Origin of the sequence: Undibacterium sp. Rencai35W (assembly GCF_049340185.1) — a bacterium.
Taxonomy (GTDB): Bacteria; Pseudomonadota; Gammaproteobacteria; order Burkholderiales; family Burkholderiaceae_D; genus Undibacterium.
The window spans coordinates 1-92126 of the sequence record NZ_JBMPPC010000010.1 but is presented as its reverse complement, the minus strand read 5'-3'; the positions used below and the strand labels follow the sequence as shown (position 1 = coordinate 92126).

82 protein-coding genes, 1 tRNA gene and 1 pseudogene are annotated in these 92126 nt (G+C 50.7%); 50 read left to right on the top strand and 34 right to left on the bottom strand.

Annotated features, from left to right (window positions below; all coding sequences use genetic code 11):
* From tuf to ACO0K3_RS18325, 18 genes and pseudogenes are all read left to right on the top strand, one after another.
* Window positions 1-137: pseudogene (gene tuf, locus ACO0K3_RS18410) on the top strand (elongation factor Tu); the annotation flags it as partial.
* Window positions 138-216: 79 nt separating this feature from the next.
* Window positions 217-292: transfer RNA gene (locus ACO0K3_RS18405), tRNA-Trp, on the top strand.
* 36 nt (window positions 293-328) lie between these two features.
* Entirely contained in the window at window positions 329-712 is a 384-nt protein-coding gene (gene secE, locus ACO0K3_RS18400) for a preprotein translocase subunit SecE (protein ID WP_422987124.1), read from the top strand.
* On the top strand, window positions 712-1305 hold the full coding sequence (gene nusG / locus ACO0K3_RS18395) for a transcription termination/antitermination protein NusG (RefSeq protein ID WP_422987122.1): 594 nt from the start codon (window positions 712-714) through the stop codon (window positions 1303-1305). The genes secE and nusG overlap by 1 nt, the downstream gene beginning before the upstream one ends.
* A 131-nt stretch (window positions 1306-1436) precedes the next feature.
* Window positions 1437-1868 (top strand): 50S ribosomal protein L11, encoded by a 432-nt coding sequence (gene rplK / locus ACO0K3_RS18390; protein WP_262838750.1) that lies wholly within the window; start codon window positions 1437-1439, stop codon window positions 1866-1868.
* On the top strand, window positions 1868-2563 hold the full coding sequence (gene rplA / locus ACO0K3_RS18385; protein ID WP_422954807.1) for a 50S ribosomal protein L1: 696 nt from the start codon (window positions 1868-1870) through the stop codon (window positions 2561-2563). The genes rplK and rplA overlap by 1 nt, the downstream gene beginning before the upstream one ends.
* A gap of 302 nt (window positions 2564-2865) precedes the next feature.
* The gene (gene rplJ / locus ACO0K3_RS18380; RefSeq protein ID WP_422954806.1) at window positions 2866-3402 is read left to right on the top strand and encodes a 50S ribosomal protein L10; all 537 of its coding nucleotides are present in this window, start codon (window positions 2866-2868) and stop codon (window positions 3400-3402) included.
* A gap of 50 nt (window positions 3403-3452) precedes the next feature.
* A complete protein-coding gene (gene rplL, locus ACO0K3_RS18375) occupies window positions 3453-3824 on the top strand; it encodes a 50S ribosomal protein L7/L12 (RefSeq protein ID WP_262838747.1) in 372 nt (123 codons plus the stop codon).
* A 237-nt stretch (window positions 3825-4061) separates the two neighbouring features.
* A complete protein-coding gene (rpoB, locus tag ACO0K3_RS18370) occupies window positions 4062-8168 on the top strand; it encodes a DNA-directed RNA polymerase subunit beta (RefSeq protein WP_422954805.1) in 4107 nt (1368 codons plus the stop codon).
* 98 nt (window positions 8169-8266) lie between these two features.
* Complete coding sequence (rpoC, locus tag ACO0K3_RS18365; RefSeq protein ID WP_422954804.1) at window positions 8267-12496, top strand: DNA-directed RNA polymerase subunit beta'; 4230 nt, start codon at window positions 8267-8269, stop codon at window positions 12494-12496.
* Between the two features lie 91 nt (window positions 12497-12587).
* Complete coding sequence (locus ACO0K3_RS18360; RefSeq protein ID WP_422987120.1) at window positions 12588-13379, top strand: biotin--[acetyl-CoA-carboxylase] ligase; 792 nt, start codon at window positions 12588-12590, stop codon at window positions 13377-13379.
* Window positions 13380-13789: 410 nt separating this feature from the next.
* Window positions 13790-14602 carry a type III pantothenate kinase gene (locus tag ACO0K3_RS18355; RefSeq protein WP_422987118.1) on the top strand — a complete coding sequence of 271 codons (813 nt, stop codon included), beginning with the start codon at window positions 13790-13792 and terminating at the stop codon, window positions 14600-14602.
* A gap of 7 nt (window positions 14603-14609) precedes the next feature.
* Window positions 14610-15290 (top strand): SPOR domain-containing protein, encoded by a 681-nt coding sequence (locus ACO0K3_RS18350; protein ID WP_422987116.1) that lies wholly within the window; start codon window positions 14610-14612, stop codon window positions 15288-15290.
* A gap of 467 nt (window positions 15291-15757) precedes the next feature.
* On the top strand, window positions 15758-17350 hold the full coding sequence (locus ACO0K3_RS18345) for a methyl-accepting chemotaxis protein (RefSeq protein WP_422987114.1): 1593 nt from the start codon (window positions 15758-15760) through the stop codon (window positions 17348-17350).
* A gap of 247 nt (window positions 17351-17597) precedes the next feature.
* Complete coding sequence (locus tag ACO0K3_RS18340; protein ID WP_422987112.1) at window positions 17598-18065, top strand: cache domain-containing protein; 468 nt, start codon at window positions 17598-17600, stop codon at window positions 18063-18065.
* Window positions 18066-18337: 272 nt separating this feature from the next.
* Entirely contained in the window at window positions 18338-19096 is a 759-nt protein-coding gene (locus tag ACO0K3_RS18335) for an IclR family transcriptional regulator (RefSeq protein ID WP_422987110.1), read from the top strand.
* Window positions 19097-19503: 407 nt separating this feature from the next.
* A complete protein-coding gene (gene hutG, locus ACO0K3_RS18330; protein ID WP_422987108.1) occupies window positions 19504-20325 on the top strand; it encodes an N-formylglutamate deformylase in 822 nt (273 codons plus the stop codon).
* Complete coding sequence (locus ACO0K3_RS18325; protein ID WP_422987106.1) at window positions 20322-21686, top strand: formimidoylglutamate deiminase; 1365 nt, start codon at window positions 20322-20324, stop codon at window positions 21684-21686. The genes hutG and ACO0K3_RS18325 overlap by 4 nt, the downstream gene beginning before the upstream one ends.
* 61 nt (window positions 21687-21747) lie before the next feature.
* On the opposite strand, the gene ACO0K3_RS18320 is transcribed toward ACO0K3_RS18325, so the two are convergent.
* A complete protein-coding gene (locus ACO0K3_RS18320) occupies window positions 21748-23289 on the bottom strand; it encodes a M48 family metallopeptidase (protein WP_422987104.1) in 1542 nt (513 codons plus the stop codon).
* A 178-nt stretch (window positions 23290-23467) separates the two neighbouring features.
* Window positions 23468-25573 (bottom strand): hypothetical protein, encoded by a 2106-nt coding sequence (locus tag ACO0K3_RS18315; protein WP_422987102.1) that lies wholly within the window; start codon window positions 25571-25573, stop codon window positions 23468-23470.
* A 736-nt stretch (window positions 25574-26309) separates the two neighbouring features.
* On the opposite strand from ACO0K3_RS18315, the gene ACO0K3_RS18310 reads away from it, so the two are divergent.
* Window positions 26310-28208: an alpha-amylase family glycosyl hydrolase gene (locus ACO0K3_RS18310; protein WP_422987100.1), complete on the top strand. Its 1899-nt coding sequence runs from the start codon at window positions 26310-26312 to the stop codon at window positions 28206-28208.
* Between the two features lie 65 nt (window positions 28209-28273).
* On the opposite strand, the gene ACO0K3_RS18305 is transcribed toward ACO0K3_RS18310, so the two are convergent.
* A complete protein-coding gene (locus tag ACO0K3_RS18305) occupies window positions 28274-29224 on the bottom strand; it encodes a LysR family transcriptional regulator (protein ID WP_422987098.1) in 951 nt (316 codons plus the stop codon).
* Window positions 29225-29408: 184 nt separating this feature from the next.
* Here ACO0K3_RS18305 and ACO0K3_RS18300 point away from each other — a divergent pair, with 184 nt between their 5' ends.
* From ACO0K3_RS18300 to ACO0K3_RS18265, 8 genes are all read left to right on the top strand, one after another.
* Entirely contained in the window at window positions 29409-30020 is a 612-nt protein-coding gene (locus ACO0K3_RS18300; protein WP_422987096.1) for an FMN-dependent NADH-azoreductase, read from the top strand.
* A gap of 73 nt (window positions 30021-30093) precedes the next feature.
* Complete coding sequence (locus ACO0K3_RS18295) at window positions 30094-30993, top strand: pirin family protein (RefSeq protein ID WP_422987094.1); 900 nt, start codon at window positions 30094-30096, stop codon at window positions 30991-30993.
* Between the two features lie 107 nt (window positions 30994-31100).
* Complete coding sequence (locus ACO0K3_RS18290; RefSeq protein WP_422987092.1) at window positions 31101-31508, top strand: DoxX family protein; 408 nt, start codon at window positions 31101-31103, stop codon at window positions 31506-31508.
* A 125-nt stretch (window positions 31509-31633) separates the two neighbouring features.
* On the top strand, window positions 31634-32080 hold the full coding sequence (locus tag ACO0K3_RS18285) for a GNAT family N-acetyltransferase (protein WP_422987090.1): 447 nt from the start codon (window positions 31634-31636) through the stop codon (window positions 32078-32080).
* Between the two features lie 52 nt (window positions 32081-32132).
* Window positions 32133-32501, top strand: coding sequence for a nuclear transport factor 2 family protein (locus tag ACO0K3_RS18280; RefSeq protein ID WP_422987088.1), 369 nt, complete (start codon window positions 32133-32135; stop codon window positions 32499-32501).
* A 66-nt stretch (window positions 32502-32567) separates the two neighbouring features.
* Complete coding sequence (locus ACO0K3_RS18275; RefSeq protein ID WP_422987086.1) at window positions 32568-32915, top strand: GFA family protein; 348 nt, start codon at window positions 32568-32570, stop codon at window positions 32913-32915.
* A 37-nt stretch (window positions 32916-32952) separates the two neighbouring features.
* A complete protein-coding gene (locus ACO0K3_RS18270) occupies window positions 32953-33366 on the top strand; it encodes a DUF6157 family protein (protein ID WP_422987084.1) in 414 nt (137 codons plus the stop codon).
* Window positions 33367-33406: 40 nt separating this feature from the next.
* Window positions 33407-33625 carry a DUF6500 family protein gene (locus ACO0K3_RS18265; RefSeq protein ID WP_422961791.1) on the top strand — a complete coding sequence of 73 codons (219 nt, stop codon included), beginning with the start codon at window positions 33407-33409 and terminating at the stop codon, window positions 33623-33625.
* A 72-nt stretch (window positions 33626-33697) separates the two neighbouring features.
* Here ACO0K3_RS18265 and ACO0K3_RS18260 read toward each other — a convergent pair whose 3' ends face one another.
* Window positions 33698-34759, bottom strand: a complete 1062-nt coding sequence (locus tag ACO0K3_RS18260; protein ID WP_422987082.1) for a 3-deoxy-7-phosphoheptulonate synthase — start codon at window positions 34757-34759, stop codon at window positions 33698-33700.
* Window positions 34760-35233: 474 nt separating this feature from the next.
* On the opposite strand from ACO0K3_RS18260, the gene ACO0K3_RS18255 reads away from it, so the two are divergent.
* On the top strand, window positions 35234-36355 hold the full coding sequence (locus ACO0K3_RS18255) for a DUF1624 domain-containing protein (RefSeq protein WP_422987080.1): 1122 nt from the start codon (window positions 35234-35236) through the stop codon (window positions 36353-36355).
* Between the two features lie 15 nt (window positions 36356-36370).
* Here the strand turns inward: ACO0K3_RS18255 and ACO0K3_RS18250 are convergent, their stop codons facing one another.
* Both ACO0K3_RS18250 and ACO0K3_RS18245 read right to left on the bottom strand, forming a co-directional pair.
* On the bottom strand, window positions 36371-36898 hold the full coding sequence (locus ACO0K3_RS18250) for a YcbK family protein (protein WP_422987128.1): 528 nt from the start codon (window positions 36896-36898) through the stop codon (window positions 36371-36373).
* Between the two features lie 195 nt (window positions 36899-37093).
* The gene (locus ACO0K3_RS18245; protein ID WP_422987078.1) at window positions 37094-38317 is read right to left on the bottom strand and encodes a 6-phosphofructokinase; all 1224 of its coding nucleotides are present in this window, start codon (window positions 38315-38317) and stop codon (window positions 37094-37096) included.
* Window positions 38318-38515: 198 nt separating this feature from the next.
* Between ACO0K3_RS18245 and ACO0K3_RS18240 the strand changes: the two genes are divergently transcribed.
* From ACO0K3_RS18240 to ACO0K3_RS18230, 3 genes are all read left to right on the top strand, one after another.
* The gene (locus ACO0K3_RS18240; protein WP_422987076.1) at window positions 38516-39268 is read left to right on the top strand and encodes a phytanoyl-CoA dioxygenase family protein; all 753 of its coding nucleotides are present in this window, start codon (window positions 38516-38518) and stop codon (window positions 39266-39268) included.
* 259 nt (window positions 39269-39527) lie between these two features.
* Window positions 39528-39944, top strand: coding sequence for a hypothetical protein (locus ACO0K3_RS18235; RefSeq protein WP_422987074.1), 417 nt, complete (start codon window positions 39528-39530; stop codon window positions 39942-39944).
* Between the two features lie 108 nt (window positions 39945-40052).
* A complete protein-coding gene (locus ACO0K3_RS18230; RefSeq protein ID WP_422961349.1) occupies window positions 40053-40475 on the top strand; it encodes a GNAT family N-acetyltransferase in 423 nt (140 codons plus the stop codon).
* A gap of 113 nt (window positions 40476-40588) precedes the next feature.
* Here the strand turns inward: ACO0K3_RS18230 and lysA are convergent, their stop codons facing one another.
* A complete protein-coding gene (gene lysA, locus ACO0K3_RS18225; protein WP_422987072.1) occupies window positions 40589-41833 on the bottom strand; it encodes a diaminopimelate decarboxylase in 1245 nt (414 codons plus the stop codon).
* A 247-nt stretch (window positions 41834-42080) separates the two neighbouring features.
* On the opposite strand from lysA, the gene ACO0K3_RS18220 reads away from it, so the two are divergent.
* A complete protein-coding gene (locus ACO0K3_RS18220; protein ID WP_422961347.1) occupies window positions 42081-42536 on the top strand; it encodes an Lrp/AsnC family transcriptional regulator in 456 nt (151 codons plus the stop codon).
* A gap of 55 nt (window positions 42537-42591) precedes the next feature.
* Here the strand turns inward: ACO0K3_RS18220 and ACO0K3_RS18215 are convergent, their stop codons facing one another.
* Window positions 42592-43773, bottom strand: coding sequence for an MFS transporter (locus ACO0K3_RS18215; protein ID WP_422987070.1), 1182 nt, complete (start codon window positions 43771-43773; stop codon window positions 42592-42594).
* Window positions 43774-43890: 117 nt separating this feature from the next.
* The gene (locus tag ACO0K3_RS18210; protein ID WP_422987068.1) at window positions 43891-44715 is read right to left on the bottom strand and encodes a substrate-binding periplasmic protein; all 825 of its coding nucleotides are present in this window, start codon (window positions 44713-44715) and stop codon (window positions 43891-43893) included.
* Window positions 44716-44875: 160 nt separating this feature from the next.
* Here ACO0K3_RS18210 and ACO0K3_RS18205 point away from each other — a divergent pair, with 160 nt between their 5' ends.
* The 3 genes from ACO0K3_RS18205 (at window position 44876) to ACO0K3_RS18195 (ending at window position 48941) form a co-directional block, all read left to right on the top strand.
* Window positions 44876-45397 (top strand): TlpA family protein disulfide reductase, encoded by a 522-nt coding sequence (locus ACO0K3_RS18205; protein ID WP_422961345.1) that lies wholly within the window; start codon window positions 44876-44878, stop codon window positions 45395-45397.
* 252 nt (window positions 45398-45649) lie between these two features.
* A complete protein-coding gene (locus ACO0K3_RS18200) occupies window positions 45650-47422 on the top strand; it encodes a DUF1800 domain-containing protein (RefSeq protein WP_422987066.1) in 1773 nt (590 codons plus the stop codon).
* Window positions 47423-47600: 178 nt separating this feature from the next.
* Window positions 47601-48941 carry a DUF1501 domain-containing protein gene (locus ACO0K3_RS18195; RefSeq protein WP_422987064.1) on the top strand — a complete coding sequence of 447 codons (1341 nt, stop codon included), beginning with the start codon at window positions 47601-47603 and terminating at the stop codon, window positions 48939-48941.
* A 275-nt stretch (window positions 48942-49216) separates the two neighbouring features.
* On the opposite strand, the gene ACO0K3_RS18190 is transcribed toward ACO0K3_RS18195, so the two are convergent.
* A complete protein-coding gene (locus ACO0K3_RS18190; protein WP_422987062.1) occupies window positions 49217-50338 on the bottom strand; it encodes a beta-ketoacyl-ACP synthase III in 1122 nt (373 codons plus the stop codon).
* 329 nt (window positions 50339-50667) lie between these two features.
* Here ACO0K3_RS18190 and ACO0K3_RS18185 point away from each other — a divergent pair, with 329 nt between their 5' ends.
* Window positions 50668-51507, top strand: a complete 840-nt coding sequence (locus ACO0K3_RS18185; RefSeq protein ID WP_422987060.1) for a phytanoyl-CoA dioxygenase family protein — start codon at window positions 50668-50670, stop codon at window positions 51505-51507.
* Window positions 51508-51582: 75 nt separating this feature from the next.
* Here ACO0K3_RS18185 and ACO0K3_RS18180 read toward each other — a convergent pair whose 3' ends face one another.
* From ACO0K3_RS18180 to ACO0K3_RS18145, 8 genes are all read right to left on the bottom strand, one after another.
* Window positions 51583-51879, bottom strand: a complete 297-nt coding sequence (locus ACO0K3_RS18180) for a hypothetical protein (protein WP_422987058.1) — start codon at window positions 51877-51879, stop codon at window positions 51583-51585.
* A 35-nt stretch (window positions 51880-51914) separates the two neighbouring features.
* A complete protein-coding gene (locus ACO0K3_RS18175) occupies window positions 51915-54767 on the bottom strand; it encodes an Ig-like domain-containing protein (RefSeq protein ID WP_422987055.1) in 2853 nt (950 codons plus the stop codon).
* 704 nt (window positions 54768-55471) lie between these two features.
* Window positions 55472-58540, bottom strand: a complete 3069-nt coding sequence (locus ACO0K3_RS18170) for an efflux RND transporter permease subunit (protein ID WP_422987053.1) — start codon at window positions 58538-58540, stop codon at window positions 55472-55474.
* A gap of 62 nt (window positions 58541-58602) precedes the next feature.
* A complete protein-coding gene (locus ACO0K3_RS18165) occupies window positions 58603-59805 on the bottom strand; it encodes an efflux RND transporter periplasmic adaptor subunit (protein WP_422987051.1) in 1203 nt (400 codons plus the stop codon).
* Window positions 59806-59828: 23 nt separating this feature from the next.
* Window positions 59829-61325 (bottom strand): efflux transporter outer membrane subunit, encoded by a 1497-nt coding sequence (locus tag ACO0K3_RS18160; RefSeq protein ID WP_422987049.1) that lies wholly within the window; start codon window positions 61323-61325, stop codon window positions 59829-59831.
* 320 nt (window positions 61326-61645) lie between these two features.
* Window positions 61646-62641: a tetratricopeptide repeat protein gene (locus ACO0K3_RS18155; protein WP_422987047.1), complete on the bottom strand. Its 996-nt coding sequence runs from the start codon at window positions 62639-62641 to the stop codon at window positions 61646-61648.
* 145 nt (window positions 62642-62786) lie between these two features.
* Window positions 62787-63560: a hypothetical protein gene (locus ACO0K3_RS18150; protein ID WP_422987045.1), complete on the bottom strand. Its 774-nt coding sequence runs from the start codon at window positions 63558-63560 to the stop codon at window positions 62787-62789.
* 45 nt (window positions 63561-63605) lie between these two features.
* Entirely contained in the window at window positions 63606-65654 is a 2049-nt protein-coding gene (locus tag ACO0K3_RS18145) for a site-specific recombinase (protein ID WP_422987043.1), read from the bottom strand.
* 314 nt (window positions 65655-65968) lie between these two features.
* Here ACO0K3_RS18145 and ACO0K3_RS18140 point away from each other — a divergent pair, with 314 nt between their 5' ends.
* Window positions 65969-67270: a hemolysin family protein gene (locus ACO0K3_RS18140; RefSeq protein WP_422961354.1), complete on the top strand. Its 1302-nt coding sequence runs from the start codon at window positions 65969-65971 to the stop codon at window positions 67268-67270.
* Between the two features lie 50 nt (window positions 67271-67320).
* On the opposite strand, the gene ACO0K3_RS18135 is transcribed toward ACO0K3_RS18140, so the two are convergent.
* Window positions 67321-67512 (bottom strand): YgaP family membrane protein, encoded by a 192-nt coding sequence (locus ACO0K3_RS18135; RefSeq protein WP_422987041.1) that lies wholly within the window; start codon window positions 67510-67512, stop codon window positions 67321-67323.
* A gap of 84 nt (window positions 67513-67596) precedes the next feature.
* Window positions 67597-68496, bottom strand: a complete 900-nt coding sequence (locus tag ACO0K3_RS18130; protein WP_422987039.1) for an MBL fold metallo-hydrolase — start codon at window positions 68494-68496, stop codon at window positions 67597-67599.
* Window positions 68497-68574: 78 nt separating this feature from the next.
* Between ACO0K3_RS18130 and ACO0K3_RS18125 the strand changes: the two genes are divergently transcribed.
* From ACO0K3_RS18125 to ACO0K3_RS18095, 7 genes are all read left to right on the top strand, one after another.
* A complete protein-coding gene (locus ACO0K3_RS18125; protein WP_422987037.1) occupies window positions 68575-68889 on the top strand; it encodes a metalloregulator ArsR/SmtB family transcription factor in 315 nt (104 codons plus the stop codon).
* A gap of 103 nt (window positions 68890-68992) precedes the next feature.
* Window positions 68993-69454 (top strand): YeeE/YedE family protein, encoded by a 462-nt coding sequence (locus ACO0K3_RS18120; protein WP_422987035.1) that lies wholly within the window; start codon window positions 68993-68995, stop codon window positions 69452-69454.
* On the top strand, window positions 69454-69870 hold the full coding sequence (locus tag ACO0K3_RS18115; protein ID WP_422987126.1) for a DUF6691 family protein: 417 nt from the start codon (window positions 69454-69456) through the stop codon (window positions 69868-69870). Before ACO0K3_RS18120 ends, ACO0K3_RS18115 begins: the two co-directional genes overlap by 1 nt.
* 91 nt (window positions 69871-69961) lie before the next feature.
* Window positions 69962-70771 (top strand): sulfite exporter TauE/SafE family protein, encoded by an 810-nt coding sequence (locus ACO0K3_RS18110; protein WP_422987033.1) that lies wholly within the window; start codon window positions 69962-69964, stop codon window positions 70769-70771.
* Window positions 70772-70985: 214 nt separating this feature from the next.
* Window positions 70986-71408, top strand: coding sequence for a hypothetical protein (locus tag ACO0K3_RS18105; RefSeq protein ID WP_422987031.1), 423 nt, complete (start codon window positions 70986-70988; stop codon window positions 71406-71408).
* A 14-nt stretch (window positions 71409-71422) separates the two neighbouring features.
* A complete protein-coding gene (locus ACO0K3_RS18100; RefSeq protein WP_422987029.1) occupies window positions 71423-71998 on the top strand; it encodes an RNA polymerase sigma factor in 576 nt (191 codons plus the stop codon).
* Window positions 71995-72885, top strand: a complete 891-nt coding sequence (locus ACO0K3_RS18095) for an anti-sigma factor family protein (RefSeq protein WP_422987027.1) — start codon at window positions 71995-71997, stop codon at window positions 72883-72885. Before ACO0K3_RS18100 ends, ACO0K3_RS18095 begins: the two co-directional genes overlap by 4 nt.
* Window positions 72886-72976: 91 nt before the next feature.
* Here ACO0K3_RS18095 and lipA read toward each other — a convergent pair whose 3' ends face one another.
* Genes lipA through ACO0K3_RS18080 form a run of 3 tightly spaced genes read right to left on the bottom strand, consistent with a single transcriptional unit; the run spans window position 72977 to window position 75045 of the window.
* Complete coding sequence (gene lipA, locus ACO0K3_RS18090) at window positions 72977-73957, bottom strand: lipoyl synthase (protein WP_422961276.1); 981 nt, start codon at window positions 73955-73957, stop codon at window positions 72977-72979.
* Between the two features lie 12 nt (window positions 73958-73969).
* A complete protein-coding gene (gene lipB / locus ACO0K3_RS18085) occupies window positions 73970-74656 on the bottom strand; it encodes a lipoyl(octanoyl) transferase LipB (RefSeq protein ID WP_422987025.1) in 687 nt (228 codons plus the stop codon).
* A 50-nt stretch (window positions 74657-74706) separates the two neighbouring features.
* Window positions 74707-75045: a DUF2917 domain-containing protein gene (locus tag ACO0K3_RS18080; RefSeq protein ID WP_422987023.1), complete on the bottom strand. Its 339-nt coding sequence runs from the start codon at window positions 75043-75045 to the stop codon at window positions 74707-74709.
* A 208-nt stretch (window positions 75046-75253) separates the two neighbouring features.
* Between ACO0K3_RS18080 and gcvA the strand changes: the two genes are divergently transcribed.
* The gene (gcvA, locus tag ACO0K3_RS18075; RefSeq protein ID WP_422954743.1) at window positions 75254-76138 is read left to right on the top strand and encodes a transcriptional regulator GcvA; all 885 of its coding nucleotides are present in this window, start codon (window positions 75254-75256) and stop codon (window positions 76136-76138) included.
* Window positions 76139-76298: 160 nt separating this feature from the next.
* On the opposite strand, the gene ACO0K3_RS18070 is transcribed toward gcvA, so the two are convergent.
* Together ACO0K3_RS18070 and ACO0K3_RS18065 are read right to left on the bottom strand one after the other, a co-directional pair.
* On the bottom strand, window positions 76299-76589 hold the full coding sequence (locus ACO0K3_RS18070; RefSeq protein WP_422987021.1) for a DUF493 family protein: 291 nt from the start codon (window positions 76587-76589) through the stop codon (window positions 76299-76301).
* 17 nt (window positions 76590-76606) lie between these two features.
* Entirely contained in the window at window positions 76607-77452 is an 846-nt protein-coding gene (locus ACO0K3_RS18065; protein ID WP_422987019.1) for a D-amino acid aminotransferase, read from the bottom strand.
* Window positions 77453-77669: 217 nt separating this feature from the next.
* On the opposite strand from ACO0K3_RS18065, the gene ACO0K3_RS18060 reads away from it, so the two are divergent.
* Window positions 77670-78548, top strand: a complete 879-nt coding sequence (locus ACO0K3_RS18060; protein ID WP_422987017.1) for a hypothetical protein — start codon at window positions 77670-77672, stop codon at window positions 78546-78548.
* Window positions 78549-78642: 94 nt separating this feature from the next.
* Here the strand turns inward: ACO0K3_RS18060 and ACO0K3_RS18055 are convergent, their stop codons facing one another.
* The 9 genes from ACO0K3_RS18055 to ACO0K3_RS18015 form a co-directional block, all read right to left on the bottom strand.
* On the bottom strand, window positions 78643-79809 hold the full coding sequence (locus ACO0K3_RS18055; RefSeq protein WP_422987015.1) for a D-alanyl-D-alanine carboxypeptidase family protein: 1167 nt from the start codon (window positions 79807-79809) through the stop codon (window positions 78643-78645).
* Window positions 79810-79879: 70 nt separating this feature from the next.
* The gene (locus tag ACO0K3_RS18050; protein WP_422987013.1) at window positions 79880-80533 is read right to left on the bottom strand and encodes an alpha/beta hydrolase; all 654 of its coding nucleotides are present in this window, start codon (window positions 80531-80533) and stop codon (window positions 79880-79882) included.
* Between the two features lie 2 nt (window positions 80534-80535).
* Window positions 80536-80853 carry a (2Fe-2S) ferredoxin domain-containing protein gene (locus tag ACO0K3_RS18045; RefSeq protein WP_422954735.1) on the bottom strand — a complete coding sequence of 106 codons (318 nt, stop codon included), beginning with the start codon at window positions 80851-80853 and terminating at the stop codon, window positions 80536-80538.
* A gap of 90 nt (window positions 80854-80943) precedes the next feature.
* Window positions 80944-82101 carry a VanZ family protein gene (locus ACO0K3_RS18040; RefSeq protein WP_422987011.1) on the bottom strand — a complete coding sequence of 386 codons (1158 nt, stop codon included), beginning with the start codon at window positions 82099-82101 and terminating at the stop codon, window positions 80944-80946.
* A 112-nt stretch (window positions 82102-82213) separates the two neighbouring features.
* The gene (locus ACO0K3_RS18035; protein ID WP_422987009.1) at window positions 82214-82858 is read right to left on the bottom strand and encodes an ABC-type transport auxiliary lipoprotein family protein; all 645 of its coding nucleotides are present in this window, start codon (window positions 82856-82858) and stop codon (window positions 82214-82216) included.
* A 74-nt stretch (window positions 82859-82932) separates the two neighbouring features.
* On the bottom strand, window positions 82933-83877 hold the full coding sequence (locus ACO0K3_RS18030) for an MlaD family protein (RefSeq protein WP_422987007.1): 945 nt from the start codon (window positions 83875-83877) through the stop codon (window positions 82933-82935).
* Window positions 83877-84722, bottom strand: a complete 846-nt coding sequence (locus ACO0K3_RS18025) for an ABC transporter ATP-binding protein (RefSeq protein ID WP_422987005.1) — start codon at window positions 84720-84722, stop codon at window positions 83877-83879. The genes ACO0K3_RS18030 and ACO0K3_RS18025 overlap by 1 nt, the downstream gene beginning before the upstream one ends.
* 11 nt (window positions 84723-84733) lie before the next feature.
* Window positions 84734-85864 carry an MlaE family ABC transporter permease gene (locus tag ACO0K3_RS18020; RefSeq protein ID WP_422987003.1) on the bottom strand — a complete coding sequence of 377 codons (1131 nt, stop codon included), beginning with the start codon at window positions 85862-85864 and terminating at the stop codon, window positions 84734-84736.
* 408 nt (window positions 85865-86272) lie between these two features.
* On the bottom strand, window positions 86273-88183 hold the full coding sequence (locus ACO0K3_RS18015) for a phosphoethanolamine transferase (protein ID WP_422987002.1): 1911 nt from the start codon (window positions 88181-88183) through the stop codon (window positions 86273-86275).
* A 484-nt stretch (window positions 88184-88667) separates the two neighbouring features.
* Between ACO0K3_RS18015 and rpsL the strand changes: the two genes are divergently transcribed.
* The 4 genes from rpsL to ACO0K3_RS17995 all read left to right on the top strand — a co-directional run.
* Window positions 88668-89051: a 30S ribosomal protein S12 gene (gene rpsL / locus ACO0K3_RS18010; RefSeq protein WP_110258019.1), complete on the top strand. Its 384-nt coding sequence runs from the start codon at window positions 88668-88670 to the stop codon at window positions 89049-89051.
* A 143-nt stretch (window positions 89052-89194) separates the two neighbouring features.
* A complete protein-coding gene (gene rpsG, locus ACO0K3_RS18005; RefSeq protein ID WP_262838688.1) occupies window positions 89195-89665 on the top strand; it encodes a 30S ribosomal protein S7 in 471 nt (156 codons plus the stop codon).
* A 140-nt stretch (window positions 89666-89805) separates the two neighbouring features.
* Window positions 89806-91911 (top strand): elongation factor G, encoded by a 2106-nt coding sequence (gene fusA / locus ACO0K3_RS18000; RefSeq protein ID WP_422954728.1) that lies wholly within the window; start codon window positions 89806-89808, stop codon window positions 91909-91911.
* A gap of 92 nt (window positions 91912-92003) precedes the next feature.
* Window positions 92004-92126: GTP-binding protein (locus tag ACO0K3_RS17995; protein WP_017454492.1), on the top strand; the 123-nt coding region annotated here is incomplete at its 3' end.

Here is a 92126-nt window from a genome sequence, read left to right as displayed (position 1 = left end):
TGGTCATGCCAGGTGATAACGTCTCCATCACAGTCAAGCTGATCAACCCGATCGCGATGGAAGAAGGTCTGCGTTTCGCGATCCGTGAAGGTGGCCGTACTGTTGGTGCTGGTGTCGTTGCTAAAATCATTGAGTAATAAAAATAGCAATAATTAGTTCTAAATAAATATAGCGATTTGCCAAGGTCGCTATATTCATCAAGTGGTTCTAAGCTGTAGGGGTGTAGCTCAATTGGCAGAGCGTCGGTCTCCAAAACCGAAGGTTGTAGGTTCGATTCCTACCGCCCCTGCCATCATCAAGGCCGCAGGGCGCCGAAAGTAAATAAAGTATGTCTAACCAATCTGTACAAACAGTCAGCACTTCGAATGATAAGTACAAAATCATTCTTGCGGTAGTTGCTGCGGTTGCTGGTGTTGCTGCTTTTTATGTTCTTGTTAGTCAGCCAGCTTATATTCGTGCTGCTGCATTGATTGCCGGTTTGCTGGTGGCAATTGCTTTGATCTCGGTGTCTGAAACAGGTCGTAACTTCGTTTTGTTTGCTAAAGAAGCTGTACGTGAAACGAAGAAGGTGGTTTGGCCGACTCGTAAAGAGGCTGGTCAGATTACTGCTGTGGTATTTGGTTTTGTGTTGGTAATGGCTATTTTCCTCTGGGGTACTGACAAGTTTCTCGAGTTTCTGCTTTATGACGTAATTCTTGGATGGAAAAAATAATGACTGAGCACATTCAGGAAAATCAAGAAGGTACAGAGCCAGCGGTTTCTGTGCCTAAAAGCGCTAAAAGATGGTACGCAGTTCATGCCTATTCTGGTATGGAAAAAAGTGTGCAGCGCGCATTGACTGAGCGTATTGAGCGCGCAGAAATGCAAGATAAATTCGGTCAGATTTTGGTGCCTACCGAAGAAGTGATTGAAGTAAAAAATGGTAAAAAAGCAGTAACTGAGCGTCGTTTGTTTCCTAGTTATGTATTCGTTGAAATGGAAATGACAGACGATACTTGGCATTTGGTAAAAAATACTAGTAAGGTTACGGGCTTCATCGGTGGTAAGTCTAATAAGCCGTCGCCAATTCCTCAGCACGAAGTCGATAAGATTTTGCAGCAGATGCAAGATGGTGTTGAAAAACCAAGGCCAAAAGTATTGTATGAAGTAGGTGAAGTTGTCCGCATTAAGGATGGTCCGTTTACTGATTTCAACGGTAATGTCGAAGAAGTGAATTACGAGAAATCAAAAGTTCGCGTGACAGTAACGATTTTCGGCCGTGCGACTCCGGTTGAACTTGAGTTTGGTCAGGTCGAAAAAGTATAAAAAATTAACGCTTTTTCAGTGCGTGACGCCAATGTAGCTAAGGTGTTTAAACTGAAATGAAGTAACAGAGGAGCCCAGCAAAGCAGTAATGTCTTGTTGGGCGCTACTACTCAATTAATGAAGGAGCCATCATGGCAAAGAAAATCATCGGTTTTATCAAGCTGCAAGTGCCAGCTGGTAAAGCAAATCCATCTCCACCTATCGGTCCAGCATTGGGTCAACGTGGTCTGAACATCATGGAATTCTGTAAAGCGTTTAACGCACAGACTCAAGGTGTTGAGCCAGGTATGCCTATCCCTGTTGTGATCACTGCGTTTGCGGATAAGTCTTTCACATTTGTGATGAAGACACCTCCAGCAACTTATCTGATCAAAAAAGCCGCTGCGATCACTAAAGGATCTGCTAAGCCGCATACAGATAAAGTCGGTAAATTGACACGTAAGCAAGCAGAAGAAATCGCGACTTTGAAGCGTCCTGATTTGACAGCCGCTGATATGGACGCAGCAGTGCGTACGATCGCTGGTTCTGCTCGCTCCATGGGTATCACGGTAGAGGGACTGTAATGGCTAAGTTATCCAAAAAAGCAAAATTGCTTAAAACCAAAGTAGATCGTCTGAAAGTATATTCTTTCGATAATGCGATTGCTTTGATCAAAGAATGCGCTACTGCGAAATTCAATGAATCCATCGACGTTTCCGTACAATTGGGCGTAGATCCTAAAAAATCTGACCAGGTTGTTCGTGGTTCTGTTGTATTGCCTGCTGGTACAGGTAAGACTGTTCGCGTAGCGGTATTCGCACAAGGTGCTAAGGCTGAGGAAGCTAAAGCTGCAGGTGCTGATATCGTTGGTATGGAAGATTTGGCAGAGCGTATCAAAGCTGGCGACATGCCATTTGATATCGTTATTGCATCTCCAGACACAATGCGTATCGTTGGTACGCTGGGTCAAGTTCTCGGTCCACGTGGTTTGATGCCAAATCCAAAAGTTGGTACGGTTACTCCTGACGTTGCTACTGCAGTTAAAAATGCAAAAGCTGGTCAAGTGCAATATCGTACTGACAAAGCCGGTATCATTCACTCGACAATCGGTCGCAAATCTTTTGCTGATGCTGATTTGAAAGCGAACTTGCTGGCATTGGTCGAAGCTTTGAATAAAGCAAAGCCAGCTTCCAGCAAAGGTGTGTATCTGCGTAAAGTATCCCTTTCGTCCACAATGGGCGCTGGCGTACGTGTAGATCACGGTAACCTGGCTGCGTAATAAAGAATTAAGTCCATGCATTGCAAAATGTATGGCGAATCTTTGGGCTGTCCGACCGAGTAATTGGGCGGACAGAGAGTCAAAGACCGTTGGGCTTTGTGTGTTGGATTCGTTCTAGCATAAAGTTAAATCGCAAGAGAGTTATCTCAAGTACCCAACGCAGATGGTGTACCCGATCAAGTTTTGTAGTTACATACTGGCCTTCCAGTAAAACTCCTAACTTCGGACGCCGTGTTCGAAACGATATGAGGGCTTTACTTCATCCTGATGTAAAGACTGAATATCATAATTGGAGGTTGACCGTGAGTCTCAATCTGAATGATAAAAAAGCTGTCGTCGCTGAAGTCTCTGCAAAAGTTGCAACTGCACAGACTATCGTCGTAGCTGAATATCGTGGTATCCAGGTCGGTCATTTGACGCAATTACGTGCTAACGCACGTGCTCAGGGCGTGTACATGCGCGTGTTGAAAAACACACTCGCACGTCGTGCTGTTGAGGGAACTGCATTTGCAAGCCTCGCTTCTGAAATGACTGGCCCGTTGATCTATGCGATCTCGGAAGATGCTGTTGCTGCTGCTAAAGTTGTACAAGACTTTGCAAAAAGCAATGACAAGCTGGTTGTTAAAGCAGGTAACTATGCTGGTAAATCGCTGGATAAAGCTGGCGTTATCGCATTGGCAAGCATTCCTAGCCGTGAAGTATTGTTGGCGCAAGTGTTGGGCATGATGCAGGCTCCTGTATCTGGCTTCGCACGTGCTCTGGCAGCTCTCGCAGCAAAGAAAGAATCTGATTCACCTGCAGCGCCGGTAGCGGAAGCTACTGAAGCAGTTGCTGAATAAGATTTTTCGTCAAATACCGTATTAATGTAATTTATAAATTGGAGTTTCAAATGGCAATTAGCAAAGACGATATCCTGGAAGCCGTAGGCGCGATGTCCGTAATGGACTTGAACGACCTGGTTAAGGCATTCGAAGAAAAATTCGGCGTTTCCGCCGCTGCAATGTCTGCTGGTCCAGCTGCTGGTGCTGCTGCCGCTGCTGTTGAAGAGCAAACAGAATTCAACGTAATTCTGTCTGAAGTTGGCGCAAACAAAGTTGGCGTTATTAAAGCAGTTCGCGAAATCACTGGTCTAGGCTTGAAAGAAGCTAAGGATCTGGTTGATGGCGCACCAAAAGCTGTTAAAGAAGCCGTTGCAAAAGCTGATGCTGAAGCAGCTAAAAAGAAATTGGAAGATGCTGGCGCGAAAGCTGACATTAAGTAATTTCGCAGTATTATGGCAAGTCTCAGGATTTGCCTAAGTCAAAGACAGGAATCCTCTCGGAAGAGAAGGTTCCTCTTTGGCTTCTTTGTCGTTCATGTTTTGTTGTTTCGGTAATACTTTTTACCGGTTCTGAAGTTCCCGAGGTTAAGGGCTGAGACTTGAGGTTTCTTTTTGTAATGTTGAATTACCATTGGAATCCTGAATTCTCCATCCTTCCTTGTCACTAACGGAGTGTCCATGCACTACTCATTTACTGAGAAGAAGCGCATTCGTAAGTCTTTTGCGAAACGCGCTAACGTTCACAACGTTCCGTTCCTGCTGGCGACCCAGCTCGAGTCATATTTGGGCTTTTTGCAAGCCGACAAAACAGCGTCGGCACGCAAAAATGAGGGCTTGCAGTCAGCCTTCACGTCCATTTTTCCGATCGTGTCGCATAACGGGTTCGCACGTCTCGAATTTCTATCCTATGTTTTAGGTGATCCTGCTTTTGACGTCAAGGAATGTCAACAGCGTGGTCTCACTTTTGCATCTCCTTTACGTGCCAAGGTGCGTTTGGTGATTCTGGATAAAGAATCTCCAACCAAACCCGTCGTCAAAGAAATGAAAGAGCAAGAAGTCTATATGGGCGAATTGCCGCTCATGACGACAACCGGTTCTTTCGTGATTAATGGGACTGAACGCGTTATCGTGTCTCAGTTGCATCGTTCCCCGGGCGTGTTTTTTGAACATGACCGCGGCAAGACGCATTCTTCCGGTAAATTGCTGTTCTCTGCACGGATTATTCCTTACCGTGGTTCTTGGCTCGACTTTGAATTCGATCCAAAAGACATTTTATTCTTCCGTATTGACCGTCGTCGCAAGATGCCAGTCACTATTTTGTTGCGTGCTATTGGCATGAATAATGAGCAGATTCTTGCTAATTTCTTCGTGTTTGATAATTTCACCCTGCACAACGATGGCGCTGAAATGGAATTCGTTTCCGAGCGTTTGCGTGGTGAAGTTGCGCGTTTTGATATCGCTGATAAAGCTGGCAAAGTGATTGTCGCCAAAGATAAGCGTATCAATGCAAAGCATGTGCGTGAAATCGATGCGGCAGGAATCAAGCATATTTCTGTACCTGAAGACTACCTGCTCGGCCGCGTTATTGCGAAAAATATTATTGATGGCGACACTGGTGAAGTGATTGCTAACGCTAATGATGAGTTGACTGAAGAGTTGTTGGGTCGTCTGCGCGATGCAAAAATCAGCACGATTCAAACACTGTACACGAATGATCTGGATCAGGGATCTTACATTTCCCAGACTTTACGTACGGATGATACGGCAGACCAGATGGCTGCCCGTGTCGCTATCTACCGTATGATGCGTCCTGGCGAACCACCAACAGAAGATTCTGTTGAAGCCCTGTTCAATGGCTTGTTCTATAGCGAAGAGCGTTACGACTTGTCCGCAGTAGGCCGTATGAAGTTCAACCGCCGTATTGGCCGTGATGAACTGACAGGCGCAATGACCCTGTCGAACGAAGACGTATTGGCTGTGATTAAGATTCTGGTTGAGTTGCGCAATGGTCGCGGCGAAGTCGATGATATCGATCACTTGGGTAATCGTCGTGTACGTTGCGTAGGTGAATTGGCTGAGAACCAATTCCGTGCTGGTCTGGTACGTGTAGAACGTGCTGTCAAAGAGCGTCTGGGTCAGGCTGAAGCCGACAACCTAATGCCGCACGACCTGATCAACTCCAAGCCTATTTCTGCTGCGATTCGTGAGTTCTTCGGTTCTTCCCAATTGTCCCAGTTTATGGATCAGACTAATCCATTGTCAGAAATCACGCATAAGCGTCGTATTTCTGCCCTGGGACCTGGTGGTTTGACACGTGAGCGCGCTGGCTTTGAAGTCCGTGACGTTCATCCAACTCACTATGGTCGCGTCTGCCCGATTGAGACACCAGAGGGACCAAACATTGGTCTGATCAACTCACTGGCTTTGTATGCGCGTCTGAACGAATATGGCTTCTTAGAAACGCCATACCGCAAAGTGGTTGACAGCAAAATCACGCAGCAAATTGATTATCTGTCCGCGATTGAAGAAGGTCGTTACATCATCGCTCAGGCGAATGCAACAATTGATGGCAACGGCACGCTGGTTGATGAACTGGTATCCGCGCGCGAAGCTGGCGAAACGATTCTGGTTTCTCCGGAACGTATCCAATACATGGACGTGGCAACCGGTCAGGTGGTTTCTGTTGCGGCATCCTTGATTCCTTTCCTTGAACACGATGATGCGAACCGTGCGTTGATGGGTGCCAACATGCAACGTCAGGCAGTTCCTTGTCTGCGTCCAGAGAAAGCATTTGTCGGTACTGGCATTGAGCGTACCGTGGCAGTCGATTCCGGTACAACCGTACAAGCATTGCGTGGCGGTAAAGTCGATTACATCGATGCGGGCCGTATCGTGATTCGTGTGAATGATGCGGAAGCTCAGGCTGGTGAAGTCGGTGTGGATATCTACAATCTGATCAAGTACACACGTTCTAACCAGAACACCAATATCAACCAGCGTCCTATCGTTAAGGTTGGTGACATGGTTGCCAAGGGTGACGTTCTGGCTGACGGCGCTTCCACCGATCTGGGTGAGTTGGCGCTGGGCCAAAACATGCTGGTCGCATTTATGCCATGGAACGGCTATAACTTCGAAGATTCGATCTTGATCTCCGAGAAAGTTGTTGCTGATGATCGCTACACCTCGATTCACATCGAAGAGTTGTCGGTTGTTGCCCGTGATACTAAGTTAGGTGCAGAAGAAATCACACGTGATATTTCCAACCTGGCCGAAAACCAACTGGCGCGTCTGGACGAAGCCGGTATCGTCTACATCGGTGCGGAAGTCACTGCGGGTGATACATTGGTTGGTAAAGTGACGCCAAAAGGCGAAACACAGCTGACACCAGAAGAAAAATTGCTACGCGCGATTTTCGGTGAAAAAGCATCCGACGTAAAAGACACATCCCTGCGCGTGCCATCCGGCATGGTCGGTACTGTCATCGATGTACAAGTGTTCACTCGCGAAGGCATCCAGCGCGACAAACGTGCTCAACAAATTATTGATGATGAGCTGAAGCGCTATCGTCTTGATTTGAACGATCAGTTACGTATTGTTGAAGGCGATGCATTTGAGCGCCTGGAACGTATGTTGATAGGCAAAGTCGCTAATGGCGGCCCGGCTAAATTGGCAAAAGGCAGCAAGATCACTAAGGAATACTTAGCTGACTTGGATAAATATCACTGGTTTGATATTCGTCCGGCAGATGATGATGCGGCTAAAGCATTGGAAGCAATTAAAGATTCCATCGCTGAAAAACGTCATCAGTTCGATCTGGCTTTCGAAGAAAAACGTACCAAGCTGACACAAGGCGATGAACTGCCACCTGGCGTACAAAAAATGGTCAAGGTTTACTTGGCTGTTAAGCGTCGCCTGCAACCTGGTGACAAGATGGCGGGTCGCCACGGTAACAAAGGTGTGGTGTCACGTATCGTTCCTATCGAAGATATGCCTTACATGGCTGACGGGACACCGGCTGACATCGTGCTGAACCCATTGGGTGTTCCATCACGGATGAACGTTGGTCAGGTTTTGGAAGTGCATTTGGGTTGGGCAGCTAAAGGTCTGGGTTTGCGTATCGGCGAAATGCTGAAAGCAAAAGCCAAAGTTGAAGAGCTGCGCGGTTTCCTGAAGCAGATCTATAACGAGTCCGGCAAGACAGAAGATATCGATGGCTTGTCCGATGCAGATATTCTGGCGTTGACTGCCAACCTGAAAAATGGCGTGCCTTTCGCGACGCCGGTATTTGACGGTGCGCATGAGTCCGAAATTCGTCGCATGCTGGATCTGGCTTATCCTGACCATATCGCCAAACAACTCGGCATGACGCCATCGAAAAATCAGGTCACCCTGTACGATGGTCGCACTGGCGAAGCGTTTGAGCGTAGTGTCACCGTTGGCTACATGCACGTACTGAAATTGCACCATCTGGTTGATGACAAGATGCATGCGCGTTCTACTGGTCCTTACTCACTCGTTACACAACAACCACTCGGCGGTAAAGCGCAGTTCGGTGGTCAGCGTTTCGGTGAGATGGAGGTCTGGGCACTGGAAGCGTACGGCGCGTCTTATGTCTTGCAAGAGATGCTGACAGTGAAATCCGATGACGTGAACGGCCGTACCAAAGTGTACGAAAATCTCGTCAAGGGTGATCACGTTATCGATGCAGGCATGCCGGAATCCTTTAACGTTCTCGTTAAAGAAATCCGCTCGCTGGGTATCGACATCGATCTGGAACGCGAATAAGCGAGTATGCGGTAGGAAAAAATCAACCACGGGCATGATCGTGGTTGATTTGCAAGCCTGGTTCAGTAACAAATTTTTCACACCAACTGGAGTGATACATGAAAGCCCTGCTCGATTTATTCAAGCAAGTTCAGCCAAATGAACAATTCGACGCGATCAAAATTGGTCTTGCGTCACCAGAAAAAATCCGTTCATGGTCCTACGGCGAAGTTAAAAAGCCGGAAACCATCAACTATCGTACTTTCAAGCCTGAGCGCGACGGTTTGTTCTGCGCCAAGATTTTTGGTCCTATCAAGGATTACGAATGCCTGTGCGGTAAGTACAAACGCCTGAAACACCGCGGCGTTATCTGCGAAAAATGTGGTGTAGAAGTGACTCTGGCCAAAGTGCGTCGTGAACGCATGGGCCATATCGAGCTGGCTTCGCCTACAGCGCATATCTGGTTCCTGAAATCTCTGCCATCCCGTTTGGGTATGGTACTGGACATGACTTTGCGCGACATCGAACGCGTTCTGTATTTTGAAGCCTATGTTGTGACCGATCCTGGCATGACTCCGCTGAAAAAATGCCAGATCATGTCGGAAGACGATTACGCTGCAAAATACGAAGAACACGGTGATGAATTCACCGCGTTCATGGGTGCTGAAGGTATCCGTGAGTTGCTGCGCTCCATCGACATCGACCGTGATGCAGAAACTCTGCGCACCGAGCTGAAAGAATCGAAATCTGAAGCCAAGATCAAGAAATACGCGAAACGCCTGAAAGTGTTGGAAGCATTCCAGCGCTCCGGCATCAAGCCAGACTGGATGATCATGGAAGTGCTGCCGGTGTTACCGCCAGAGCTGCGTCCATTGGTCCCGTTGGATGGTGGTCGTTTTGCGACTTCCGATCTGAATGATCTGTATCGTCGCGTCATCAATCGTAACAACCGTCTGAAGCGTCTGATGGAATTGCGCGCTCCGGAAATCATTACGCGTAACGAAAAACGTATGCTGCAAGAAGCGGTCGATTCGTTGTTAGACAATGGTCGTCGCGGTAAAGCAATGACAGGCGCGAATAAACGTCCTCTGAAATCTTTGGCAGAAATGATCAAAGGTAAGGGCGGTCGTTTCCGTCAAAACTTGCTGGGTAAGCGCGTCGATTACTCTGGTCGTTCCGTTATTGTGGTTGGTCCGCAGCTGAAATTGCATCAGTGCGGCTTGCCAAAATTGATGGCACTGGAATTGTTCAAACCGTTTATTTTCAATAAACTGGAATTAATGGGTCTGGCGACCACGATTAAGGCAGCGAAGAAACTCGTTGAGATACAAGAACCTGTAGTCTGGGATATTCTGGAAGAAGTCATCCGCGAGCATCCGGTCATGCTAAACCGTGCACCAACTTTGCACCGTTTAGGTATTCAGGCGTTTGAGCCGGTCCTGATTGAAGGTAAAGCGATCCAGTTGCACCCACTGGTCTGCGCCGCATTCAATGCCGACTTTGACGGCGATCAAATGGCGGTCCACGTTCCTCTGTCTATCGAAGCACAGATGGAAGCGCGTACCCTGATGTTGGCATCGAACAATATTCTGTTCCCGTCCAACGGCGAACCGTCCATCGTGCCTTCTCAGGATATCGTTTTGGGTCTGTACTACGCGACTCGTGAAAAAATCAACGGTAAGGGCGAAGGCATGATGTTCCCTGACGTTTCAGAAGCGATCCGCGCCTGGGACAACAAGGAAGTCGAACTGACTACCCGCATTACTGTCCGTATTACTGAATATCCAAAAGATCTGGAAACTGGTGAGTTCGTCAAAACGATCAAACGTTACGAAACCACAGTAGGTCGCGCGATCCTGTCCGAGATTTTGCCAAAAGGCTTGCCTTTCACCGTGCTGAACCGCGCGTTGAAAAAGAAAGAAATTTCCAAGCTGATCGATACCTCTTTCCGTAAGTGCGGTTTGCGCGCAACGGTGGTGTTTGCTGATCAACTGATGCAGTCTGGTTTCCGTTTGGCGACACGTGCAGGTATCTCTATCTGTATCGACGACATGCTGGTACCGCCGCAAAAGGTCACTCTGGTAGCGAATGCAGAACACGAAGTCAAACAGATCGAACAGCAATATGCGTCCGGTCTGGTGACTGCAGGTGAGCGTTACAACAAGGTTGTGGATATCTGGGGCAAGACCGGTGATGAAGTCGGTAAGGCCATGATGGAACAACTCAAAGTAGAAGACGTTGTCCGTCGCGATGGTACTAAAGGCACGCAGGAATCGTTCAATGCGATTTACATGATGGCTGACTCCGGTGCGCGTGGTTCTGCAGCACAGATTCGTCAGCTGGCAGGTATGCGTGGTCTGATGGCGAAACCGGATGGCTCGATTATCGAAACGCCGATTACCGCGAACTTCCGCGAAGGTCTGAACGTTCTCCAGTACTTTATTTCCACTCACGGTGCGCGTAAAGGTCTGGCCGATACGGCCTTGAAAACAGCGAACTCCGGTTACCTGACACGTCGTCTGGTTGACGTAACCCAAGATCTGGTCGTAATCGAAGATGATTGCGGTACAGCGAATGGCGCGTCCATGAAAGCGATTGTTGAAGGTGGTGAAGTGAATGTGCCTTTGCGTGATCTGATCTTGGGTCGTGTAGCAGCCAACGATATCGTCAACCCGGAAACACAAGCGAATCTGTACGATGCAGGCACTTTGCTCGACGAAACAGCAGTGGAAGAAATCGAACGCCTCGGTATCGACGAAGTTAAAGTTCGTACACCATTGACATGCGACACACGCTACGGCCTGTGCGCCATGTGCTACGGTCGTGATCTGGGTCGTGGTTCTCTGGTCAATGCGGGTGAAGCAGTTGGTGTTATCGCTGCTCAGTCCATCGGTGAACCAGGTACACAGTTGACGATGCGTACCTTCCACATCGGTGGTGCGGCATCCCGTGCGGCGATTGCCTCTTCTGTTGAAGCGAAATCTAACGGTACGATTCGTTTCACAGCGACCATGCGTTATGTCACGAACGGTAAAGGCGACCAGATCGTTATTTCCCGTTCAGGCGAAGTCTTGATCACAGACGACCACGGTCGTGAACGTGAACGTCATAAAGTCCCTTACGGTGCGACATTGATCGTGAAAGACGGTCTGGTGATCAAAGCTGGTACGGCATTGGCAACCTGGGATCCGCTGACACGTCCGATTATCACTGAGTACACAGGTACCGTGAAATTCGAAAACGTTGAAGAAGGCGTCACTGTTGCTAAACAGGTTGATGAAGTAACCGGTTTGTCCACCCTGGTGGCGATCGATGCGAAACGTCGTGGTAGCGCAGCAGGTAAAACACTGCGTCCACAAGTTAAGCTGTTGAACGAGCAAGGTGAAGAGGTCAAGATCTCTGGTACTGAGCATGCAGTAACCATCGGCTTCCAGGTGGGCGCGCTGATTACCGTCAAAGATGGTCAGCAAGTACACGTGGGTGAAGTATTGGCGCGTATCCCGACAGAATCACAAAAGACTCGTGATATTACCGGTGGTCTGCCACGTGTTGCTGAATTGTTCGAAGCACGTTCACCAAAAGACGCAGGTATGTTGGCTGAAGTCACAGGTACGGTTGCGTTTGGTAAAGAAACCAAAGGTAAGCAACGTCTGGAAATCACCGACATGGACGGCGAGAAGCATGAGTTCCTGATCACCAAAGATAAACAAGTCCTGGTGCATGACGGTCAAGTCGTGAACAAAGGTGAGATGATTGTTGACGGCCCGGCCGATCCACAAGACATCCTGCGTTTGCTGGGTATCGAAGCGCTGGCACGTTACATCGTTGATGAAGTACAGGACGTGTACCGTTTGCAAGGCGTTAAGATCAATGACAAGCACATCGAAGTGATCGTGCGTCAGATGTTGCGTCGTGTTGTTGTAGTTAATCCGGGCGATGCAAATTACATCGTCGGTGAACAGGTTGAGCGTTCTGATCTGTTGGGTGAAAACGATCGTGTGGCTGCTGCTGGCGGTATTCCTGCAACGTATGAAAATATCTTGCTGGGTATTACTAAAGCGTCACTGTCGACAGATTCCTTTATCTCGGCAGCGTCCTTCCAGGAAACAACACGCGTCCTGACAGAGGCAGCGATCATGGGCAAGAAAGATACCCTGCGCGGTCTGAAAGAAAACGTTATCGTTGGTCGTCTGATCCCGGCTGGTACAGGTCTGGCATTCCACCGCGCTCGCAAGTTGAAAGAAACTTGGGAAGCCGATGAACGCACAGCCTTGCTGCAAGCTGAAAAAGCGGCATTCGCGCCAGCACCGGAAGTTGCTTCTTCCGATGTGGCAGATGGTGACGCGTAACATCGTTTGACGAGATAATCGTCAGCAAAACGGCACCGCAGCTAGTCTCCGGTGCCGTTTTTTTATCTTTACCAAGCGGATTAAAAACTCAATGAACCGTATTTTTAATACCAGCCAAATTCTGTTACTGCGTGATCACTATGGATCGCAAGTAGATGTCGAAGTCGTGCAGGAAACAGGGTCGACCAATGCGGATTTGCTGGCCAGAATTCACCATTTGTATGCACCTGTCCTGCGTGTCGCCGAGAGTCAGACCGCAGGACGCGGTCGCGCCGGACGCGTCTGGCACTCGGTACCCGGTGGCATGCTCACCTTTTCCCTGGCATGGCGTTTTACCAAAAGCGCACAAGCTTTGTCTGGCCTGCCGCTGGCAATAGGTGTGGTCATCGCCGAAGTGCTGATCAGCTTAGGCGTACCAGTGCAATTGAAATGGCCTAACGATGTTCTCAAAGAGAATAAAAAGCTTGCAGGTATCCTGATCGAGACCGCAGCGGACCATGTGGATGACGATGCGATGTGGGCGGTCATCGGAATAGGCTTAAATTTACGCGTACCCGATGCCTTGGAAGTGGAAATCGGACAAGCGGTAGCAGACGCGCCCTGGCTGGCGCAGATGGACAGGAATCTCTTGTTAGCTCATTTGTTAAATGCCTTAGCAAGAGCGCTCGGTGAATTTCAGCAGCAAGGATTTGCTGCGTTTATGATGCGCTGGAACGCTTTGCATGCTTATGCGGGGCAAGCGGTCAAAATAGTTGATAGAGGCGAGGTCTTATACGAAGGAGCAGCGCTTGGTGTGGATGAGTCAGGATGTCTGTTGCTGCAAACAGAAGCCGGTCAAGTCACCGTGCTTGCCGGTGATGTATCCTTACGTCCGCTTAGTTGATTAGGCTTTTTAGCTGCAAAAATATGGAATACGAAGGCTGGATGCGGCTTTTAGAGGCATTTTGTGCTAATAGACGCATCTGGATTGCGGGTTCACTTTTAGGAACTTCAAAAAACCTCCATATTGAAAAATTACATCGATAGGACTGAACAAAACCAAGACCTCTCACCACAGAGACACGGAGACACAGAGAAAAGACAGGACTACGCAGTTTCATCGACTATCGACTGTTGACTAAAGGGTTTTTAGAAGCTCCCTTTTGACCATTTCTGTTGATAAGGCTGAGTTTGCCTATCTGAGTGAACGATAGAAATTGTTTGCTTTTTCGCTTTCTTCTCTCAGGAGTAAAGAAATTTTGGTTTATGTGTAAGTCCTGATAATGACAACATACTTAAAAAGGTCATGCCACCATGCTGTTATTGATTGATGCCGGCAACACTCGCATTAAATGGGCGATACCGGAGATGTCCGGCACACCGGTGGCGTTGCCGCCGGTCTGGCAGCATCAGGGTTCTGTCAGCCATGCCGAGCTCGACAATCTGGCCGTGATTTTGCGCCAGTTTGTCATTACAAAGATCCTCATTTCCAATGTTGCAGGAGCGGAGGTCAAAAGCCGTATTGCCGACCAGTTAGCCTTAGCCGTCCCCAAAGTACAACCTGTATGGTTCGCGTCATCCGGCTATGCAGCCGGTCTTCATAATGCCTATCTTCAGCCTGCTCAGTTGGGGACAGACCGGTTTGCCGCCGCAATTGCCGCACACGCCTTATATCCAGGTCACAATCTTATCGTAGCGACCTGTGGTACAGCGACCACGATTGATGCGATCAGTGCCGACGGCATATTTCATGGCGGGATGATTTTGCCCGGTCTGAAACTCATGGCAATGTCGCTGGCCAAAAATACCGCACAGTTACCGCAAGTCGCAGAAAGCATCAACCTGGACAATCTGTTTGCCAACCACACAGAGACCGCGATTGTCAGCGGTTGTATCAATGCGCAGACCGGTGCGATTGAGAGAGCAGTCGCCAGATGGGCAATTCAGCGCCAGCAAGACGTGATCTGTCTCATTTCTGGTGGCGCGGCAACATATCTGCTGCCCCATCTTGGCATCTCCTGCCAGCATGTGGATAATCTGGTCTTGACCGGATTGGCGCTCGTCGCCTCATCGACGAACCCGCCCGGCGACGTGCCTGCTATTGCGGTGCTCCCTAACGAGAATTGATAAACCTATGCTGAGATTTTTTTTCTGGAGTTTGCTCGTACTCAACGCAGCTCTGCTGGCGTTCAATTTAGGCTATCTCGGTACCTGGGAGATGGATACGCACGAGCCACAGCGCATGACGAAGCAGCTCCAGAGCGATCAATTGCAACTGATCTCGGCCAGTCTCGCCATGGCGCCCTCTGAAGTTCCTGCGGAGAAAAAGAACGATATCGTCGCTTGTCTGGAGATCGGTAATTTCCCGCAAACAGATGCACCAAAAGTCGAAGATAAACTGAAGACTCTCGCCTTAGGTGACCGGCAATCGCGTATTAATGTGACCGATGTCGCGACCAATATGGTATTCATTCCATCGCAAGGTAGTAAAGAAGGTGCAGAGAAAAAAGCCGGCGAATTACGTCGTCTCGGCATTACCGATTTTTTCATCGTACAAGATCAGTCAAACCTGCGATTTGGTATTTCGCTAGGCGTGTTTAAAACGGAAGAAGCAGCCAAAGCACATCTCGCCAATTTAAATAACAAAGGCGTACACAGCGCCCGCATCGGCCCGCGCACCATTACCACCAACAAGTTCGCCTACCAGCTGCGCGCCCTGAATGCAGATGAAAAATCCCGCTTTGATGTCATCAAACTCGATTTCGCAGGACAAGAAGTCCGCAACTGCCAGACCACACCATATAGTCGAAATTAAGTCCTGGCAGGGGCGTGAGATTATTTGAGGTACGAATTTTACTCATGCTCTTGATGTGCTGCAGTGTCCTTGTTTTTTTGCAAGTGTGCGGAGCCAGGTCTCCATCAATTTGTAGACAAAATTAACGCATACTCCTAATTTTGCTTAGCGGCACATCTGCTTCAGACACAATCCTGGCATTAGTCTTGCATTCCAGTAATCACTGGTCACATTTGACTCTGTACGTTCAATTCTTGTGCATTTTTCACTGGCATGTCATCGAGCTGGTCCGATCAATGGTGTTTCAATTCGCATCGCCCAAAAATCTGTACAAATAGCGCCTTTAGGTGTTGCCGGAACGACCAGCATCAGTGATACTTTATTGCAAATAAAAAATATTAATTTTTCTGCACAGTCATACTGTCCTGATGTCATAGCATGATTCTGGATTTGCTAAAGAAAAATTCCAACAAGGTAAGGTAAGTAAGATGAATAAACTCCTTTCACAAAAAAGCCGGATTAAGCATTTTTCCAGACAGTTTCAGCAATCTGTAAAGGGCGATATCAGGCTGGACCGGACGCAGCTAATTGAGGTCGGGGGACGTTTAACGCCGGTGTTGCAACATGGTTCTGCCGTCATCAACATGGATTTTTCTCTGGTAGATGGATTCTTCAGACAGACGGGCACTGCCGCTACCGTTTTTGTCAAAGATGGCGATGATTTTGTGCGCATCTCTACGTCGATCAAAAAAGAAAACGGTGAGCGGGCGATCGGTACGCCGCTGGACCGTGCGCATCCTGGATATAAACGACTGATCCATGGCGAGTCCTACATTGGCTATGCGACCCTGTTTGGCATTCAGTACATTACACAATACAACCCGATCAAGGACGCCTCTGGCGTGGTTATTGGGATTTTGTTTGTCGGTATCAATGTCAGTAATCAGGCGCAGATGGGTATTAGCACTAAGGTGTCCCTGATGGCGTTTGCTCTGGTCAGCTTATTAGTGCTAATTTTTATCGCTGTCCTCAGCGGGAATCTGCAAGAACTCGCACCTCAGCAAAGCGAAAAAATTGCCAGCCTGCGTAACTGGGCAATGCTGCTAGCGATCGTTGCCGTCGGCGGATTGTCCGTGTTGATGAATAGCCTGATCAAGGCGATGGTCAGTCGCCCGTTGCAGGATGCCATGAAGGGGGCGCAAAAATTAGCTGCCGGTGATTTGACGATGTTATTGCATATCGGCCGTCGTGACGAGATTGGCCAGCTGATGCAATCGATCAATGGCATTGGCACAGGATTGACCGGCGTTGTCGGGAGCGTACGTAGCGGCACTGATCAGTTGACCGTCGTGACCAGCGAAATCGCCAGCGGCAATAACGATCTGTCGGCACGCACCGAATCACAGGCCAGTTCACTGGAAGAAACCGTTTCTACCATGGAGCAACTGACCACGACAGTAAAGCAGAATGCGACCAATGCACAGCGCGCCAATCAGTTGGTAGCATCCGCATCGCAAGTCGCCACGCAAGGGCAGCAAGTAGTGTCGCAGGTAGTCGATATGATGAGCACGATACAGCAGAGTTCGCGCAAAATCGGCGACATCATCGGGACGATAGAAAGCATCGCGTTTCAGACGAATATTCTGGCCTTAAATGCCGCCGTAGAGGCAGCCCGCGCCGGTGAGCAAGGTCGTGGCTTTGCCGTTGTCGCGTCGGAGGTCAGGAATCTGGCACAGCGCTCATCCGGTGCCGCGAAAGAAATTAAAACGCTGATCGACGAATCGGTGAGCCAGGTAAACACAGGTAATCAGCTGGTAGAAAAAGCAGGAAAAACCATGGGCGATATCGTCGTGTCAGTACATGACGTGGCCGAGATCATGACCCAGATTACCGCGGCCGGACACGAGCAGAGTGTTGGCATCAGCGAAATCAATCTCGCCATCGTTCACATCGATGAGATGACGCAGCAAAACGCAGCCCTGGTAGAACAAGCAGCAGCAGCAGCCTCCAGCCTGCATGAGCAAGCTGCCAAATTATCACAAGTGGTGGGCACCTTTAAACTTGCGCACGCAGTCCGCTAAGCGACTTTTCTGCTGCGCTGATCTACCTGCCTTTGCTGCAATTATCTGTGGTCTGCCTTCCTGGCAGACCAGATATCCCATGTTCTCTATAACTCCTCAGGCGCATCCTCTTTATGCTCTGGCTCATGGGTATTGAGCTACTTGGCCAGAAGAAATCAGAAGAAGTTTGTATCCCTACCGACTATGGATTATGCTGAAATCGCCAGCAAATCACGGCGACTATCCAGAACGATAAAAAGGAGACGACATGAAAATAGCATGCAGATATATTTTTGCGGTTTTACTCAGCCTACTCTTCACCCACACCACGTTCGCCTCGGAACATGGCTCAGCTCAGGAGGCAACGGACCTAGTGAAAAAAGTCATCACGTATTACAAAGCAAACGGTAAGGACAAAACTTTTGCGGAGATCAACGATCCCAAGGGACAATTTATCGTCAAGGATTTATATATTTTTGCCGGGGCGTTAAAGAGCGGCGGACCAACCATGGCACACGGCGCAAATCCTAAGCTGATCGGCAAATCGCTGGGCGATCTGAAAGATGTCGACGGTGTCTATTTTGTCCGAAAAATGAATGAGGTCGCCAACAGCAAAGAAGGCAAAGGCTGGGTCGACTATAAATGGCCGAACCCGACTACCAAAGAGCTGGAAAAGAAAAGTACTTATGTAGAGCGGATCGATGATCTGTACTTCGCTTGCGGTATTTATAAGTGATTCCGCAATAGCGACGCGGCTTCCAGGCCGAAATGCCTTGGGAAGCCGCGCCTATGCTATGTGTGCTTTTTTTATTCCTCTGTATGTACGTATTCTTTCCTTCCATTCAATCCCCTGACCTCCTGATAAACACCGGCCTGCTGCGTCAGGTCATCTCTGCGATCTCGCTGTCGTAAATATTTATTCGTTTTAAATTCTCACATTGCGGGAATCGGTCCTTGAAATTCTGGAATACACTGTTAGGATGAGATCTTCATCTGGCGTGTAATCCTATGAGCGTTCATCCTATTCATCAGGCGGTATTGAGTGCGATCCCATCAAGCGAGCGGGTGTTGCAGGTGCTGGTTTGTATTGCCCGGGCGGGGCAGAGCATGGCGGCACGTGACATCGCGGCGCAGACAGGTATTCCGCTGAGCACGGTGTATCGCCAGCTCGCGCCGCTGAAAAAATGGGGGCTGGTGCAAGAGCATGGACAGAGTGGTTTGTATGAGCCGGGTCCGCTGGCAATGCAGCTTGCCTGGGGTTTTGATCATCATTCGTATCTGATGGCGGAGGCTCGCTCAGAAATCGAGCAACTGGTGCAGCGTTCGGGTGAAAGTGTCGGTTTGTTAGTGCATGTGAACGGTCAGGTGATTTGCCTCGATATGCAAGAGAGTCAGCAAGCCCTGCGCTGTTCATTTACGAAAGGCAGTGCGAATTCACTGCTGCGTGGGGCATCCGCCAAAGCCTTGCTGGCCTATTTGCCGCAAGTGGTTCAGGATGATCAGATGCGTTCGCTTCCGGAAAAAGAGCAGGAAATATTGCAAGCGCAATTACTGGCAATACGCCAGCAACATTACGCCATCACTGAGAACGAAATCGATGAGGGTGTCTGGGGTGTCAGCGTACCGGTTTTTTCATCGAAAGATAAACTGGAAGCGAGTCTGTCCCTGATGGCACCTGTCAGCCGTGCCCAGCAACGCCATGCTGACTATATCCAGATGACCATGGCAGCGGCAGCGCGCATTGGTCAAAAACTACGCGATCACTAACCGGCATGAGATGAAAAGGAACTGCTGCAAACCCTTGAATCGATAGTTGATGGCTACCTTACTCCTGCTTTTCTCAGTGTCTCCGTGTTTCTATGTTTCTGTGTTTCTGTTGTGAGATGTCTTTTTTTTTTGCGTCAGTCCTGTCGATAGGATTTTTAATTTAGAGATGTTGAGGAGTTTCCAAAACAGAATTCGCAAGCAGGATGCGCCTGTTAGCATGAAATGCCTTGGAAAGCCGCATACAGTCTGCGGATTCTGTTTTTGGGGTGTTAGAGAAATTTTTCGTCAGTCCTGGCTAATGTATGGATAACAAGCCTAACAATAAATCTAGCAATGAATCCAGCAACGAATCTGGCAACGAGTAGCGATAACAAACGCAATACGATTTTTTTAGAGAGCATGACATCATGAATCCAGTTTTTCATTTTCATCAGGGCAGTGTGCCTTTATTGATTTCTATGCCGCATGCGGGGACAAATATCCCACCTGAGGTCAGCGCGCAATTGCAGCCAGTCGCATTTGAGAAGGCGGATACGGACTGGCATCTGCCCTTGCTGTACAACATGGTACAAGCGCTCGGAGTCTCGGTGATTCATGCCGAATATTCGCGTTACGTGATTGATCTGAATCGCTCCCCCGACGATAGCAATCTGTATCCGGGACAAGATACGACGGGCTTGTGTCCGGTTGATACCTTCGACAAACAAGCCTTATATCCGGCGGGTCAGACGCCCGATACTGCTGAGGTGCAGCGCCGCATTGCACGCTACTGGCAGCCGTACCATCAGCAATTGCAGCAAGAACTGGCGCGGCTCAGAGCGCAGCATGGCATTGCTATTTTGTGGGATGCCCATTCGATTGCTTCGCAGGTACCGCGTTTCTTTGAAGGGAAATTGCCGGATCTGAATTTCGGTACCGCCGATCAGCGTTCTTGTCATATCGGTTTGCAAGATGCGCTGGCAGATTGCCTGAATCAGTCCACGTCAGCACAAGCCTACAGCCATGTATTTAACGGACGATTTAAAGGCGGCTACATCACACGGCAGTATGGCCGGCCCGATGATCATATTCATGCAGTACAACTGGAAATGAGCCAGTGCATTTATATGGATGAGCATGCGCCTTTTGCCTACCGGCCTGATCTTGCGGCGCAGATACAACCCACACTGAAGCAATTGCTCACCGCCTGCGTTGACTGGGCTGCACAACAGGCAGGAGCGGGCGTATGAGCGGAAGTATCTTTGCCCGGCATGCCTATCTGCCGGACGGTTGGGCACAGAATGTGCGCTTGTCCTGGAATGATGCGGGTGACCTGATCGGGGTCAACGCGGATGTGCAGGCCGGGCCGCATGAGATTCAGGAAGACTATGTCGTGCCCGGTATGATTAATCTTCACTCGCATGCATTTCAGCGTGCCATGGCGGGGATGACAGAAATCGCGGGAGAGGGGCCGGATAGTTTCTGGACCTGGCGCGACCTGATGTACCGGACTGCATTGCGCATTACGCCGGAGCAGATGCAGGCGATTGCGGCGCAACTGTATGCCGAATGTCTGCGTCATGGCTATACCTCGGTATGTGAATTCCATTATCTGCATCGCGCACCTGATGGCGCTTTTTACGCAAACATGGCGGAGACGGCAGAGCGCGTGATCGCTGCGGCAAATGAGACGGGTATGGGTATCACCATGTTGCCGGTACTGTATAGCTATGCTGATTTTGGTGAGACGGCATTGCGTGATGACCAGCGCCGTTTTTCGACCAATCCCGAACAGATTTTGCAATTGGTGCAGCAGCTTGATTCTGCGCGTAACGCTCAGGTGGAAGTCGGTGCGGCACCACATTCTTTGCGCGCTGCCAGTACGACGCAGATACGGGAACTGGTTACGGCCTTACCCGTCAATCGCCCGGTGCATATTCATATCGCCGAACAACAAAAAGAAGTAGATGCCTGCCTCGCATATAGCGGTAAGCGTCCGGTGCAGTTATTGCTCGATACGCAGAATCTCGATCAGCGCTGGTGCCTGGTACACGCGACGCATCTGGATAAGGCAGAATTGGCAGCAGTAGCCGCGAGCCGGGCAGTCGCGGGTATTTGCACGACCACCGAGGCAAATCTCGGAGACGGGTTTTTTGATCTGCCAGATTTTATTGCTGCCAATGGACGCTTCGGTATTGGCAGTGATAGCCATGTATCGCAAAGTCCGATTGAGGAGTTGCGCTGGCTGGAGTACGGGCAGCGCTTACGTCTTCAAGGCCGCAATATCGCCAGTCAGCTTGGACAACGACGTGTCGGCGATTATTTATGGCAAGCTTGTTTGCAAGGTGGGGCGCAAGCGGCGGGTCGTCGTGTCGGGCAACTGGCATGTGGAATGCGGGCCGATTTTCTGGTGCTGGATCATCTGCATCCGAATTTGCACGGTTTGCCCGCCACGGAGGTATTGAATACCTGGATTTTTGCGGGCAACGACAATCTGGTCAGGGATGTGCGCGTTGGTGGTCGTCTGGTGGTGGAGCATGGACACCATGTGCTTCAGGAATCGATACAGGCTGCGTATCTCGATTGCATGCGCACCTTGAGATCTGTGTAGATTGTAATTTCAGACCATATGTAGCACGGGTGGATTGCGTTACCGCCACCCGTACTACCAATTACGCTGCCGTATCCGGAGTTTGTGCAGGCGCCTGTCCTGCTGCTGTCGATGTTGTTGTGATTGCTGTCATTGCTTGCATTGGCGATGTTGCAGGTAAATTGAATTGCGCCAGATACGTCGATTTCAGCGAGCCAGTTAAACCCATTTGCAATAATTCAAACGGCTGTACAGATTGCGGTACCGGTAGCAGGCGCTGCATGCTAATCGCTTGTCCTGGCGTCGCTTTGATGGAAAAGCCGCGATGAATCAAACAGGCGGCAATCCACTCTTCTAAAATCTCCAGTACATGATTACGCTTGCCTTGTGGCGATAAGAAACTGACGCCCTCAGGCTTGAGTCTCTCCCAGGAATCTTCGGGACGTAAGGCCATTTGTACCAGTTCGGTGAACGCTAATTTTTCAGGATCCATCCAGCTACCGGCGAAGCGTTGCCTGATCTGGGGTTGCATCACGGTTTCACCAAAAGTATCCCAGTCTGCCGGACTTAATTTGCTCTGATCGAACAGAAGATACCAGGCGTCCTCGGTCGCTTTTTCTCCGCCAATCAGATGCATACATTGGGACAGTGGCGGATAGCTTGGTTTTGCGCCAGGTACCAATGCGCTGACCCGTTCTGCTAATGACGGATGCGTGTCAAATTCAGAGCTCTTATGCGACTCTGCGTGCCTGATTGCGTTTTGAACCGCCGCACGTTTTACCCCGGGGCGGCAAAAGCGGCGGAAGCCTTCAAAAATCGGCATCCGTGCGCCGCGATTAATAGCTGGACCGAGCTCATGGTCGAGGTAGGTCGACCACATAGGGTCAATCAAATGGACTTTTTCCAGCGCGCTGCGGGTTGCCGCCGTGCCGAAATATTGCGCTGCTTGCGCATCGGCGGCATATTCTTGTTCACGCGATACGCTGGCGGATAAACGCAAAAACCATTTGCCGTAATAGCGAAACAGCAGATCCAGAAAAAACAGCGAATCGTCAAGATCGGTTACTGTATTCGCAATCGACATGCGGGTTCGGTATACCCATGGACCCAGGGACAAATCACCGCCGACAAAGTGACCGAATTCATGCGCAATGACGGATCCCAGCTCTTGCTCAGACAGCGTGCCCAGTAACGGTAAGCCTAGGCCGACTTCCAGCGATTTTATTTTGCCTTGCCAGTTACGCTTGCCGCTGATGAATGCGCTGGCAGCGCCGATCAGATGGATATTCACTGGTGCCTGGATGTGCAGTTTTTTCGCGATCTGTTCAACCATGGCATACAAGTCGGCTGCGGTGTCACGTGACAAAGGTTTGACGCTGGAGGCACTCTCTTTGGCACGCCGGCGCGGACGCAGTGAGTAGACCAGACTCAGTCCGGCGATGCCTGCCACAATGCCGGTAAATTGCAGTGACGAGCGATACGATAACTGGGCGAACGGTATCCACAGCAGGCCGCAGACCAAGCCGATCGCGAGTAGCCAGAAACCTAACCACAGGGCCAGAACCAGGCTCGCACGCTGTGCGATATTGGCGCGGCCGGGAGAAATTTTTTCACTTTTTTTCATAGACTTGGATGCTGTAACGATCATTTAATCTGGGATTTGCAGGGCTTCCGTCAAACATGACCGGTTGCCTTGCAGTTCTTCGCTGGAACAAATTTTTTGTATGCCGCATTGATCTGAATCGGTTTCATTGATCTAAACAACAAACACGACATACGTTCAGATAAGCGTTCATCACACATTAGCCTGGCCATTGGTTTAATGCCGTACTGACGGTGCCATGCAGAAGATCGGTTCTTGCTGCACGGGCGCGCAGAGCCGACCGTTCTGCCGCGGGTAACTGCGAATTGCGTGAACGGATCAGGTATGCGGCTGCTTGCACATCCAGGTCGATATCTGCCTCATCGAGCGATACCGCATCACCGCGCATAAACTGGCGCAGCAAGTCATCTTCGGATTTTGGCAGGCGTAACAAGCCCTTGATTTTATCGAGCACGATTTTGTCGTCGGTACGGACGGCTTCTCCGTACAGTAAAGTCAGCTGGTCGGTACCCAGTGAGCCGATCTGATAACGGGTGACGTCATGTGCTGCCAGCAAGGCTTTGGCCGGTGCATTGCGTAAGGCAAGCGCCAGTTTGACCGTCGGCGCCAGCGTGTTTTGCGGCAATATCGGTGCCAGTCCTGCTCGTACCCGGTAAAAATCTAAGGCGACAGAATTCTTTTCGTCACCCGGCAAAACTTTGAGATACAGCTCAGGGTCGGCACCAAAATATTTAGCGACCAGACCAAAGTCCGCGGCATGGCCAGCACGGTTATTCGCGGTCTTGTCGCGTACCGCTGCATTGAGCAAATTCATGGCATCGAATCCCTTGCGCTGAGCTATCAGCAAGCGTACTTCCAGATCGATTAAGCGGTCTGCGTCAATGGCTGAAATCTGGCGCAGGCGAGCCATGTCGCGGATCGCATTCGGATAGTCGCCGTGGACTGCCCGGCGCCAGATCAGGCTACGCAGGATGTTCGGATCTTTCGGGAATCTTTGTGCCAGTGCCTGCATTGCGCTGATACCTTGGGCTCCGGACATCAGCGAGGCGTACAGATATTGTTCACTTGCTGAATCGGGCTGCAGTCGGGCGCGCTCCGCATATTCTGCCAGCAAGGTATCATGCTGGCCGGCTTCGTCGCGCATGTCTTGTACCATCCGCTCATAAATTACCTGGCCGGGTTTGGCTTGCATGACGCGCTGTGCAACACGCATGCCTTCTTTGCTTGATACGGCCTCCGCAGCAAGGATCGCGGTACTCGCATAACGCATGTCCCAGTCGTGCAATTGCGCCAGCGCTTCTGCCGCTTTCGCCATGTCTTTTTCGTGTCCCTGATCAAACGCATAGCTCATGCAGGCCATCACGCCGGGCGTATCGCCGCTATGAATGATCGTCAGATGATTCACGCTGACACTGGTCTGGTGCTTGCTCATGCTGATGGTATTAGGTGGTTCTTCAAACGCATATTTGATGTTGTCCAGCTCCAGAAAACGCTTGCCGCAATATACGGTTTGCGCGCCACCCGTATCGGGACTGGCGGGCGCAGTTTTGCTGTAGACGATCGTGTTTTGGACTAATGGCGCGGCACCGGCAATATTCCAGATCGTATAGCGCTCGCTGCTGTTGAGGGTTTCGTCCAGCGTATCGATAACACCTGGGGGACCTGCGGTGGCGACACCGTGAACCCGGCCGGCCTTAAGGTTAATCGTGGCTTTTGCCTGTGGTGCCAGGTTCATTGTCTGCCGGTCAAAACTCACGCTGACCGGGACGTCGAAACCATTCAGTATCATCAAATCCTGGGTATTCGATTCATGATAACTATGCGCTGCGCCGGATAACACTAGAACGACAGCCAGCAATGCGAGTCCGCGTGTGTATAGCCAGCCGAGAATGCCCAGAGGAGCGCGCGCATAAATTTGCCACTGACGGGTGCCGGTACTTTTCACCACATACGCCCCCAGCGGCACCAGCGGAATTGCGAACAGAATGACGAAGGCATGCAGTGCGATATAACTGTCGTCCAGGTCTTTTTCCGCCTTGCCGATAAAGCCAAATCCGACGGAATTAATACTGCCCAGCGAGGGTTTGCCTTTCAGCGGTTTGGCAAACAGGCGACGCTCGCTCGTTAGCAGGCGCAAGACATCATTGTGCTGCGGCAGGCGACGGAATAGTTTTGCCAATACCAGCGCCCGATAGACTTTAAAAGTGTCGCCGGACTCGATGGCGCGACTGATTTTGGGATCGTCAATCAGGGCGTTTAGTTCTGGAACACGTTGTAGTAATTGGGCAGGATCTGCTATCGACATGGACTTGATCGGTAATGAAACGTTGGAAAAACCTTAAAAATACCCCTTGAACGTCACACGCGCCTCGCTTGGTCAGGGAGATCTGGTATCAGCAGTACGATGTGGAGGGGTAACGGAGTTATTGCTCATGATGCAAGCTGTAACAAAGTATCAGCAAGGTACCAACAAGCAACAATTTACACAATAGGCCAGCACCACGATTGCTGCCCGGATACGGTTTTTTGATGTTGCAAAGCGATAAGATATTTCGCCGCTGAGTGCGGCATGCCTTATTGATCTGCTCCTGATTGCATTAGATGGGCGGGATAAATAGCCGCTATCTGCCGGATAAACCTTGCCAGGAATGCAAAGTGGTTCTATCGCTGTGCCTGCCGCTACGATTCCGGTGGCAATTCGTTCGTATCTTTTTCACTAGTTTTAGTGATTAGTATTTATGTAGATTAGTTACATTTAATCGTGTTATTTCCTGCAAATTTTCGCATATGCAGCATGGAAAGTTCGTTGAGGTCAATGGAATTTATTTGTAGTTATGCTACATTAATCTCAGGAAGTTGCTAATTTTCTTACGGGTAATCCCTCCTGCCATCTTCCTTGACGATCATGCTGGCCTGATCCGCGCCACGCATTTCTTCGTTCTCACTGTTGCATCCCGCAATCTGCACACCGCAAAGACGGCTGGCAGCTTACGGCGCTTTATTTGTATTTTCCACACATTGATAAAAATTTTGGAGTAGACATGAGAACCGATACAACTGCAACACCCCGCCGTTCGCTAGTCAGGCGCACTTTGCTTGTCAGCGCTTTGGCAATGAGTAGCCTCGGCGCGTCTTTGCCTGTTCAGGCGGCGAATTTTAATGCCAAGGACACATCGGTACAGATGTTCCGCTGGAAATGGAATGACATCGCCAAGGAGTGTACGAATTTTCTTGGGCCGCAAGGCTACGGTGCGGTACAAGTATCGCCGCCGCAAGCCTCTGCGAGCCTGAGTGCCTGGTACGACGTGTATCAGCCGGTGAACTTCACTTCGCTGAAAAGTAATATGGGTACCGAGGCCGAATTCCAGAATATGGTCAATACCTGTCATACCGCTAAAGTCCGCGTCTATGCGGACGTCGTAGTGAATCACATGGCGGCCGGATCCGGTACAGCAACTGACGGATCGACCTGGAATTCGACGACGCTGCAATATCCTAATTTCAGCAGCAGCGATTTTCATCCTGCCTGCGACATCCAGGGGAGTGACTACGACAGCAATCGCAACAATGTCATCGTATGTCGCCTGGTTGGTTTGCCGGATCTGAAGACTGACGGTACCTATGTGCGTGGTCAGGTAAAAAATTATTTGAATAAATTACTCGCCATGGGGGTTGACGGCTTCCGTTTCGATGCGGCGAAGCACATGCAGCCAGCCGACGTGCAAGCCTTTGTCACCAGCGTGGCCAGCACGACCAGCTCCGGTGAGCCGGTCTGGGTAACGCAGGAAATTATTTCTGACGGCACCGTGAATCGTGGTGATTACTTCCCGGCGGGAACAATCAACGAATTCAAATTCGCCGCCGCGATGCGCGAAACCTTCCGTGCGACAAATGGTAACCAGTTATCCCAAATCCGTACTTATATGGGGACGCCGGGCAATTGGGGCGGAACCTGGGGATTTGTCGATAGTGCCAAGGCGACTGTGTTCGTGAACAACTGGGACACCGAGCGCAACGGCGACTCGATGAATGCCAGCAATTTTACCGGCGTGACGAATGACACGCAGGGAACGAAGCGCTATGATCTGGCGAATATTTTCATGCTTGCCTGGCCTTATGGACATGCCCAGGTTCATTCTGGTTTTCGCTTCAGCAATAAAGACCAGAACGCGCCATCTGCGAGTCCCTACGATGCCAGCGGTAATCCTAAGATCAACGTTGATTGGGACTTTATCCATCGCTGGTCTGACATCGCGAATATGGTTGCGTTCCGTGCTGCGACTTCCGGGCAAGGGGTTGGCAATTTCACTAACGGCACAATCAACCAGATCGCGTTCAGCCGCGGTGCTAACGGATTTGTCGCGATCAATAATGAGGCCTCTGCATGGAATCCGTCGCTGCAAACAGGCTTGCCAGCAGGGACTTATTGCAATGTCGCGCACGGTCAGCTGAATGCCGCGAAAACAGCGTGTACCAGCGATAGCGTAACGGTTGGCAGCAACGGTATTGCGGCACTGAGTATTCCCGCCAACGGTGGAGCAACCGTGCCTGCGGTGGCTTTGCACATCAACCAGAAAGTCACCGGAAGCGGCACTGGCGGTGGTGGCACGGCGTGCACGACGGTAGATGTTAAATTCCGCGTAGCGAATGCGAATACGGTAGTCGGTCAAAATGTGTATGTCGTCGGCAACCGTAATGAGCTCAACAACTGGACGCCGGTTACCAGCATGACGATAGAGGGTAGCGGCGCCAACGTGCCCTGGTCACGCACTGTACAGTTGCCGCCGTCGACCGCCATACAATATAAGTTCGTGAAGCACGGCGCTGTCGCTGATGTGTGGGAAAGTAATCAGACCACAAGCAGCGGCAATCGTGAAGCCGTAACTCCTGCCTGCGGTGCAGCGACGCTGGTGCTGGACGCCGGTAATTTTAAATTCTAAGTAGCAGATTATTTCAGATTATTTCCAGTTTACAGTCACTGCCTTAATGCATACCAACTTTGGATTTAAGGTCGTGACTGTTTTTTTCTCAGGCTTACCTGCGCTTCAATCGCCTGGCATTGTGGCCCGGAGAACTGAGTCTCCAGCGCATCCAGAAATACACGGGTTCTGGCCGGCATCAGGCGACGCCCGGGGAACACGGCAGACACCGTGACCGAGGGTAAGGTCCAGTCGCCTAATACCTGTACCAGCTCACCGGTTTTGACAAGTTGTTCTGCAAAATAATCCGATAGCATCGTAATGCCCACACCTGAGCGTGCCAGACGGATTAGGGTCTCTGGCGAGTTGGCTGTGGCACGAGCCGGTGGCGAGCCACGCCAGTTTTCTTCTCCACGGCTCAGCGACCAGATTTCCGGTTCGCCGGTGCGCATCAGAATACGCAGGCTATCGTGTTCCATCAGTGCTTCGGGTTCGTAGGGCGTACCGCGTTTTTGCAGGTAGGCTGGCGCTGCATACAGACCGACCGTAAACACGGCAAGTCGTCGCGCTGCCAGCGTGGCATCATCTGCCAGTTCGCCTACCCGTATCGCCAGATCAAAATTCTCACCGATCAGATCAACGCGCCGTGCCGACAGATCAAGTTCTAAAGATATCGCCGGATACCGGCCGATGAATTCCGCCAGCAAGTGAGCCAATACATCATTCGCAAAATCATTCGGCATAGAGATGCGCAAGCGACCGCTGGGCTGAATTTGCCGGTGCTGCGCTAGAGCCATGGCTGATTCGACTTCGGCGGTAACCTGATGCGCATGTAATAACACCGCATGACCAAAATCCGTCACGCTGAGTTTGCGTGTTGTCCGCAAGAGCAGGCGCTCACCTAACTGAGATTCCAGCTCGGTAATCCGGCGCGATAAGGTCGATTTCGGCAAGCCCAGCCGCTCCGCCGCACGGCTAAAACTGCCCTCATCCACGACGCGGGCGAACAGCAATAAATCATTGGCTTCGAGTTGCATGGGGTCTCCAAAGTACGTATATATCGACGCTATTGTGCCATCAGTGGGACAATCATATCCATTTTATGGTCTTCTGCTTTGATTTCGGAACGTATAAAGTGAATCCATCGCATCACAGCGACTAAATCACCGAACGAACATACTGACAAACGAACCCAGCGTATTTACCGAAAAGGATCCCATCATGAACATCTTGCAAATAAACTCCAGCGTCCGCGCTTCTGCTTCCCACTCCAGCAATCTGGCCAATACGGTCGTTGAGCGCTTGCGTGCTGCTGCGCCTGACGCCGCACTGACTGTGCGTGATCTTGGCAGCAACCCGCATCCGACATTGGATGGTGCTGCACTAGGCGCCTTGTTTACACCGGCTGATCAACGGACAGCGGAGCAAGCTGCCCGCGTTGCGCTGGATGATGTATTGATTGCCGAGATACAGGCAGCCGATACCGTTGTCCTCGCCGTGCCTATGTATAACTTTGGCGTGTCCGTCCAATTGAAAAACTGGATCGATGCCATTTCTCGTGCGCAGGTTACGTTTCGCTACACAGCAAACGGTCCTGAAGGCATGCTGACAGGTAAAAAAGTGATTGTGGTGTTAACCCGTGGCGGCTTGTATCGCAACACGCCGAATGATACGCAAACACCGTATTTAAAAACCTTCCTCGGCTTTTTGGGCATGAGCGATGTACAGTTCATTTTTGCCGAAGGGCTGGCGATGGGGCCAGATGCTGAGCAGGCAGCACTGACATCTGCCCGTGAACAGATTGCAGAAATTGACTTAGCCATAGCGGCATAAATCAGCCTGGCGCGACGTCAGAGGCGTTACTCATCATAAAACGTCGCGCCGACCACATACAAAGGAAATCCTCATGACATCAGCGACAATCGATACAGTAACAAGTAACACACTACAGCCAGAGATCGTGACGCAGGCGCGTGCGGTCGAGCAATTAGTGTTGGGACAAGCGACATCGGATGGTGATGGTGTCAAGCTGACTCGCGTATTGACACAAGGTTTGCAATACCGGCTGGACCCCTACCTGATGTTAGATGCCTTTGGTACCGATGATCCTCAGGACTATATCGGTGGATTTCCTGATCATCCGCATCGCGGCTTCGAGACCATCACTTACATGCTGACAGGTCGCATGCGTCACCATGACAGTGCCGGTAACGAAGGCCTGCTGCAAAACGGTGGTGTGCAATGGATGACCGCAGGTCGCGGTGTGATCCATTCTGAATTGCCTGAGCAGGAAGATGGCCGCATGGAAGGGTTTCAGCTCTGGCTCAACCTGAGTGCAAAAGACAAGATGATCGCACCCTGGTACAAAGATATTCAGAGTGACAGTATTCCGCAATTCACCACACCTGACGGCGCGACAGTCAGGGTGATTGCCGGTGCCAGTCATGGCGTCAAGGGGGCAATGCAGCGCGATATCACTGAGCCGCTGTATCTAGATTTGCATCTGGAAGATGGTGCAGTATTTTCGCAGGCAATGGCGGCTAGTATGAACGCTTTTGTCTATGTGTATCGCGGCGAATTGCAGATTGGTGAAAAGGCCGTGCCACAGCAACGTATGGCAATTTTGCGTAATGAAGCTCATAGCGACGGTGTGATCTTGCGCGCAAACGGAGCTAGCCGTGCTTTACTGATTGCCGGCCAGCCTGTAAAAGAAACCATTGTCCAGTACGGGCCGTTTGTGATGAATAGCCAGGCGGAGATTTTTCAGGCGATCAATGATTTCAGGGCAGGGAAACTGGCTGCTTAATTTGATTGCTTGATCTGATTACATAATCTGACTGCTTAATTTAATTGTGTAATCTAATTACTGTCAGCTAAAGAAATTCTATCCATTTTTTTGAAAGTAATAAAAATATGAACACATTACATCGTTTTGGTCCCTTACTTGGACGTATCCTGATCGCCCTGATTTTTGTTGCATCAGGTGCCGGCAAGATCGCCGGTTTCGACGGGACAGTGGCTTATATCGCCAGCAAAGGTCTGCCTCTGCCACAACTGGCAGCGATCGCCGCCATTATTGTTGAACTGGGTGGCGGTATCGCCGTGATCGTAGGATGGAAGGCGCGTTGGGCCGCTGCTGCGATGCTGGTATTTACGGTATCTGCTGCGGTAATTTTCCATAATTTCTGGAGTGTGCCGGCAGACCAGGCACAGAATCAAATGATTCACTTCATGAAAAATATCTCGATGATGGGCGGACTCTTATTTATCATCATCCACGGCAGCGGTGCGTTGAGTCTGGATGGTAGTGGTAAAAAATAAGACGATCAACCTTAGCAAGTAAGATATAAAAATTCCTTGAAGAGCATTGGCTGTTCAAGGGATTTTTGCTTTATTAGACAGAACGGCTTATTGTTTGATTTTCTTCCACCATCAGAGTCAACAGTATGCCCATTACCTACCGAGAAGCCACCATCGACGACATCCCCGTCATTATGGAAATTCGCTTCGCCGTCAAAGAAAATGTCTTGTCTAATCCAAACGCCGTTACGCCAGCGATGTGTATCGATTATTTGGATAAACTGGGACATGGCTGGGTAGCAGAGATCGATCAGCAGGTAGTCGGATTTTCTTACGCCGCGTCTGAGGATAATTCCATTTGGGCGCTATTTGTTTTACCTGAATTTGAAGGCCGGGGTATCGGTAAGAATTTACTCACGCTTGCTACCGACTGGTTATTTCAGCGTGGTGCAGATCACATCAAATTAGGTACGCAACCAAATACCCGCGCAGATCGCTTTTATGGATTGCAAGCTTGGGTGCGCGGTGAAATGAAAAATCACAGTGAAGTCAATTACACCCTCGACAGACCAGCATATTTCTTGAGTGATTAATCGTCCTAATCGTCCTAATCGCCTCAATTGACTTAGATATTCCGGAGTGTTTATGAACCTGAAAGAACGGGCAATTCATTTTCTGACTCTGGCGGCAACTGGTGATGTACATCAAGCGTATGCGCTCTATGTCAGCGATCAGCTGATTCACCACAATCCCACCTTTCCTGCCGGTGCGGCGGCATTGATGGACGCAATGGCTCAGAGTTTGGTAAGCCATCCACATAAGACGTTTGAGGTACAGAGAGCGCTACAGGACGGGGATCTGGTCGCTGTCCATTCAAAAATTAACATGCATGATCAACACCTCGGGGTTGCGGTTGTGCATCTGTTCAGATTTGCAGATCAGCGTATTGTCGAGCTATGGGACATAGGGCAACCTGTACCCGAGACTTCGCCGAACGTACATGGTATGTTTTGACTTCTTCTTCCGATATCAAACTTAAACAATGTTATGAATGCTATCAATGTTATGAATGAACGTACGATGAAAACCTATCGGGGTAGCTGTCACTGCGGCGCAGTGCGCTTTGAAATCATCACAGATTTCCCAGAGTTAACTCAGTGCGATTGCTCTATCTGCCGCAAGAAAAATGCGCTGATGGTGAAAGTGCATGAGAGTCAGTTCACGCTACTTGCGGGTGAAGAGCATCTGACTGAATATCAGTTTCACACCAAGACGGCACGACACTTTTTTTGTAAAACCTGCGGTATTTATCCCTTCCATCGTAAGCGCGTCACGCCTGACAATCTGGGTATCAATGTGTTTTGTCTTGACGACTTTGATTCTGACGCAATACCTGTGCGTAGGGCTAAGGGTGCCGCGATGCTTTGATCTGCCGGAGAGGTAATTGGTTTGATGGAGTAATCATATGAATTACTACAATACATTTATTGCTGTCGCCGCGGATACCAAAACATCTCATGGAATGCCGCCACCAGTCCGTTCCGGACAAAAATCAATTGCGGTTCTGGAATATGAATTGGTTTTCCCTCAAGCGTATCTCTTCACACAAGAGGACGTACAGTTTGCTGTGTATGTGCAAAGGCATGGTCTGGCAGATGAGGTGCTCAAAGAAAAACGCGGGCAACTCTGGCAAGATTTTTTTGCCAAACCGATGGCATGTATGCGCACCTCTCCGCTTGCTAAGAGCTATGGTTGGGGTTTGCATTTCAATCCGGCAGGTAAGCTGGCGCTGGTGCCTGTGGAAAGTGCGGAGTATCAAAAACTTATCGCCGATCAGTCGATAATGCAGACGCGTGCGATGCGTAGTAGGCGTGAATAATAGTTACGAATAAATAGTTGAACTAAGGTGGAAACGCTGAATGAACACAGAGTTACGCAGAAAAATTATTGCGATATGTGAAGCAAAAATTGCGGCCAAAGGAGCTCATGTCGGATTGTCTTTTTACGCTTTTTTTGCGAATAAAAACGATAATCCGGCTTTGTTAATGGAGGTTGCCGAGTGGTGGATTAAGACGCATCAGCTTGATCATTTTGAGAAAGCAATCAAAATCAAGCAGATGGTCGAGATGATGAAATAATCGCCTATTGATAAAAAAAGACGGCACATACGGGCCGTCTTTTTATAGATCGATCAATGAGTTCTGATTGTTTTATGCTTTACGCACACGCAGTTTTTCTGCGGCCTCGCGTATCATCGTTTCGGTCGTCGCCCAGTCTACGCAGGCATCGGTGACCGAGCAGCCGTATTTGAGTTGCGACAGATCATCGGGGATCGCCTGATTGCCCGCCATGATATTTGATTCAATCATCACACCGACCAGCGCTTTGTTACCGTTCACTACCTGATTGATGACGTCGGCCATGACCAGTGGTTGCAGCTCCGGCTTTTTGTAGCTATTTGCATGTGAGCAGTCGACGACCACGTTCGCAGGTAGTTTTGCTTTGGTCAGAGCTTGTTCTGCCATGGCGACCGAGACCGTATCGTAGTTCGGCCTACCATCGCCGCCGCGCAGGACAACATGGCCATGCGGATTGCCGCTGGTGCGTACGATGGAGACACGACCCTGACCGTTCAGGCCAAGGAACGAGTGGGGATGCGATGCAGATAAAATCGCATTAATCGCGATACTGATATCGCCATCGGTTCCATTCTTAAAACCGACCGGGGTTGATAAACCGGATGACATTTCTCGGTGGGTTTGTGATTCCGTAGTTCGTGCGCCTATGGCGGTCCAGGCAATCAGGTCACCCAGATATTGCGGAGAGATTGGGTCCAATGCTTCGGTACCGGTTGGCAAACCAAGTTCGCAGACATCGAGTAAAAATTGACGCGCTTTTTCCATGCCCTGATCAACGCGGAAAGAGTCATCCATGTAGGGATCATTGATGTAGCCTTTCCAGCCTGTCGTTGTTCGTGGTTTTTCAAAATACACACGCATCACCAGCAATAACTGGTCTTTCACTTCATCTTGTAAAGCTTTCAGGCGACGGGCGTAATCGAGTCCAGCGACCGGATCGTGGATAGAACAGGGGCCAACGACAACGAACAGACGAGGATCTTTACGCTCCAGAATATTGCGTAATTGTTCGCGACCTTCATTCACGACGCTGGCGGCGAGTTCTGTCAGGGGAAGCCGGGCATGCAGATCCTCTGGCGTCGGCATCGCATCAAAGGAGGTAACGTTAATATTTTCTAAATCTTGGCTGTTCATAGGCGTCAATGGGGAAATAAATAAGCAATAGATAGCCCTATTATCGCGCATGTTTTGTGCAAGGCACAAATTGCCTCAGTATGACCCCATCAGATGTGGTATCCGACGCACGGGTTTCAGGCAAGTCTTTGAGATAGGTCTTCATGCGTTAGCCCTAAGGCTCTGTTATTTCCCCAGATTATCATGGTCGCAAATCAGGGACGTACTGAAAAAGAGGCCTGGCAGGTCCATGGGCAATGGAGTGTGATACCGCTTGGCGTAGCAGGCCTACGCTAAGAAAAAATGGCTGCAAACGCAGGTTGAAGGCTATATTATCGAATACTCGTAAAGACGAATAGCGGAGAAAATAGCGGAGAAATATATCGTGAAATATATGGTGAAATATATGGTGAAATATATAGCGAAATATGTCCTCGACCATTTCACCCAATCCCTGTAAGTCTGACCGATCAATCAATCACTGGAACTAAGCACATGATGACAAAACCCGGACGCTTGCCTGCTATCGATGTATTGCGCGGTTTGGTAATCGCTTTGATGGCGCTTGATCATGTGCGTGACTTCTTTGCGCCGACACCGTTCAATCCTCTCGATCTGACGCAGACCTCGGTCGGCTGGTTTTTTACCCGCTGGATGACGCATTTATGCGCACCGACCTTTGTCTTGCTGGCAGGTGTGTCCGGATTTTTACGGGCACAAAAATTTGATCGACCAGCGATGGCGCGTTATCTGCTGAGCCGCGGGGCGATGCTGGTTGTGCTGGAGCTGACATGGATTAATTTCAGCTGGCAATTTGGATTCGAGAGCATCATGTTGCAAGTGATCTGGGTTCTCGGTGTCGGGATGATGTGTCTCGCTGGCCTGATCTTTTTGCCGCGGCCCTTGATTCTGCTGATCGCCGCTGCTTTGCTGTTGCCGCATAATTTACTCGATCAGTTTCATCATCCTGATCCGAGTTTGTGGATGACGCTGTGGCACCAGGGCGGATGGATACCGTTGGGCGAACATTTTGGTATCTTTGTTCTTTATCCTCTGATGCCATGGATAGGTTTGATGGCTGCGGGTTATGGCATAGGCCCTTTGTTTTTGAAATCGCCTGCCGAACGTCAGCGTGGCTTATGGCTTGCCTCCATCGGCTTATTGTTGCTGTTCGTTGCTCTGCGCAGCGGTAACTGGTACGGCGATCCCGAGCCATGGACGATGCAGGCGGGCGGCTGGGTGCTGAGTCTGATGTCGTTTTTAAAGGTACAAAAATATCCACCGTCAGTGCTATATCTTTGTGTGACTTTGAGCATCAGTTTTGCGCTGCTGGCCTTCATGGATCAGCGAGTCAAAGGGGAAGTGCCTGTTCTGTCTTTATTTGGTAGCCATCCGCTGTTTTTTTATTGCGTGCATGTGGCATTGATACATGCTCTGGGCTGGATCACGATGCAGACTTTGTATGGCGGACAGGTTCAGTTTGATGCCGGTAAGCAGATTGTCCCTGCCGGTTACCATGCCTCGCTGCTGATGTGCTACGCGGCCTGGTTTGTTGTTTTGGTGTTGATGTATGGGATTACGCATCGCTGGGCGATCTGGCGCCGTCAGCCAGGCTAATCTTGCGGCTAGCGACTAGGCTTTCCAGGTTCTTTGTAAGCCGGTATCCGTGTGAATCCAGCCGCCTTTTGCGCTGGGGCGGTAGTAGAAACCGACGCCGCCCTGACGGAAACTGCGTATCAATTCTCCCAGCGCCTCTTCATGCAATTTGGCGATACGGATATCGGCGGCCCGGCCTTCCAGATGCAGGGATTTTCTTGCGGCCGGTATGCCTTCTTCTATCAGACGTTGATTGGATTCCGGGGTGCGATATCCTGACAAGACTTCGAGCGGATTTGTCATCCCAAAGCGGGCGATAAACGCCTGAGTCGCCCACAAGGTTTCAATTAATTTTGGATCAATGGGGGCGGTTTTTTTGCCATTTACGTCACGCAGGATATGACAGAGTTGTTCATACGCAGATGCCTGAACCTCGCCATCTTTCCAGTACAGCAGTTTGGTGCGCTCACCGCTGGCTGGCCGGATCAGGTCAATCGTCCGTGGCTTGACCCAAAATTCAATGTCCAGCGCCTGTGAGTCAAACAGATCTGGCGGCGGTTCCATATCATGCGACTTTTCCTTCGGCTTGTCCTCTGCTAATCCAATCAGCGGGCGGGTGCCGATCATCACACCGGCAGCGGTCAGCATAAGAGTTTTTTTTAATAGGTTACGTCGGGATTGCATAGAGTTTGTATGTGAATATGGGACGGGAATAAAACGCTGTAAGTAATATGCTACGGATGTCAACGAGTCATGAGACTAGACAAGTTTTTTATTTAATATTTTATCGACTTTACTACAACGCAGCCGGAACGCATCTGGCATACCCGAACCGAGTAAAGGGCGTAAATACAGCCGGAACGCATCAGTCACATCAGTTCCCTCCGGCGTAATAAATTCATCATCCATGACCCGTGTTTTGCCTGCGACGGCCTCCAGCGGGAGCAGCTCATAATCAACGGAATAAAAGCCAGTGCGTTTGATCGCGACAGAGCCGTCACGCTGACCCCACATCGCAAACTGCACAGCTTTTTCTCCTACTTCGCGGGCTTCACGCTGATCAACATCAGAGACGCAGCCGATAAACGAGCGTTGCAGATAGCCAAAAGTATCACCACGGACGCGTTTGATATTCAGTTTTGATTTGATTTCTTCGCAGAGCAAATCTGCCAGTGCACCCGTGCCGGATAACTGCACGTTGCCATGCGCATCATGCTCCAGTTCTTTAGCGAGCAGGCTTAATATCGGTGTACCTGAGGCATCGTGTATACCTTCAGAGACGGCAACGACACAGCGGCCGTGACGCGTATACGTGCGTTTGACGTCGGCTAAAAACTGGTCAATGCTGAACTCACGTTCTGGTAAGTAAATCAAATGTGGACCGTCATCTGGAAATTTTTTCCCCAACGCCGAGGCGGCAGTTAAGAAGCCCGCGTGCCGTCCCATGACTACACCGACATACACACCGGGCAGCGCCGCATTATCCAGATTCGCGCCAGCAAATGCCTGAGCCACAAAGCGCGCTGCCGAAGGGAAGCCAGGGGTATGGTCATTGCCAACCAGATCGTTATCAATCGTTTTGGGAATATGGATGCAACGCAGCCGATAACCTGCTTTTTGCGCTTCGAGGCTGACGATGCGCACCGTATCGGAAGAGTCATTACCGCCGATATAAAAGAAGTGCTCGATCTCATGTGCCTGCAAGACTTTAAAAATTTTCTGGCAGTACTCTGCATCCGGTTTATCTCGGGTAGAGCCCAAGGCAGAGGACGGCGTACCGGCAACCAGTTCCAGATTATGGCTGGTCTCCTGGGTCAGATCGATAAAGTCCTCATCGATAATCCCGCGCACACCGTGAAGCGCACCGTAGATGCGCTCGACCTGCTTGAAGCGCCGGGCTTCCAGCACAACGCCGACCAGCGATTGGTTAATGACCGCAGTCGGGCCGCCGCCTTGTGCCACCAGAATCTTGCCTGACGCCATGCTGATCTCCTTGTATCGGAATACGGTCTGTCACCGAGTGTATCTTGCCATTTCTACAAAATAGCGGCAAGTCATTTTCTCTCTGTTTTACTGGCACTGTTATGACCGCTTTACGCTTAACTGTATCTGTCAGCCTGACTGCGCATCGTGGCACAATGAAGGGATGATTTTGAAGGAACCGCTTCCCCACGGATTGTTATGCTCTCTACCGAACAAATACAGCAGTTTCACCACGATGGCTACCTGGTTTTACCAGAGCAGGTCGATGCCGCTACGTGCGAAGCGATCATCGCTTTTGCGCAACAGCAATTAGACGATGATGTCGCGCCGATTGAATACGAAGCTGATACACGTTATCCGGGCGCACCTGTCTCACGTGATGCCGAGGGGGGACTGACGGCACGGCGCTTATTGCAGGCAGTTGCCCGTAGCAAGGTTCTGGCGAGTTGGGTGACGGGCGACGCACTGGTGCCGGTTTTGCGTCAGTTGTTAGGTGATGGATTAAGACTGGTGCAGGCGCATCACAATTGCATCATGACCAAGCAACCGCGATTTTCTAGCTTGACGGGTTGGCACCGGGACAGTCGTTACTGGCATTTTCAGCGTGCTGAACTGGTGTCGGTCTGGCTAGCGTTGCGCAACGAAACAATTGAAAACGGATGTCTGTTAGTGATCCCTGGTTCGCATCGTCTTTCTATCGATGCAGATCAGCTCGATGCCGCACAATTTTTACGTGCGGATTTTCCTGCCAATCAAGATTTGCTCACGCAGGCGCGTCCGGTGACATTGGCACAGGGTGATGTGTTGCTCTTTCATAGCAATCTGTTTCATGCCGCAGGATGCAATCAGACCCAACAAACTAAATTTTCGTTCGTGACGACTTATCGGGCTGCGAACAATCCGCCCGTTGCAGGCTCTCGTTCTGCTAGCGTTGATGAAATTATCTTGTGAGCAGAGCGGAGACCCGCACGCTTGAAAAGTAATCATCCGGGTAGGTGACTTCTGCTTTTAATGACGGATGGCTTTGTGATTTCTGGTGCGTTGCCAGAAGGAGTTCAGCAGCGTTGCCTGATGTACGACAGACGATCGTTTCAAAAAATGAATCCGCAATCTCTATGCACCTTCCAGCACGAAAACACGCCAGAAGGCGCATTTTTATTGGATATTGCTACGCTATAATCAGATTTTATGTCCTCATCAGAGAGCTAAAATGACTCCTTTATTCAAGAAGCTGAATTGGAAAAATCAAGCCGAAATCGTGATTCTGAACGCGCCTGCCAGTTTTGAATCAGAGCTGACCGCATTGACAGCGGCTGAGAACGTCACAGACCTGAAGATACTGCGCAGCGTCAAGGAAGCAAGCGGCATTCACTTTGCACTGGCATTCGTGATCGCTCAAAAAGAACTGGATGAACTGTCCACCGCAATCGCTGCCAAAGCCCAAGGCGACGCGATTATCTGGTTCGTCTATCCTAAAAAATCATCGAAACGCTATCAGTGCGAATTTCATCGCGACAGCGGTTGGGATATTATCCGCACGCTGGGTTATGACAGCGTCCGTATGGTTGCGATTGATGACGATTGGTCAGCGCTGCGTTTTCGAAAAATCGAATTCATCAAGGCATGATGCCCGGTACGTTATCGCAAATGCTGGTAGCGGTATCTCATTGCAGCAGCCCATCGTAGCAGCCCATCGTAGCAGCTACAAGCAGAACTTATACATAAAGGTTAATGAATGATCGCCACTTTTCCGTATCAGGTCAGGCACGAAATCCCCTCCGTCGATACTTACCGGCATTTACGTGTGTCTGCTGGTCTTAGCCCTAAAACGAGTGAAGCAGCGGCACGCGGTTTGCCAGCGAGTTTGTTCGCGGTACAGATTCTGCATGAGGGCGTGCCTGTGGGTATGGGGCGCGTAGTGGGTGATGGCGGCTGTTTTTATCAAGTGGTCGATATTGCGGTCTTACCCGCTCATCAAGGCAAAGGCCTGGGCAAACTAATCATGCAAGAAATCCGCCATTACATTGACACGACTGCGCTACCGAGCGCGTATGTGAGCCTGATCGCCGATGGAAAAGCACAAGACTTATACGCGCAATTCGGCTTTGTGCATACTGCACCGGCGTCGGTAGGTATGGCATTGAAAAAGCCTAGTTAAAATGCGGCTTCTGGCGTGAAAACATGCCAGAAGCCGCATCAACAGTGCGGTATCGGTTTCAGCATTCATCCGGTTAATGAATAAACTGATTCGATTCGCTTTAAATTTTTGTATTAAATTTGTTCCAGTCTGATCAACTCTTCTACCGTCTGGCGGCGGCGGATTTGTTTGATTTGTTCACCATCGACCAGTATCTCCGGGATCAGCGGGCGCGAATTGTAGTTCGATGACATGCTGGCACCGTAAGCGCCTGTATCATGAAATACGAACAGGTCGCCAATCTCACAAGCCGGTAAATCCTGGGTCGTGACTACGCCACCATCTTCTTGTGTAAATACATCGCCGGATTCGCATAGTGGTCCTGCCACGACGGTCGGGCGTAATGCACCGGTACGTGGCGTGCCGTTTGCGGCATAGGTAGTGATGCGGTGATAACTGCCGTACATTGCCGGACGCGCCAGATCATTAAAGCCTGCATCAACCAGCGCGAAGAAATTATTGCCGACTTGTTTTTGTGCGCGCAATTCGGAAATTAACAGACCTGATTGAGCGACCAGGAAACGGCCTGGCTCGATCTCCATACTAATTTTGTGACCCAGATGCGCTTCGATCTCTTTACGCGCTTTGTCCCAAATCTGGAAATAATGATCGGTATCGACCACGGCCTCGCCATCGCGGTATGGGATCGACAAACCACCACCGATCGAAATCGCAGACAAATCGCGGCCGCAGGTTTTGACCTGCGCTATCATCGCGTCGCAGACACTTTGCAAATGGTCGTAATCAACTCCCGAGCCAATATGCATATGCAAGCCGACCAGCGTTAATTGATATTGCTCGATGATGGCCAGACTTTCACCCAGATGTTCAAACCAGATGCCGTGCTTACTTTGCTCGCCGCCGGTATTCGTTTTGCGACTATGTCCGTGACCAAAACCGGGATTGATGCGCAGCCAGACCGGATGTCCGGGATGCGCTTTGCCAAGTTGCTCCAGCATTTGTGGCGAACCGCAATTGACCGGTATGTTCAGCTCGGTTACGCGTTTCAGCGCGTTTCGGTCAAGCAGATCGGCAGTGAAGACAATCGGCGCGTGTTCGCTACCACCTGCCTGTGCATTCGGCGCATAGCCAGCTGCCAGTGCGCGCTCCACTTCGCCGAGCGAGACTGAATCCACCATGACGCCTTCTTCACGCATGAGTTTGAGCAAGTGGATGTTGCTCGATGCTTTTTGCGCAAAACGGATCACATCGAATTGGCGCAGACGTGCGATTTGCTGACGGATGACAGTGGCATCGTAGGCCCAGCAAGGAGTTTGGAACTGCTCGGCGATGTGGGCGATTTGCTGGTGAGTGATCATGATTTCTCTGCTAGGCATAAGTTGAACTTATAGGACTGACGCAAAATTGTCTCTGCTAAGTTGCAGCGAGTCGTACTAAAAAGTACTGTGTTCGTCGCGACGTTTTGCCGGGTTAATTTTCCGTAAGCCCTGATAAGCTAAAAAAAGTACCTATAATGTAACAAGCAATCCCGGTGACATAAATAGCTTTCCATAAGCAAAAACGGGATTGACCAAAGGATTGCCTTGAATTTTTTACTGAATGCTTATGAATCCAAAAATCGACAATTTCGACCGTAAAATCCTGCAACTCTTGCAACAGGATGCACGTATGTCGCATGCGGAGATTGGTCGTCAGGTACATCTGAGCCAGCCTGCAGTGTCCGAGCGCATCAAGCGGCTTGAAAGCACGCAGGTGATCCGGTCATACCGCGCCGAAATTAATCCAAAGGCCCTAGGCTATCAGATCACCGCGATGATACGCCTGTCCACCCAGCAGGGCCGTCCTTACGCGCAATACGTGGCCGACTGCCCGGAGATTATCGACTGTTATACGGTGACAGGCGAAGACGGCGCAGTGATGCGGGTGCTGGCGACAGATGTCGAACATCTGCAAGCGATCATCAATGAGCTCAATGCCTTTGGTTCAACCTCGACGGCGATCGTGCTCACCACGCATGTGTCAGGGAAAACGATTTCTGCACCCGCCGAACGGACTGAATGACAGAATCCTAAGCTAACTCAATCCCAGGCAAGCCCCAAGCATTTTTAAAGCAGATTTAAACCTGATATTTTCGTGGAAAAATCAGCACACCGATTAAGGTCAATAACGCGAATCCGGCACCAGCATAAAAGGTAAACCCCGCACCTAGCTGATCCCAGAGTAAGCCCGCCACCAGACTAGCCAGCAACAGGCCGACGCCACTGATCAGATTAAAAAAACCAAACGCCGTACCGCGTAAATCAGCCGGTGCCGTGGCCGCGACCATGCTCGCCAGCAGACCCTGCGTCATCCCCATATGAATTCCCCACAAGGCAACGCCAGCGAACAGGCCGGTCCAGCTGCTATTGCTTGCCAGGATCAGGTCAGATGCGATCAGCACCACCGAGCCTGATGCCAATAACGTGCCGTGCGAGATTCGATCCGAGAGTTTGCCGAACGGATAAGCGGATGCTGCGTACACCAGATTCATTATGACCATGATCAGCGGCACCCATGCTACGGGTATTGCGAGTTGTTGCGCGCGCAGGATCAAAAAAGTTTCGCTAAAACGCGCCAGCGTGAATACGCCACCGACCACCACGACCCACCAATAACTAGCGCCCAGACGTTGCAGATTCTGACGGCTAATCGGATTGATGGCCGTTTTAGCGGCGCTTGTTTTAGGCTCATGCACGCCGAAAATTAGTAAGCCGGTTGCCAGCAATCCAGGGATGACCGCCAACCAAAATACCCGACGGTAATCATTTGCCCACAACAGCATCAGGACAGTCGCCAGCAGCGGTCCGGCGACCGCACCGATGGTGTCTAAGGTCTGACGCAAACCGAATGCCGCACCGCGGATATCGGCAGGCGTAATGTCGGCGATCAACGCATCACGTGGCGCACCACGTATGCCTTTGCCTATCCTGTCCATCAGCCGCGCAGTCAGCAACAAACCCATGCCTTGCGATACTGCGAATAAGGGTTTGGTCAATGCACTCAGACCATAACCAAAGACAGCCAGACCTTTACGTTTACCCAGGCGATCACTCCATACGCCGGAAAACACTTTCACGAATAAGGTCGTCGACTCGGCCAGCCCATCAATTAATCCAACCACCAAGACACTGATGCCCAGCGTGCCCACCATAAACATCGGCAGCAGGCTGTGAATCATTTCGGAAGAAATATCCATCAGCATGCTGACGAAACCCAGTACCCAGATCGCGCGTGGAATGGTGGTGGTTGATTGGCTCATCTGCAGTCTTGTTTTATCTCAATGAAGTTACAGGGCTGGCTGAGGAGTTAGTGATGCTGAATCAACCAATAAATTGATGAGGAATACGTTCAATTTATTTGTCATATATTCAGGAACTCACTCAAGGGCGCCAGATTTTTTTGCTTTACGCAACGCAAAATTGATTCTATCGATGATGCCGTTATCTTTATTAGCGGCAATCGCGAAATGGATATGGTCGGTACTAAACGGTTTTGGTATCACTGCAAACTTAACACCAGTAGGCAGCGAGGGTTCCAGCATCAGTTTAGGAATCAAGCCATTTATCAGTGTTTCAACCTGCGTCGGATCTGCACTCCGATAACCTAACAGCATGACATCGGTTCGTCGTAGTATCAGTTTTTGTAAGCGCGATACAATCGAGTAGGTATCCTCTTCGAGCGTTAAACCATTTTTTTGCGCTTCAAACTCCTCGCCATAACTGGCGCCACGTACCACGCCGATAGTCTTGGTTTTCAGGTCTTGAATTGACTTGAAAGAAAATACGCTGTCGCTTAAGGTGACCATCCAGATATAGGTCGTATAGGCTGGAATCGAAAAGTGTAAAGTGCGAAGTCGTTCTTTGGTTTTGGATAAACCAAATGCCAATCCCTCACCTTCGGCGATATTTTGTATCAGACGGTTTGACGGGTAGTGCCGGATCTCGAAATCGGCATCGAGCTCTTTTTGTATGTAGGTCAAGGTGGCATTAAAACCAGTATTGGCCGGGACCTGTGTATTTTTCTCAGGATTGGCTTCCCCGATTAATAGAACGATGCGCTCTTTGGCTGACCAGGCCATAGCTGGGGTGCACAACGCAGCCATCGCTGCAACCAGTCGTCTGCGGTATTGATTCGGCAGGGACTGTGGCGACGTGGCTAGAGAAGTTTGCTGTAAATATTGCTGTAATTGTCCCGATTGCATGTTGTACCAGTAAAGTGTTGCCAATTAAATGTGGAGGCGTACCAGAGGTACTGATCTCTGATGCGTTTGTCTCCAGTAAGTTCTTGATTTTCACGCCGACGATATTACCGCATCCTCTGTATAATCAAGGGCTTGAATCAAATTATCTGATTGAGCCTCTATGTTAGCGCCGTCTTCCCCTCGTAAATTCAAGATTTTTTCTGTCTTTGCCGCTGTGGCATTGGTGACGCTTGCTGTTTTGTTTTATCAGTCTTTGTCGAACAAGGCTCCGGTACCGGATGTGACTTTTGTTAATCTGAAGGGCGAAAAAATCAGCACGCAAAGCCTGCGTGGTAAGGTCGTGATGGTGAATTTCTGGGCGACGTCCTGCACGACTTGTGTCGCTGAGATGCCCCGCATGATAGAGACATACAATAAGTATCACCAGCAAGGTCTGGAATATGTCGCCGTCGCGATGAGCTATGACCCGCCAAATTACGTACTGAACTACACCGAGACGCGTCAGTTGCCATTTCAGGTGGCACTCGATGTCGAAGGTAAACTAGCGAAAGCATTTGGTGACGTTAAGCTGACCCCGACTACCTATGTCATCGACAAGCAAGGCAATATTTTAAAACGCTATGTCGGCGAACCCTCTTTTGCAGAACTCCACGCTTTGCTTGAAAAAGCGCTGGCGACCTGAATCAAACCACTGCCTCAGATGTGTTAAAGCGTTACAAAGCTTAAGCGAGCTGTGACGCTTGCTTACATTTTTTCTGCCGTATTTCTACTCTGCGTCTTCCATTCCACCATTCTGATTTTGTTAAGCTGGTGATGCTGTCCTGATGCCATTAAGATTGCTGTGCGGCTAGATAAGCGAAACATTTCCTTACGCTTTTGTACTTGCTGATACTTTCTGTTCTTCCTACTCTTGACACCTCAAAGGGAGGTGGATATGGATACAGATCTGGTGCAGGATGCGATACAACATGGATCGGAAAATGCGAAGCAAAACGCTTCTCAGGTCAGCCCGGTTTCACCCGCCAGTCTGGTCGCTCTGAGCGCGCTGGCAACACTGTCCGCCTGCGGCGGTGGCAGTAGCGGAACAGCCACCGCGATTGGTGGCACCATCAATAATCCCGTCACTGAATTACCGCCTGTGACCAGTAGTCCACCGAGCAGCCGTGACGCCGCCCGCTTCCTGACGCAAACGAGTTTTGGCATACGTTCTCCCGAGGAAGTCGAGCAAGTCCGCAGCAATGGGTTCGAGCGCTGGATCGCGGATCAGTTTAATAAAAGCACCGATTCGCATCTCGCTTATCTGGAGCAACAGCGACTGCGTGAAAGTAATCAGCGCGCGACTGAAGAGATGAGCTATGAAGCGATCTGGCAGCAATGGCTCACCAGCGACGCGCAATTGCGTGCACGTATGTCATGGGCGCTGCTGCAATTATTTGTGATCTCGAATATTGCGCCGGATATCCGTCCATATGCGATGTCGAGCTACATGGATATGCTCAACCGCAATGCCTTCGGCAATTATCGTCAATTGCTAGAAGACGTGAGCCTGCATCCCGCCATGGGTTACTACCTGAATATGCAAGGCAGCGAGAAGGAGGATGCGACGTCTGGCATTCATCCCAACGAGAACTATGCACGTGAAGTCTTACAGTTATTTTCAATCGGTCTGGTCAAGTTAAATCAGGATGGCAGCCAGCAAACCGATAGCGCCGGCGTCGCTATGGCGAGTTATGACGAGACGGTTGTTAAAGGCTTTGCCAAAGCGTTTACCGGCTGGAGTTTCGGTGCGCTGGACAATAATAAACCGGCGCAATTTCATGACTACAATCCTGACGACAATAATCTCTGGATCGTTCCGATGAAAGCCTGGCCAGGTTTCCACTCACCGGACAGCAAGACCTTGCTGAATGGTCGCAGCCTGCCTGCCGGACAAACTCCGGAGCAGGATATGAAGGACGCACTCGATAACATATTCAATCATCCGAACGTCGGGCCCTTCGTGGGCAAGCAATTGATACAGCGTCTCGTCACAAGCAACCCCAGTGCGGCATATATCAGTCGTGTTGCCGGTGCATTCAACAATAACGGTAGCGGAGTACGCGGTGATTTGCGTGCAGTGCTGCGCGCAATTTTGCTCGATCCCGAAGCGCGCGGCGACAATGCGGCAAGCCAGACACGTTTTGGTAAACAGCGTGAACCGGTGATCCGTTTTGCGAATTTTTTACGCGGACTTGGTGCAAAAAGTAAAAATGGGTTCAACAATATTCATTATCTCGACAGCGCCGATGACGCTCTCGGACAAAGCCCTTTGCTGGCACCGTCGGTGTTCAATTTCTATGCACCTGCGTACCGGCCTGCGGGACCTTTGACGATAGCAGGCATGGCGGCACCTGAGTTCCAGATCACGAGCGAAACCACGATTGTCGGGTCACTGAATTTCTTTGCCTCGCTCTTTAACAGCGGCGGTTATGGCTGGGGCGATTCGCGGCTGGAGTTTGATTACACGCCCTTAAAGACGCTGGCGAGTGATGCCAGCAAACTGATAGACCGGATCGACCTGTTATTTTTCAATCAGCAAATGAGTGCCAGTAGTCGCGATCGTTTTAACCGCATGATCGGCGCGATCTCTGTCAAATCACCAGAGCAGCGTGTACAGGCAGTGTTGACGCTGACGGCATTGTCGGCGGATTTCGTTATTCAGAAATAAAAAAAGAAACGAAAAAATAAACGAAAAACCAGAAACTAGAAATCGGAACAATTCACCGATAGCAGTAATGCCGGTAACAGTCGACGATAACGGGTAATGGTAAGCGCTAAGTGATAAGCGCTAAGCCAAGATCGCAACATTAGCAGCACGTATCAATAACGAAAGACCAGGTGACATCATGCAAAGACGCGACTTTCTCCGCCATGTGGCAGCAACTGGACTCGGTGCCGCGCTGGGTCCGTGGGCGCAGATGCAGGCGCTTGCTCAGACGACGACCGGTAGCGACTATCGCGCGATGGTCTGCCTGTTTATGTTTGGCGGTAATGATGGCAATAACCTGATCGTACCGACCGACACGACGCCCTACAGTCAGTATCAGAAAATACGCCCCAACCTGGCGCTCGACCGTAATGCGCTACTGCCGGTCAAGCCGTCCAACACGGGTGGAGCGACCTATGGCTTGCATCCTGCAATGAGCGGTATACAAAAATTATTTAACGATGGTCATGCCGCCGTAGTCGCGAATGTCGGGCCGCTGATCGTACCGACCAGCAAGGCGCAATGGGATGCGCGCAGCGTGCCACTGCCTTCGAATCTGTTCTCGCATTCTGATCAGCAATTAGCCTGGCAGAGTGCGCTGGTTGATGCGCCCGGCCGCAGCGGCTGGGGTGGCCGCCTGCTGGAGCGTACCGTTGCCGAATCCAGCGCCAATCGCGGTTATAGCGCGATCAGCGTGACAGGCAGCAATCTCTGGGAAACTAGTGATAAGAATCTGTCGCCTTACCGCGTTTCTTCATCCGGGAATTTCGGGTTTGATTTTTACAATCCTAATGGCGGCGATCCCTTGTCCGCAGCGATCTCAGAAGTATTAGCCGAAAAACGCAGCGATCCGTTTGAGCAGACCTGGCTCAATCTGATGGGACGCAGTATTGATAATCAACGTATTTTAACGGGAGCCTTAAGCAGCAGCCAGGTTGCTACGGTATTCCCCGACACGGACCTCGGACGTCAATTGCGCATGATCGCTCGTCTGATCAGCGCGCGTGGCAGCCTGGGGCTGACGCGTCAATGCTTCTTCTGTTCTATTGGCGGATTCGATACGCATGGCGATGATCAGCTACAAAGGCAGAACGATAATTTTAATGAGATCAGTGCGGCGGTTGCTGCGTTTTATGCCGCAACTGCGGAGCTTGGTCTGGCGAAGAATGTCACGCTATTTACCGCATCCGATTTTGGCCGTACTCTGACATCGAACGGTGGTGGTAGCGATCATGGCTGGGGGAATCATCATGTTGTGGTAGGCGGCGCGGTTAAAGGGGGGCGTCTGATCGGACGTTTTCCTGAGATGACAATTGGCGGCAGGGACGATGCCGGGCAGGGTTCCTGGATACCAAGTACCGCAACCGACCAGGTCGACGGCGAACTGGCGCGCTGGTTTGGCGCCGATGCTGCAACCACTGATACGATCCTGCCCCGCCTGCAAAACTTTGACCGAAATCTTGGTTTGATGGAGATATAACCGGATGGACGGCGTACTACAGCATGCGTGACACAAACATGCCTCCGGGAGCTTCTAAAAACCTTTTAGCCGATATTCCATAGAAGCGCTTACTCAGGCGTTTTCTCTGTGTCTCCGTACCTCTGTAGTGAGAGGTCTTGGTTTTTTTCGTAGGTCTTATCGATAGGATTTTAAAAGTCCGCATGTCACAACGCGCAGTATTCATGCGGGTTTCCAGCCAATTGCCTTGGAAACCCGCATGAATAGTGCGCGTTGGGCATGCCTGCTTTTTAAATTCAGCGTTTTTTTACAACGATACAACCAATGGAATAGCCTGCGCCGAATGAGCAGATCACGCCAACCGCACCTTTGGCTAAGTCAGCCTGGTGCTTGTGGAAGGCGATGATGGAGCCTGCTGAAGAGGTGTTGGCGTAGGTGTCGAGTATCGTCGGCGATTCTTCGGGTGTTGCATCGCGGCCGAGGATCATGCGGGCGATCAGCAGGTTCATATTGAGGTTGGCCTGGTGTAGCCAGAAACGCTGGACTTCAGGGATCTGGATGCCAGCATCTTGGACGGTGGCGGTGATCGTGGCGGCCGCCATCGGGCAGACTTCTTTGAATACTTTGCGACCTTGCTGACGGAATAATTTGTCCGGTTTGCCGATGCCGGATTCATCGGCACGGTTCAGGAAGCCGAAGTTATTGCGGATGTTGTTGGAAAATTGCGTCTTCAGCTTCATGCCGACAATATCAAACTGGTTGTCGGAGGTGGCGAGGTCGGCGCGCTCCAGCAAGATTGCCGTACAGGCATCGCCGAAGATGAAATGACTATCGCGATCACGCCAGTTCAAATGACCGCTGGTGATCTCTGGATTCACGACCAGGACAGCACGTGCTTGTCCGCTCTGGATCGCGGTGACGGCGGCCTGGATGCCGAAGGTCGCTGACGAGCAGGCGACGTTGATGTCGTAGCCAAAACCCTCAATGCCCAGTGCCTGCTGAATCTCGACTGCCATCGCGGGATAGCCGCGCTGCATATTGCTGGCGGCGCAGATCACTGCATCGACATCGGCAGCAGTGCGGCCTGCGCGTTCTAAGGCTTGGGTTGCGGCAGCGACGGCCATCTCGCACATGACGGATGGCGCATCATCGCTGCGCTCCGGGATGCGCGGCACCATGCGGTTGATGTCGAGCACACCTTCTTTGTCGATGACGAAACGTGATTTGATGCCGGAGGCTTTTTCGATAAAGCCGACACTGGATTCTTCGAGTGCAGTCACTTCACCGCTGGCGATCGCAGCGGCGTTTTGGGTATTGAACTGGTTGACGTAGGCGTTGAAGCTGGCGATGAGTTCTTCGTTGCTGATGGAGAGCGATGGGGTAAATAAACCGGTACCGCTGATGACGACTGTATTCATCTCGATGTCTTTCTTATAATAAGGGAGGCGCAGCAAAAAAATTGCGCGACGATGTCGCTCAATTCTACACAAAATTGCTCCCTTTTAAGGAATTGCATGTCGTGAATAGAGCGCTTGTTCCACATGGCAAGTTATAGTCCCGATTACATAGCGACTATATTGGTGAACTGATTGCGCGTTGTTGATGACTCTGTAAGCTTGTATGAACTAGCTTGCTTTATTTGAGTTGCCGTATCATGGGAAATTGAGCAGGTTTTACTGTCAGGGTCTCGGTCTTGCATTCCGGATGCGAATGCCATTGAGCTTTAAGAAATTGAGGAAAAATTACGATGTTAAGCGCGGCACAAAAAGAGCAGTTTGTCCAATACGGTTATTTGATTTTGCCTGATTTTAAATCGCTATCAGAGATCGCCGCATTGCGTGAGCGTGCGGGTTGTATTGTTGATGAATTTGATCCGTCTAAAAGCAGATCGATTTTTACGACACAGGAACAGGAGAAGGCGACCGATGATTATTTTTTGCAGTCTGCGGACAAGATCCATTGTTTTTTTGAGGAAGAGGCCTTTGACGAGCGCGGTGAGCTGAAGCAGGCAAAAGCATTGTCGATCAATAAGATCGGACATGCTTTGCATGATATTGATCCTGTGTTTATCGCTTTTTCAAGAGATGAAAAACTTGCGCAGATCGCAGCGGATATCGGCTTAGCAGAGCCGCAGATCTGGCAGTCGATGTATATCTTTAAGCAGCCAGGGATTGGCGGCGAGGTGCGCTGGCATCAGGATGCGACGTATTTCGACACCACGCCGGTCAGCGTGACAACTTTTTGGTTTGCGCTGGAGGATGCCTCGCTGGAAAACGGTTGCCTATGGGCGGAGCCGGGCGGTCATCGCACGCCTTTGCGTGAACGGTTTATTCGCGAAGGCAATCAGGTTAGTGTGGAGAAACTGGACGCGATGCCCTGGCCTGATGACAGCACTGCAGTGCCGCTCGAAGTCAAGGCAGGTAGCCTGGTGTGCTTTCATGGATTGCTGCCGCATTACAGCGCACCGAACCGCTCGCCCGTGTCACGCCATGCCTATACCTTGCATGTGACTGATGGGCGTACAGCGTATTCAGCAAAGAATTGGATACAGCGCAGTGCTGAATTTCCGGTACGGGGATTTCGTTAAATTGTGTGTTGACAGTGCGCTTCCCTGATGTAGTGATGTGGACTGGATGACGTCGTCATTTCGCGACCACGATCATTAAAAAAAGCCGTTAATGCAAAACGCATTGACGGCTTTTATTTTTTCAGGATTTACAAAAAACGACCATTGGCCTACCACCATAGAAAGTGAATCCGCAGGCTGGATGCGGCTTTCAAAGACATTTCGTGCCAACAGGCGCACTGCGCTTGCGGCGTTGTTTTGAAAATTTTCTAAAAACCATGTAATCGATATTTCGTGAAATCGCTTACTCCGGCCTTTTCTCTGCGTCTCCGTATCTCTGTGGTGAGAGGTTTGAATGTTTGCGTAAGTCCTGTTTTTCTGGTGGCTGATCATCCCATTATTTAAATGAGATGATCAGCGCATGGCAATTACTGTGCGATCAGACTGACATCATCCACCAGGAATGAAGTTGCAGTGACTGAACCTTCAACACCGAGGAAATAAATGCGGATGGTTTGACCTTTATAGGCGCTGAGATCAAAGGTTTTGTTCAGATAGGTACTGCCTTTGTTCAGATTGGAATAGGTCGCCAGTGTCGCGAGTACGGTATTGCTGCTGTTACGTACCTGTACTTGCAGGGTGTCATATGCCTGCGTCGTTGTTGTTTCATCCGAGACGACTTTCAACCAGAAACTCAGCGTCGCCGATGTGCTGGCGGACGGGATAGTCACTTGCTGATAGATCGAATCTGTATGCGCCGCACCGTAGCCGTTCATCCATGCTTTGTAGGTTCCTGCATGTGATGCTTGCGTGGTGTCGGAGCTGACGACGCCGCTGGTGGCTGTCCATGATGTGCCGCCACTTTCAAAGCCGCCATTGAGTATCAGCTGCGTTGAGGTGGTGTTGTTGACGGTGAAGCTGACGGCGCTGGAGGTGCCGATATTATTCGCCGCATCATAGGCTTTGGCAGTCAGGCTGTGCGTTGCATTGCTCAGCGTTGAGGAGGCCAGTGTCATCGAGTAAGGCGAGCTTGTGCTGGAACCTTTTAAAGTGCCGTCGACATAGAACTCGACCTTGGTCACACCGACATTGTCCGTGGCTGTTGCTGACAGGGTGATGGTACCGCTGCTGCCGCTTTCCGAGGCGCTGACCGTCGGTGCTGTCGTGTCTGCCGTGGCGTTGCTGACGCTGAAGCTGACCGAGCTGGAGGTGCCGACATTGTTTGCCGCATCATAGGCTTTGGCAACCAGTGCGTGCGAGCCATTGCTCAGTGTGGCTGAGTTCAGCGCCAGGCTGTACGGTGAGCTGGTTGCGCTTCCTTTTAAAGTGCCATCGACATAGAACTCGACCTTGCTGACGCCCACATTATCCGTGGCAGTGGCTGCCAGGGTGATGGTGCCGGACGTGCCAGTTTCGCTGGCGCTGACGGTTGGTGCCGTGGTGTCGCCGCTACCGGTCGTTTGCGTTACCCAGACTGGTGCTGACCATAAGATATTGCCGTCATCCTGGGTAATTTTGGCATAATAAAAATGTTCGCCGACGGATGGTGTAATGGTGGTCGATGCCGTGCTGGAAAGCAGGCTGACTGTGCCGTTACGCCCAGGTACACCTTCATACACCGCGACTGTTGCCGCAGTACGGCCTGTGCTGCTGGCGAAGTTGGTGACCAGATTCAGGCTGCCGCTATTGGAGAAACGTTCACCCATGACATGACCATTAGCGGTCAATACCAGTTGTGAATTTTTATCCATGGTCGCAAAGACACGGCGCGCTTTTAAGGCAGCAATAAAATTGGCGCTATTGAGTGCGCTGCCGTTTGGCAAGAGAACGCCGGTACGATTGGTGTAAGACGCTCCCCAGTTGGCGCAGTGATTATCCTGATCAGTACTAAAGGCTACGTGATAACCGGCTTCCAGGGCTTTATTACAGGCGCCCTCGTAACTGCTGCGGCTAGTTTCTGTTTCGGTTGTATTGGTTGAGAATGCTGAAGTATTCAGCACTTCGCACAAGACCATGGCTTGATCGCCGTCCGCTGTATAGCCGAGGTCAACTCCGCCCGCATTGAACTGACCGCTGCTGGACGGATGGTTGAATTGACCGATCCAGCCGCGTGAGCGCATCAGGGTGTACAAGGCGGCGTAATCGCTTTTTGCTGTGTAGGTATCGCCAATCAGTTGGTTGCTGCTGTTGTATTCCCACTCCAGCAGTTCCGTTGTGTTGAAAATATTCATGTGACCGCCATTGCTGATCACACCCCATTCCAGGCCGTAGATGCCGAGGAAGTTTGGATGAGATGAGTTAAAGCTGGTCGCTGCTGCCAGACCGGACTGGAACAAATTCTTTGCTGTAGTCGGACTGGCGGAGGCATTGGTACTGTCTGAGCCGTCATACATGTGGTTATGTTCCGAGGTCATCAAAAAGTCCAGACCGCGATTCAGTGCGTATTGATATGCATCCGTCGGGCCGAGGGCTGCCGACTGCGGATTTTGTGCACCGGTACAAGAGCTCAGCGCTCCGCCGCCATCGCTGTGATTGGTCTGGCTGTGCAAATTGCCGAAGTACACTGTGTATGGCAATGAGTTTGGTGCGGCTGCGAATTGACGCGTTGTAGCGCTGACACTGCGCGTGGTATTGGTTGTGTTGGTCGCGCTGGTTGCTGTTACCTGCGCTGCTTTTGCCTTGGTTGGTAAGGCACTGAAGGCTGGCATGACTGGCGCAGCTTTGGTGCCGACCAGCATAGGCCAGCTTTGCGTGATGATTTCTTCCTTGCCTTTGAGCAGAACACTTTCGACAATTTTTTCCGGTGTGCTGGCACCTGCGGCGAGCGCTGATAATTTGGTGGTGTCATTTGCCGTTGCGGTCAGGCGCACTTGGTAGATGCCGTCGACCATACTCGCGCTGCCGAAGCGGCGGCCAGCCCACAGGACTTTGGCAGTGACGGTTTGTTTCAGTAATTTTTCTACGCCATACCAGCGGTCGACAACTTTACCGTCCGGCGCGACCAGTTCCAGGCGCCATGTGACGGACTGCTCTTTTTGCAGCAGAGGAAAGTCGAATTCCATGGTGAAATAACGTGATTCGTTACCGGCACGGAGTGCGGCATCCGCACGAAACGGCACGTGCAGTGTTGCTTCAAATTCGTGATGGTCAGCGATTGAGGCGTAGACGGTACTGCCTGTACTGAGTCCGAGTGCGCAGACCAGACTGAGGTGATATGCCAGCTTTTTGAGCTTGCTGCCCCGGCCCTGATGTTGCGTTAAACCTTGTAGTGGATGTTGCATGAATTGTTTCTCCCTGAAAGCGATTTATAAATAGATCCGGGATCGTCCGGACTGATTTTGTTTCTACACGGGTAAATCTGAAGCAAGTTCACTGCTAAAAACTGCAACAAGATCGATACCGCATGAGGGAGAGCAAGCGATCCCGTAGCAGACTTTTCTTGTTGTGGACTGCGTTCCTTTTGCCGGAACTACAGACCGATACCGACCCTATGAAACCGGTAGTGATAACGTGGTAGTCATAACGCACTGCAAATAGCGCTGCACCAGATGTCATGGTGGTGGCCCATAGGAACCTCATGACGGCCAGATGAAGAACATGGCGTTATCAACGTTTGTGTGAAAGTCTGTGACAGCGGATGGATCAGCTAACTTCTTTGGTGCAACTTAAAGAGGATTTTTTATCCAAATACGCAATCGCTTGCGCAAACGTTTGCGTATTAACTGATGTATAAACAGGCAAGTCAAGGGTTTGTGTTTTATTTAAGAGAAAGTGTTAAATATTGTTGCGTATTTCAAACGGATTGCCGTGATGCACAAATTTATTACATCTTAGTGACCGTTATTTGTGCGCAATCAGCACTAACTTAGTGCTAAAAAACATAAAAATCGTTTAAACGATTTATTGACGTGGTTTGGGATGTGAGTGTCCGTTGAGGATGCGGGCGTCGGCTATCCCGCATATCGGATCGCTGCATCAGGTGGATTTACGATGCGGACGATGCTCTCTTGCTGAACCGGGATGTTAGCTTTTGCAGCAGATCATCGATATAAGTAAACACCACCGGCACCACCAGCAAAGATAATAACGTCGATGTGATCAGGCCACCGATCACCGCAATCGCCATCGGTGCGCGGAAGCTGGGGTCGATGCCGATACCGAGTGCAATCGGCAGCATACCGGCACCCATGGCAATGGTTGTCATCACGATAGGGCGTGCCCGCTTATGACCGGCATCGAGCAATGCCGCCCGGCGTGACATACCATTGCGGCGGGCGACGATGGCGTATTCGACCAGCAGAATCGAATTTTTTGTTGCAATACCCATGAGCATAATTAGTCCGATGAGTGACGGCATTGAGAAGGCGCTGCGCGTTACCAGTAATGCGACAAACGCACCGCCGATAGACAGCGGGAGCGCTGCGAGAATCGTGACTGGCTGCATAAAATCATGGAACAGCAATACCAGCACCATGTAGATACACAGCACACCGGTGAGCATGGCGAGGCCGAAGCTGGCGAACAGCGTTTTCATTTCTTCGGCATCACCGATTTCCATACGTGTGACTCCCGCAGGCAGATTTTTTAAACTAGCGAGCTGATCTACTGCGTCACTGACTTCACCCAAGGTCTGATCATTCAATTCGATATTGAATGTGACGTTGCGAGACCGATCCATTCTGCTGATCTGGGTCGGGCCACTGCCCATGCTCAGATCGGCAACCTGGCCTAGCATGACGTGAGTATTTTTACCTGGCACAGAAAGCTGTGCCAGCTGACTGATATCCGACCGTGCCGTCACTGGAAAGCGCACTACGACCGGTATTTGCCGTTCCGGTAAATTCAGTTTCGCCAGACCGGTATCGTAATCTCCGACGGTGGCGATACGGATCGTTTCGGCAATCGCGACCGTGCTGACACCGAGATCGGCAGCGCGAGCGCTATCAGGGCGGATCACCACCTCAGGACGTAGTAGGCTGGCGCTGGAGCTGATCGCCCCGACACTTGGCAGTGTGCGCAGATCACGCAATACAGCTTCTGCCGCGCTATTGAGCGTCTCCGGATTATCACCGCTCAGCGCCAGCTGGAACTTCTCACCACTACCGCCCAGACCAATGCTGGTGCGTACTCCTGGTAAAACCTGCAAGCTCTGACGCAGTTGGGCTTCGATGGCGGTTTTACTCTCGCTGCGCTGAGAACGCGGGCTTAAGGTGAGCGTCAGATTCGCTTTATTAACTGAGCTGATACCGCCTTCTCCAAACGGATCTGAGCCTGCGCTGCCGCCGCCCACGGAGGTATAGATTTTGACGATATCTTTACGTTTTTCGAGTAATTTTCTGGCTTGCTCGGCTATCGCTAAGGTGTCCTGAAAACTGCTGCCCGGCGCCAGTTCGAGTTTAACGACTGTTTGTGAACGGTCATCTGGTGGCACAAAGCCGGTTGGCAAGAAGGGGACTAATGCCAGTGAGCCAAAGAAAAACACACCTGCCAATATCGACGTCATCAGCCGGTGTTCCAGACACCAGTCAGCAAGTTGCATATAACGCTGCATCAGCTTGCTGTCAGCGGCGGGATGAACAATTGGTTTTAAAAAATACGCCGCCATCATTGGTGTCAACAAGCGCGCAACGACCAGCGAGGCGATCACAGCCAGTGCTGCGGTCCAGCCAAATTGTTTAAAAAATTTACCAGCGATACCGCTCATGAACGCTGTTGGTAGAAATACCGCAACCAGGGTAAAGGTGGTTGCAATTACTGCTAATCCTATTTCATCCGCGGCTTCCATTGCGGCCTGATACGGCGTCTTACCCATGCGAAGATGCCGCACAATATTTTCAATTTCAACGATCGCATCGTCGACCAGAATGCCAACCACCAGAGCCAGCGATAGCAGTGTGACGGTATTCAGCGTGAAGTCAAAAAGATACATACCCAAAAAGGTCGGGATGACCGACAGAGGTAGCGCCGCCGCAGAGACTAGTGTTGCGCGCCAGTCCCGCAAGAACCACCAGACCACCAGCACCGCCAGCAGAGCACCTTCAAATAGCAGATACATAGAACCATTAAACGATTCCTGAACCGGTTCCACCATGTTGTAGGCTTCGTCCAGTTTCAGATCGGGATGTGATAACAGTAATTTGTCGATTGCCTCGCGAACACCTTTGGCGACGGTGATTTCGCTGGCACCACGGCTTCGTGTTACTTCAAATCCGACTACAGGTTTACCATCGAGCAGCGCGATGGAGCGGCGCTCTGCTGCGGTATCTTTTACTGTCGCAATCTGTTTGAGTTGGATGCGACGACCATCGCTTAAATTAAGTTCGAGATTGGCAAGTTCATCGGCACTGGCGACCGTGGCAACGGTGCGGACAGCCTGCTCCTTATTACCAACGCCCGCTCTGCCGCCAGACGCATCACGCTGTACTTGCCATAGTTGACGGGAAATTTCTGTCGCGGATACATTCAATGCTGCCATTTCTGTGGGGTGTAATTCGACCAGCACTTCACGGTTCACGCCGCCGACACGCGCGACTTTGCCCAGACCCGGCACTGACATCAATGCCTTGGTCATCTGATTGTCGACCAGCCAGGACAAAGCTTCTTCATCGAGCTTGGACGAGGCGACGGTGTAGACCAGAAACGGTACGCCTGAGAACTCCAGCTTGCTGATGATGGGGTCTTTGACATCGCCAGGCAATTCACCGCGCACGGTGCTGACGGCATTTCGTACATCGTCGAGTGCTTCGATGATCGGTTTTTCGAGGACGAATTCAATTGTCGTCAGCGACACGCCATCCTGTACGGTCGAATATAAATGCTTGACGCCCTGCATGGTACCGAGAGCGTTTTCCAGCTTGCGGGTAATCTCGGTTTCTATCTGTGCCGGTGCTGCACCGGGCAGTGCGGTCGATACCGTAATCATCGGCAATTCGATATCGGGGAAATCCTGCACCTTCATCGTATGAAAGCCGAGCAGGCCTGCCAGCGTCAGTAAAATGAACAGCAACAGTGCCGGTATCGGTGTTTTGATCGACCAAGAAGAAAAATTAATCATGCGGTATCCCTGTACTTCCTTTGTGCGTCTTCTGAGCGTCTGCAGAATGTTTTCAGAATGTTTTATTTACCGCTGACGGATGGGTTGTCATTGCTCTTCATGGTCGCGGCATCGACGATACGCACAGTGTCTCCATCGGCGAGGAAGCCAGCGCCGCTATCAATGACTTTGCCCAGCTTATTGACGCCTGTGGCCTCACCGGCAGCGCTCAGGATTTCGGTGCGGCCTGCCAGCGTCCGGCCTGTGGTGACGCGAACTTGCCGGGCTTTGCCTATGCCATTACTGCCTGGGGCGTCGACGACGAAGACGCTGGCATAGCCATCGCGCAATACCAGTGCGGCACTTGGCACGGAGGCGGCATTATTGTCACCTAGTAAAAACTCGCCTTTGGCAAACATTCCTGGACGGATGTTTTTTGTGTTTCCTATTTCCGGCAAGTCGACGTAGACGAGAGTTTTACGCGTTTGCGGGTCGATCGTGGGTGCCAGCATGCGGACTTTACCTTTGATACTGCTGCCATCATTGGCAATCATCATCACATTTTGTCCGATACTGATGCGTGCACTTTCTTCGGCGGTCATTTCAGCACGCCATTCAAGCTTGCCCTGACGTATCAGGCGAAACAACTCTTGGCCGCTTTGCGTAACCGCGCCGACTGTTGCAGCCCTGGCTGAAATAATGCCGTCATCTGGCGCGACCACATGAGTTTGTCTGAGGCGCAGCCGTGCCGCTTGTAAGCCGGCCTTTGCCGCCGAGACTCTTGCCGATGCGGTGTTTCTCAGGGTGGCATATTGGTTGATCTGCTGGATGCTGATGGCGCCGCTTTCTTTCAATTGCATGGCGCGACGGGCATTGCTCTGGGCTTCTGCGAGATTCGCTTCAGCCTCGGCTAATTGCGCTTCTTGCTGCGCGACCTCTGTATTGATCGTGTCTGTTGAAAAGCGGGCGAGTACCTGGCCGCGTTTTACCTTATCGCCGATCTGCGCCGATATGTCACTCAGGCGGATGCCATTGAGCTCCGCACCGATAATCGCTTCTTGCCAGGCTGCGATGCTGCCGTTAGCAGATAAACTGCTGGCCCAGTTTGCTGTTTGTACCGGTGCGAGCGTGACGCTCAGCGACGGACGTCCGACGAGGCCTTTGGCACTCTGGTTGCCAGTGGATTGGTCGGCCGTCTGCGCTTTTCTAGCGAAGACAAACAATAACAACACTAAGGCGACGCCTGCGATGGCGATCAATTTAAAATGCTTGAGTGCGTACTTCATGTGCCGACTCCGGATGAGTTTTTTTATTTTTGTTCGTTGTGTGCGATGGGTGAGTCTGGTGAACTGGCCGCATCGGACCAGTCACCACCAACCGCTTTGTATAAGGCGATCCAGGCGCTGGCCTGATCGCGTTGTAATTGCAATTTTTGTTGCTGACTGGCGAGCTGCTGTCTGAGTGCGTCTTCTTTTTCCAATGTGCTGATACTGCCCGCTCGCAGGCCGGCCTCTGCACTTCGCAAAGCTTGTGTCCGTGCTGTATCGATTGCCTGATAATGGAGTAGTAGTTGATTCGCCGATTCCAGCCGGACCAGTGCTTCCTCGACTTCTTTGATGGCGACTAAGCTTTGCTGACGAAAGCCTGAAAGGTTCTCTTCGTAGCGAGCCGATGCGCTATCCACCGCGGCTTTGCGTTTACCCGCATCAAACAAGGGTAAATCCAGACTTGGCCCGAATGACCAGCTACTATCCCGCACCGTTTGACCGGCAACGCGCACGCCAAATACATTGATCGATCCCAGTAGTGAAATTGAGGGATAACGCTTGGCTTCTGCAACACCGATTTCCGATGCGCTGGCAATCAGTGTCTGTAAAGCAGCACGCAAATCAGGGCGTTTTAGTAACACATTTGCTGGTATGGCTGCGACGGCGAAGCTAGGGACCTGCGGTAATTGACCGTGTACACCAGTCAGCAAATCCTTCAGTTCTGGCTCTGGCATTGCTGTCAATACCATCAGCGCTTTTAGCACGATGGCGCATTCGCTCATTTTTTGTTGCCATTGTGTTTGTGCACTGGCGAGTATGGCTCTTTGCTGTGCCAGATCAAGTGGTGAGACAAAGCCAGCAGCGGCTTTTTGCACAACTAATTCCAACGCGAGCTGTTGCGATTGGACGGTTGCTTGCTGCAAACCGGTTTGCGCCTCGCAATGACGCAAGCTGACATAAGTGTTTGCCACCTCGGCTGCCAGGCTGATTCTTGCATCATGCCATTCGAGTTCCCTGGCATTGAGGCGTGCCAGTATCCCGCTGCGGGCGATCGATACAGCGCCAAACAGATCAATTTCCCAGTGCGCGTCGAGCCCCGCAATGGCGGTCGTTTGTTTTGTACTTTGTAGTAATTGCGGATTACGGCCATTCGTCACGCTGGCAGTCAGATTCAGACTGGGCCAGAGCGCAGCACCTGCTGCGCTGGCATCGGCACGCGCTTGGGCGATACGTGCAGTAGCTTGTGCCAGCGTATGGCTATGTTGCTGTGCATACGTCTGTAATGCGCTGAGCGTGGGGTCATTCCAGCTCGCCCACCAGTGGCTGAGTTCTGCCAAGCGAGAGCTATTCGTTTCTGTGGATACTGTTGCATTGGTATCGGTGCCGGCATCGGAGACTTTTGCATACCATTGCGGGGCACTCTCGTGAAAGAGTTGTTGATCCGGTTTTTTTGCGTTCAGGCTGCATGCAGCAAGCATCCCGCTCATACAGACAGCAGCTAGGGCGTTGCTCGCAAATCGTCTGGTATGACGTGCCATGTAAAACCTTTCGCAGCATTCTGATGCGAATACTTAGTTAGTTCGGGAGTTGTCTCGCCCAGAGGGCATGCAGTGAAGCTGGAACGCGCCATATTGCTTCAAGCAAACTCTCTTGTCAGAGGCTCTTAGCAGGCTCTCTTGTTTTTGGGCAATGATGATGCCCTCGTGACACAGAGATTGTGTATTGACCAGAAGCTAAGGTCAAATTTTTTGATGCAAAAATGACCTTAACGTCCGAATACTGCGGAATTTGTCACGTATCGGTGACAGGCGCTTGATACGTGACGATGTTGCCCGAAAAAATAGCGGACGAGACAAACTTAGCCGCGCAGGGCTTTTAGTTGCGTCTCGGCATCTTCTTTCATACGTTTTTGCAGTTGTGGTTTGAAACTCAGTGCTTTTTCGAATGTTGCAATCGCCTTCACTTTATCGCTGATGGCTTGCCAGCATTGCGCCATACGGTAGTAGGTGTAAGCATGGGTTTCAACGGCGAGTGCTTTTTCAAAATAATTCAAGGCATCTTTGTGTAATCCCTGTTCCTGCAACGCCCTTGCCATACCATAAGTACCAGTATCTTTATCCGGAAACCGTTGTTGGATCTCCTGAAAAATCCGCGTTGCCTCGGTATATTTTTTTTGTTGTACATACAGGCCGCCGATGTTTTGTAAAACACCCCGTTGCATGTCGCTGAGTACGTCAGATCCCGATACATTGACAGATAATGCGGAGGATTCGGCGCGCGCGAATTTTTCGTCAGATAAATCAAGTTTGGCCTGCATCAATGTACTGGCGGCAGTACTGATCTTTGCTGTTTCGTTGATGAAGTTTTGCGCTTTACCCTTGCCGCCGCCAACGATGCCCGGTGCCTGCATGTAGTACTGTAAAAGTCCGTCACGGGCTGAGAAATTTTTTGGATCCAGTTCGACGGCTTTCTGGAATGCGTCACGGATTTTTGTCGCATAACCGATCGCGGACATAATACCGCCCATCATTGCCTTGGTACCGAGTACCTTTCCGAGGCTTTCCTGACATTCTGAATTGCTCGGATTCGCGCTGATACATTGTTCAGCAAGCTTGCTGGCATCATCCAGGCGACTCTCTTTGTTCTCCATTAAAATCAGATCGATTTTTGCCAGTAATGCATCAGGATTATTTGGCTCCGTACGCAACTTTGTACTGGCAAGGCGCTCCACTTCATCATATTTCTTTGCTTTGAACAACGCGCTGTAGTCGTTGGCGAAAGCGGTTTGCGAGGCCAGCAGTGCGATGGCGAATGCAAGGCTGCTGCGGGTGAGTGTGGTCTGGTGCAATTGCATGGATGATGCCCTTATGGAGTGAGCAAAAAAGAGAGGCGGAGGATAATGACCATCGGGTTCAGATGATCATCGTTTGTGATTAACGCGCCAGAGCTGGTCATGGTTGACTCTCAGGCGCACCGTAATTGTAGGGCGGCCTGGTGAGTTAATGCATGCTGCTAAGCAGGATTTGGATAGGATGTTGATTGACAGTAATCAGGCCACGTTGCGGCCGGTCGAGGTCAATGATGGAAAAAATAACCAGAGCCACTAATAAAGCAAACACACTGGTCGCCATCAGATTACGGTTGCCGATGGCGCCGCAGGCATAGCCACTCAGCGCCGCAGTCAGCAAAGCCGAGATAAAGAGCAGCCAGAATACGGATTCCGGGACATGATTTTCGCGGGCATCGTTTTGTTCTGCACTGACGTCAATGGTGTCGTTAAGTGCCTGCACAAAGAGGGAATTATGGATCTGCCGTTCACGCCTCAGTTCACTACTTGCGATGGTCCAGATGTCGTCTTGCAACTTGCTGGTGAGCTGACTGATGTCTTGCTGTTTTTTTGCATCGATACCGGTCTGATGCGCTGCAAGCCGGACTTTTGCATACTCTTTCAGTTTGGCTTTGACCAGGTCTTTCACTGCCGGATCGAGCAAGTCACTGCGCAGATAGCTTGTGCCGATTGCATTGGCTTCTTTCAGAATGACGCCTTTGCGTAAATCATATCGTGCAGATGCCATGGCAAAAGAAAACGCAAGCAATAATCCGAGCAGTGCTAAGGCGGCACCCATCAATGTAGAAAATACCGAACTGGATTTTTCATACGCCAGAGGATCGCTACGGGTGCCTAGACGATAACTTAATTCAATGACGATAAATAAAAAAATCAATAAAGTGATGGCGATTTTCCATGCGTCGATCTGATACAAAATTTCCATGCGATTGGTCCTGATCAATAGTCAAGTTGATTGCGACAGATCCATTTAATGAGGTGGCTTGTCGTTCGTTTTTTCTGCGGAGTTTGCTTGTGTGTCCGTTACCTCAGCGAGCAGATCTTTCGGAGGCAGGAAAAAATCTCTGGTGCCTGTCATAAAACGTTTCCAGAGTAATCTGTTCAAGGTATTGCCCTGACCAAAACTGACTCGTCTTGAGCGTAGCGCCACCATCATCGCCAGGCTAAAACTCACTCCCAAATTCACCAGCCCGATCAGCATAATGCCACTCAGCGACGTGGCAACGACTTGCCACGACATCACATGATCCAGCCCGACCAGAGCAAAAGCAAAGTTCGCACTCGAAAACGTAATGTGCCGTATATCAACCGGCAAACCAAAAAACACACCTAGCTGGCCTATGGTGCCCAACATCACGCCAAAGAAAAAATTACCTGCCAAGGCGCCGAGGTTGTCGCCAATATAGTCAGTAGTACGTTGCAGCCGCTGTTCTCCTAATAATTTTCTGAGCCAGACCAGTTGACGCAGGCGCGCCGGAATATTCGAATAACTCGCCTTATTGTCGTAGTACCCCGAAATCAGTCCTGATAAAAACAGACAGACGCCTGCAATCGCCGCATGCGGTAGTGCGAGGCTGTGAAAGGGATCGATATCCCCTAGCAAATGATGGGCTTTATCTGGCGAGACCAGGTGATGACCATTGATCGCATACCATGCCCAGGCAATTGCGTAGGCAGTTGGTATCGCGAGCCCGATATTACCGATAATCGCAATAAACTGCGAGCGCAAAACTCGGACGATCAGCTCGACCAGTTCATCGAGTTTTTGTTTGCCCTGATCGATCGATCTGGCAATCAATGCCGCCGTCATCGCTGGCTGCTTGGTCGCGATTGTCATGTGCAAAACATGTACCAGCATGAAGCCAAAGGAATAATTCAAACTGTACAAAACAGCATAGCCAAATGGCGCCATGATCAGTTTGCTGAACAGAATTTTGATCATCGCCATAAAGCCGACAATGAAGCCCGCTCCGAGCGCAGAGCGCATCATGGCGTACCATTCGCTGCGGTTGCTGGTGACGTAGTGTTCGCCGCTTTTGCCGGCACGCTCGGTCATTTGCAGTGACAGCAACTCGGTATTGGTTTGCATCAGGTCGCGAATGCTGCTGCTTTTGTTGTCTGCCAGTACCAGTTCTTTTAACAGACCAACGCCGATTTTGTTGGCATCATTTGTGCTGCGAGAATCCAATAAACTTAGTATCGTCCTCAAGCGGCGAATACTCTGTGTCAGGCGTAACAGCAGACGCGTCAGGCTGACGGATACACCTTGCAGTGCTGCTACTTTACGGATTTTTTGTACGACTTCTTCACATTGCGTCAGCAGAACTTCAATCTGCAAGCTATCCTCGCGCTCAATTTTTTTATCGATCAACCAGTTGCTATATTGGGTCACGTAATCGTTGATGGCATCGTTTTGACGCAGGAAAGGGGATTCGAATTTTTCTATATCAGGATAATTTCTGACCAGTTCAGCTTCCAGCCCGATCGTGGTGATGCGATAAGATAGAACCTGTATCGCACTCAACACATCGTTGGTCAGAATCGCGTAGGTAGCACGCGGATTGCTGACCCTGGATCCCAGACACTGAAACAGATCCAGCCAGATTTGGTCCGCGACACCGCCGACCCAATGGTGATCCATCTTTTGATCAAATAATAGTCCGAACACATCCTTGATATAGTCGTCATTGACTAGCGGCGGTAAGAATTTTTCTGCAAATCGTTGTGATGCAGCAGCCCAGAAACCGATGTTTTGAGTGATGCCGGTATCGGTCAGCAGATGAACTGTCTTGCGAGTGGTCAGGATGCAGGCAAGGTATTCGCGCAGTTCTCTGGCACGAGCTGGATGCTGATGCAAGACGTAACACAAGGCGCGAATATTATCAGTCGCCTGATTGATTTTATGCGGGTGGGTGGGGCGTAGGCAGGCAATCAGCTCGCGTAAAAAACGGATGTCGCGATACGCAGGATCTTGCAACCTGGCTTCTGCGATACGGCTGAGGATGCTATCTATAGACAATATGTTCTCCTGTTCCTTCGGACGAAAGAGCTTAATCCGATTTTATGTCAATTTGACATTGATTGTGGCGGCTATATTGGCGTTTTTGCTTAGGAATCTCTTAATATTACGTAGAGAAGTAAATCGGCAGATGAGTCCGGACTATACCCGTTCAGCATCATATGCGTGTCCGGTTAAGCGCTTGCTTATGGCTAGCTTACAGGCTGGCAGTCTCTGGTCCGACCTCCGATAATTGCCAGAAGTTCCACAGACGGTATGCAAATGCCCTGTTTTTCGACTACAGTATTGGCTTATTCGTTTATAGAAAGTGTGTGTTGGATAACCTTTTGCTGGTGATTGCCGCGCTGTTGTTGGTGGTATTAAATGGTTTTTTTGTTGCTGCTGAATTTGGCCTGGTGAAATTGCGTCAGACTCGGGTTCGCAGTATTGCCAAAACGGGTGGAGTTCGCGGACGTTTGCTGGGCACGGTGCATCAACATCTGGATGCCTATCTTTCTGCGTGCCAGCTGGGTATTACGCTGGCGTCACTGGGTTTGGGGTGGATCGGTGAGCCGGCGTTTGCCCGGTTGCTGGAGCCACTGCTGGTGACTATCGGTGTGAACTCGCAAGAGCTGATACATGGGATTTCTTTCTTCTTCGCCTTTTTCGTCATTTCCTTTTTGCATATTGTCGTCGGTGAGCTGGCGCCTAAATCGATGGCGATCCGCATGCCTGAACGCGTTTCACTGTGGACGGCCCCAGCCTTGTATGCGTTCTATTGGGTCATGTACCCGGCGATCTGGACCCTGAATTTTAGTGCGAACAAAGTATTGAAATGGTTGGGTCTGGATGCCACGCACGGTAGCGATGCGCATTACTCTCCGGATGAACTCAAGCTGATTTTGCGCGGTAGTCATGGCAGTAAAAAACTGACGCCTGATGAGTGGAGCATCATGGCGCAGATGCTGGATTTTGGTGATCTGGAGGTGTCTGACCTGATGCGTCCGTTCAGCGAAGTGGTCGCTATGTACAAGGATCAAAGCCTGGCTGACAACATGGAAACCGCCTACCGCAACCGTTTCAGCCGCTATCCGTATCTTGATGCTGACGGTGAGACGGTACTGGGAATGTTGCATCTGAAAGATTTATTTTTGGCGCAGCAAAGCGGTAAGACGCTGGACGATTTAAGTGATCATTTGCGTCAGGTGGAATTTGTTCCGCCGACCATGCCTGCGCTTGAATTATTTCGTCGCTTCCGCAAAGGTGCGCCGCATTTTGCGATCGTCGGTTACAAAGAAAGTAAGCCGCTTGGTTTTCTGACGCTCGACAATCTGCTCGGTGCGCTGGTCGGCCAGATACGTGATGAATTCCGCCTGAATGAAAACGACTGGGTGACGCTGGATGATGGCACCTTGATGGGTAAGGGGAGCTTGCCTTTGTTCACGCTGGGTATTGCACTCGGCATTGATCTCGATAGCGAAGAGGTTGAGTCGATAGGCGGCTTGATCATGCATACACTCGGCGATCTGCCAACGGAAGGCCAGAAAGTAGAGTTCGAGCGGTTTGACGCCGTCGTCAAAAAGATGAATGGACCGCGTATCGTCTTGGTACGCATCTATCCGAAACAAAGTCCCTGATCAGATTTTGTCCCGCTCAGGGATGATGTTATGCGCTTATTTTTGCAGACTTATTTTTTGATGCTGCAAGTCGATAAACCAAAAGGCAGATAGGCCGGACAAAAGCGGAATGTTCCCGTCAAAACCGGCACGATGCCTAGCCATCCCCACATCCCGATGAACCCGGTCAGGCTTGCGCCTATGAGTCCCAGTCCCGCGATAATGCGTACCCATCTGTCGGTATTGCCTACGTTGATTTTCATGTTGTGCTCCTTGGTGAAAATTTTCATTTCCTGAACAGATAAATTCAGTGCATCGCTTACGCACTGAATTTGTTTTTGTGATGCTTAAATTCCATTCAGCGGGATTTTTAAATAACAGATGCCGTTATCTTCTTTTGGCGGCAGTGCGCCCGCACGGATATTCACCTGTACCGATGGCAAAATCAGTACCGGCATGTCAAGACCTGCATCGCGCTTGGTGCGCATAGCGATGAAGGCACTTTCACTTACGCCGTCATGCACATGGATATTGTGATGACGCTGATCTGCTACCGTACACATCCATTGCACCTCACGTTCGTCTGGCGGGTAGTCATGACACATAAATAACCGGGTCTGCTCTGGCAGCGCCAATATTTTTTTGACTGATTGGTACAGCATGCGCGCATCGCCACCGGGGAAGTCGCATCGTGCTGTGCCGACGTCTGGCATGAATAAGGTATCACCGACAAAGACGGCATCACCGATCTGATACGCCATGTCGGCAGGTGTGTGACCGGGGACAAACAGTGCTCTGGCTGTCAGATCGCCGATTTGAAACTCTTCGTCCTCAGCAAATAGATAATCGAATTGCGAACCATCAACCGCGAAGCCGGGTTCCAGATTGAACAAGGCTTTAAATACTTTTTGCACCTGATGAATATGCGCACCGATGGCGATCTTGCCGCCGATTTTTTCTTGCAGATAGTGCGCCGCAGACAGGTGGTCGGCGTGAGCGTGAGTTTCTAAAATCCAATCTGATGTCAATTGATGAGCGTGGAGAAAGTCTAGTATCTGATCCGCAGACGTGGTGCTGGTGCGTCCGGATTTGTGGTCGTAATTGAGCACGCTATCGATGATGGCAGCATGTCCGCCATCCCTGTCGAAGACCACATAGCTAACCGTGAAAGTCGTTTTGTCAAAGAAGGCCTGAATATGCGCCTCGGTTGGGGGCGTTGACGTCAGGATGTTTGCTGCAGGTTCCATATTCTACTCAATGACAATATATTGACTTACATAATATCAAAATATAGAATGTAGTCAAATACATTGCTTTAATTTTTTATGCCAACTGATCAAGTCATTGAGATAGCGCAAATGCGCATTGCGGCGCAGGCCGCTACCAGCACCTTGCGTGCCCTGGCGAACGAGGATCGTTTGCTTTTGTTATGTCAGCTTAGTCAGGGAGAAAAATCCGTTAGCGAGCTGGAAGAATTGCTCGACCTGCATCAGCCTAGTTTGTCGCAGCAACTCGGTGTGTTGCGCGCTGAGGGTTTGGTTGATACGCGCCGTGATGGGAAACGTATTTATTATTCAGTCGCCGACCCTAAGGTCTTGCATCTGCTGGAGCTGATGTACGCTTTATATTGCCCTAAATAATACATACTTGGGGTGAGTATATTTTTTACACCTATTAAATAAAACGGATTAAGTCATATTTTTCATAAATTAATGGGGAGTATGTAATGAAAGGGATATTCAGATGACGATTGCATGGCAGGTATTTACCCCGTGGACTGCTCTCACAGGCGGCGCCCTGATTGGCCTGGCGGCGGCTTTATTGATGAGCTTTAATGGCCGTATTGCGGGTATCAGCGGGATTGTTGCTGGTCTGTTGCAGCCTGCACGCGGCGAGTGGCAATGGCGTGCAGCGTTTGTTACTGGCCTACTCATGGCACCGTTGCTGTTTCGCTTGTTTGCAACGTTGCCCGCCGCAACGATCGATGCTGACTGGCTGACGGTGGTGATTGCGGGTCTGCTTGTGGGTGTCGGTACGCGTTACGGATCGGGCTGTACCAGCGGCCATGGTGTTTGTGGTTTGTCGCGTTTTTCTCTGCGTTCACTGGTGGCGACGATGGCGTTCATGGCATCTGGATTTGTCGTGGTGTACGTAGTGCGCCATGTGTTGCTGCATCTAATGCAGCACGGCGCGGGAGCCGCATGATGACGATCTTGTTTGCCTGGATTGCCGGTTTGATTTTTGGTGTCGGCCTGATCGTTGCTGGTATGGCTGATCCCGCAAAAGTAGTGGGGTTTCTGGATCTGACAGGTCGCTGGGACCCGTCTTTGGCACTGGTCATGGCGGGGGCGATTGTGGTCGCCAGCGTGACGTTTGAGTTTGTTAGGGCCTGGCAAAAATCGGTATTGGGTTTGCCTTTAATGATACCGGCCATTACCTTGATTGACCGTCGGCTGGTGGCCGGTAGCCTGCTGTTTGGTGCCGGATGGGGACTGGCTGGAATCTGCCCGGGGCCTGCGATTGTGCTACTGGGTGCCGGTGTGGCGAAGGGGCTGGTATTTGTCGTCGCGATGCTGGCGGGGATGGGACTCTTTAACTTGCTGGAGCGTCAGCGTCCTTAGTTTTTTTGTGGTGATCGTCCCGAGTTGAGGGCGAATCACTTTTTTGCTTCGCCCGAGAAACATAATTTTCTCTAGTCAATTTTCCTCAAAAATGAGCACTCTGATTGCTTTATTCATTGGCCTGATTGTCGGCGCTATCATGGGCTTGACCGGCGCTGGTGGCGGCATTATTGCTGTTCCCGCGCTGGTGCAGGCGATGGGATGGCAAATGCAACAGGCGATGCCGGTTGCCTTGCTGGCTGTCACTGCCGGTGCCGTGGTCGGCACGGTAGAGGGTTTCCGCAAAAAACTGGTGCGCTACCGTGCCGCGATTGTCATGGCTCTGGTGGGGATGCCGTTGACGACTGCCGGTGTCCTGGCCGCACAAACACTGCCACAGAGCTGGTTGATGACTGTATTTGCCGGGATTTTGTTGATTGTTGCTGTGCGTCTGTTCAGGCATTCTGCGCAGGCGGCATCGCATCCGTCAGATGCGCAAGCACCGCCGCTTTTGTGTATTAATAATGTGACGGGACGATTTGACTGGACGCTGACAACTAGCCTGGTGATCGCCGGTATCGGTGGCATTGCAGGATTCGTGACGGGATTGCTCGGTGTCGGCGGTGGTTTTGTGGTTGTGCCGATGTTGCGCCGCTATACGAATCTCAGCATGCATGGGGCGGTGGCGACGTCTTTGCTAGTGATTGCACTGGTGGGAAGCGCCGGTGTGGCTAGTGCGGTCATGCACGGCGCGGTGATTCCGCTAGAGTTCACGGCGTTTTTTATGCTGAGTTCGGCGTTGGGCATGCTGGCAGGACGCTATATCGGACGGCATTTGCGGGAGCACACGGTACAGATTGCCTTTGCTGGATTGCTGGTACTGGTTGCGCTGAATTTCATTTATCGCGTTGTCACGGCATAAGTTTGTTTTAGGTAGCCTTGTAAAAAGCCTGCGCTGTAACTTCAACGATCACAACGACAACGACAACCACAGCGACCGCAATGCCTGATCTCCTTGCATCGCCTGCATCGCCACCTCAGCATTTTCATCTGCAACGGCTGTCATCGAAATTAATTGTCTGTCGCTGGAATAAATTCCCGAGTTTTTGCGTATACCTAGTTGTAACGCTCTTGTTATGAATGAATTTAACGATGAACTCAATGATGAATCTGGAGATATGATGAAAATTTCGCACTTGGTAGCGGCTCTGCTGACCTCTCTTTCGCTCGCTAGTGTTGCATTAGCCGCCGATGTACCAGTCAAAAAATCCGGCGATATTCTGGTGAGCCAGGCTGGCATGACGTTGTACACTTTTGATAAAGATGTCACCGGTAACGGCAAAAGCGTCTGTAACGATGCCTGCCTGACACTCTGGCCTGCATTGACGGCAGCCGCCGGTGCAACTGGTAGTGGTGATTACACCGTCATCACGCGCGACGATGGTAGTAAGCAATGGGCATATAAAGGCAAGCCGCTGTATATGTTTGCAAAAGATAAGCAAGAGGGCGATCGCACTGGCGATAACGTGAAAGAAATCTGGCACGTCATTAAAAACTAAGGACACTACCGTCAATGGCATTAGCTGATCTCACCGCGTTAATGACCGACTGCTTGCCGCGCCTGCGACGTTATGCGCGGGCGTTGGTGGCAGATAGAGTGCTTGCCGATGATCTGGTACAGGACACGCTGGAGCGCGCATGGCTGAAGCGTGCACAATGGCGCGCAGGCGGTGATATCCGGCCATGGTTATTTGGCATCATGCACAACCTGTATGTGACGCAGGTCAGACAAGGTTCTTTGCAACTGATCGATATGGAGCAAGTCGCAGAGGACAATCGCAACGCAGACGGGCAGGAAACGGTAGAAAGTTCGACTCGTGCAACACAAAGTGACCGTCTGGAGATGCATGATTTGCATACTGCGTTACGCATGCTGCCGCGAGAGCAGCGCGCAGTTTTGTTGCTGGTTTCGCTAGAGCAGATGGATTACAAAGAGATCGCGCTGGCCTTAGATATTCCGCTCGGCACTGTCATGTCGCGCCTGAGTCGCGGGCGCGAAAAATTACGGCTGTTGATGGCGACCAATGACACGCCTCAAACGCATAAAAATAATTCTGGAACATTACCCACATTAAAGGTTGTTAAATGATGTCGCCGTCCATTCCGAGCATATCTGAAAGCGATTTGCACGCCTATGTCGATGATGCATTATCCGATGCACGCCGGCACGAAGTTGCGCAATGGTTGGCGGAGCATCCGGAAGATCTGCTAAGAGTGCAAGCTTACCAATCGCAGAATGCCGGAATCCATCAGATCGTGGACGACGTACTCGACGAGCCAATTCCGCTGAGGCTGCAAGAGCAATTGTCTGCACAAAAATTGTCAGTACAAAGTCAGCGCTTTTTTTTATCGTACGGGTCTCTGCAACGGATCGCCGCAGGCATCCTATTCGCGGTGATATGTGGTGCAGGTGGCGGCCTGGCTGGCTGGAATTTGCATGCAACGCAGAACGCGGCCTTGGCAATCAACGAGCAGGGCCATTCCGCAGGTAATCAGGCTGACAATCAGACCGATAGTCTGCCCCATCGCGCCGCCATTGCGCACGTGGTCTACACGCCAGACGTCAAGCGTCCGGTCGAGGTCGGTTCGGATCAGGAAGAGCAATTGGTCAAGTGGTTATCGAAACGACTCGGCAGCCCGCTCAAGCCGCCGAAACTAAGCGCAAAAGGCTATGAACTGGTCGGCGGTCGCTTGCTGCCGGGCAGCTCCGGACCCGTGGCACAATTTATGTACCAGAACGCCTCGGGTCTGCGTTTGACCCTGTATGCGTCGAATGAAAACAAGAGTAACAAAGACACGGGTTTTCGTTATCTCAAAGAAGGTCAGGTTAGTGTGTTTTATTGGATAGACGGTCAGTTCGGCTACGCCCTGTCCGGCAATATTGACAAAGACAGCCTGTCGCAATTATCGATGCTGGTATTTGAGCAGTTGCAGCCAGGATCTGTGCCAATTCCGCCAGAGACTCAAGCTCGTTAATACGCTAAGTGACTAATAAAAATCCCCGGTCGTTTTCAGCGATTACCGGGGATTTTTTTATGCTATCTGGAAGTAACTTGCGACCTGTTTTTTATTCGCCTATGCCATGTGCTTGTTGATCTGCATGGTACGACGACCTCACCATTGCACCGACCGCTGCGTGGGCAAACCCCATTTTGTAGGCTTCTTCTTCAAACATTTTGAATACGTCGGGATGCACGTAACGGCGCACGGGCAGGTGATGTCCGCTTGGTGCCAGGTATTGACCGATGGTCAGCATATCGACATTATGGGCGCGCATGTCGCGCATGACTTGCAAGATTTCTTCGTCGGTTTCACCCAGACCGACCATGATGCCGGATTTTGTCGGTGTGTTGGGATGCTGTTCTTTAAAACGCTTGAGCAGGTTCAGTGAGTAGTCGTAATCTGATCCCGGACGTGCTTCTTTGTAGAGGCGTGGTGCGGTTTCCAGATTATGGTTCATGACATCGGGTGGTGCCATATTCAAAATTTCCAGGGCACGGTCCATGCGGCCGCGGAAATCTGGTGTCAGAATTTCGATGCGGGTTGATGGTGACAATTCTCGGATTTTGGTAATGCATTCTGCAAAATGAGCAGCACCGCCATCACGCAGATCATCACGATCGACGGAGGTGATCACGACGTAGCTGAGTTTGAGCGCAGCGATGGTTTTCGCCAGGTTCAGTGGCTCATTGACATCGAGCGGATCAGGGCGGCCATGACCGACGTCACAGAACGGGCAGCGGCGTGTGCATTTGTCACCCATGATCATGAAGGTCGCCGTGCCTTTGCCGAAGCATTCGCCAATGTTCGGGCAGGAGGCTTCTTCGCACACGGTTACCAGGTTGTTGGCGCGCAGGATGTCTTTGATTTCGTAAAAACGTGTGGTCGGCGAACCGGCTTTAACACGGATCCAGTCCGGTTTTGGCAGACGTTCCATCGGGACGATTTTGATCGGAATACGCGCGGTTTTACTGGCGCCTTTTTGTTTCTCAGTCGGATCGTATGCGGTGGTTGCTGCTGCGGAGACGGGTGTGTTTTCGGTTGTCATGGTGCTGAGTAATTACGAAGTCAAAAGGTCTTGCAAATGGTGAGCGAGGGTGTTCTGGACATCGTCCAGTGCTGCGCAGACACCCAGCGTTTTCATATCGACGGTGGCCAGACCGGCATAACCGCAAGGATTGATCCATGAGAATGGCGTCAGATCCATGTCGACATTCAATGACACGCCGTGATACGTACAGCCGTTGCCACGCACTTTAAGTCCTAGTGCAGCAATTTTGGCTCCGGCAAATTCGCCATTGCTGACATAGATGCCCGGCGCGCCGACCTTGCGCTCACCAGCAAGATTATACGCTGCCAGGGTGTCGATCACGGCTTGTTCTATCTTATTCACAAATTCACGTGCAAACAGGCGTGCCTTGGGATGGCTGCGGCGCAGATCCATCATGAGATAAATCACGACCTGGCCGGGGCCATGGTAGGTGACTTCGCCACCGCGATCGGTTTGTACGACGGGAATGTGATTGGGGGCCAGAACATGCGACTGATCCGCAGCAAGGCCCAGAGTGAATACGGGAGGATGTTCGACGATCCAGAATTCATTGGGGGTATCGGCGCTGCGTGCATCGGTAAAGGCGCGCATTGCATCGAAGCTGGCTTGATAATCTTCAAGACCGCGGCGCAGAATTCTGGGCGCGTTTGAAGACAGGCTGAGTTCTAAAATGTTTTCTGAGCTATTTTCTGGCATAGGGCGCTAGTTTAACAGTTCGCGCCCTTGCCGTTCGCAATTGCAGAGAATCAGGCAAATACTTGGTCGCGCAACTTTTGCGACAGTTTTTGCAAATAGCTGGCTACGTTCAGTGATGTGTGCTGCTGCATACTTGAGCCAGTAGTCGCTTCGACGACATTGGATAATTCAATCAAACTTGCTTGCTGATCCGATTCGATCACGATCAGGCGGTTTGCTGGCAGATTGACTGTATCACCGGCAGACAACCAGAAATCATGCTCTTCACCGGCAATCGTCAGCCAGACGCGACCGCACGCGATCTCGATGCGGCGTGCTTGTTCCAGCATGCCGGAAACGGTGTCACCGGAAGGAATGGTGTAAGATGGTTTTGCGAAATTATTTGTCATTTCAAAACTCCTTGCTTTGTGGCATTAAAATCAGCGTCATCGTGATTTGCAGAGAGTGAAAATCATTTGTTGCGCTGCGATAAAAGCATTGTAGGCGCTCAAATTGGATATGCAAAACGAGTAATTTTTGAATTGTTTGCTAATTTAATTCACATAGAGATGTGATTGCAATGCGTTTGATCCACAACAAAACGGAGTTCAAAAAGCGATGAGCGATTTTCGACGCTTGCCTAATTTGGCGGCACTGCGCGCGTTTGAGGCAGCGGCACGACATCAGAATTTTTCACGGGCTGCGGATGAGGTACATCTGACGCATGGTGCGATCAGTCATCAGGTCCGCGCTTTAGAGGAAGAGCTGGGCGTTGCGCTGTTCACCCGCCACGGCAAGCGCATTGCGATTACGCCGGATGGCGAGCAGTTCGCCAACACGATACGCACGGCACTGGGGGATATTGCCAAAGCGGCTGAGACGCTGAAGGTGAGGCAGCAGCAGCCAAGACTGGCGATCACGGCATTGCCTTCGTTTGCAGCGCGCTGGCTGTCGCCGCGACTGGGGCGATTTATTGAGCATTATCCGGATTTGGAAGTAAGTTTGCAGTCCAGTAATCAACTTTCTGATTTTAGCCGTGAGTCGATTGATATCGGGATCCGGTTTGGTCTGGGTAATTATCCGGGACTGGTGAGCGAGTTGCTGATGGGTGATTATTATTACCCGGTTGTGAGCCCCTACTATCACGGAGGGCAATTGCCTAAAACGCCTGCTGAGTTGGCGTCGTCCCATTTGCTGCGTTGTGATGAGGAGCCGTGGGAACCCTGGTTCCGCGCGGCAGGCTTGGATAATGAGGAGCCGACCAGCGGATTGGTGTTTCAGGACGCCTCAATTCTGTCGCGTGCTGCGGTGGACGGTCAGGGCATTGCTCTGGGGCGGCATGCGATTGTGCGGCCAGATATAGAAAGCGGGCTGCTGGTGCGTTTATTTGATATCGCCATCCCAAGTCCGGTGTCCTACCACCTGGTTTACGCAGCGCATGCCATGGAGAAGCCGCAGGTTAAAGCGTTTCGAGCCTGGTTACTGGAAGAAATTGGCAAGTAAATACCGCGATGATTTAATTACAGATACTCCCCTGATCAGGCATATAAAAAAGGCCCACTCCGCTTTATTGGCGCAGTGGGCTAAATTATACTGAGGAGGAGTATAGTCATACTCCGATAAGGATACAGATACGGATTGTCTGACGTAGGAGTCCGGTTTTTTACAACACGACTTTCACCATGTGATGTCCAGACAATTCGCGGTACAAATTATCCAGTTGTTCACGGCTGACAGCCCAGACAGTCACGGTGAGCGCCAGATACGTGCCTTTTGACGACGGACGCATTTCCAGTTTACCTGCATGAAAAGTCGGATCGTGCGATGTTACCAATTCCACCATGGTTTGCGCGAAGTCGTCGTGCATTACCCCCATGATCTTGATCGGGAACTCGCTTGGATACTCAATCAGGCTTTCAGCAGGATCGACAGGGGGGAGGATTTGGTTTGACATAGTAATAACTCAGAAAATTAAGCGGCTTTCGCTAGCTGGTAGGCCGCATACAGTTCCTGGTAGATGGGGCCGGGAACGCCTTTTCCAATAGTCTGCTCGTCTAACTTCACGACAGCAAGCACTTCTTTGGTTGCGGATGATAACAATACTTCATCGGCAGCGAACACTTCTTCACGTGTAATTTTGCGCGCTTGCAAGCTGATGCCATTCGCGGCGCACAGTTCTTCGATCAGGCCGTAACGGATACCTTCCAGTATCAGATTATCTTTTGGCGGTCCCGACAGTACACCGTCTTTGACGATCCAGACATTCGACGCTGATGCCTCGGTCAAAAAGCCATCGCGAAACTGGATGCTCTCGGTCGCACCGTGCTCCGCCGCGTTTTGCGCTGCCAGCACGTTACCCAGCAACGAGATCGACTTAATCTCGCAACGCAACCAGCGCTTGTCCTCCATCGACACGCAAGTTACCCCTTTGGCACGCACCGCGTCCGTTGGCAACACAATCGGATTGGTCATGATGAAAACAGTAGGCACGACTTCTTGAGGAAACGCATGCGCACGTTTTGCCACGCCACGAGTGACTTGCAGATACACCATCTGATCGTCAGCGGGATGGGCATCCATAACCCGCGCAATCAGCGCCAGCCAGCCCGCCTTGTCATGCGGATTAGGAATACCAATCGCCGCCAGACTGCGAAACAAGCGCGCCAGGTGCTGGTCAGCGCGAAACATCTTCCGCCCGTACACCGGAATCACTTCATAAATACCATCACCAAAAATAAAGCCACGATCCAGCACAGGGATTTTGGCGTCAGAGAGTGGCGTCAGGCTGCCGTTCAGATAAACAAGAGGATCATTCATGATGTGGTCAGTTATTGGTGGTGAAAAAGAGGATGCGTAAATTTTTACACAGAAGCTACTCTAAGGTTATGCAAATTAGGAATGAATTTGATGATGTCTTGGGCTTTATGTAACTAATTTGATCGTGCAGAAAGTAGCTAGTGACTGAATAAAACACCTTGCATTCCTCATATGTCTTAATTCATGATGCGTAAATTGCTTTTTTAGTCATAAATTTATGAAAAAAATTCTCTTTGCTATGTTTGGTTTTATCCCCCTAGCCCTGGCATTGACGCCTGATATATCGCATGCTGGCGAATGTAGTCCCGCTGGTACAACCAACCTAAATTTACCTGAGTCAAGACTGTTAATGTTCGGTGAGATTCATGGGACACAGGAAATTCCACGATTTGTTGGGCGTGTTGTGTGCGAACTCGCCACCGGAAAAAAGGCGCGTCCGGTTGTACTCATCATGGAAATCGCCAGTGAGGAACAAACAATCATTAATGCATATCTGAATTCAGATGGCACTTACAACGATGAGAGAAATTTACTATCAGGGCCGTTCTGGTCGCGATCAATGCAAGACGGGCGCTCTAGTATCGCCATGTTTGAATTGATTAAACTGATTCGTGAATTGAGGTATGCCGGTGCTAGTGTGAATCTTGTGGCGATGGATTTAGATGCAAACGATTGGGCCATTGTGGTTGCTGAAAAGGGCGATGTCGGAAATATGAGAGACAGTATCATGGCCCGGAATATCCAGAGTGCACAGAAAAAATATTCAGATGCCACTATCGTCACTCTGGTTGGTAACTATCATATCGATAAGCAAGTGCACCAGTCGGGAAAGACGAAGCGTGTTCCACTTGGATCGCATTTAGTTTCCTCAGGTGTGGTAACGCTTGATGTGGTAGCGGATGGCGGTATGGCATGGATATGCACGGGACAAAGCGCCGAGCCTACCTGCGCCCCCTCGATGGTTGGAAAAAAACGAAGAGTATCGGGATCACTCGCAGTGATCGAAACCGAACTTGGTGCAAATCCGGATGGTAGTTATTTTCTTGGCGCGACTACGGCATCACCACCAGCAATACAGTCTTTGATCGCCAAATAGTATATGCAGTTAAGAATATTTTATAACTGAAAAAGTATTTTCAAAATAAAAAAACGGAGCTGAAGTAGCTCCGTTTTTCATTGAAAAGGCTGGATTATTTAAACAGCAATCGCAGCGAATCCCATGCGCGTCCGAAGATGCTGGCTTGTTCGACTTGCTCAAGGGCTAGCACCGGAAATTCTGCGACGGGTTTGCCGTCTAACATCATTTTTACGGTGCCGACTTTGCCGTTCAGGGCAATCGGCGCGACCAGCGGGTCTTTGCGTTCGAGTGCAGGTTTTAGCTTGGCTGCGGCGCCTTTTGGCAAGGTCACATACAAATCACGGTTAAAGCCGATTTTGATCTGGGCTTGGGTGCCTTTCCAGATTTCTGGTGTGGCGATTGCCTGACCTTTTTCATAGAGTTTGACTGTGTCGAAATTCAGGAAACCCCAGTTCAATAGTTTGAGGCTTTCCTGTGCACGTACCTGATCGCTGGCGGTGCCGGTTACGACAGAAATCAGGCGGCGCTGGCCTGTGCCGTTGGGGCGGATGGACGAGGAGATCAGGCAGTATCCTGCGGCTTCGGTGTGACCGGTTTTCATGCCGTCGACAGTCGGGTCCAGCCACAGCAGGCGGTTGCGGTTTGGCTGTGTGATTTTGTTGTAGGTGTAGCTTTTGGTTGAGTAGTACGTTTTATAAAACTCAGGATGATCGGCGATCAGGCGTGCTGCCAGCGTGGATAAATCCTGGGCAGTTGAGTAATTTTCCGGACTGGGCAAGCCATGCGGATTGGCGAAATGACTGGATTTCAAACCGATACGATCTGCTTCACGATTCATTTGTACGACGAATGCGTCTTCGCTACCGGCGACTGCTTCAGCCAAGGCTACCGCCGCATCATTACCTGACTGGACGATCAGTCCATAGAGCAATTCATTGATGGTGACGGGCTTGTTGGGTTCGATAAACATTTTTGAGCTACTGGCGTCGACTTTCCAGGCGCGGGTTGAAACATTCACGCTCTGGTTGAGATCAAGCTTTTTTTCTTTGACAGCCGTGAACACCAGATAGGCGGTCATGATCTTGGTCAGCGACGCAGGCTCTATGCGCAGCGTCGGGTCTTGCGAGGCGATGACCTGATTGCTGGTCGCGTCGAGCAGCAGCCAGGATTTGGCGGCGATCGTTGGCGCTGGCAGACTTTGTGCTGTGGCGACCGGGGCGGTGAAAATACTGGTAGCGAGTGCGCTGATGCTGAGTAGTGATGCGAAGAATTTTTTCATTGAATCGGTAGTGAGCGGTATTAATGGGAAGACAAAAATAAATGCGAAAATAAATTGCAGAAATAAATGACTAAATTGAAGATATCTCAGGTTTATCCCACAAGTTGACTACATAGTTTTTGATATGTTGCAGCTTGCGATGAAAAAAATGATCCGCGCCCGGAATCACGATGACAGGAATGTCCTGCGGACGTGCCCAGTCAAACACAGCCTGCAAGGGGATCGTGTCATCGAGTTCGCCATGGATCAGTATCGTGTTTGCAGGGACGTCGGGCATCGGCCATTTTCCTGCAGCGGTACCGATCAGGGCGAGACGTTCCGCCGGTTTGCCTTGTGCGTTTAGTCGTTGCTGTAATTGTGACTGCACAAAGGTGCCAAAAGAAAATCCACCGAGCGCCAGCGGCAGCTCAGGATAGCGCTGGCGCATATGGGTGAGCAGCAGAGCCATGTCATCGGTTTCGCCAGCGCCATGGTCATGGACGCCTTCGGATTTGCCGACGCCGCGAAAGTTCATGCGGACGGCAACATAGCCAAGCGCGACAAAGGCGCGTGCCAATGTCTGGGCGATCTTGTTATCCATACTGCCGCCAAATAGCGGATGCGGATGTGCGACCAGTGCCAGCCCTCGCGGCGCGGCGAATTGTCCGGCATCCGGCAGATCGAGCGCGCATTCGAGTTGCCCGACTGCACCGCTGATCATGAAATGTTCAGTTTGGGCGTTCATGCTTAAATTTTTAACCGTTCAACAGTACGTCCGCCGACCAGATCGACCTCGATAATTTCATCAATATCGGATTGATCGACAAAGGTGTACCAGGTTCCTTGCGGATAGATCACCATGACTGGGCCTTCTTCGCAGCGATCCAGGCAGCCTGCTTTGTTGATGCGGATCTTGCCGTGCCCGTTCAGGTCAAGTTGCTTGATGCGTTTTTTTGCATGCTCTTGTGCCGCCTGAGCGCCACGATCCATGCAGCAGGGGCGACCGTCATCGCGGTGGTTCATGCAAAAAAACACGTGTTTTTCAAAATAGGGAGTGTCAGCCATGATATGTCGGTGTGTCTAAAGTGAGCCAGTATGATACACGCTAGCGAGGTAGTCAGACTTGATGCATGGGCGCTTTAGAAAAAAACCTGCTTACTTGCGTTCAGGTAATTTTCTGCTGAGCAAAATCCAAAGCGTCAGGAATGGCCATAACAAGGATAAAAACTGCGCGGCTCCGTTGAAGTTCAAGAATTTACCTTGCACCCAGGTCTGTAGTGTGACGATGAAATAAGGGTTGATCGGCACCAGATTCACAACGGTCAAACTAATTCCCAACATCAGGATCGCTAAGCGTCGCTGCACATGATGAGGTGCAAATGAAAAGCCATACAGCATGATCGCGGCAATCACCAGGCCGCCTTGCGCACCGGGAGTCAGCCAGGTGAAGGCGAATTCCGGTTTAAACAAGAGTGCGCTTGCCAGCGCCTTGGCGCAAATGGCGGCGACTAACAGTAATCCTGCCAGGCGAACTTTGGGCGCATGACGGTTCAAGATGGATAAGGCGATTAAGACCGCGCCGGTACAACCACAAGCCGTAATAATCGTCTCTGCGAGTAAAAATTGCTCAGGGCTCAGGTCGATGTCGTTGATCAGGAGGCTGCTGATATCAATCGACAAGTCAAAAAAATCGTTGATCCAGAACGACAGGATGGGCAGGATTTGCCCCAGTCCGAATAAATACGCTTGTGGATAAATCTGCGCCATCGGCCACAGGCTCAGCACCAGAATTTCTCTGCTGGCTTCGGTATACAGCCAGCGCTTTCGCAATAAACGCAGGCGGCCTTTTTCCAGTAAGAGCGGAATCATGAGTGCGCCGATGATGGCGCCAATAATGGAGCCGCCCGCATTGGTTAAAAAATCGAGCAGGGAAGTGACGCGGCTCGGCAGAAAGTACTGCGTGATCTCCATCGTCGCTGACAGCAGTGCACCACCGGCGGACGCAATCACGACCGACACACTGCGGCGGCACACGGGGTAGAGTGCGAACACAATCAGCATGCCAAGCGGGATGTAGCCCAGCACATTGGTCAGGGCGTCGAAGCTTGTCCAGTAACGCGGCCATTGCTGAATCACATCCAGTAAGGCGGCCAGATTATCGTTTTGCCAGCCCGAAAAAGGATACAGACTCGCATACATAATCAGGAACAGATACGCCATCAGTGCTGCTCTTGCGAACGGCGATGCCTGACGTTCGGCGATCAGCTCATCGAACGAGGTAGTCGGATCAGTGCTGATACTGTTTTCTTCCATCGGCGGTTGAGTAAGGGATAAAAGGAGTGTGACAAGAGAAAAGTGATCAGCTTAAAAAAGATCAGCGTAAAAATGATCCGTCTACAAGTGAACGCTAACAACCAAGTAGCGACTAGCGCAGTGCCAGAGTATTCAGCCATGCCAGCAGGTCGGCGATGACGGCATCGCTGGCGTTCATCATCGCCTTGGCGCCACCGGGCGCATCGGCGCTAGATGAGGCGATCTGCTGACTAAAACTGCGCTGCGCAAGTAGCGTGCGTCCTTTGATTACGCTTGCGCGGAGTTGGATTTGTGCAGTACTTGCCGAGCCGGAGCTAAAAACTTGTGAGAACTCATCGAGATCGATTTGTAGCAGCGGCAAGTTATTGACCCCATCGCGAGACGATACGACGCTGCCGCCAGCGTCGGCGATGCGCGCTTTTAAACGTTGCGCCAGCAATTGCGCCGGTGGCATGCTCCAGCGATGCAGAGAATACGGTCGTGTTTGCTGTGCGTTGTCGTATTCCAGGCGATATAGCATGGCCGTGCCGTCTAACGATGCCGGGGTATTGATGTCAGCGAGGCTAATGGCGAAATTCGCTGCAGTCGTTGTGCTTGGCGGTGTTGCTGTTGATGGTGCACTTAATCTGGCCGGTCCACTTGCCGGTATGGAGCCAAAATCATAGGCTTGTTTGACAGGTGCCGGACTTGCGCATCCTTGTAGCAGGAACAGACAGACCATCAGATTCAGCAGATAAGCGATATTTCGGTAATTCATGACAATTCCTTGGTTGCGGACTTGGCGTAACTTAGTAAGGCAATGAGTAAGCTAATTGGACGGCCCTGAGTCCATTATTTCGCCGGACTGAATCCGGCTTCACCCGGACCCGGCGGGGTCGTGGGATTGCCAAATAACAGACTTTGCGGGCGCTCGTTCAGCGCATCGCTAGTGCGATTGATCGAGCGCAAACTATTACGTGCGTCCGTGGTCACGGCATTGATTTTTGGCAGCGTGTCCTGACTGATGCCAGCGCTGATAAGCTCTACCGAGTTGTTTAGCCTGGCTAGCGGTCCGTCCGGTGCCTGCATGCTGATTGTGAACTGGTTCAAATTATTACTGAGCTTGCTGGCGTCGCCCGACAGTGTTTTAACGGCGACCAGCGTGCTTTGCGTTTGATCTGCCAGTGCGGGTAATTTATCTAAAGTCGGTCCTAGTCTGTCCGGTACTTTTTGCCATGCGGCGGCGGCCTTGCCGATGTTGTCGATCGCGCTGGCGATAGATTTTTGATTATCCGGATCCAGCAGCGTGTTGATGCGTTTAGTCAGTTCTTCGGTCTGCTTTAGTATCGCCATGCCGCGTTGTTCGAGATTTTGCATAATCCCGGGCCTGAGCGGAATGCGTGCGGGCGCATCGCTGCTGGCGGCAATTAAAGCACCATGCGGCGCATGGACGTTGTCTTCATCGAGCTGTACGTAAGCGATTCCTGTAATACCCTGATAACCGAGAGTGGCGTAGGTGTCGGGTGTGATCGGCGTGTCGCTGACGACATCGATTTTGAGCAAAATCTGACCTTGTACTGCGGGGTCGAAATTGATACTGCTGACATTGCCAACCTTGATCCCTTTATAGCGCACGGCAGCTTGCACGTTCAGCCCCGCAACAGAAAGCTTGGTGGCAATCTCATACGGTGTGCGTTTGATTTTATCCTTGCCCAGCCAGAGCGCGAACACGGCGGTCAGCACAAGCAGGGCGATGGTGAAAAAGCCCGCCATCAGGGCATGTGATCGGTTTTCCATTACGGCCTTGCTCCTTCAGCACCCGTAGGCGCAAACACTTCCATGGCACGCATGCCGCGACCACCAAGGAAGAATTTTTCAATAAATGGGTGTTTGAACGTGACGACCTCTTGCGGCGCACCGATGGTAACGACTTTTTTATCTGCGAGCACCGCAATCCGGTTTGATAGTGCGAACAAAGTATCCAGGTCATGCGTCACCATAACCACAGTCAGGTTCAGTTGCTGATGTAGTTCCTGAATCAGGCTGACGAAGCTGTCTGATCGATCAGGGTCCAGTCCGGCAGTCGGTTCATCCAGGAACAATAATTCAGGATCAAGCGCCAGAGCGCGAGCCAGTGCAATCCGTTTGATCATGCCGCCGGATAAGTCCGACGGCATTTTGCTCGCATGTTCAAAAGCGATTCCCGACATATGCAGTTTTAAATACACCATATCGGCGATCAGACTCTCGGACAAGGTGCCCATCTCGCGCATCGGCTGCGCGACGTTGTCGAATACCGTCAGCGCGGAATACAAAGCCCCATGCTGAAATAGCATACCCGAGCGACGTCGCAAAAAATCCAGATTATCTTCTTTGGGCGCGTGAATATCTTCATCAAATACCCGGATGGTGCCGCGCTTAGGTTTCTCTAGTCCTAGCATCTGACGCATCAGAACGGTTTTGCCCGAACCGGAGCCGCCGACGATAGAGAGAATCTCGCCCTGCATGACCTGGAGTTGCAGATTGTCATGCACCACGGCACGGCCGAATTGCGTGCGCAGTCCCTGAATATCAATCACCGGTCGTCTGGTAGTTGCTGTAGCATCGCCTTGCGGCTTCCCTTGGGCTGCATAGCTGGTCATGATTTTGTCCATCAGTAGCCGACCTTACTGAACATAATCGCGAATACGGCATCGGCGATGATCACGATTGTGATCGAGATGACGACGGAGCTGGTGGTACCTTGCCCCAGACTTTCTGTATTCGGTTTGATGCGCAAGCCAAAATGGCAGGCGACCAGCGCAATCAATATGCCAAACGTCACACCTTTCAATAAACCTATCCAATAGTTCACCAGCGCGACGGCCTCGGGCAGTTTGTGCAGAAAAAACTCTGGCGACATGCCCAGTCGATATTGTGCCGCGAGCATGCCGCCGATCAGCGCCATGACATCGGTCCAGATCACCAGCAAAGGCATTGCGATGGCAAGCGCTAGCACCCTTGGCATGATCAAGCGAAAACCGTGCGGTATACCCATGACCCGCATGGCATCGAGTTCTTCAGTGACACGCATGACGCCAAGCTGCGCCGTAATAGCTGAGCCTGAGCGACCTGCAACCAGTATCGCCGCAAGCAGTGGCCCTAGCTCGCGGATGATACTCATGCCGAGAATATTGACGATATACAGATCGCCGCCAAAAGTCCGTAATTGTTGTGCCGATAAATAGGACAGCACGATCCCGATCAGCACACCGACCAATGCTGTAATGCCTAGCGCCTGAAAACCGGTGCGATAGAGATTGGCAGAAATTTCTTTCCACGGACCTTTTAACGGATGACGCACAAAGCGCATAAGGTCCAGCATTAATTGACCGAGCAAAGCGACCAGGCCGATGGCATGTTCGAAGAAGCCCAGCATGATGACGCCGAGCCGCATGACGCGGGTCAAGCGCTCTTTGGGTGGGCGCGGTACCGGGAGTTTACTGACTTCTTCTAGTCTGACCAGCAATCCCTCGTGACAGGATTGCAGTGCCAGATGCTCAGGACGCAATTTGCCCCAGGCTTGCCACAAGAGTTGTGCACCGATGTGATCAAGTGCACTGATGCCGCTGAGATCCCAGTGCGCTGTGCCGTTGATGGGTAAAGACAGGTCATGCAATTGCTTGCTGATAATGTGCATGGTCTGGCGGTCACTCAAGGTATGCGCGCGCCAGGAGCCTGTCAGGCGTATCGTGACAGGCGAGGTCGGTTGAATAGTCAGAGCGGGGGGAATCTCACGAGGCATGCGGTCAGTGTAAGGGAGATTAGGTAGTGCAGCAAATGATGCTGCGAATAATTGCGCAAATAGTCGGTTAAATCACTGCGCTAATAACCTCGAAAATAATCCGGCAAGCGAGGTGGTTAGCGGCATACCAGTATTCTGGCGTGCAGTGCGTAATGCGTACACAAAATGGTGATGCATGTTGCGATGCACTGTACCGGCAGACGGTCAAGCTCAAGCCGGTGGGTATTAATCACATGTTTTGCGTTCTGCTTTGCCGGTGCAATACCTAAAATAATGCCTAAAGTAATACCTAAGGGCCGCACTGGTCTTTAGTTGTATGTCGTTAGTATACTGGTAGTGAGTATGCAATTATGTTGATTAAATCCGCAGTAAGCGCCTGCGGAATAAGCCTTTAATATCAGATACTCCCTATTTTTCTTGTGGTATGGGAGTCTTTTTGTCCATCACTTCGCGGCAGTCGCCTTTGAATGTGGCATTGTCATAATTCGTCCAGCCATAGCTGTCGACGTAGCGGATATGTGCCTGCAGTTTAGGATTTAAAAAACTCCATTCCAGCCGCTCTCCGGGATAGTGAATGTCTGCGAGATCGAGCAGGGAATGAAATACGTTTTCCGTTGAGAGTTTCGCGTTCTGGTGTTTGTGGAGCTGCGCAATTTTGTCGGGATGTTGTGCATGATAGGCGTCGGAATACCACATGAACGCAGGAATATGAAATTCGTATTGGGTATTGTGTCCGTGAAAAGCCAGATTGCAGGTGCCGTCATACAGGGTCTGTCCATGATCTGACACATACAGCATCGAGGTGATTTGTTCGCTTGCTTTAAGTTTTTGTATGACTTCGGACAGCATCCAGTCGGTGTACAGGATGGAGTTATCGTAGCTGTTGTTGAGCGCCTGCTTGTTTTTCAGGTCCGTGTAGGCCGGATTGGCGATGCCAAACAGCGATGGTTTCCAGTGGTCATATTCTTTCGGGTGACGATGGCTGTAGTTCCAGTGATTGCCGAGCGTATGCAGGACGATCAGTTTTTTCTGGGCGGGGTCGCGCATGGCGTTGCTCATTGGTGCTAACAGTACCTGATCAAAATTTGAGCTATTGGTGAAGCCACCTAGATTAAGAAATTGTGTGACATCGGCTTCTTTGGCAAACACCGAGGTCGGTGTGTCAAATTGACCGAAACTCATTTGATTCGATAGCCAGAAGGTTTTAAAACCAGCTTCTTTAAATGCGGTGATGAAGGATTTTTCAGAGAATCCTGCTTTCAGACTTTGCGCAGCGGGTTTGCGTGAGACGATGATAGGAACCGACAAGCGGGTTGCAGCAACGGCGGTAACGACATCGCTAAAACTGACCAGATTGCTTTCCAGTTTAAGTAAGGGATTGGTATCGCGCTCATAGCCGTTCAGGCTCCAGCGATCGTAGCGCGAGGATTCGCCGATGACCATGACGACGATCTGCGGCTTGCTCTGATCTCCGGTCTGGTGGGCTTTAAACTGGAATTCGCTGCTTTTGTCCGCAAGCTTCGAGAGGTAGCTGCGCTCATTCCAAAAGTCGACGCCGCGCACTGCCAGACCAAACGGCCAGGTGCGGGCAAACAGTTCTTCGTCATACGGGATGTTGGCCCAGTGTGGCAGCTTCGGGAGTTGCGGCAAGAGTTTTGCCCATTGTTTTTCCAGATATGACGACGCCTGTTGCGAGGATGCTGGGGATGACGCGTTGCTATCCTCGTCGTCTTCCTCTTCTTCGTTGTCGTCAGATGAGCTGGCTGTTCCGCCGGCAGAGCTGGGGATGGCACTGGCTGTAGCGCCGACTTTGGCTGGTGCTGGCTGAATGCCAATTTGCTGACCGTAGGTCCAAACAGCAATGCCTGACAAAATTGTAAATAATACGGGCCAGCGCGAGACGTGCGCCCAGTCCAGTGCCTTGGTTCGTTTGCTGAGTACCAGTACGCTCCACCACCAGGCAATCACGGCAATTGAAACGAGCAAAAGCAGCCAGGTTTTATTGCCGAGAAACTCCAGCGCTTCCTTTGGACTAGTCTCGGCAATGATGCCCAAATGGTGGGTCGAAATGCCTTGCCCAAAAAACAGGCGCAAATATATCTCTGTGGGGATCGCAAAAAAAGCGGGTAATAGCAGCCACTGAAACCAGCGCGGCCTTTTGCACAATGACCAGATTCCCAGCCAGGCAAATAATTCCAGCGTGATGATATGCCATGCCTGCTCGACGGGCTTTCCCTGCAAGAGAGAAAAGAAGGGGAGCGCGGACAAAAGAAAATAGCTGGCTAGAATAAATAAGGCAGCAGGCTGCAACAACGGCATAGCGATCCTGAGTGTGACATCTGATAAATGGAGCTGTTTAGCTAACCGGGGGAGCTGATCAGAACTAAATAGAGCGCGTAAATATAAATGATTTATGCACTCAGGTGCACCTGGCTTGAGGATTGTTACGAAAATCTTGACTCGGATTGAGTAAAACAAGTCCCGATATCCATACTTGTAATCCTTCAAAAACCATCTATTCTATAAGCCCCGTCTCGCAGCTGACGCACGTAGCTACTTGATTTGCCAGTAGCTTCCGGAAAAACAAACAGATTGACAGTCGCATTATTTAGGGTTTAAACTTGCGAGTTCTCGATTTTGGATGGTCTATGGCTAGCACGTTTTCTCGCAAAATGTGGTCGGCATACTAAATAAAAAATTGAGTTTGCCCAGTGAAATATCGGGCATAAAAATGGATTTAAGTCCCCGGGCAACCGTTTCCGGGATTGTGTTTTAACGTTGTATTTTGTTGGAATTAAGAGCGATGCCAACCATCAATCAACTGATTCGCCAGCCACGTGTTTCTGCACGTGTCAAGAGCAAATCTCCGGCGCTGGAAAACAGCCCGCAAAAACGCGGCGTATGTACCCGTGTTTATACTACAACCCCAAAAAAGCCTAACTCGGCTTTGCGTAAGGTTGCCAAAGTACGTCTGACTAACGGTTTCGAAGTGATTTCGTACATCGGCGGTGAAGGCCATAACTTGCAAGAACATAGCGTAGTGTTACTGCGCGGTGGTCGTGTAAAGGATTTGCCAGGTGTTCGTTACCATATGGTTCGCGGTGCTTTGGATACTCAAGGCGTTAAAGACCGTAAGCAAGCTCGTTCCAAATATGGTGCGAAGCGTGCTAAGGCTGTTAAGAAGTAATAATCTCGTAATTTAATCTCCGTAAGCTTTACGGATCAGTGTCGGTCCCGAATGGGTCGAGTAAGTGGTGAGCTATGATGGCTTGCCGCGAGTGTGGAGTGAATTGTTGCTCGATGCTCAACTGAAGATTGAAAGGAATTGAAATGCCACGTCGTCGTGAAGTCCCGAAACGGGACATTCTGCCGGACCCAAAGTTCGGCAATGTAGAAGTTGCAAAATTTGTTAACGTATTGATGTTGTCAGGCAAGAAATCTGTTGCTGAAGGCATTATCTACGGTGCATTCGATCACATCCAGCAAAAATCTGGTAAAGATCCACTGGAAGTATTTGCATTGGCAATTAACAACGCTAAGCCTCTGGTTGAAGTGAAGTCACGCCGTGTTGGTGGTGCTAACTACCAGGTGCCGGTCGAAGTTCGTCCAGTTCGTCGCTTGGCTTTGTCTATGCGTTGGTTGCGTGAAGCCGCTAACAAGCGTAGCGAAAAATCCATGCCACAACGTCTGGGTGGTGAATTGTTGGAAGCTGCAGAAGGTCGCGGCGGTGCAATGAAGAAACGCGATGAAGTTCATCGTATGGCAGAAGCAAATAAAGCTTTCTCCCACTTCCGTTTCTAAGAGTAAGAGTAGGGAGCTGTTGCGTTTAATTGAGGTGATGATTAATGCAGCAGTTCTGGCAAGTATTTTGAATCAGGCCGGGCGTAATTTTCACAAAAAATTGCGCTCGGTTTTGTCCATTAAAAGATTTAGGATTAGCTATGGCCCGTAAGACCCCCATTGAGCGCTACCGCAACATCGGTATTTCGGCTCACATTGATGCTGGTAAAACGACGACAACTGAACGCGTTTTGTTCTACACCGGTGTAAACCACAAAATCGGTGAAGTGCATGATGGCGCGGCTACCATGGACTGGATGGAGCAAGAGCAGGAACGTGGTATCACTATTACGTCCGCTGCGACAACATGCTTCTGGAAAGGCATGGCAAATAATTTCCCTGAGCATCACATCAATATCATTGATACGCCAGGTCACGTTGACTTCACAATCGAAGTTGAGCGTTCCATGCGTGTGCTGGATGGTGCCTGCATGGTTTACTGCGCGGTAGGTGGTGTGCAGCCTCAATCTGAAACTGTATGGCGTCAGGCGAACAAGTACAAAGTCCCGCGTTTGGCATTTGTCAACAAGATGGATCGTACTGGTGCGAACTTCTTCAAAGTGTACGAGCAAATGCGCGCACGCTTGAAAGCTAACCCAATTTTGATGCAAATCCCAATCGGCGCGGAAGAGAACTTCCTGGGCGTAGTCGATCTGGTCAAAATGAAGGCGATCTACTGGGATGACGCATCTCAGGGTATGAAGTTTGATTATCGTGATATCCCTGCAGAGCTGGCTGACCAGGCTGCTGAATGGCGCGAAAAAATGGTAGAAGCTGCTGCTGAAGCCAATGAAGAGCTGATGAATAAATACCTTGAAGAAGGTGATTTGTCTGAAGTTGAGATCAAAACAGCGATTCGTGCACGTACTATTGCTGCTGAAATCGTTCCAATGCTGTGCGGTACTGCGTTTAAAAACAAGGGTGTACAGGCGATGTTGGATGCGGTCATTGAATACCTGCCATCACCAGTGGATATTCCGCCAGTGTCTGGTTTGGATGAAGATGATGAGCCAACAACGCGTAAGGCAGAAGATACTGAGAAGTTCTCTGCTTTGGCATTCAAGATCATGACGGATCCGTTCGTTGGTCAGTTGATTTTCTTCCGTGTTTATTCTGGTACCGTGAAGTCGGGCGATACAGTCTATAACCCGAACAAGAATAAAAAGGAACGCCTGGGCCGTATTTTGCAGATGCATGCTAACCAACGTGAAGAAATCAAAGAAGTTCACGCTGGCGATATCGCTGCTGCTGTTGGTTTGAAAGAAGCGACAACTGGTGAAACTTTGTGTGATCCAGCATCGATCATCACTCTGGAGCGCATGGTTTTCCCTGAGCCAGTTATTTCTCAGGCTGTTGAGCCTAAGACTAAGGCTGATCAGGAAAAAATGGGCTTGGCTTTGAATCGTCTGGCACAGGAAGATCCTTCATTCCGCGTAAAAACGGATGAAGAATCTGGTCAGACCATCATCGGTGGTATGGGTGAGTTGCATCTGGAAATTATCGTTGATCGTATGAAGCGTGAATTCGGCGTTGAAGCGACAGTTGGTAAGCCACAAGTTGCATACCGCGAAACTATCCGCAAAACTTGCGAAGAAATCGAAGGTAAGTTCGTTAAGCAATCTGGTGGTCGTGGTCAGTACGGTCACGTCGTTCTGAAGATCGAACCGCAAGAACCAGGCAAAGGCTTTGAATTCGTTGACGCAATTAAAGGTGGTACTGTTCCTCGTGAATACATCCCTGCAGTTGAAAAAGGCGTTGTAGAAACTCTGGCTTCTGGTGTATTGGCTGGCTACCCAGTTGTTGATGTTAAGGTAACTTTGTTCTTCGGTTCTTACCATGATGTCGATTCCAACGAAAACGCGTTCCGTATGGCGGGTTCGATGGCGTTTAAAGATGGTTGCCGTAAAGCGAGCCCAGTTATTCTGGAGCCGATGATGGCTGTGGAAGTTGAGACGCCAGAGGATTACGCTGGTACAGTCATGGGTGACTTGTCCTCGCGCCGTGGTATGGTGCAAGGTATGGATGAGATCCCTGGTGGCGGCGGTAAGATCATCAAGGCAGAAGTGCCATTGTCCGAAATGTTTGGTTACTCGACCTCCTTGCGTTCAGCAACTCAAGGTCGCGCAACATATACGATGGAATTCAAGCACTACTCCGAAGCGCCGAAAAACGTTATCGACGCAATCGTGACGGCAAAAGCGAAGTAATTTAAGCTGAAATAAGTAAGTATCTGAAAAGCCCGCCTCATGCCGAGGTGGGCACATTATTGATAAATCGTTCTTTTTGAAGGAAGAATAAAATGGCAAAAGGTAAGTTTGAACGCACCAAGCCGCACGTCAACGTAGGCACAATTGGTCACGTTGATCACGGTAAAACCACTCTGACAGCAGCGATTGCGACAGTATTGTCCAAGAAATTTGGC

What these genes read in the sequence shown, in the direction of transcription:
- ACO0K3_RS18080 (WP_422987023.1), bottom strand. Translation starts at nt 75,045, where the DNA reads ATGACAAATAATTTCGCAAAACCATCTTACACCATTCCTTCCGGTGAC.
- ACO0K3_RS18270 (WP_422987084.1), top strand. Translation starts at nt 32,953, where the DNA reads ATGAATTACTACAATACATTTATTGCTGTCGCCGCGGATACCAAAACA.
- ACO0K3_RS18170 (WP_422987053.1), bottom strand. Translation starts at nt 58,540, where the DNA reads ATGATTAATTTTTCTTCTTGGTCGATCAAAACACCGATACCGGCACTG.
- rplK (WP_262838750.1), top strand. Translation starts at nt 1,437, where the DNA reads ATGGCAAAGAAAATCATCGGTTTTATCAAGCTGCAAGTGCCAGCTGGT.
- ACO0K3_RS18205 (WP_422961345.1), top strand. Translation starts at nt 44,876, where the DNA reads ATGTTAGCGCCGTCTTCCCCTCGTAAATTCAAGATTTTTTCTGTCTTT.
- ACO0K3_RS18095 (WP_422987027.1), top strand. Translation starts at nt 71,995, where the DNA reads ATGATGTCGCCGTCCATTCCGAGCATATCTGAAAGCGATTTGCACGCC.
- ACO0K3_RS18315 (WP_422987102.1), bottom strand. Translation starts at nt 25,573, where the DNA reads ATGTCGATAGCAGATCCTGCCCAATTACTACAACGTGTTCCAGAACTA.
- ACO0K3_RS18290 (WP_422987092.1), top strand. Translation starts at nt 31,101, where the DNA reads ATGAACACATTACATCGTTTTGGTCCCTTACTTGGACGTATCCTGATC.
- ACO0K3_RS18250 (WP_422987128.1), bottom strand. Translation starts at nt 36,898, where the DNA reads ATGGAACCGCCGCCAGATCTGTTTGACTCACAGGCGCTGGACATTGAA.
- ACO0K3_RS18055 (WP_422987015.1), bottom strand. Translation starts at nt 79,809, where the DNA reads ATGAAAAAATTCTTCGCATCACTACTCAGCATCAGCGCACTCGCTACC.
- ACO0K3_RS18020 (WP_422987003.1), bottom strand. Translation starts at nt 85,864, where the DNA reads ATGCCTCGTGAGATTCCCCCCGCTCTGACTATTCAACCGACCTCGCCT.
- rpsL (WP_110258019.1), top strand. Translation starts at nt 88,668, where the DNA reads ATGCCAACCATCAATCAACTGATTCGCCAGCCACGTGTTTCTGCACGT.
- ACO0K3_RS18215 (WP_422987070.1), bottom strand. Translation starts at nt 43,773, where the DNA reads ATGAGCCAATCAACCACCACCATTCCACGCGCGATCTGGGTACTGGGT.
- ACO0K3_RS18200 (WP_422987066.1), top strand. Translation starts at nt 45,650, where the DNA reads ATGGATACAGATCTGGTGCAGGATGCGATACAACATGGATCGGAAAAT.
- ACO0K3_RS18155 (WP_422987047.1), bottom strand. Translation starts at nt 62,641, where the DNA reads ATGCAATTGCACCAGACCACACTCACCCGCAGCAGCCTTGCATTCGCC.
- rpoC (WP_422954804.1), top strand. Translation starts at nt 8,267, where the DNA reads ATGAAAGCCCTGCTCGATTTATTCAAGCAAGTTCAGCCAAATGAACAA.
- rplA (WP_422954807.1), top strand. Translation starts at nt 1,868, where the DNA reads ATGGCTAAGTTATCCAAAAAAGCAAAATTGCTTAAAACCAAAGTAGAT.
- ACO0K3_RS18275 (WP_422987086.1), top strand. Translation starts at nt 32,568, where the DNA reads ATGAAAACCTATCGGGGTAGCTGTCACTGCGGCGCAGTGCGCTTTGAA.
- hutG (WP_422987108.1), top strand. Translation starts at nt 19,504, where the DNA reads ATGAATCCAGTTTTTCATTTTCATCAGGGCAGTGTGCCTTTATTGATT.
- lysA (WP_422987072.1), bottom strand. Translation starts at nt 41,833, where the DNA reads ATGATCACTCACCAGCAAATCGCCCACATCGCCGAGCAGTTCCAAACT.
- ACO0K3_RS18300 (WP_422987096.1), top strand. Translation starts at nt 29,409, where the DNA reads ATGAACATCTTGCAAATAAACTCCAGCGTCCGCGCTTCTGCTTCCCAC.
- rpoB (WP_422954805.1), top strand. Translation starts at nt 4,062, where the DNA reads ATGCACTACTCATTTACTGAGAAGAAGCGCATTCGTAAGTCTTTTGCG.
- ACO0K3_RS18160 (WP_422987049.1), bottom strand. Translation starts at nt 61,325, where the DNA reads ATGGCACGTCATACCAGACGATTTGCGAGCAACGCCCTAGCTGCTGTC.
- ACO0K3_RS18240 (WP_422987076.1), top strand. Translation starts at nt 38,516, where the DNA reads ATGCTCTCTACCGAACAAATACAGCAGTTTCACCACGATGGCTACCTG.
- ACO0K3_RS18285 (WP_422987090.1), top strand. Translation starts at nt 31,634, where the DNA reads ATGCCCATTACCTACCGAGAAGCCACCATCGACGACATCCCCGTCATT.
- ACO0K3_RS18280 (WP_422987088.1), top strand. Translation starts at nt 32,133, where the DNA reads ATGAACCTGAAAGAACGGGCAATTCATTTTCTGACTCTGGCGGCAACT.
- ACO0K3_RS18335 (WP_422987110.1), top strand. Translation starts at nt 18,338, where the DNA reads ATGAGCGTTCATCCTATTCATCAGGCGGTATTGAGTGCGATCCCATCA.
- ACO0K3_RS18345 (WP_422987114.1), top strand. Translation starts at nt 15,758, where the DNA reads ATGAATAAACTCCTTTCACAAAAAAGCCGGATTAAGCATTTTTCCAGA.
- lipA (WP_422961276.1), bottom strand. Translation starts at nt 73,957, where the DNA reads ATGACAACCGAAAACACACCCGTCTCCGCAGCAGCAACCACCGCATAC.
- ACO0K3_RS18100 (WP_422987029.1), top strand. Translation starts at nt 71,423, where the DNA reads ATGGCATTAGCTGATCTCACCGCGTTAATGACCGACTGCTTGCCGCGC.
- ACO0K3_RS18220 (WP_422961347.1), top strand. Translation starts at nt 42,081, where the DNA reads ATGAATCCAAAAATCGACAATTTCGACCGTAAAATCCTGCAACTCTTG.
- ACO0K3_RS18025 (WP_422987005.1), bottom strand. Translation starts at nt 84,722, where the DNA reads ATGACCAGCTATGCAGCCCAAGGGAAGCCGCAAGGCGATGCTACAGCA.
- ACO0K3_RS18305 (WP_422987098.1), bottom strand. Translation starts at nt 29,224, where the DNA reads ATGCAACTCGAAGCCAATGATTTATTGCTGTTCGCCCGCGTCGTGGAT.
- ACO0K3_RS18130 (WP_422987039.1), bottom strand. Translation starts at nt 68,496, where the DNA reads ATGGAACCTGCAGCAAACATCCTGACGTCAACGCCCCCAACCGAGGCG.
- ACO0K3_RS18015 (WP_422987002.1), bottom strand. Translation starts at nt 88,183, where the DNA reads ATGCCGTTGTTGCAGCCTGCTGCCTTATTTATTCTAGCCAGCTATTTT.
- ACO0K3_RS18040 (WP_422987011.1), bottom strand. Translation starts at nt 82,101, where the DNA reads ATGGAAGAAAACAGTATCAGCACTGATCCGACTACCTCGTTCGATGAG.
- ACO0K3_RS18165 (WP_422987051.1), bottom strand. Translation starts at nt 59,805, where the DNA reads ATGAAGTACGCACTCAAGCATTTTAAATTGATCGCCATCGCAGGCGTC.
- ACO0K3_RS18295 (WP_422987094.1), top strand. Translation starts at nt 30,094, where the DNA reads ATGACATCAGCGACAATCGATACAGTAACAAGTAACACACTACAGCCA.
- ACO0K3_RS18150 (WP_422987045.1), bottom strand. Translation starts at nt 63,560, where the DNA reads ATGGAAATTTTGTATCAGATCGACGCATGGAAAATCGCCATCACTTTA.
- ACO0K3_RS18355 (WP_422987118.1), top strand. Translation starts at nt 13,790, where the DNA reads ATGCTGTTATTGATTGATGCCGGCAACACTCGCATTAAATGGGCGATA.
- ACO0K3_RS18245 (WP_422987078.1), bottom strand. Translation starts at nt 38,317, where the DNA reads ATGGCGTCAGGCAAGATTCTGGTGGCACAAGGCGGCGGCCCGACTGCG.
- ACO0K3_RS18230 (WP_422961349.1), top strand. Translation starts at nt 40,053, where the DNA reads ATGATCGCCACTTTTCCGTATCAGGTCAGGCACGAAATCCCCTCCGTC.
- ACO0K3_RS18340 (WP_422987112.1), top strand. Translation starts at nt 17,598, where the DNA reads ATGAAAATAGCATGCAGATATATTTTTGCGGTTTTACTCAGCCTACTC.
- rpsG (WP_262838688.1), top strand. Translation starts at nt 89,195, where the DNA reads ATGCCACGTCGTCGTGAAGTCCCGAAACGGGACATTCTGCCGGACCCA.
- ACO0K3_RS18050 (WP_422987013.1), bottom strand. Translation starts at nt 80,533, where the DNA reads ATGAACGCCCAAACTGAACATTTCATGATCAGCGGTGCAGTCGGGCAA.
- nusG (WP_422987122.1), top strand. Translation starts at nt 712, where the DNA reads ATGACTGAGCACATTCAGGAAAATCAAGAAGGTACAGAGCCAGCGGTT.
- ACO0K3_RS18120 (WP_422987035.1), top strand. Translation starts at nt 68,993, where the DNA reads ATGACGATTGCATGGCAGGTATTTACCCCGTGGACTGCTCTCACAGGC.
- ACO0K3_RS18320 (WP_422987104.1), bottom strand. Translation starts at nt 23,289, where the DNA reads ATGAAAAAAAGTGAAAAAATTTCTCCCGGCCGCGCCAATATCGCACAG.
- ACO0K3_RS18350 (WP_422987116.1), top strand. Translation starts at nt 14,610, where the DNA reads ATGCTGAGATTTTTTTTCTGGAGTTTGCTCGTACTCAACGCAGCTCTG.
- ACO0K3_RS18125 (WP_422987037.1), top strand. Translation starts at nt 68,575, where the DNA reads ATGCCAACTGATCAAGTCATTGAGATAGCGCAAATGCGCATTGCGGCG.
- ACO0K3_RS18070 (WP_422987021.1), bottom strand. Translation starts at nt 76,589, where the DNA reads ATGTCAAACCAAATCCTCCCCCCTGTCGATCCTGCTGAAAGCCTGATT.
- ACO0K3_RS18235 (WP_422987074.1), top strand. Translation starts at nt 39,528, where the DNA reads ATGACTCCTTTATTCAAGAAGCTGAATTGGAAAAATCAAGCCGAAATC.
- secE (WP_422987124.1), top strand. Translation starts at nt 329, where the DNA reads ATGTCTAACCAATCTGTACAAACAGTCAGCACTTCGAATGATAAGTAC.
- ACO0K3_RS18255 (WP_422987080.1), top strand. Translation starts at nt 35,234, where the DNA reads ATGATGACAAAACCCGGACGCTTGCCTGCTATCGATGTATTGCGCGGT.
- ACO0K3_RS18030 (WP_422987007.1), bottom strand. Translation starts at nt 83,877, where the DNA reads ATGGAAAACCGATCACATGCCCTGATGGCGGGCTTTTTCACCATCGCC.
- ACO0K3_RS18115 (WP_422987126.1), top strand. Translation starts at nt 69,454, where the DNA reads ATGACGATCTTGTTTGCCTGGATTGCCGGTTTGATTTTTGGTGTCGGC.
- ACO0K3_RS18110 (WP_422987033.1), top strand. Translation starts at nt 69,962, where the DNA reads ATGAGCACTCTGATTGCTTTATTCATTGGCCTGATTGTCGGCGCTATC.
- ACO0K3_RS18210 (WP_422987068.1), bottom strand. Translation starts at nt 44,715, where the DNA reads ATGCAATCGGGACAATTACAGCAATATTTACAGCAAACTTCTCTAGCC.
- ACO0K3_RS18190 (WP_422987062.1), bottom strand. Translation starts at nt 50,338, where the DNA reads ATGAATACAGTCGTCATCAGCGGTACCGGTTTATTTACCCCATCGCTC.
- gcvA (WP_422954743.1), top strand. Translation starts at nt 75,254, where the DNA reads ATGAGCGATTTTCGACGCTTGCCTAATTTGGCGGCACTGCGCGCGTTT.
- ACO0K3_RS18045 (WP_422954735.1), bottom strand. Translation starts at nt 80,853, where the DNA reads ATGGCTGACACTCCCTATTTTGAAAAACACGTGTTTTTTTGCATGAAC.
- ACO0K3_RS18265 (WP_422961791.1), top strand. Translation starts at nt 33,407, where the DNA reads ATGAACACAGAGTTACGCAGAAAAATTATTGCGATATGTGAAGCAAAA.
- ACO0K3_RS18310 (WP_422987100.1), top strand. Translation starts at nt 26,310, where the DNA reads ATGAGAACCGATACAACTGCAACACCCCGCCGTTCGCTAGTCAGGCGC.
- ACO0K3_RS18105 (WP_422987031.1), top strand. Translation starts at nt 70,986, where the DNA reads ATGAATGAATTTAACGATGAACTCAATGATGAATCTGGAGATATGATG.
- ACO0K3_RS18195 (WP_422987064.1), top strand. Translation starts at nt 47,601, where the DNA reads ATGCAAAGACGCGACTTTCTCCGCCATGTGGCAGCAACTGGACTCGGT.
- ACO0K3_RS18060 (WP_422987017.1), top strand. Translation starts at nt 77,670, where the DNA reads ATGAAAAAAATTCTCTTTGCTATGTTTGGTTTTATCCCCCTAGCCCTG.
- ACO0K3_RS18065 (WP_422987019.1), bottom strand. Translation starts at nt 77,452, where the DNA reads ATGAATGATCCTCTTGTTTATCTGAACGGCAGCCTGACGCCACTCTCT.
- rplL (WP_262838747.1), top strand. Translation starts at nt 3,453, where the DNA reads ATGGCAATTAGCAAAGACGATATCCTGGAAGCCGTAGGCGCGATGTCC.
- ACO0K3_RS18325 (WP_422987106.1), top strand. Translation starts at nt 20,322, where the DNA reads ATGAGCGGAAGTATCTTTGCCCGGCATGCCTATCTGCCGGACGGTTGG.
- ACO0K3_RS18185 (WP_422987060.1), top strand. Translation starts at nt 50,668, where the DNA reads ATGTTAAGCGCGGCACAAAAAGAGCAGTTTGTCCAATACGGTTATTTG.
- lipB (WP_422987025.1), bottom strand. Translation starts at nt 74,656, where the DNA reads ATGCCAGAAAATAGCTCAGAAAACATTTTAGAACTCAGCCTGTCTTCA.
- ACO0K3_RS18135 (WP_422987041.1), bottom strand. Translation starts at nt 67,512, where the DNA reads ATGAAAATCAACGTAGGCAATACCGACAGATGGGTACGCATTATCGCG.
- ACO0K3_RS18175 (WP_422987055.1), bottom strand. Translation starts at nt 54,767, where the DNA reads ATGCAACATCCACTACAAGGTTTAACGCAACATCAGGGCCGGGGCAGC.
- ACO0K3_RS18360 (WP_422987120.1), top strand. Translation starts at nt 12,588, where the DNA reads ATGAACCGTATTTTTAATACCAGCCAAATTCTGTTACTGCGTGATCAC.
- ACO0K3_RS18180 (WP_422987058.1), bottom strand. Translation starts at nt 51,879, where the DNA reads ATGATCAGCCACCAGAAAAACAGGACTTACGCAAACATTCAAACCTCT.
- fusA (WP_422954728.1), top strand. Translation starts at nt 89,806, where the DNA reads ATGGCCCGTAAGACCCCCATTGAGCGCTACCGCAACATCGGTATTTCG.
- ACO0K3_RS18035 (WP_422987009.1), bottom strand. Translation starts at nt 82,858, where the DNA reads ATGAATTACCGAAATATCGCTTATCTGCTGAATCTGATGGTCTGTCTG.
- ACO0K3_RS18260 (WP_422987082.1), bottom strand. Translation starts at nt 34,759, where the DNA reads ATGAACAGCCAAGATTTAGAAAATATTAACGTTACCTCCTTTGATGCG.